The organism is Devosia oryzisoli (genome assembly GCF_014837245.1).
GTDB lineage: Bacteria > Pseudomonadota > Alphaproteobacteria > Rhizobiales > Devosiaceae > Devosia > Devosia oryzisoli.
This window is the reverse complement of record NZ_JACYFU010000006.1, coordinates 55990-164560: the sequence shown is the minus strand read 5'-3', so window position 1 is coordinate 164560 and position 108571 is coordinate 55990. Positions and strand designations below refer to the sequence as shown.

The following is a 108571-nucleotide window of genomic DNA, read 5'->3' as shown; positions in this document are numbered from 1 at the left end:
ACTAGCAGCCCAAGCGGCGGAACCAAATCCGCCGCTTCACTCACATGCCCGCTTGTGGGGCTAGTGTGTAACGTCTGCTTCGGCGGGACGGTCGCCAGAAGCCGACAGTCAGGAACCCACCCCAAAGACGACAGCGGTCGGCCGCGGCCGGGATGGAAGCTAACAGGAAACCGAGAGCGCGACCGGCATGACCGTTTTGGGGCACGTTTCAGCCGGCCCTCGCAACACATTTCTGAGGCGCTGAAGCTGCGATTGAGTTCGATGTAGGTCACTCAAAGTTATTGTCCTTACCCCGGCGCCTAGGGTCCTACAAGCATCCGCCAAGGCGAGCTGATACATTCATCGGTGCCAAGCGGCAGAGGCTTTCCGAAATGGTCGGGCGGTCAACAGAGCTGGAGGGGAGGGCTGCCTTTATCTCGTGCTTCGTCTTTGAAGTTTTATCAGCTATGGACTGCTGGAGCACCCCGATCGCGCCGAGCTACCCAAGGAGAAGGCTTTCCGATGAACGACAATACTGGTCTGATTACTGGGCCGGACGCCGCACTGATAGAGTTGAGCGCCGAAATTGTAGCGGCCTTTGTCGGCCACAATTCAGTCAGCCCCGGCGACCTGCCTAAGCTGATTTCCGACGTGCATGGGGCGCTCCGGGCGCTGCAAGGCCATGAGGCTCCGGCTTCCGTAGAAGAACTCAAGCCCGCCGTGCCGGTCAAGAAATCGGTGGCTCCGGACTATATCGTGTGCCTCGAAGACGGGAAGAAGTTCAAATCCCTCAAGCGGCACCTGCGCACACACTACGATCTCTCGCCCGATGAATATCGCGAGAAGTGGGGCCTGCCAGCTGACTACCCTATGGTCGCCCCCAGCTACTCTGCAACCCGCTCCAAACTGGCCAAAGAGAATGGTCTGGGCCGCAAGGCATGACGCAATTTTCTGCGTGTTAGGCCTGGGGAGGAGGTTCCGCTTTAACAACCGCGAGCAGGGCCAACCCGACGGCAACTAGCCGTACGACCCCATTCCTGCCGTTCCGGGTCATCTGAGTGTGCCTGGGAAGCAGACACGGTATAGCATGCGGAATGGCTGTTGTTTTACACGCCCTTGCAGGCCGAGACGTCGCCGCAAACAGACCAACATCATGAAAGAGCTGATTTCGTGAAGGCCGTTTCACGTAGTAGGGGTCGTGTGCTGATCTTTCGAACTTGTCAACGTAATTGCATAGTTTCGACAAAAGACCGCTTGGGTGAGAGAGCAATGGATTCGGGACGGAAAAGCGCTTCCGAGCTGAGGGCTGATAGCATCAGCTCGATCAGGCGCGTTGCGGCTTGTGGTGTTGCTGCTCTTGTATTTTTCTACTTTTGGGATGGCGGCAGCCGTCCAGTGTTTTTACTGTTCGATCTGCTTTGTACCGCTTTCGTAGTGTGGTCCGTTATGGTGACCGCGTACTACTCGTCATCTCGAGATTGGGGTGGTTGCGAATTAGAAAGACCCCCTTTCACGAAACGCAAGATATTTCTTTCAAGGCTTATTATGAGGGAGTTCATCCGTGGGTAAGTCTGGAATGGCAGTCGAAGGCGTTGGCCTTTACGCTCAGGCCAGTACGTTTGTTGCCTGACAGCCTCGCGGCGTTCTGCCCCGGCAGCACGACAGCGATGCCGACACCGTTAGCGGGACCGCGGATCGAGCGGCGTCTGGCTGGTCCGCTCGCACGCCGCCGCGACGGGGGTCAGATCCCTGAAGTCCGGATGTTCGCGCAGGGCCACCAGGATCCTGGTCTTTTGAGAGTCGAACGTGGCCTTGCACATCACCATCTGCATCAGGCCTCCGCTCATCGAGAAAAAGTAGGGCCCGGTGCGGGCGTTGCCATCGGCGAAGTACACCGCAATCGCGGTGTCCGTCTGGAGATCCTGCCCCGAATACTGAATGGTGTCCCTGGCCTCAGCTGCACCGGCCGTGAGCGCGGTTGCCAGGAGGCAAAGCCGTATCGTGGTGAGCCATTTGGTCATGCAAATTATCCCTCGATAAAAATAGTTGGTGTCCAGAGTTCCGGCATCGCCCTTTGTCCGTCAGTTGCCCAGTCGCCCGGCTAGGTTCTCGAGCGTGGTTTTGCGCCGATCGAGCCGGAACGGCACGCGATCCCGCTCGGCAAGGCCGAAAAGGTCACCGCGCGCACTTTGGGCGATGGCTTGGACATAAGGGGCGAGCGGCATGCACTCCCAGCCCCCGCCGCGCTGACCGGTGGCGGGGTTGTAGGTGTTGGCGGCGTACTGGAAGCACAGCTGGTCGGCATTGCGTTTCCAGTGTCCGGGCAGAACGCTTCGATTGCCGGGGTACCAGAGATAGGACCGGCCATTGCTCGAAAGATATTCGATCTGGGTGCCGTGCTGCGGGTCGTAAGTCATGTTGGTGTGGCCGCCCAGTTCCTGCGCTTGGACGGCTGCGAGCGGCAAGAACAGCATAAGGACAATCAGGACCAGGCGCATCGAAACACTCGTTCTAAAGGCGAACCTTGTGAAGCGACAGAGATTTAGTCCATTGTAATGCGAATAAGGCACAACACGTCAATGGAGAATACTTATGCGCCTTCTGCTCGCTGCGGCCTCTTCTTGTCGTTGGAGTCTCTCCTGCCCTGGCCGCCTGGGCGGTAGCGCAGTCTGGCCATGAGCAGCCCTATTGGCAGCGCTTTCGCCTCCCGGACATGGCCCATGATAACGCCATGAGCGCCTGCAGCGCACACTATCCGGATTGCCGGGTGGTGGTGAGCGGGAACAGCGGTTGCGTTGCCATTGCCACGACCGGCAGCCAATGGGGCGTGGCTTGGGCAGGAAGTCAGCCGCGGGCGGACGATGCGGCGATGCGCATCTGTGACGGGCTCAACGCGGGCCCCTGCACCATCGAGCATCAGTTCTGCGGTCGATAGGCGAGAGCCCTTTGCCGTCAGGGGTTCTCGAACGTCCAGCCATGCTGATCCACAAGCCCAGCATCTCGCTCTAGATGCTGCCCAATGTCCAGAGATCCGGCCACCCGTAGGCGTCCTCGACGAGGGCTGCTTTGGGCCTCTCTTCAATCTTCTCGCCCACGACTATGCCGCCGAGCTTTTCATGTATTACTCGCGCGTACGCGTTTTCGCGCAAGACCGACAGACTTGCTGAGGAATGGCCAGCGGCAGACAGTTGGCTCCACATGGCGCCCATTATTGATCGTCCGATGCGACATCCCTGAACCGAAAAGAGCACATAGATCGCGCTGAACTCGCCACTTAAGTGCGTGTGAGCATTATAAATGACTGTGGACGTGGAATTTTTCGCTATCTAAGGGTTTTGTTTCGAACGCAATCTGGCGCCCGAGGGTCGGCCGGCTGAGGGGCGAAGGAGTCAAGGTGATATGGATCGTGTGATGCTTCGGATTCTTTCAGCCGCTATTTTTGTGGCAGGTGCACTCCACAATTCAATACTTGCGGAAGAACCTATGAACGATAGCGCTGCGTTAGCCCTTTGGATCGAAAATCTTTTGGATCAACGGCGAGAACTTTGGGAGGCGCCAGCTGCTAAACGAGATCAGACAAAAGATATCAGTTCCATCGTGTGCCCGAACATTGACCTTCCAAAAATGGAACGTCTGACGATGGATTTCCCAGACTTGTTTGAGGAGTCGAAGCAGATTAGAACAGCAAAGCCTGCGGGAACGATGGCTTGGCGGTTAATGAGGGGAGTTGGTTTTTTTAGCACCCAACATTTGCTTATTTACGTCGCCCCTGGCGGATACTGCAGAGCGATATACAGCCAAAGCATGTTGTAAAGAAATACAATGGCGAAAATTTTTTTGGCCGCCGACCGGTGACTATCAATGCTCAGTAAAATCCCCAGCCGGATGGTTCAATACCCGAGGCATGTCACCAGCAGATCTCCATTCACCGCCTACTTCAATATGCTCTTTATCTGACGGACATACTCAATGTCGAACAAGTCAACCTCCGAACGTGGTGGAACTGTCCAATTGGAGCTTCGTAGAAATTGCTGTTAGCATAGCTTGCCCGCTTATGGTCAAAGTCACAGGATGGAGTGCTATAGGCGTTGAGCAAACCAGAGCTTGGATATTTTCTTCTTTATTTTTTCTTCGTGTATTCCCCGGCCAGTGCATTACTAATTTATAAGTTCCCAGCCTTAGAAAAATTCATCCCCAAGAGCGTGCCGACAGCTGCACCGTTTCTGTTTTTAACCTCGGTGATTTCATACCTTCCGTTTCGGCTGATCTTTGCGCTACTGCTCTAGCTGACAGCCGCCGATTGGCGGTCGTCAAGCATTGTCGAGTAGTAGCCGCTCGTCCCCTACCTTCCAGTGTTCGCCGTGGCGGGCGGCTCAGTTGAACGACCGGCGTGGGCAGCTTCCAAGGCTGAAACGGGGCACGCTATAGCCGGGACACTTTCGACCCCATTGGGGTCATAGAACGAGCGTGTTTTGGTTGCCAAGACCGACTGTTCAGGTAGGCGATTTCGGCACGGAAAGCTTTCGGGCCAACAGCATCAAGCAGAGGGCAACATTTAGTATGGGAAGCGCCAGATAGCTAAGGAGAATTACCGCCCGGTCTGGCACCTCAAGGGCATAGAACGCGAAATCGGAGCCGCATGGTGTGCCGTACCTAATCGTTCCGAGCCAAATAGAAGAAGTGGATGCAAGCGTCCCGACGAGCAATATAGCGGTGAAGACTAGCGGAATGGTCCCCAGTCCATTTGAAGCCCCTCTACGTAATAGAAAAACTGCCATAGCGAACAGGAGCGTGCCCGAGATGGCCGAACTCGCTAAAGCACTGCCGCTATCGCCTTGCGTGCAGGTGGTGGCATACCCAAACATCTGCATGGGTATGGTCAGAAATGCCAGAATTATCAGTGTCACGGGCCCAGACTCCAAGGCTTTGCTGGCATAGTCTGCTTACTGGGAAAATCTGCCAATAGCCGACCGGCAGAAAACCACCCCGGCTGTTGAAGTGGCCAGAACCTGCGCGGACCGACTGCTTTCGGGAAGTCGCAGAGTCCGGCTGAGCGACCGCAATCGGCGCGTCGCTGCCAGTCCGCTGCCGACCCCATTGCGGTCATCTAAGGGGCGGCCTCGGATGACTGAATGTGGACGTCCGGCACTTGTAACTGTCCAGGTAGCGCGCGCACTCATTGACACTGAGGAGCAATTGGCAAAAGATTCACGGAGAGCCGCTATGGCGGCATCGATCAAATATTAGTCCGCGCATAGAGGCCCCAATGCCCCGAGTCCCTTCTGATCAAAACCCCATGTGGAAATTTCAGAAGATGACGATTTATGCGTACCATGAATTTGGGCGTTCTGGCCCATGTCGATGCGGGCAAGACCAGCCTAACTGAACGACTGCTGTTTGAAACCGGCGCTATCAACAAACTTGGTAGTGTTGATGCCGGAAATACACAAACAGACAGCCTGGAGCTCGAGCGGCAACGCGGCATAACCATCAAAGCCGCGGTGGCTTCCTTTGCCCTAGGCGATGTTACCGTCAATCTAGTGGATACGCCGGGACACCCGGATTTCATTGCCGAAGTTGAGCGCACTCTTGGTGTTCTCGACGCCGCCATTGTCGTGGTTTCGGCAGTCGAAGGAGTGCAGGCGCAGACCAGAGTGCTTGTGCGGGCGCTGCGCCGGCTGCAGGTGCCGTTCCTGTTCTTCATCAATAAGGTCGATCGGCTCGGCGCGAACTATGACGGCATTGTCCATACTCTGACGGAACAGCTCGAATTGTCCACGGTGAAGATGTCCCGTGTGATTGGAGCAGGAGGCAGAACGTCCGCAGTCGAGGCAATAGACTTCGACTATGGGCTTTTGCGAGATGGGCTGATCGACCTGCTGATCGAGAATGATGAGGCATTGTTGGCGGATGTCGTACTCGATCCAGTTCAAGTGACAGGAAGCCGGCTGCGTAAAGCACTGGCCGCTCAAGTCGCCGCGAATCAGGTTCATCCGGCATTCGCCGGCTCGGCTACCACGGGAGTCGGTCTGCAGGAATTGATCGCAGGCCTCGTGGCCTTGTTGCCTTCAGCTACGCCCGCCCCTCTGGCCCCGGTGCGAGGCAAGGTCTTCAAGATCGATCGTGGCTGGGGTGGAGAGAAGCAGGCCTATATTGCACTGGAAGCAGGGACGATACGGGTAAGGGATTTGCTTGCCCTCCCGAAAAGCCATGAGCGTGTAACCGGTATTCATGTCTTCAGTGCCGGCAAACTGCGGCGCTCGGAACAGCTTCAGGCTGGCGAAATTGGTCGCGTTGCCGGACTTGCTTCTGCCGTGATCGGTGACGGCGTCGGGGAGGGGGCAGCATCTGATCGCCTGACCTTTTTCGCGCCACCGACGCTTGAAACCCAAGTGCTTGCCAGGAACCCATCTGACCGACAGGTGCTATGGACAGCGTTGGGTCAACTGGCCGAGCAGGATCCACTCATCAATCTCCGCCACGACGACCAGAACGGCGACATCTTCCTCTCGCTTTATGGCGAAGTGCAGAAGGAGGTCATTAGCACAACGCTGGAGCAGGACTTCGACCTTGCCGTCGATTTTCTCGAAAGCACCGTGATCTGTGCCGAAAGAGTGGTCGGGTCTGCCGAGGCTGTGGAAAATATTGGCGAGGGCCAGAACCCGTTCCTTGCGACGGTTGGCCTGCACGTGGAGCCGCGCCCTCCTGGATCGGGGAACAGCTTTCGCTTCGACGTCAATTCCGGGCTGATGCCGGCTGGCTTCTATCGAGCTGTCGAGGAGGCGGTCGCGGAGACTTTGAAGCAAGGGCGGTATGGCTGGCCCGTCATCGACTGCCAAGTCACGATGACCATGGCCGGGCAATCGGCACCGGAAAGTACGGCAGGAGACTTTCGTCTCCTCACGCCCCTTGTTCTCGCATCGGCTCTTGCCAAGGCGACGACCGCCGTGTGCGAGCCAGTCAGCAAGTTCCGCATCGACACACCGCCGGACACTATCGGTGCCTTGCTCACGCTGCTGGGCCAGGCCGGTGCTACACTTAGCGCGACAAATGTTGAGGAAAGAGCAGCGAGGCTCGAAGGCACTATTGTAACGGTAGCGATGCAGGGCGTTCAGCGGCAGTTACCCGACCTGACCGGTGGGTCTGCGGCCATGGAGGCCGTCTTCGATCATTACGCACCCATGGCTAGGCCGTCAAAACGGCCGCACATAGGGGCCAATCCATTTGATCGAAATGGTTACATGGCAAAAATGCGGAGGTAGCTCAGCGAGCTGGCGGCTTTTGTGTTCTTGGAACCGAAAGCCGTCAGTCCGCTACCCACCCCGGTTGTTGAAGTGGCCAGAACCTGCGCGGACCGACTGCTTTCGGGAAGTCGCAGAGTCTGGCTGAACGACCGCAATCGGCGCGTCGCTGCCAGTCCGCTGCCGACCCCGTTTCCGAACTAAGATGGGGGGAACGGTGTCGCTCCAAAGCGGCTATAATCGGATTAGGTCGATCTCCTTCCGATCTGGGCTGAGCAATATCCTTCGTCCGACTTCACATCGATGAACAGCGTCTGTGTCCATGGCCAACCCACACTGCGGCGGAAGGTGGCTGAGGTGCTCCCCGGAGTTGGTCCGATACCCCCCACGCTCATCAGAGGATCCAACTCGGGCATTTCCTCAACCGCAACCGCTACGTCTTCCTCGTTGAAGGTGCCACAAATCTCATCACTGATGTCGAAGATACCAGGCGACGCTTCATATCGGAGCATCGCTTCGTAGACGGCCTTGCCGAAGGGGCTTTGGGGCTTTGGCGCCCGTGAGCAGCCTGCAAGGGTGATGAACATCAACACAAAGGTGAGCGCAAACAAACGTCCCACTATAATGCACCTGTTCTGGGTCCGCTTAGATCATATGGAGCAGAAAAGCAGCCAGTCCGCAAACCACCCCTTAGCAGGCTTTCAGCGTTTAGCCGCGCGTTCGCCGCAGCCCCTCCACTGAAGCCAAGGCAAGCCGCATTTGATCTTCAACGATCTCATATGCAGGTCGGTCAGCCTCTAATGCTGCTCGTTTGATATCTTTGATCAGCTCTGGATCGAGATAGATCATGAACGGCTTGCGCCCATCTTTGCGGGGCAGCGTTTTCGGGGTTTTGTCGGTCTCGGCCACGAGGATGCTCCAGAGAAAAACAAGCCAGATTAGCTTATCGCTTCATCCCAGCCTATTTGGCAGTCCTAATAGCGCACTGATAGCTTCAGAAAAGCTTACGCACAAACTCTGCGAATGGCGTTGTCCAGGTTGAGCCGCACTAACTCCGATCGGCAATGGCCCAACGTGGCTCGTAACCCATTACGGGTTTAGGCCATTGTTTTTGCACAGATATGCCCCTCGTTATGCATATCCGACATGGGAAATTACGGTACCCCCACCAGCGCATTGCCGCTGCGCCTCTTGACGGCGCGCTGACGCAGGCGTAATTGCGGCCTCAGGACATCTCGCCCTAACGCGAGACGCATAGGCCTGGGAGGGCCGCTTGAGATGGCTGATACGCCCCTAACCGCACCGGCGGTCAAACCGGCTAATCCTAATTTTTCGTCGGGTCCCTGCTCCAAGCGTCCGGGTTGGACGCTGGATGTGCTTGCCGACGCACTCGTCGGCCGCTCGCACCGCGCCAAGCCGGCCAAGGCCCGCATCCAGCGCGCCCTCGATCTGACGCGCGAACTGCTACAAGTTCCGGCCGACTACCGCATCGGCATCGTGCCCGCTTCCGATACCGGTGCCGTCGAGATGTTCCTCTGGAGCGCTCTCGGTGCCCGTGGCGTCGACATGCTGACCTGGGAATCGTTCGGCGCCGGCTGGGTCACCGATGTCCAGAAGCAGCTCAAGCTCGATGACGTGCGCGTTCTCGAAGCGCCATATGGCCAACTGCCCGACCTTACCAAGGTCGACTTCACCCGCGACGTCGTCTTCACCTGGAACGGCACGACCTCGGGTGTCCGCGTCCCCAATGCCAACTGGATTCCCGCCGACCGGCAGGGCCTCACCATCTGCGACGCGACCTCGGCAGCGTTTGCGCAGAACCTCGACTTCGCCAAGCTCGATGTTGTCACCTTCTCCTGGCAGAAGGCCTTGGGTGGCGAAGCCGCGCATGGCGTGCTCATCCTCTCGCCGCGCGCCGTCGAACGGCTCGAGACTTACAAGCCAGATCGCCCGCTGCCCAAGATTTTCCGCATGACCAAGGGCGGCAAGCTCATCGAGGGCATCTTCAAGGGCGAGACGATCAACACCGTTTCGATGCTCTGCATCGAGGACGCGGTGGACGCCATGGATTGGGGCATGGAAATCGGCGGCCTGAAAGCTATGCAGGCCCGCGCCAACGCCAACTACAAGGTCCTTGCCGACTGGGTCGCGCGGACTCCCTGGGTCGACTTCCTCGCGCACAAGGAAGACGAGCGCTCCAATACGTCCGTCTGCCTCGTCATCACCGATCCAGCCGTCAAGGCGCTCGACGAGGAGGCCCAGGCAACGTTCGCCAAGGCCATTGTCTCCCGCCTCGACAAGGAAGGCGTCGCCTACGACATCGGCGCCTATCGCGACGCCCCTTCGGGCCTGCGCATCTGGGCCGGCTCCACGATCGAGGCTTCCGACCTCGAGAAGCTGACCCCGTGGCTCGACTGGGCTTTCGCCCAGGAGAAAGCCACGCTCAAGGCCGCCGCCTAGTTTCTCATCTCACGCTTCGCCCTTCTGTTCATCGTCATTGCCCGGCTTGACCGGGCAATCCATGGACCACCCGGACAAGCCGGGCGGTGACGGTGCGGAGGGATCGCACCCCCATTCGGCAGCGCGGCTGCCGATCCGATTTCAGGGACATCCCCAAAATGCCAAAAGTTCTCGTTTCCGACAAACTGAGCCCCACCGCCGTCCAGATCTTCAAGGACAATGGCGTCGAAGTCGATTACCTGCCCGACCTGGGCAAGGACAAGGACAAGCTCTTCGAGGTGATCGGCCAGTATGATGGCCTTGCCATCCGCTCGGCCACCAAGGTCACGGAAAAGATCATCTCGGCCGCCACCAACCTCAAGGTCATCGGCCGCGCCGGCATCGGCGTTGACAATGTCGATATTCCCGCGGCCACCAAGAAGGGCATCATCGTGATGAACACGCCCTTCGGCAACTCCATCACCACCGCCGAGCACGCCATCGCCATGATGATGGCCCTGGCGCGCCAACTCCCCGAAGCCGACGCCTCGACCCGCGCCTCCAAGTGGGAAAAGAACCGCTTCATGGGCGTCGAGGTGACCAACAAGACACTCGGCCTCATCGGCGCGGGCAATATCGGCTCGATCGTCGCTGACCGCGCCATCGGCCTGCGCATGAAGGTGATTGCCTTCGATCCGTTCCTCACTCCCGAGCGGGCCCAGACGCTGGGCGTCGAGAAGGTGGAACTCGACGAGCTCCTCGCCCGGGCAGATTTCATCACGCTTCACACCCCGCTGATCGACGCCACGCGCAACATTCTCAACAAGGATACGCTGGCCAAAACCAAGAAGGGTGTGCGCATCATCAACTGCGCTCGCGGCGGCCTGATCGACGAGGAGGCGCTCTACGACGCCCTCAAATCGGGTCAGGTGGCCGGTGCCGCCCTTGACGTGTTCCTCAAGGAACCCGCCGAGAACAACCCGCTGTTCGAACTGCCCAACGTCATCTGCACCCCCCATCTGGGCGCATCCACCACCGAGGCGCAGGAAAACGTGGCGCTGCAGGTGGCCGAGCAGATTTCGGCCTACCTGATGAGCGGTGAAATCACCAACGCGCTCAACTTCCCCTCTATCTCGGCCGAAGAAGCGCCCATCCTGACCCCTTGGGTCAAGCTCGCCGAAGCGCTGGGCTCTTTCGCGGGACAACTCACGGAAACGGCGATCACGGGCGTGAAGCTGGAGTTCGAGGGCGTCCCGGCACACCTCAACGTTCGTCCGATGGTGGCCGCGGCCATCAACGGCGTGCTCAAGCCCTCGCTGGGCGACATCAACATGGTGTCGGCCACCCAGATCGCCAAGGACCGCGGCATCACTGTGGAAACCACCACGCGCGACCAGCAGGGCGCTTACGAAGGCTATATCCGCCTCACCGTCACCACCGAACGCCAGACGCGTGCAGTGGCCGGCACCCTGTTCGCCAACGGCAAGCCGCGCATCATCCAGGTTAAGGACATCAACATGGAAGCGGAGATCACCCCGTCCATGCTCTATGTCACCAATGAGGACAAGCCGGGCCACATCGGCCGGCTCGGGACGCTTCTGGGCACGCTCGGCATCAACATCGCCAACTTCAACCTCGGCCGCGCCGATGTCGGGGGCGACGCCATTGCCCTGGTGTCCATCGACGGCACGCTCGACGAAGCGCAACTGGCCAAGGTCGTGGCCCTCGAAGGGGTCAAGCAGGCCAAGTCGCTTCGGTTCTGAGACGGCAGGACAGTCGCAAGCACCAATGCCCGGGTCTCTCCCGGGCATTTTTTTGGGGGCAGATCAGCCCCGCCGCGCCGCCCATTCGGCGAGCACAATGCCCCCGATGATGATGATTGCGGCAACGAAATGGTAGGGTTCGAGCTGTTCCCCCAGGATCAGCACCGAACCGAGCGTGCCGAACACCGGGATCAGGTTGTGGCTCGGCGCAGCCCGGTTCGGGCCAACCAACTCGACGCCGCGCGCATAGAACACCTGGCTGAACATCGACGGGAAGATCATCACATAGACGATCACCCCCCACACCGTCGGCGATGCCGTCGCCAATGTTGCGAACTGGCCCACGCCGCCGCCCAGCAGCGCCAGGAGCACCACCGCAGCTATGGCGGCGCCCGCGAAGGCGATGCCCATGAAGCTCATCATGTGCATGGCCGGGCGAAAACGCAGCGCGAGCGTGTAGGCAGTATAGGAAAGGCAGGCGAGGATGACGAAGCCGTCGCCGATGTTCACATCGAGGCGAATGAGGCGCAGCGGGTCGCCATGCGTGGCCGTCAACAGGACGCCGGAAATGGCCAGCAGCACGCCGACCACCTGTATCCATCGGGCCCGCACGCGAAAGACGATGAAGTTGGCCCCCAGGATCAGCATGGGCAGTGATGCCTGCTCGATAGCGGAATTGACCGCCGTCGTGGACTTCAGTCCCAGATACAGGAAACCATTGAAAAGCGCATACCCGACCACGCCGAACGCCATGATCTGCGGCCAGCGCCGGCGAATGATCGGCCAGTCCTGCTTGAGATACCGCCAGGCGAACGGCAGGATGAAGAGCGTCGCTCCCACGCAGCGGCTGGCCAGCAGCAGGAACGGGTCGATTTCCCCTACCGCCAGCTTGGCCGCCACCACATTTCCGCCCCAGAAGAGGGGAGCCAGAACCAGCAGAAGATAAGGGTGATCGAAGAGGCGAGCCGATATGCCGCGATTTTCGATGTCGAGCGGCTTTGTCATCGTCGCCATGGTGATGTAAGGACAATGGGACTTAACAGGTATTCGGCTGCAATCAAACCCGATTGCACCGCCGGAGCCTCCGGCGTCCGAAGCTATGCAAGGGATCGGCATCAGGCCGCTCCCGATTCTGTCGCGTGCAATGCGACGTGATTTGGGGAAAGACTGATTATGGCGAATGTGGTTGTCGTCGGCTCGCAGTGGGGCGACGAGGGCAAGGGCAAGATTGTGGACTGGCTTTCGGAGCGCGCCGACGTCGTGGTGCGCTTCCATGGCGGCCACAACGCCGGCCACACCCTGGTCATCGACGGGGTCAGCTACAAGCTGGCGCTTCTCCCTTCGGGTCTGGTGCAAGGCAAGCTGTCGGTCATCGGCAATGGTGTCGTGGTCGACCCGCACCATTTCGTGCAGGAAATGGAGAAGCTGCGGGGCCAGGGCGTGACAATCACTCCCGAAATCCTGCGGGTTGCAGACAACGCCCCGCTGATCCTGTCCCTCCACCGCGAACTCGACGGCATCCGCGAAGACGCCAACTCGGGGCTCCGCATCGGCACCACCCGGCGCGGCATCGGCCCCGCCTACGAGGACAAGGTGGGCCGTCGCGCCATCCGCCTCGTCGACCTCAGCGAACCGGACACGCTGATGCCCAAGATCGAGCGGCTGCTCACTCACCACAATGCCCTGCGCCGCGGCATGGGCCTGGCCGAGATTTCGGCCGAGGCCATCTATACCGAGCTCACCTCCATCTCCGACCAGATCCTGCCCTTCATGGACCAAGTCTGGCGCGTATTGGACGCCAAGCGCCGCGAAGGCGCCCGCATCCTCTTCGAGGGGGCTCAAGGGGCCCTCCTCGACAACGACCACGGCACCTATCCCTTCGTCACCTCGTCCAACACCGTCTCGGGTCAGGCTGCCGCCGGTTCGGGCCTCGGACCGACGGCGCTCGACTATGTGCTGGGTATCACCAAGGCCTATACCACCCGCGTCGGTGAAGGTCCCTTCCCCTGCGAACTCGATGACGAGATCGGCCAGCATCTCGCCACCGTCGGCCGGGAGGTGGGCGTCAACACCGGCCGGGCCCGCCGCTGCGGCTGGTTCGATGCCGTTCTGGTGCGCCAGACGGTCAAGACATCCGGCATCACCGGCATTGCCCTCACCAAGCTCGATGTTCTCGACGGGCTCAAGGAGATCAAGGTCTGCGTCGGCTACGAGCTCGATGGCTCACGCATTGATTATTTGCCTGCCTCAATGGGAGCACAGGCCCGTGTCAAACCTTTATACGAAACCCTCGAGGGATGGTCGGGAACCACGGCCGGTGCCCGCAGCTGGGCGGAGCTGCCGGCGCAGGCGGTCAAATATGTTCGCTACATCGAGGAGTTGATCGGCGCACCTGTGGCGCTTCTCTCCACCAGCCCCGAGCGCGCCGACACCATTCTGGTGGTAGACCCGTTCCAAGACTGAGAAATTTTGTTAAAAGACATCGCCGCAAGAGTGAGTACCAAGTAGCCAATGGCCGATTACAAGGAGCTGTTACGCCGGGCCATCTCGGCGCTGCCCGAGAATAACGGGGCCGCCCGGCGCGCGGTCTATGAAAAGGCACGGTCGGCTCTGGTGGGACAGTTGCGGGCAATCCAGCCGCCGTTGCCCGCGCGCGAGATCACCCAGCACCGTCTTCAGCTCGAAGATTGCATCCGCCAGGTGGAGCAGGAAGCCAGCGAGGCGGTCATCAGCCTCGGGCGCGACAACGTGCTGGGCACGCGGCCTGCGATGCCGGCTTCACGGCCTCAACCGGCTCCTGCTGCTCCCGCGCCTGAACCCGAGCCCACGCCGGTGGAAGTGGCTGCGCCTGTCGTCGAACCCGCGCCCGAGGCGGCGGCTGCGGCCGAGGAGCTCCCGCGTGGCGAAACGAGGGCATCCGCCCCGGCGGACATCGCACCACCCGCCAGCGAACAACGCAGCGAACCGGAACCGGCCGCCGAACCTGAACCACCCGTCGAACCCTCGCCGCGCTCCATAGAGGACATTATCGCCGAGGCGGCCGCCGTTGGCGGCACCGATGTGGAACAGTCTGCCCCCGTGCCACAGGTCTTCGCTCCGCCTCCGGCAGCGGCCAAGATCACGGCCTTCGTCAAGCCGGTCCCGCCGCGCGCCACCCCGGCGGCAGCGATCGCCCTTTCGCCAACCACGCCCACGCGCGCTGCCCCTGTCGATCCGCCGGCAGCCGTAGCCATTCCGGCAGCGACGTTCTCGCCACGCACCGCGACCGCGCCCATCATGAATTCGCCGATCAGTGCGCCCGTCGAGCCGGCGCTGTCCACCGTGCGCGAAGTGGAACTCGAGAGCGAGGAAGCGCTCGAAGCCGAAGGCGCCGTCAAACGCGCCATCGAAACCCTGGATCGCGAGGCTCGGGGGGAACCGACGGAAGCCTTGCCTGACCGGAGCCTTTCCGAACCGGCCAGCCCCGCCACTGGCGACGAGTCATTTGCCGCGGCCGATGCCGAAACGCGTTCGGGCGCAGGCCTCACCATCTTCCTCGTCGTATTTGCCGTCTTGCTCGCCGGTGTCGGCGGCGCGGGCTTCTGGGCCTGGCGCGAAGGCTACGTCGATCTCGACCAGATGTTCGGCCAGGCCCAGCCGGCCGTGACCGAGACGGCTGCCCCCGCCACCACGCCGAACACGCCCACCATGGACGCGCCGGCGGCCACGACGCCCGCGACAGATGTCGCCAATGCCGATCCCGACGCCGCCGGCCCGGGCAACACCGCAACGACGACCGCCACCGAACCCACCAACGCGCTCGAAGGCCTTGAAACCGAGGACCGGCTCGCCCCGACACCCGTCCCGGCCGAGGCGACCGATCCGGCAAACGTCCTGCCCTCGATCGAGAATGACGAGGTCAAGACCGAGGAGCGTCTCTCAGGCGCCGATACCAGCATCGCGGCCATCCAGGACCCACAAAACAGCGTCGATCCCTCCGTTCTCGCCGGAAACCAGTCCCTGCTGCTCGAAGCCTCGACCGATGGCCGCAGCGGCGCGGTACCCTTCTCGGGCACCGTGGAATGGAGCGAGGGCGAGGACGAGATCGGCGAGCCGACCTTGATCGCCAAGGCCAGCATCCCCGCCCGCAATCTCGGCGTCTCGCTGACCATCCGCAAGAATGCCGATCCCAGCCTTCCCGCCAGCCACCTCATGGAGGTGAACTTCGACGTGCCGGACACCTTTGTGGGCGGGTCGATCTCGAGCCTGCCGGGCGTACTGCTCAAGAACGAGGAACTCGTTCCGGGCACGCCTCTCGTGGGCGCGTCGGCGCGCGTCGTCGGCAACTCGTTCCTCTTTGCCCTCAGCGCCTCCGAAGAGGACGAGAAGACCAATCTCGATCTGCTTGAGAACCGGCGCTGGCTCGACCTGGCGGTGGTCTACGGAACCGGCCGCAACGCCATCCTGACGCTTGAGAAGGATGCGGAGACCGAAGCCCTGTTCGACAAGGTCATCGGCGCCTGGCAGGACCAGGGTTAGCTCGGCAGCAGCCGCCCGTCCACGAGCCGGTAGTGTCGCTGCGCCACCGCTGCGATGTCGTCGATGTGGTGGCTCACAAGAACCGTGTGCCACCCCTGCTGTGCGGTCAGCCGAGCGATCAGCGCCCGCACCGTCTCGCGCGTCTCGTCGTCGAGCGCCGAGAACGGTTCGTCGAGCAGCAGAACGGGGCGCGACCGGAGCAGTGTGCGCGCCAGCGCCACGCGCTGCTTTTGCCCACCCGACAGGGTCGAGGCCCGTTGCGGCCCCACCCCTTCAAGCCCCACTTCGGCGAGCGCCCTCGCCACCGCCGCGTCGCGCTCCGTCCTGCTGGTCCCCGAAGGCAGGCCCAGCGCCACGTTCTCGGCTGCGCTGATGTGGTCGAACAGATTGTCCGATTGCAGCAGCAGCGACACCGGCCGCCTCTCGGGCGGCAGGGGCAGCAGGCTGGCTCCGTCGAGCGTCAGGGCGCCCGACTGCGGCCTGGCGAAACCGGCGAGCAGATCCAGCAGCGTCGATTTGCCCGATCCGCTGCTTCCCGACACGGCGGTGATTTCGCCCGGCTCGGCCGTGAAGCTGAAATCATATCCCTGCCTTTGCCCGGGGTAGGCAAAGCGCAGGTCATCGGCGCGAAGCATGCGCAATCCTTTCAAACAGCCATGGCAGTGCCGCAAAGGCCACGATGGTGCCGACCAGCAGAAGGGCCGCGATGGCCGCGGCATCGTTGTTGCGATAGGCCCCCAGGGCGCGGAACATCATGAGCGGCAGGGTCTGAAAATCCTGGGTTCCGAACAAGGCGATGACCCCGAGATCGCCAAGGGAGAAGCAGAACGCCAGCGCCAGCATCAGGCCGATGTCGCGGCCCAGGAGCGGATACTCGATCTGCCAGAACTGCTGCCAGCCATCGAGCCCGAGCGAACGGATGAGCTTGCCGCGCCGCCGCACGATGGCCTCGAGCGGCGGTCCGAGCGTCGCAAGGGCAAACGGGAGGGAAAGGAGGCTGTTACCCAGGATGACCACGGGCGCTGCGGCGTCGGCAGGCCTCAGGCCCAGCGCCCGCACCAGAAGGAAGAACCCCAGCGACAGCACCACCGCCGGCACGGCGAGATAGGCGTAAGCCGGCAGGCCGAGGAGGATCCGGGGCAGGCGCCCTGCCACCGCGGCGCGCCCCGTCGCCACCGCCAGCGCGAGAAGCAGGGTGACCAGCGCCGAAGTCCCGCCGACCCACAGACTCGTGGCCGCCGCCTGCCAGAACGCCCCCTGCCCGAGCACGCGCGCGAGGCCGCTCCCCAGCCCGTCGATCAGGACGGAAACCAGCGGCAGCGCAAAGCCGATCGTCCCAAGGCACAGAATAAGAGCCTGGGCGACGCGCGCCCAACCGCCATCCGCCCATCGCGCCGCGTTCGAGCGCCCGGGAGCTGCCGCAATGGGGTTGACTGCCGACGCCACCATGATGACGAGCGCGCACACCGCCATCTGCGTCAGTGCCAGCCGTACGGCGCCCAGCAGGTCGAAATCGAGCCGCACCGCCGAATAGATGGCCACCTCCAGCGTCTGGTTGGCCGGCCCGCCACCGAGCAGCAACACGATGGGAAAACTGGTGAAGGCGAGAAGGAAGATGATGGCGCCCAGCCCGGGCAGCGTTCCCCGCATCGCGGGCCAGTCGATGAGGACGAAACGCTTTGTGGCCGACAGCCCCAACGATTGCCCGACCTTGAGACGATCGGGCGCAATGGCGTCGAGCCGCGCCAGGAGCACCCGGGCGGCAAAGGCGCCGTCGAGGATCACATGCGCGAGCAGGATCCCACCCAACCCATAGGCAGGGCTCTCCGGCGCCCAGCCGAACAGGGCCTGGCTGGCCCGGTTGATCCAGCCATTGCGACCGAACACGGTGAGGATGCCGAACGCCACAACCATGCCGGGCGTCACGATGGCCGAGGAAAACAGCGCCACCACCAAGTCCCGCCCCCAAAAGCGCAGCCGGTTGAGCGACCAGGCGAGCGCCAGACCCACCACCAGCGACAGCACCATGGTGAGACCCGCCTGAAGCGCGGTCATGCGCAGAAGGTGGAAAATGTCGACGCGCGAGGCTCCGCCCCCCTCACGCGCCGCCGCCAGGATGGACCAGAGGACGGCCGCGATGAGCCCGGCAATGGCGAGCGCCAGAACGCTCGCCATGATCAGCCGCCAGGGCCGGCGGGGCAGGATGGTCGGGGGGACCTGCGCCACGTGCCGCCTATTGGATCGCGGCCAGCATTTCGGCGATCCAGTCGGCCGAGTGCGCAACGATGTCCTCTTCAGGCAGGCTCAGCGTTTTGTCCGGCTGCGGCAGGCCGGCAAAGGCCGGGTCCAGCCCATCCCCCAGATCAACCACTGGGAACATCCAGTTGGTCGTGGGAATGATCGCCTGCGCCTCGGCAGAGGTGAGATAGGTCAGGAACTGCCGCGCCAGATCCTGGTGCGGCGATGACTTCAGCACCCCCGCCACCTCGATCTGCGGATAGTGCCCCTCGTCAAACAGCGCCGCCTTGATGGTGTCGTCGTCCTCCTCGACGATGTGGTAGGCCGGCGAGGTGGTGTAGGAGAGCACCATGTCGGCTTCGCCTTCGAGAAACAGCGAATAGCTCTCGCTCCACTCGCGCGTGACCGTCAGAATGTGCGGCTTGAGCCCCTTCCAGATCTCTTCAGCCCGATCCCCATAGGCGGCCTTGACCCAGAGCAGCAGCCCCAGGCCCGGCGTGGCCGAGCGTGGATCCTGGATGGCGATCTTCACATCGTCCGGAAGCGCGATCAGGTCCTCGAAGGACCGGGGCGGTTCGGCCATGGTATCGCTGTGGTACATGAAGGCGAAATGGGAATAGTCGAACGGCACGAATTCCGCGTCGCTCCACGTCTCGGGAAGGGCGAGACCACCAAGGTCGAGGCCGTGTTCGGCGAACAGACCCGTCGTCCGGGCCTCGCCGGCAATCGACTGGTCGAGCCCGACGATCAGGTCGGCCTCGGTTGTGTCGCCTTCCAGTTGCACACGCCGCAGCGTGCCGATGGAGCTGTCGGCCGCCACCCAGTTGAGCGTGCAGCCGCATTGGGCTTCGAAGCCTTCCTTGAGCTTCGGGCCGGGTCCCCAGTCGGCCGCGAAGCCATCATAGGTGTAGACGGTGAGCGTGGGCTTGTCCTGCGCCAACGCCGAAACGGTCAGAAGACCGAGCGTGACGACCGCAAGCGCCTTGGAAGCGAAACTGACCATCGGTCATTCCTTCTTGCTTTGCGGCCATGGGTGAAGGGATGCGTCAATGGTCCGGGCACGCTGGTGCCCTTGCCATCTCGAACTTCCTCCGCCAGCATGACCTGGTTCAGGTTCTATGGGTAACTCTCAGCTCCGGCAGCAACCGGAACACCCCAGCGAGACGGCTCGGACCATATTGAGAGAATTGTGACAGTGCAATCCCCTACCCCGGACAACACCTCTCCCCTGCCCATGCTGTTTGACCGCCCGATCGCCATCGTCGGGGGCGGCGTGGTGGATCATGGCCTGCTGCGCGACCTGGCCGAGCGCGACGTGGCGCTGGTCGGCGCCGACGGCGGCGGCGACGCCATCGGCGCGGCGGGGCTGGTCCCCGACGCCATCGTGGGCGATCTCGATTCCCTGTTCGATCGGCGCGACTGGGAGCAGCGCACGCGCGTCGTCCACATCCCCGAACAGATCACCACCGATTTCCAGAAAGCCCTCTATTCCACCCGCGCGCCGCTGACCCTGGCCCTGGGCATGACCGGCAAGCGCCTCGATCATACGCTCGCCGCCCTCAGCGCCGTACTTCAGGCCGCTCCAGAACGAAGCACCTTGCTGGTGGACGAGGTGGATGTGGCGCTGACCACGGTGGGCGCCTTCGGATTTGATGCCCATCACCGCGAACGGGTCTCGGTCCACCCGCTGCTCCCCATCCGCTTCCGCCGCTCGACGGGGCTGCTCTACCCGCTCGACGGCTTGACGCTGGAGCCCGGAGGCCTGCTCGGCACGTCCAATGAGGGCATGGGCGGACGGATCGAGATCGTCCCCAATGACGAAACGCCCTGGATGTTGATCCTCGGTCGCCAGCGCCTCTGGGACCTCATGGCGATCTGCTGCGCCGATAGCGCCTAGGCTGGCTCTTCCATGCGGAATTGCAGCCGGGCCAGTTCGGCATAGCGGCCACCCTTTGCCACCAGCTCGTCATGCGTGCCATGGTCGATGATGCGCCCGCCATCGAGCACCAGGATGGTGTTGGCGTCCCGGATCGTGGCGAGCCGATGGGCAATAACCAGCGTCGTGCGACCGCTCATAAGATGCTCGAGCGCCTGCTGCACCAGCCGCTCGCTCTGCGCATCAAGGGCGCTGGTCGCCTCGTCGAGCAGCAGGATCGGCGCGTTTTTCAGGATGGCGCGGGCGATGGCCAGCCGCTGTTTCTGTCCGCCCGAGAGCATGATGCCGCGCTCGCCGACCATGGTGTCGTAACCGAGCGGCAGTTCCGAGACGAAATCGTGCACCAGTGCCGCCTTGGCGGCGGTGACGACCTCGTCCATCGTCGCCTCCGGCTTGCCGAACCGGATGTTGTCGGCCACCGAACCGGCAAAGATGGTGGGCTCCTGTTCCACATAGGCGAAGCGCTGCCGCAGGGCGGAAAGCCGTACGTCCCGCACGTCCTTGCCATCGACGCGGATGGTACCCGACGTTACGTCATAGAAGCGCTGCAGCAGGGACAATGTGGTCGACTTGCCCGAACCAGACGGCCCTACCAGCGCGACGGTCTCTCCCCTGTCCACTGTGAAGCTCAGGTCATGGAGAACGGGGTCTCCCGCTGGGCCGCCATAGGAGAAATCGACATGGTCGAACTCCACGGTACCCAGCGGCGGCGTCGGCAGGTCCTGCGGTCGCGCCGGATCGCGGATTGCCGCTTCGGTATCCAAAATTTCGGTGATGCGCTCCGTCGCCCCGGCAACTGTCTGCAGCGAACCGAACACCTCCGACACGTTGGTCAGCGCGCCGGAGGCCATCAGGGCATAGACGAGGAACTGCGTCAGCTGCCCGGCCGTCACGGTGCCGGCAAAGACCGAGCGGGCACCCCACCACACCAGGCCCACCAGCGCACAGGTGCCGAGGAAGATGACAAGGCCGACCAGAATGGCCCGTGCCCCCAGCCGTTTGACCTCGGCCTGGTAGCTGGCCTCGCTGCGCTCTTCGTAGATGCGCGACTGTTCGTTTTCCTGCGTGAACGCCTTGACCGTGCGCGTCGAGCCCAGCATCTCGGTCGCCATGGCGGAAAGGTCGGCCAGCGCATCCTGCGTCTTGCGCGACATGCCCCGCAGCCGCCGCGAATACGCCACGACGGGGATAAGGATCGCCGGGGCCGCCACGACGACAGCCAGCGTCAGCACCGGACTGGTCAGGATCATCATGATGAGGGCGCCGATGATGGTCACCATCGAGCGCAGGGCAAGCGAGAAGCTCGAGCCGATGGCGCTGCGCACCAGTGCCACGTCGCCATTGAGGCGGCTGGTCAGTTCCCCCACCCGGTGGGTGTCGAAAAAGCGCGTGTCCAGCGCGAGGAGGTGCGAGAAGGCTGCCTGGCGGAGATCGGCCAGAACACGCTCGCCAATGACGGAAATAAAATAGAAGCGCGCGCCGCTCGCCAGCGCCATGATGGCGGCCACCCCGATAATGAGCGCGCCGTAGCTGCTCACCTTGTCGAGGTTCTGTGCCACGAAGCCCTCGTCGATGGCCCCGCCCATCACGGCTGGAATGGCGAGCGAGGAAACGGCTGAAACCAGCAGAAACAGCACCGTCAGACCCAGGCGCACGGGATAGGCGAACACGAACGGGCTGAGGCGGCGCAGCGGTCTCAGGCGCTTGGGCGAAAGGCGCGGCGGGGTGGCGATCTTTTCGGGGTCTGCCTGGATCGGCACGGCCTGGTCGGTCATGATGGTTCAGCCGGGCTGGTTTCGCAGGACCGCCTTGAGCAGCCGCGTCCCATATAGGCCCTGGCCCCTGCCCCCGCAACCGGCAGGCTCTGGGCAAAATTGCCGCTGCGCCGCCCTTGCAGAACCAGGATCATTGCTGTAGGAAGCCGACCAACGAAGTTTCCTGCTCTCCGGGCGCCGCGGCGCCCGTTTGATTTGAGGCGCCACGATGAAAAGCGATATCCACCCCGACTACCACACCATCAACGTGGTGATGACCGACGGCACGACCTACCAGACCCGTTCGACCTACGGCAAGGAAGGCGACACGCTGCAGCTCGACATCGATTCCAAGACCCACCCCGCCTGGACCGGCACCACCGGCCAGCTGATGGACCGCGGCGGCCGCGTTTCCAAGTTCAAGGAACGCTTCAAGGGTCTGGGCATCTAAGCCCATCCGCAAGAGAGTTTTTAAAAGCCCGGCCCTGCGCCGGGCTTTTTGTTTGCGCGAAAAACTTTGCGTCGGCCGTCAGCGATCGCTGAAGGCGGCGCGCAGCCGGTTGAACTGGTCGGCAATACCGTTGGCCGCCAACTCCGGCTGCACCGGCACGCTGCCGCGCTCGAGCAGGTCGAGTTGCGTGACGCGATCAAATAGGCGGTCGCCCTTGTCGATGAACCCGCGCAATTGCGTCGGCAGTTGATCGTAACCCGGTCCGCCACGCTCGGAGGGCGTGGCCGAGAACTTGACCTTTTCCTTCTCCGCCCGCGCATTTTCGCGGCTGATCTCGCCTTCGTTGACGGCGCGCTGCAGCAACAGCCAGCTTGCGATCTGCATCAGGCGCGTGGTCAGGCGCATGGATTCGGTAGCGTAGAGGAAACCCGCCTCGCGCGGCAGCACGCGGCTTTCGATGCGCCCCTGGCTATCAAGATAGGAGGCGACCTCCTCGATCAGGCCCATGCCCTCGCGATAAAGCGCATCAAACCCACCCGAGGACACGATGCGCGGCCCGAGCGAAATGGTGGGATTGTGTTCGCCTTGCTCTGCCACGGGACCTCCAACGGATGAGCGCATCGTAGCGCCATCGTTCGGCACCGTCACCTCACGGCCGGACCTATCGTCAAAAAGTGGTTTAAGCGTGTTGCCGGCAACGCCCTGCCAGAAAAAGAAAAAGAGCCGCGAATTCACGGCTCTCGAAGTTAACAGGGAGGCGTCAAACAGAGGGAGAACCGCTCTGAAAAATCCAGAAAACTCTGAATAACGATACCTTACCGTGAAGATGTTAATCGGCTCTTAACAGGAGTCGATTTCTTAACCCTGTGCTCAGCGCACGCGATGGTCAGCCCGATCAAGCAGGGTGCGGCCAGTGAGGGTAATGAGGGGAATACCCTCGATCACGTCGATCCAACCCTTGGCCGCCAGCGGCATCAACTGCCCTGGTGACGAGAGCACAGCGCCTTCAGCCAGCTCGCGAAGCCGCTCGACTTCCGCCGGTTTCACACCTTCGAGAATAACGTCATTCTGCCGCACCATACCCGATACTCCTTGTCAGAAAGGGTCTGCGCATGGCTCGGGCGCCCGTCGCCGGATCGTCCGATCGCTGCGCGCCTTCCATGACGCCCAAGGTAATCCCGAGCGGCGGAAGGCTGAATACCAACTTTGGGTTAAGCCTAATGGGCTCGGTGGAGAGAACGCTTCTTCTTCCGCTTTGGTGCCATCACCTTAACATACCTCTATAATTTGAACGCCGCCTCGGCCGCCTTGCGGCTGTCGCCCTTGGCAGCGATGGCGGCTCGCAGCCGCGCAATCTCGCCCTCCAGCACAGCAATCCGCTCTTCCAGTTCCGACACGGAAAGCGCGTCGAGCATCATCCCAATTTCGTGCGCCTTCGGGCGCTTGACCGTCTCTTCATCCATGCTGCCGTCTCCTTTGGGGCCAGAATGACCAAGCCGCCCTTGCCCGGCAAGTCCTGCCGCGCCATGCTTGCGGCATGACCCAAGCCTCCACCATGCGCGCCATAGCCATCACCCAGCCCGGCGATCCGGACGTCCTGCAGCCCCGGATAGGTCCCCTGCCCGCCGCCGGCCCCGATGATGTCCTGATCCGCGTCGCGGCGGCAGGCGTCAACGGGCCTGATCTCGCCCAGCGCCGCGGCCACTACGATCCGCCCCCCGGCGCCTCGCCCCTGCCCGGCTTGGAAGTCGCCGGCGTCATTGCCGCATGCGGCAAGACCGTCTCGGGCTGGCGCGAGGGCGACCGGGTCATGGCGCTCACCAATGGCGGGGGCTACGCCGAATACGTCGCCGTACCCGCCGGGCAGGTGCTGCCCGTCCCGCAGAACTGGTCCCTCGCCGAAGCCGCGGCCCTCCCCGAAACCTGGTTCACCGTCACCCAGACCCTCGTCATGCGCGCCGCTCTCGCTCCCGGGATGACTGTCCTGGTGCATGGAGGCTCGGGCGGCATCGGCGGCGCCGCCATCCAGATCTGTGCCATCCTGGGCGCGCGTGCCATCGCCGTCGTCTCGAGCCCGGAAAAGGCCGCTTACTGCCGCGCCCTCGGCGCCGTTGCGTCCATCGACCGAACCCGGGAGGACCTCATCGAGCGCGTCATGGCCATAACGGATGGCAAGGGCGTCGACCGCGTCGTCGATCTCATCGGCGGGGACATGGCGGCAACCAACATCGATCTTTCGGCGCGGCGCGGCCACATCGTCCAGATCGCCACCCTCGGCAATGCCTCCGCCACGATCTCCCTGCGCAAGATGATGGCCAAGGAGCTGACCCTGTCGGGCTCCACCCTGCGCCCGCAGGACGCCGCCACCAAGGCCACCATCGCCGCGCGCATCCGTGCCGATCTCCTGCCTGCCCTCAACTCTCCGGAATGGATCAAGCCCCACATCGAGCGATTCCCGCTCGACGACGCGGCCGGCGCGCACCGCCTGATGGAAACACGCGGCCATCGCGGAAAATTGGTGTTGGTGACGGCCTTTGGTGCCGCCGGGGACGGCACTTAGTCATTGCGGAAAAGCGCGCAAAATTCTATATTGCGCGCAGTTCCCCCTCAGCATTTGGCCAAGAGGCGGAGCGGCCCGGAGGAAGACCGGCCGCGCCACCAGGAGAAATTTAGCTATGTCCCAGTCCCTGTTGATGCCCAAGGCGACCGCCGTCTGGCTGGTGGACAACACCGCTCTGTCGTTCGATCAGATCGCCGCCTTCTGCACGCTACACCCGCTCGAGGTGCAGGGCATCGCCGATGGTGACGTCGCCAATGGCATCATGGGCGTCAACCCGGTGCAGAACGGACAGCTCACGCGCGAGGAAATCGAAAAGGCCGAGGCCGATCCGAATTATCGCATGAAGGTCAGCGAGCCCAAGGTTCGCGTCGCCGCACCCAAGCGCAAGGGTCCGCGCTACACCCCGATTTCGCGCCGCAACGAACGTCCGAATGCCATCAAGTGGCTGGTGCGCAACCACCCCGAACTCAAAGACGCCCAGATCATGCGTCTGGTTGGCACCACCAAGTCCACCATCGACTCGGTGCGCGAGAATACCCACTGGAACTCGGCCAACCTGACGGCGATGGACCCGGTGACGCTGGGCCTGTGCAGTCAGATCGACCTCGACCTCGAGGTCAAGCGCGCCTCCAAGGATGCTCCGGCCCAGGCCGATCTGGCCGAAGGCACGACCCTGATGACTGCCGAGGAAGCGTTGGCTCGCGCCGGTGGCCATTCGGGCGGCACGCATGAAGCCGACAATCCTTTCGAGGATATGGGCTCGGGCAGCCGCAGCCGCGACGCGGACGAAGAACTCGACGCCGATTCGGTCTTTGCCAAGCTCAAGTCGCTCAAGTCCGACACCAGCGACGAATAATCGAACAAGGGCCGGCGGGATGGAAAACAACCTTCTGCTGGCCATCTTTGCCCTGCTCGCGGCCAGCGTGGCACTCGTCCCGCTGGCCAAGGCGGCGGGCCTTGGCACGGTGCTCGGCTATCTTGTCACCGGTATACTGATCGGCCCCTACGGCCTTCGCCTGCTCACCGACACAGACACCATCCGGGCCATTGCCGAGTTCGGCATCGTCCTGATGCTGTTCCTGATCGGGCTCGATCTCCGCCCGCGCGAGGTTTGGCGCATGCGCACGCGCGTCATGGGCCTGGGGCTGCCGCAAATGGTCCTGACGACCATCGTGCTGGTCTCGGTCCTCACCCTCGGAGGCTTCTCGCTCAACACGGCCGTGATCGTGGGCCTGGCCTTCTCCATGTCCTCCACGGCCATTGCCATGCAGTCGGCCGAACAGCGCGATATCACCCGCACCGACGCCGGGCGCTCGAGCCTGGCCGTCCTTCTGGTGCAGGACGTCGCCGTGATCCCGATCATGGCCGCCATTCCGCTTCTCGCGCTGGCCACCACGCCCGTCCGCGTTGACGCGGAACTGACCAAAGCCGTCGCGCAAGTCGAGCACCCCGATTTCTGGTTCACGTCCGCATCGCTGATCGCGGTGTTCGTCGGTGCGATCCTCGGCGGCCGCTATGTGGTCCGGCCCTTATTGCGGTTCGTCGCCCGCGCCGGCGTGCGGGAGATTTTTACGGCCCTCGCCCTGGCGCTGGTGATCGGCGCGGCGCTGGGCACCGAGCGCCTCGGGCTTTCCCCAGCCCTTGGCGCGTTCGTTGGCGGCGTTCTGCTTGCCGACAGCGAATACCGTCACGAGCTCGAAAGCAATCTCCAGCCCTTCAAGAGCCTCCTGCTCGGGCTGTTCTTCATTTCGGTGGGAATGTCGATCTCATTCACCGAATTCCTGGCCCACCCCGCCCAACTGGCGGTCATCGTGGTTGGCGTCGTCGCCACCAAGTTCGTCATCCTTTACCTGCTCGCGACCCTGTTCAAGATGCACCGGGCCGACCGGCTGCTCCTGGCCATCCTGCTGAGCCAGACAGGCGAATTTGCCTTCGTCGTCATGCAATTCGCCAACACCACCGGCGCTTTGGGGAACGACCTGCACGCGCTGTTCACCGTCGCCGTTGCCCTCTCCATGGCCACCACGCCGCTGCTGCTGCTGGGCTTCGATCGCCTGGTCGCGCCGCGCCTCGACCGTCGCCGTGTGCGACAGGAAGTTGGCGAGGAAATCACCGAGAACCGCCGCATCGTCGTCCTCGGCTACGGCCGCTTCGGCCAGATCGTCACCCGCATGCTGCGCAGCCAGGGATTTGAGATGACCCTGATCGACGACGACGCGGCCCAGATCGAGCTGGTGCGCCGCTTCGGCGTCAAGGTCTTCTATGGCGACGCCTCGCGCACCGAATTGCTGCACGCCGCCGGCGTGGCCAGCGCCGATCTCGTCATCATCGCCGTTGGTGGCGGCGAGCGGATCCTCGAAGTGGCGCGCAATGTGCGGCGCCATTTCCCCGGCGTCGCCATCGCTGCCCGCGCCATCGACCGGGAGCACGCCCATAGTCTCATGGAACTGGGCGTCACCCTCTTCGAGCGCGAAACCTTCCACTCCGCCATCCGCCTCGGCGAGCGTGTGCTCACCCATCTCGGTCAGGACCCGGGCGACGCCCATGTCGTTGCCCGGCGCTTCGAGGAGCATGACACCCGGCTTTTGGAAAATTCCTTTGCCGTCCGCAATGACCGGGAGGCCTATATCGGCATGGTGCGCCGCTCGATGAGCCTGCTCAACGCCGCCATGGAGGCCGACGAACCACCGGTGCGGCCGGCCGTCGAGGGCAATCGGGCGGTTGACAAGAACGAGCTCCCGCGCTCCGGTTAGCGCCGTCTTTCCCGCCCGGATTCGTCCCCCATGCCCGATCCCATCTTTGTCGCGGTCGCAGTGACCGCGGTGCTCATCGTCGGCCTCAGCAAGGCCGGACTTCTGGGGGGCTTGGGCGTTGTGGGCGTGCCGCTGCTGGCCCTCGTCATGCCCGCCCGCGACGCAGCCGGCATGATGCTGCCCGTGCTGCTCTGCATGGATGCGGTCGCCGTCTGGATGTACCGCAAGGAATTCGACTGGCACATCCTCAAGATCATGCTGCCTGGCGCCGCCGTCGGCACGCTGATCGGCTGGGCGCTGTGGGCCGTTGTGAGCGACGCCATGGTGTTGCTGATGGTGGGCATCATCACGCTACTCTTCGTGCTCGACGCCATCCTGCCCTTGCGCAAGAAGCTCGAAGGTCTTCCCCCCTCAAAGCCCTGGGGCGGCTTCTGGGGCGCCGTCGCCGGTTTTACCAGCTTCATCTCCCACACCGGCGGGCCGCCCTTCCAGATCTACGTCCTGCCCCGACGGCTGGCCCCCGCCGTCTATGCCGGCACGACGGCCGTGTTCTTTGCCATCGTCAACACGTCCAAGCTCATCCCCTATTTCTTCCTGGGCCAGCTCAACGTGCACAACCTGGCGCTCTCCGCAGCCCTGGCGCCGGTCGGTATTGCGGGCGTGTTCCTGGGCATCTATCTCGTGCGCCGCATTTCCATGCGGCTCTTCTACCGCATCGCCTACTGGCTGGTGTTCCTGCTTGCCCTGCAGCTGATCTGGGACGGTTCGACGCGGCTGCTGGCCGGTTAGCTGGCTTCACAGCGCCCTGCCCACTGGCTAAACTTCTCCCCGGTATCACTTTCGGGAGTCGCTCCGCATGAACGCAGCCGCACAAAAGGGCCACAACCAGTTTGGCGACCTGCCGGTCTGGGACTTGTCCGATCTCTATCCGGGCAAGGACAGCGCCGAGTTCAAGGCCGATCTGGAACAGGCCCGGCGGCTGGCCGCGAAGTTCGAAGCCGACTTCAAGGGCAAGCTGGCCGACATGACCCGCGCCGGCACGCTGCTCTCGGCCATCCGGGACAGCGAAGCGCTTGGCGATCTGACCGGCCGCATCGGTTCCTACGCCTTCCTGCAATACGCGCAAAAATCCACCGACCCCGACCGTGCCAAGTTTATGGGCGACACCAACGAGGCGCTGACCGCCCTCTCCACCAAGGTGTTGTTCTTCGAACTCGAACTGAATCGCATCCCCGACGCCGATCTCGACGCCGCCATCGATCGCGATCCGGAGCTGGCGCGCTACAAGACCTGGTTCGCCGACCTCAGAAAGGCCAAGCCCTACCAGCTCGACGACAAGCTCGAGGAACTCTTCCACGACAAGTCCGTGACCGCCTTTTCCGCCTGGAACCGGCTCTACGACGAGACCCTCTCGAGTCTCGAGCTCGATGTCGACGGCGAAACACTCAACCTCGAATCGACGCTTCACCTCCTGTCCGAGCGCGACCAAGCCAAGCGCGAAGCCGCATTCAAGGCTTTGGCCAAGACCCTGGGCGCCAACAGCCGCCTGTTCACCCACATCACCAATGTCCTCGCCAAGGACAAGGAAATCTCCGACCGCTGGCGCGGCTACGAGGACATCGCCGATAGCCGCCACATGGCCAATTCGGTCGAGCGCGAGGTGGTCGATGCCCTCCAGAGCGCCGTGCAGGATGCCTATCCGCGCCTGTCGCACCGCTACTACAAGATGAAGGCGCGCTGGTTCGGCAAGGACAGGCTCAACGCCTGGGATCGCAACGCGCCGCTCCCCACGAGCGACGAGCGCGTGTGGGACTGGACCACCGCCGTCTCTACGGTGCTGGACGCCTATGGCCGCTTCTCTCCCGACCTGGCCGAGGTGGCTCGTCCGTTCTTCAACTCCGGCTGGATCGACGCGCCCACTGGCAATGGCAAGCTCTCGGGCGCCTTCGCCCACCCGACCGTGCCCAGCGCCCATCCCTATCTCATGCTCAACTACATGGGTCGGACGCGCGACATCATGACCCTGGCGCACGAGTTGGGGCACGGGGTGCACCAGCGTCTGGCAGCCGCGCAGGGTCCGATCCTCGCCAATACGCCCCTCACCCTGGCCGAGACCGCTTCGGTGTTCGGGGAGATGCTGACCTTCCGCTCGCTGCTCGACAAGACCACCGATCCCACGCAGCGCTTCGCGCTTCTGTCCTCGAAGGTCGAGGACATGCTCAACACCGTGGTGCGGCAGATTGCCTTCTACACCTTCGAGCGCAAGGTCCACACGGCCCGCCGACAGGGCGAGTTGCGCACGGAGGAAATCAACGCCCTCTGGCTCGAAGTGCAGGCGGAATCGCTGGGCGACAGCATCATCGCCAACGAGGGCTACGAGGTCTTCTGGACCTATATCCCCCACTTCATCCACTCCCCGTTCTATGTCTATGCCTACGCCTTCGGTGACTGCCTTGTGAACTCGCTCTACGCACAGTATGAGAAGGCCAGTGAGGGTTTTGCGGAGCGCTATTTCGAGCTTCTCAAGGCCGGGGGAAGCAAGCACCATTCCGAACTGCTCGCGCCGTTCGGGCTGGACGCGAAGGACCCCAAATTCTGGTCGCTTGGCCTCTCGATGATCGAGGGGCTGATCGACGAACTTGAAGCCACCGCGCCCAAGGGCACCGCGGCAAATTGACGATACGACGACCAACCGAGGACGACATGGCCCATCACGCCGAGCCCCATCCCCCGCTGGACCACGAGTCCCCGATGGACTACGCCCAGCACGAACGCACCTACAACGGCTTCGTGCAGGGTGTGAAATGGAGCGTGATCGCCACGGCCGTCGTCGTCATCATCCTCTACTTCCTGATCAGTCCATAACCATCGCGACCAGCGGGCACGAATGAAGCGCCTGCCCGACGGCAGGCCGGCAGGAGATTTCATGAAGGTTGCAGTGCTTCGCGAGCGCGATTTCGGCGAAAGCCGCGTCGCCGCGACCCCGGAAACGGTTGGCAAACTGATCGCCCTGGGCGCCGACGTCGCCGTCGAAAGCGGCGCAGGCGCCCTCTCTCGCTTTCCGGACGATCAATACGCCGCCGCCGGCGCGGCCGTCGTCCCAAGTGCTGCCGAAGCCCTGCGCGACGCTGATATTCTGCTCTGCGTGCGCCGCCCATCCGTGGCCGCGCTCACGGGCATCCGCCCCGGCGCCCTCGTCATCGGCACGCTCGATCCCTACGGCCACGAGGCCGATATCGCAGCCCTTGCCCAGGCCGGCGTCACGGCCGTCGCCATGGAATTCATGCCGCGCATCACCCGCGCGCAGGTCATGGACATCCTCTCCTCCCAGGCGAACCTGGCCGGCTATCAGGCCGTCATCGAAGCGGCCGCCGTCTTCGAACGCGCCATGCCCATGATGATGACCGCCGCTGGAACGGTGCGTCCGGCAAAGGCCTTCGTCATGGGCGCAGGCGTGGCGGGCCTCCAGGCCATCGCCACGGCCAAGCGCCTGGGCGCCGTCGTCTCGGCGACCGACGTGCGGGCCGCCGCGGGCGAGCAGGTGGAGTCCCTCGGCGCCAAGTTCATCATGACCGACGCCCTCAAGGACGCATCGGGCACCGGCGGCTACGCCCGCGAACTGACGCCGGATGAGCAGGCTGCGCAGGCAGAACTGGTCGCAGGCCACATCGCCAAGCAGGACATGGTCATCACCACTGCGTTGATCCCTGGCCGGCCGGCGCCCAAACTCGTTACTCGAGCCATGGTCGAGTCCATGGCCCCCGGCTCCGTCATCGTCGATCTCGCCGGCGAGCGCGGCGGCAATGTCGAATTGACGGTCCCCGATCAGGTGATCACCCACCAGGGCGTCTCCATCATCGGCTATACCAATCTGGCCGGGCGCATCCCGACGACCGCGAGCCAGCTCTACGCCCGCAACCTCCTCTCCTTCCTCGACACGCTGATCGACAAGAAGGCCAGGACCCTCGCCATCGATTGGGAAGACGAACTGCTCAAGGCGACCGTACTGACGCGCGACGGCGCTGTCGTTCACCCCAATCTCGCCGCCGCCGCTGCACTTGTCTCCACCCCAACGCCGGCCGCGCCGGCGCCTGTGCCGACGCCTGCCGCTACGCCAGCTCCCAAAGCGCCCACGCGCAAGAGCGTCAGCAAGGCTCCTGCCGCACCCGACGGCGTCCTTGCTGCAGCCGCCCCCCCGCCAAAAGCCTCGCGGCCCAAGCGGGCGCCCGCCCAGCCCAACCCCGCGGTCGGTGAAACGCCGCCAAAGGCCGCCGCGCCACGCAAGCGCGCCGCAGCCAAAAAGCCTGCTGCTCCGGAGGAGGGCAACTAGATGGAAACGTCCGCCAACACTGCAGCTGACGCGGCAACTGCCCTTGCGCATGGCGCGATCGGCGGCCCCATCGACCCGTTCACCTTCCACCTCGCCATCTTCGTGCTGGCGATCTTCGTGGGCTACTTCGTGGTCTGGAGCGTCACACCCGCGCTGCACACCCCGCTGATGAGCGTCACCAATGCCATCTCCTCGGTCATCGTGGTCGGCGCCCTGCTGGCCGTCGGCGTCCACCTCGCCAACGACGCCAGCTGGCTGAGCAAACTGTTCGGCTTCATCGCGCTCGTCTTTGCGTCGGTGAATATCTTCGGTGGCTTCCTCGTGACCCAGCGCATGCTGGCAATGTACAAGAAGAAGGGCTGAGCGCCATGATCGACGCCAATATCGCCGCCCTTCTCTATCTCGTTTCGGGCGTGCTGTTCATCCTCGCCCTGCGCGGCCTCTCCCACCCCGCCTCCGCCCGCCAGGGCAACCTGTTCGGCATGGTGGGCATGGGCATCGCCATCGTCACCACGCTGGCCGTGGCGGCACCATCAGATTGGGTTAGCTGGCTTCTCATCATCTCCGGCCTTGGTATCGGCGGCGGCATCGGCGCCTATATGGCGCGCACGGTCAAGATGACCGACATGCCCCAATTGGTCGCCGCCTTCCACTCGCTCGTCGGCCTTGCCGCCGTCTTCGTTGCTGCCGGCGCGCTCTACGCTCCCGAGGCCTTCGGCATCGGCGTCCCCGGAGCCATCCACGCCCAGGCGCTGGTGGAAATGTCGATCGGCGTCGCCATCGGCGCCTTCACCTTCACCGGCTCGGTCATCGCCTTCGCCAAGCTCAACGGCAATATGAGCGGCAAGCCGATCATCCTGCCGGCGCGCCACCTCATCCACATCGCCATCGGCGTGCTGATCATCGGCCTCGTCTGGGCCTTTACCGGTTCGGCCAACCCCTGGCTCTTCTGGCTCATCACGCTTCTGGCCCTGGTCCTGGGCGGCCTGATGATCATCCCCATCGGCGGCGCCGACATGCCTGTCGTCGTCTCGATGCTCAACTCGTACTCAGGCTGGGCCGCGGCGGGTATCGGCTTCACCCTGGGCAACACTGCCCTCATCATCACCGGCGCGCTGGTTGGCTCCTCGGGCGCCATCCTTTCCTACATCATGTGCAGGGCGATGAATCGCAGCTTCATCTCCGTCATCCTGGGCGGCTTTGGCGGCGACGCCTCGGCAGGCGCTGCCGCCGGCGAAGATGACCGCCCGGTCAAGCAGGGTGCGGCCGACGATGCCGCCTTCCTCATGAAGAACGCCGGTAAGGTCATCATCGTCCCCGGCTATGGCATGGCCGTGGCCCAGGCCCAGCACGCACTGAGGGAAATGGCTGACCTCCTCAAGGCCGAGGGCGCCGAGGTCAAATACGCCATCCACCCTGTGGCGGGCCGCATGCCCGGCCACATGAACGTCCTCCTCGCCGAGGCCAACGTCCCCTATGACGAAGTCTTCGAGCTCGAGGACATCAATTCCGAGTTCGCCCAATCGGACGTCGCCTTCGTCATCGGGGCCAACGACGTCACCAATCCCGCAGCCAAGACCGACAAGACCTCGCCCATCTACGGCATGCCGGTTCTCAACGTCGAAGACGCGGGTACCGTACTGTTCATCAAGCGCGGCATGGCGGCCGGCTATGCGGGCGTGCAGAACGAACTGTTTTTCCGCGACAACACCATGATGCTGTTCGGCGACGCCAAGAAGGTGACCGAAGACATCGTCAAGGCGCTCGGCCACTAGCCGCGGTCAATAGTGCGGCGGCGGCTTCTCCGAGGCCGGGTCGGCGATGTAGCTCCCCGAGCGCACCTGCTCTTCCATCTGGTCGAGCCGGCGGCGCAGGGCCTCGATAAGGCCCCACTGCTCCGTCAGCGCCGCATTGAGCTCTTCGATGGTCCGCTCACTATAGGCCAGCCGGATTTCCAGCGCATCGATGCGTGAATCGTGATCGATCTGGCCCATGCCCGTTTTCTCCTTCATCTATCGGCGCTTAGCGCTATCGCACCTGGCGCGTCGAGGCAACGTTGACGCGGCTGTGTTGACCCTTGCGGAACTCTTGCGCGTCAAATCCCATTGAATCGGCAGAATTGACAAATTGCGAGCCGCGAAATGGCCACCAGCACTGTTAAAGCCCTGCCGATCCCGACCCGCACGCACCCGCTGCAAATGCAGTGGCAGTCGATGGTGAACTTCGTTGTTTACGCAGGTCTTCCCCTGGGCCTCTTCGGTCTGGTCAATCTTGTTGTCGACGCCACCGGCCACTATCCGTTCTTCTTTTCGCCCTTGGGCATTCCCGGCTGGGTCGGCGCCATCCTGCACATGGCGATGCTGCCTCTGGTCGGCATTGCCGGCTGGATGGTGGCTAACAAGGCCGGTGGCCGCACGGCCCAGCGCTGGCTGGCCCTCTTTGCAGCCGCCCTCATCGCCTTCCCCTTTGTTGTGACCGTAACGTCCTCCCTCGTGCTGTCCATGCTGGCGATGGCGACCCTGTTCGTCGGTGTTGGCGCCGCTGTCCGCGTTGCCCGCATCTCGCACCGGGCCGCATGGCTCCTTGCTCCGGTTCTGGCCTGGGTCGGCCTTAGTGCTGTTCTGGGTCTGGTCTTCACCGCCGCCTGGGCCCCGCCCTTCGGTTTGGTGCAGAGCAATCAGCCGGCCGCAAGCGTCTAGGTTACCGCCGCGTGCCTTCTTGCCCATATGGCTCGAAAGAGTCATGTGGGCATAAGTTTTGCTCGCGAAGGTCCCATGACGCGCCATCTCAAGATCGATGTGTTCACCGACGTTGTCTGCCCCTGGTGTCTGGTCGGCTCGGCGCGGCTCGACAAGGCTGTCGCCGCCCTGCCGGACGATGTTGAGGTGACCATCGAAAATCACCCCTTCTATCTTGACCCGACAGTGCCCGCCGAAGGTGTCGATGTGGGACAGATGCTCAAGGCGAGGTATGGGCGCGATCCTGAGGAAATGTGGGCCCGGGTCGAGAGCGAGGCCGCCAAGGCCGGGATCGAGCTTGACCTGTCCCGGCAGCCGCGCATGTTCAACACCGCCAAGGCGCACACCATCACCCGGTTGTCGCGCGGCAGTGGCAACCAGCACGAACTCGCCAACGCCATTGCCGAGGCCTACTTCCTCGATCACCGGCAGATCAACGACGACAATGTCCTGGCCGACATTGCAGCCGAGCACGGTTGGGACCGCGGCGATGCGCTCGATGCCATGAACGACGCGCATGAACTCTCCGTCACCCAACAACTGGCCACCGACGCGGCAGCGCAAGGCATTCGGGGCGTACCCTTCTTCATCTTCGCCGAAAAATACGCCCTCTCCGGCGCCCAACCCGATGAGGTGTTCACACAGGCCCTCGAAAAGACCCTCTCCGAACTCTGACATTTCCTCCCGGGCTTGCTATAGGCAGGGCCTGGTTCACCAGAGGCATGTACGTGAAGCTGCTCGGTCGTCTCCTTCTCGCCGTTCTCACTATCGCCGCGCTGCTCTATGGCGGCGTCGTGAGCTACATGTATGTCAATCAGCGCGCCCTGCAGTATGACCCCAGCGGCCCCGTCATCGCGCTGGCCGACACCACGCTCACGCGGGCGACTGACGTCGCCATTCCCTCCGGCGGCGAAGTGGTCAATGGCTGGTATCGCGCGCCGCAGCCCGGCAAGCCCACGATCATCTATTACAAGGGCAATTCGCAGAGTTTTTCGGAGGAACACGAGCGCTACGAGCAGTTCGTGGCGGCAGGCTACGGCTTCGTCGCCTTTGACTATCGCGGCTTCCCCGCCTCCCCCGGGGCGCTGACGCAGGACAACATCCTCGAGGATGCCCTGGCCGTCTTCGACTGGACGGCCGCCAAGGGCGGGCCGATCGTCATCTGGGGCCGATCCCTGGGCACGGGCCCTGCCACCTATGTGGCGAGTGAACGCGACGCTGAGGCCCTGCTGCTCGAAACGCCCTTCCTCTCGGCCGTCACCGTCGCGGCCGAGCGCTACCCCCTCCTCCCCGTGACGCTCGTGATGCAGGACCAGTTCCGCTCCGACGAGTGGATTTCGCGCGTCACCGAACCCGTCTTCGTCGCCCATGGCACCGCCGACCGGACCATAGATGTGTCGAACGGCGAGCGTCTTTACGAGCTTGCAGCCAACAAGGACGGTCTCTGGATCGTCGAAGGCGCCGATCATTCCGACCTTTGGGATGCAGGTATCTGGTCCCGCGCCGAAGCCTTCTTCCAGCGAGCCTTGTCTCGGTGACAAAACGCCAGGTTTTCGGCATGTCCGCGCGCCGGACAGCGATCGTTGGCGGCCTCATGGCGACCACCGGCCCCCTCAGCCTGTCGCTCTATTCGCCGGCCCTCCCCGCTTTGGTCAGCGATCTTGGCGCCACCGATAGTGGCGGCAAGCTGACCCTCTCCGTCTATTTTGCCGCCTTCGCCTGCGCCCAGCTGATCTGCGGCCCCCTGTCGGACCGCTATGGCCGCCGCGCCGTCGGCATGGCCTTCTTCATCATCTACGTCATCGGCAGCCTGGTGTGCGCTTTGTCGCCCACGCTCGAGGTGCTGCTGCTCGGACGCCTGTTGCAGGGCTTCGGCGTCTCTTCCGGCGTCGCCCTGTCCCGCGCCATGGTGCGCGACCAGTTCACCGGCATGGACGCTATCCGCATCCTGACGCTGGTCAACCTGATCCTCACGGTGGCGCCCGCGGTCTCGCCGACGCTGGGCAGTCTGCTGATGCTGCTGGGGCCGTGGAACATCATGTTCGTCGTAATGGCCGGGTTCGGGCTTGCCATCATCGCGCTGCTGGCCTTGGGCGCGCGCGAGACGCTGGCCGCGGACGCGCGTGTGCCTCTGCGGCCTGGCCGCATCCTGACCAATTACGGGCGGCTGCTCCGGTCGCCCGATTTCATGCTGCCCGGTCTCGTCCTGGCACTGGCCTTCGGCGGGTTCTACGTCTTTCCCGCGCTTCTGCCGTTCATCCTCATCGACCGGCTCGGCCTCACCCCGCTGCAGTTCGCCCTGGTCATGCTGATCCAGACCGCGTCCTTCATCGCCGGGAACATCGTTGCCGCCCGTCTGGCGCGCCGGCTGCGGGGCGACCAACTGGTCAGCATCGGGCTTGTGCTGATCGGCCTTGCCGGATCGGGCTTCGCCGTCCTGCCCCACCTCTTCCCCGGCTCTGTCCTTGCCGTCATGGTGCCGGTCGGCGTCTGGATGCTGTCCCTCGCCGCCATCGGACCGAGCACCACGACCGCCGCCATGGCGGGGCACGGCGATATTGCGGGCGCCTCCGGTGCCATGACGGGTTTTCTGCAGATGGGCGGAGGGTTCGTCGCCTCCATGCTCGCCAGCACGCTCTTTGCCGACGCCCTCTCGGCCATGTCGGTCATTCCGCCGATTCTGGCCGCTGCCGCCATCGCTCTGGTCGCCGTTGAACGGCGCCGCGCGCGGCCCCTCGCCTGAAGCCCCGGCGCAAACAAAAACGCCGCCCCAAAGGACGGCGTCTTAATTCGTAACTGCAGACAGCCTAGCTGCGAGCGCCGGCGGTCACCAAGCCACCTTCGCGCTGGGCGCGCTTGCGGGCCAGCTTGCGGGCACGACGGACGGCCTCGGCCTTCTGGCGGGCCTTCTTCTCGGACGGCTTCTCGTAGTAGTTGCGCAGCTTCATCTCGCGGAAGACGCCTTCGCGCTGCAGCTTCTTCTTGAGCGCGCGCAGCGCCTGATCAACGTTGTTATCGCGAACGACTACTTGCAAAGGTCAACCGCCCTTTCAAAACCCAAAATCTGTGTGGATAGAAGCGGCGTAGGCCAAGGAACTACACCGCCGACCAGCAGAACCGGTCACCGTGGCGGGGTCTATACTCCACTCGCACGCGCCTGTCCACTCCCGGCATCGGGAAAAGTCGCCTCTCTTGCCAGCTTTTCGCGATGCCGCTAACGCAGGCACAGCCATCGGAGCCAGCGCCATGTATCAGCCCGTCGTCTTCCTGCCCGGTCTCATCTGCGACGCACGCCTGTGGCGCGACGTCATCGACGGCCTCAGCCTCTCGATCGCCCCGATGGTGGCTGATCTTCGGCTGGATGATACCATTGCCGCCATGGCCGAGCGCACCCTTGCCGTAGCGCCGCCCCGCTTTGCCCTGGCGGGGCTCTCCATGGGCGGCTATGTGGCGCTCGAGATCATGCGGCAGGCCCCGGACCGCGTGACGCACCTGGCCCTGCTCGATACCTCCGCCCGCGCCGACACCGAAGAGCGCCGCGACATTCGCCGCCGCGGCATCGAACTGGCGGGCCAGGGCAAGTTCGTCGGCGTCTCCCGCGGTCTCCTGCCGACCCTGCTCGCCCCGCACAACCTCGATACCCCCCTTGCCGAAGACGTGCAGGCCATGTCCGAGCGCGTCGGCAAGGACGTCTATGTGCGCCAGCAGAAGGCCATCATGGGCCGCATCAATTCGGTCCCCGAGCTTGGCCGCATCGCCTGCCCGACTTTGGTCGGCGTGGGCGAGGTGGATCAGCTGACGCCGCCCGAACTGGCCGAAGAAATGGCGGCGCACATTCCGGGCGCCGAACTCGTCCGCTTCCTGCAGGCAGGACACCTGCCGACCATGGAAAATCCTCCGGCCGTGATCGCCGCCTTCAAGGACCTTCTCGCGCGCTGATCGTCGCTACGGCCGGATGATGCGGTTGATGTGGCCCATCTTGCGCCCCGGCCGGGCCTCCGCCTTGCCGTAAAGATGGGGCTGCGTATCCCCGTCGATGCCCCCCGGCACCTGCTCCACTTCGTCACCGATGAGGTTCTGCATAACCACGTCGGCCAGTCGCCGCGGATCACCCAGCGGCCAGCCTGCGATGGCCCTGACGTGCTGCTCGAACTGATCTGTCAGGCACACAGCCTCGGTCCAGTGGCCGGAATTGTGCACCCTGGGCGCGATCTCGTTGACGAGCAGCGAAGGTCGCCCCTCGCCCGGCACCACGAAGAACTCCACCCCGAGCACCCCCACATAGTCGAGCGCGATGACGATGGCCTTGGCGATCATGCCCGCCTGCCGCTCGAGGCCCGGCGCCAGCGTCGCCGGCACGGTGGAGGTGAAGAGGATGTGGTCGCGGTGTACGTTCTCCGCCGCATCGTAGGCGCGAACCGTGCCATCGGCACCACGCGCAACGACAACCGAAATTTCCTTCTCGAACGGCACGAAGGCCTCGAGCACGAGCGGGTGCGGAGCCAGCGCCTCGAAGGCCGGCGCGAGGTCCTCCGCCGTCCGCAGCACGCGCTGCCCCTTGCCGTCATATCCGAGCCGCGTGGTCTTGAGCACACTGGGTAGGCCCAGAGCCGCGACGGCGCTTTCGAGGTCGTCCATCGAACCGACAGCGCGATAGGCCGCAACGGGGATATTCTTGGACGACAGGAACCCCTTTTCGGCCAGCCGGTCCTGCGCCACGGCCAGCGCATTGGCGCCCGGCCGCAACGGCTTCAGGGCCGCCAGGGTCTCGGCCGTCATGGCCGGGACATTCTCGAACTCATAGGTGATGACGTCCACCGTCTCGGCAAAGCGCCGCAGTGCCTCGACATCGTCGTACGCCGTCACGGTCTTGTGCGGCGTCACCTCGAAAGCCGGGCTGTCGGGATCGGGGCAATAGATATGGGTTTTGAGCCCGAGCCGCGCCGCGGCCAGCGCCAGCATCCGGCCCAGTTGCCCTCCACCCAGAATGCCGATGGTCGCGCCCGGAGCGAGCGGAGAAACAGATTGGGACACCAAAACCTACTCGCTGTCGGACGGAAATTGCGGCACCGCGTCCCGCTGGCGTTCGCGATGCGCCTCGAGACGGTCGGCGAGATCCTCATCACCCAGCGACAGCACCGATGCGGCGAGCAGCGCCGCATTGATCGCCCCTGGCTCGCCGATCGCCAGCGTGCCCACGGGCACGCCGCCCGGCATCTGCACGATCGAGTAGAGGCTGTCGACGCCGCTCAGCGCCTTGGAGCGCACCGGCACGCCGAACACCGGCAACGTCGTCATCGCTGCGATCATCCCCGGCAAATGCGCCGCGCCACCGGCCCCGGCGATGATGACCTTGACGCCATCCGTCCGCGCATTGCTGGCAAAGTCCACCATGCGCTCGGGCGTGCGGTGCGCCGAAACGATGCGCGCCTCATATTCGACGCCGAGGGTTTCGAGGGTTTCCGCGGCCAGCCGCATTGTGGGCCAGTCCGATTGGCTGCCCATGACGATGGCGACCGGTGGCTTGAGCATGGCGATTCCCCCATCGCGTGCCGCAAAGCGCGCAGTTAGCCCAATTCCTGACACAACTCAAGGCGCCGGCGGGTCAGGCGATGATGTCGGGAAGCAGGATCGTCTCGAGTTGGACAATGCGGTCCTTGAGCGCCAGCTTGCGCTTCTTGAGCCGCTGAATCAGCATGCGGTCAGCGACCCGTGACTGGGTCAGCGTATGGATGGCGGCGTCGAGATCGGCGTGTTCCTGGCGTTTCGTGGCCAGTTCCAGGCCCAGCTGGGCTTCTTGCTCCTTGGACAGAACCAACATGGCTTTCCGCGCTTCTGACGCCCCAGACAGTCCACTGGTTAGCGCATCACATTCATTTTTGCATCTGATTTCGCCCCGGCCCCGAACGGCGTCGACAAAGCGTGAAATATTTGTGACGATGCCGATGTCCAACACGCTCAAAGGAGTTGTTATGACGACTGAAGGCCACATCGCGGCGCTCGAACGGCGTCATCAGGAACTGGACCGGCAGATTCAGAGCGAACTGCAGAGTCGGCAGGTTGATGACCTGATGGTATCCGCCCTCAAGCGGAAGAAACTCGAAGTGAAGGACGAACTTTCCAAGCTCCAGGGTGCGACGCGGCAATAAAGGCCGCATAACCTGCTCGATCAGCTCTGGAGGGTCACGGCGAGAGCCGCGACCCTTTTTCTTGCGCGGCCGCCTGCGAGAAATTGTCTAGGCTTAACACCCTCTTAAGAGCCTGTCGGCATCGTCTTCCCAAAACGGCACAGCACGATTCGGAGCGATGCCGGTCAGAATGTCTGGGGTACGGATGACGCGTGTTCTTGTTGTCGATGACGATCCGGTGCAACTGCGGATTACGGCCGAAGTGGCCAATCGCGCCGGGTTCCGCCCCCTGACGGCGACAAGCGGCGAACAGGCTCTCTCCATCCTGCGCGATGACCGGCAGGTCGGGGCCATGATTCTTGATCTGGTCATGCCCGATCTCGATGGCATGGGCGTCATGGACGTGATGCGCCGCGAGGGCCTGACCACGCCGGTGATCATCCAGACGGCCAACGCCTCGCTCGAAACCGTCATCTCGGCAATGCGCCAGGGCGCGGCGGATTACTTCGTCAAACCCGTAGCGCCCGAGCGGCTGATCATCTCGCTGCGCAACGCGCTCAAGCTCGATACGCTCGAAGCCGCCATCCGGGCCGAGCACGCCCGCCGCGCCGGCACCTTTACCCGTGCCGACATGATCGCCACCGCGCCCTCCATGGCCCGCGTCCTCACCCTCTGCGCCAAGGCCGCCAAGAGCACCATTCCAGTGCTCATCGAAGGCGAAACCGGCGTCGGCAAGGAATTGATTGCGCGCATCATCCAGGGCACCGGCGACCGGGCCGGCCGGCCCTTCGTCACCGTCAATTGCGGCGCCATCCCGCCCAATCTTGTGGAGTCGGTCCTGTTCGGCCATCGCAAGGGCGCCTTCACCGGCGCCATCGCCGATCAGCCCGGCAAGTTCAGCGAAGCTCACGGCGGCACGCTCTTTCTCGACGAGGTCGGCGAACTGCCGCTCGACACCCAGGTCAAGCTCCTGCGCGTCATTCAGGAGGGCGAGGTCGAGCCGCTGGGGGCCACAAAGCCGGAAAAGGTCAATGTCCGGCTGATCTCCGCCACCAACCGGCGTTTGCTGAACCTGGCCAAGAGCGGCGACTTCCGCGAAGACCTCTATTATCGGCTCAACGTCTTTCCGATCTACGTTCCGCCCCTGCGCGAGCGGCTCGAAGACCTGCCCGAACTCGTGGCGCACTTTATCGCCCGCTTCTCTGCCGAGGCCGGCAAGCGGGTGCTGGGCGCTTCCCCAAAGGCCCTCGATCTGTTGGGCAACTACAACTGGCCGGGCAATATCCGCCAGCTCGAGAATGCGGTTTATCGGGCGGTCGTGCTGTGCGACGGCCCCTTCCTCGAGACCCAGGATTTCCCCCAGATCGTCGCGCAGTCGGCCGGCCGGGAGGAAGTGCTGCGCACGCTTGAGGAAGTCGAGACACCTGCAGCGCCCATCCATATCGACGCCGCTCCAGCCCGTCTCAAGCCCGAGATAATGCAGGCGCTATCCGCCGACCGCTTCCTCGACCAGACCGGCGAACTTCAGCCTCTCGCCGAGATCGAACGCGCCGCCATCGAGAACGCCATTCGGCATCACAACGGCCGCATGTCCCGCGTGGCGCGAGCGCTCGGCATCGGCCGCTCGACGCTTTACCGCAAGCTGCACGAATATGGTTTGGCCGAAAGCCTCAGCGACGCGGCCTGAGCATCACATGAAGATCGGTTCAGGCGTCAGGCGCACGCCAAACTCGGCCTCCACCTTCGCCTGGATGTGGCGGGCCAGCGCCGCCACGTCCTCCTGGGTGCCGTGACCCGGATTGACCAGCACCAGCGCATGCTGTTCGGAAACCCCGACCGGCCCCTGCCGATGGCCTTTGAGCCCCGCACGCTCGATCAACCAGCCCGCTGAGAGCTTGGCGAACCCTTCGGCTGCCGGGTAGCGCGGCGCCCCCGGATGCCGGGCGATCAGCGCATCGGCCACGGCCACAGGCACCACGGGATTGTGGAAGAACGAACCCGCATTGGGCAGCGTCCGCCAGTCGGGTAGCTTGCTGGCCCGCACGGCAACGACCGTCTCGAACACTCGTTCGGCCGAAACTTCCCTCTCGGCGCCCAGTGTCGAGAGGCCCGCATAGTTCAGCACCGGCACCCACGGCCGCGGCAGTCGCAGCCGCACCGAAACGACCGTAAAGCGGCCCGGATGCGCCTTGAAGACGCTGTCGCGATAGGCGAACCGGCAGTCTTCGCGGCTGAACACCCGGAACATGCGCTTCTCGTGGTCATAGGCCTCGAGCTGCTCGAAGCGATCGGCCAGTTCCACGCCATAGGCACCGATATTCTGTACCGGCGCCGCGCCCACCGTGCCCGGAATGGCGGCAAGGTTCTCCAGCCCGCCCAGCCCCTGCCGCACCGTCTGGGCGACAAGATCGTGCCAGGTTTCCCCGGCGCCCGCCTCCACCAGCGCCGCCTCGGCCGTACCGTCGAGCACGCTGATGCCCTTGATGCCCATCAGCGCCGTGACCCCCTCGAACTGGCTCGACAGCACCACGTTCGAACCACCGCCCAGCATGCGCAGCGGCAGCCCCCGCTCCTCGGCTTCGGCCACGAGCTGCTCCAGCACGCCCTTGTCGGTCACCACGGCGCCGAAGCGCGACCGCGCCGGCACAGCCAGCGTGTTGTGAGGCCCAAGGTCGAAATCGGGAATGAGAAGCGAAGTCATGGCATGGCCGCCTGGGCGTCTGCGCCCGGAGGGGCGGGTTTCTGGGCTGAGCGTGGTCCCCCTATAGCGCGTGCGCACTGATTTGCCACGTCGCCCCGGCTATTGGGCCAGGTCCGCCCGCGCCCGCTCCAGCTCGTTCGAATAGCGTCTCAGAAGGTGCGACTCCGTCAGCGTCCCGATCACCTTGCGCTCTGCAAGGTCCGAGACGACCACAAGGGCATCGGCATTGTGCTTTTCGAAGAGCGCTTCGGCGTCGACGGCCCCCAAAGCCGGATGCAGCATCACGTCGGTGTGACGCAATATGCTCCCCACCATGGCACCATCCTCCAGCGCCTCGTCCGCATAGGCGTCCGCCACATCGATCATCCCCGCATAGCGGCCATCGTCCCTGAGCCCGATGACGCGGGTGGCGGCGCCGAGCGGATAAAGCCGTCGGAACTCCTTGAGCGTCATCTCCTCGCTGACGGATTTGACGTCGCGCCGCATCATCCGCCCCACGGTCAGGTTGCGCATCCAGCCCACGTCATGGGCGCTGCGGATAGTTTCGCCGCGCAAATGGAAGCGCCAGGTGGTGAAGGAGTAGCCGAAGGTTTCGCGCACCAGCATGGAGGAGGCCACGGCCGCGACCAGCACCGCCACCGTCAGGGGCAGGCTCCCCGAGGTTTCGAGCGCCAGGAAGGCCATGGTGAGCGGCCCGCCCACGATGGCGGCGGCCAGCCCAGCCATGCCGACGAGCATGGGAATGCTGGGCTCGGGAAAGAGGCCCGGATTGATCCACAGCGCGACCCAGTAAAGGACCTGCCCCAGGATCGCCCCGAGGAAAAGGGACGCGAAAAACAGGCCGCCGCGGAACCCCGCCCCCAGCGAAATCGCCGAAGCCAGCACCTTGAGAAAGACGATCGATATCGCCAGCACCACCGGGAGCGGCGGCGCGGCAAAGGCCTTTTCCAGCGCCCCATGGCCCGCCGACAGCACAGCCGGCGTAATGAGGCCCAGTGCCCCGACGGCCAGTCCACCCACGGCCGGGCGTGCCCAGGTCGGGATCTTGAAGGTGCGGAACGCCTGTTCCACCGACCCCACCAGCCGCATCAGCAGGATGCCGATAGCCCCGGTCACGAGGCCGCTGAGGATGATCAGCAGCACCTGCGGCACCCCGATCGTGATCACCTCGGGAATGGTGACGATCGGTTCGCCATGCCCGAACAGGGCCGTCACCAGCACCGCCGCGATGGACGCGGCCATGACCGGCGCCAGCGTCGCGATCGTATAGGTGCCGATGATGAGTTCGAACGCATAGAACGCGCCAGTGAGGGGTGCACCGAACGCTGCGGCTATGGCCCCCGCTGCGCCGCATCCCACGAGCTTGCGCATGTCGCCCCTGCGCAATTGCAGCATGTCTCCCAACTTGGAAGCGGCAACGCCGCCCATCTGGGTGTAGGCCGCCTCCAGTCCTACAGATGCGCCAAAGCCGTTGGAGATGATCGTCTGACCGGTGATGATGAGGCTGTCCACCATGGAGAGTTTCCCGCCATGCAGGGCATTGGCCTCCACCAGGTCGACGTAACGGGCCTTGCGACGGCGCAGCGCGAGACCGATCAGCCCGAGCAGGACACCGCCCGCCGCGGGAATAAGCATGGCGTCGACAGGCAGGCCGCCCAGGCCGCTGATGCGCTGGTCGGGCGGCAGATCGAACAGCGTGCTTTGCAGCCAGTAGGCCACGGAGCGCAGCAGCAGAACCATGAGCCCGGCGAACACACCCACAAGCACAGCCAGGAGGACCAGCCAGCTCTCGCGGCGCCGCACCAGCGTCCGCAGACGGGCGGGCAGACCCGCCCTGTCGATCCGACCGAGCCACCAGACGGCCACCCCCGCCCAGCCCTCGCCGAGCGCATGCAGAAGGGAAGGTTTGCCTTGGAACTCTGGCGGCGGCAGGTTTTGGCGGGGTTCGGCTTGGTCGGGCATGGCCCGTTTGGCTTGCAATGCCCGCTTGGCGGCGTCAATGGGCTTGCAGCGCCCAATAGGCACCACACCGCATTTTGACACCGCCCCGCCAAAAAAACCGGCGGGCAGCGCCGTACGTTTGTCGGCGGGGAGGTAGCATCCGCTTCGGCCTCGGCGTAGCCTTAACGGGACAAGAGGAGAATCGTCCCCATGCCGCAGCGCGCGTCCGTCCTCGCGCCTTTCCGCCACCAGACGTTCCGTATGCTCTGGCTTGCCACCCTCGCCTCCAATCTGGGTGGCCTCGTGCAGGCCGTTGGTGCCGGCTGGATGATGACGACGCTGACGGACAGCCACAACATGGTGGCGCTGGTGCAGGCCTCCACCACCCTGCCGATCATGATCTTTTCCATCGCCGCAGGCGCCCTGGCCGATAATTTCGATCGGCGTGTGGTCATGCTGATCGCCCAGATCGGCATGGCGATCGTCTCGCTGGTCCTCGCCATCATGGCCTGGATGGGTCTGCTCAACCCCTGGCTGCTGCTGGTCTTCACCTTCCTCATCGGGTGCGGCACCGCGCTCTTCAATCCATCCTGGCAGGCCTCGATGGGCGATGTCGTGCCGCGCGAGGATCTTCCCGGCGCCGTCACGCTCAATTCGATGGGCTTCAACATGATGCGCAGCGTCGGGCCTGCGGTGGGCGGCCTCATCGTTGCGCTGGCGGGTGCCGCGGCCGCTTTCGCGCTCAACGCGGTGTCCTATCTGGCGCTCATTGCCACTTTGTTTTTCTGGCGCCCCCAGCAGGCCAAGGCCCGGCTGCCCCGCGAACGGCTGGGCAGTGCCATGGGCGCCGGCATCCGCTACGTCTCGATGTCGCCCAACCTGCTCATCGTGCTGCTGCGCGGCTTCCTCTACGGCTTCGCCGCCATTGTCGTCTTGGCGCTGCTGCCCTCGGTGGCCGAGGAATATGTGGGGGGCGGCGCCCTCGTCTACGGCACGCTCCTCGGCTCCTTCGGCCTCGGAGCCATTGCCGGCGCCCTTCTCAACAATCCGCTGCGCGAGCGCTTCAACAACGAGACAATCGTGCGCCTCGCCTGCCTCGGCTTCGCCCTCAGTGCCCTGGGCCTCGGCTTCAGCCGCAATTCCATCCTGAGCCACCTGGCGCTGCTTCCGGCCGGCGCGTGCTGGGTTTTGGCGCTCAGCCTCTTCAACGTCTCCATTCAGCTCTCCTCGCCGCGCTGGGTGGTGGGCAGGGCCCTCTCGCTCTACCAGACGGCGACGTTCGGCGGCATGGCCCTGGGCAGCTGGACCTGGGGCCTCAGCGCCGATGCCCTCGGCGCCAACTGGGCGCTGGCCATGGCGGGCGGCGTCCTGTTGCTGACCGGCGCCGTCGGCCTCAAGCTGCCACTGCCCCAGTTCGAGGCGCGCGACCTCAACCCCCTCGACACCTTCAACGAGCCTCTGCTCAAGCTGGACCTGCGAGCGCGCAGCGGGCCGATCCTGATCATGGTCGATTACCGCATCGCGCAGGGCGACATCCCCGCCTTCCTCGCTCTCATGAGCGAACGCCGCCGCATCCGCATCCGCGATGGCGCGCGGCAGTGGTCGGTCCTGCGCGATCTCGAGGATCCCGAACTTTGGGTAGAGAGCTATCACGTCCCCACCTGGATCGACTACGTCCGCCACAATCTGCGCCGCACCCGCGCCGATGCCGACAATGTCGAGCAGTTGCGCGCCCTCCATCGGGGCGAGGGGCTGCCGCGCGTCCACCGGATGATCGAACGCCAGACGGTGCCGCTCGATGATTCCACCCCGCTGCGCTCGAGCCCGGAACCGCACGGCTAGTTAAACAATTGATGGTGCAGACCTATCGGGTTTGCCCATTAGCTTTCTTGCCGTTGTCGGATCAACCAAGGCGTCCCGGAGGGCGCATGAGCACAGAAGACCAACGCATCGAACACGAAATGCATCGGATCGGCGCCACCACCGACCCGTTTGCAGCCGCGGTGCGGGCCACTCGGATGCCCATGCTGATCACCGATCCCAATCAGCCGGACAACCCGATCGTATTCATGAACGACGCGTTCACCAAGCTCACCGGCTATACGCGCGAGGAGGCGCTCGGACGCAACTGCCGGTTCCTGCAGGGGCCCGGCACCAGTCGGGACGACGTCACGAGGGTGCGCAACGCCGTCGCCCGCCGCGAAGCGATCGAGATCGATCTGCTCAACTATCGCAAGGACGGCTCGAGCTTCTGGAACCGCCTCCTTCTCTCGCCGGTCTTCGACCAGGACGGAAAGCTGAGCTACTTCTTCGCCTCGCAGTTCGACGTTTCGCCGGACCGGCGGCGCGTTTCGGAACTGCAGATGACGCAGGGCGAACTGGAAAGCGAGATCGAGCGCCGCATGCTCGACCTCACCGCCAGCGAGGGCCGGCTGCGCTTTATCCTCCAGGCGGCACAAATGGGCATCTGGAACTTCGGCATGCAAAGCCGGACCCTGCTGGCCTCGGCCCGCACAAAGGCGATCTTTGGGCGCGAAGCCGGCGATGTGTTCAGCTACGCAGACATGATGTCGGCCTTCTCCGAAGCCGATCAGGCCCGCTGGGAAGAAACGGTCCAGTCCGCCGCGGCAAGCGGCGCGGAATTCGTCATCGATTGCCGGTTGGTGATCCCTGAGCAGGAAGAGCGCTGGGTGGAGTTGCGCGGCCAGGTCAACCGCGATGCCATCGATAGCCCCCTCTCGGTCCTTGGTGTGGCGATGGACATCACCGAACGCAAGTACGCCGAAGAGCATAGCAAGCTTCTGGCGCGCGAACTCAATCATCGCGTCAAGAACTCCCTGGCGACGGCGCAAGCGGTATTCTCGCAGTCCCTGCGATCGGCCCGTGACCTCACGGAAGCCAGTGACACGGCCTTGGGCCGCATCCAGGCTCTCTCCACCGCCCAGGACCTCCTGACCAAGGAGGGCTGGAGCAGTGCCACCATGCGCGACGTGGTGGATCGGGCCTTGGCGCCCTTCGCCTCGGACAGGGTGCGCGTCGCCGGTCCGCGCGTCTTGCTGGGGGCGCGTGCGGTGTCGACCTTGTCGATGGCGCTGCACGAACTGGCCACCAATGCCGCCAAATACGGCGCGCTGTCCGGCGCACAGGGTTCGGTCACCATAACCTGGTCCATCGAGACCACCGGCGTGCCGCAGATGCGCTTCTACTGGAGCGAAATGGACGGCCCTCCCGTCTCCGCGCCGAGCCGCCGCGGCTTCGGCTCGCGCCTCATCGAGGATACCGTTGCCATCGAGCTCAACGGCACGGCACGCATCGATTATCGCCCCGAAGGGGTCAAATACGAGATCACTGCGCCGCTGCCCGATCTGGCGCAGGACGTCGACGCCTATGCGGCTGCGCCCGAGGAGCATTAGGGGAGGCTCAGCGTCAGCGGCGATACGACGCCTTGCCACCCTGGCGCCCGCGGTCCTTGGCCGCACCCGCGACACTCCCCGTTGGCACCTCGCGCCACTGGCCCGGCTCGAGGTCCTCCAGCGTCCAGTCGCCCACCGCCCACCGCACCAGCCGCAGCGTCGGCAGCCCCACCGCGGCCGTCATCCGGCGAACCTGCCGGTTGCGCCCCTCCGTGATGGTGATCGCCAGCCAGCTGTCCGGCACGCTCTTGCGAAAGCGCACCGGCGGATCGCGCGGCCAGAGTGAGGGCGGCGCCATGGCTTCGACGCGCGCCGGCGCCGTTGGTCCGTCCTTGAGCGTGACCCCGGCCCGGAGGCGGTCGAGCGCCGCCTCGTCCGGCTCCCCCTCCACCTGCACCCAATAGGTCTTGGGCAGCTTGAAGCGCGGCGTCGCGATCCGCGCCTGCAGGCGCCCGTCATCAGTGAGAACGAGAAGTCCCTCGCTGTCCTTGTCGAGCCGCCCCGCCGGATAGACCCCCGGCACCTGCACATAGCCGGCCAACGTCGCCTCCGGCCGATCTCCCGAAAACTGCGACTGCACGCCAAACGGTTTGTTGAAGAGGATGAGACGGGCCATGCCTTCGCCTAGCACAGGGTTATGCGGCAGGCCATCAACTCGGCCGGTACTAGGCACCTTGCCTGGTGCGAGACGCCGCGTCGGAGCCCCTGCCGGCCCACGCCGCTAACTGCGCAGCCCTGGCGCCTCGCGGCCGGTGCTCTGCACATATTCGCTATACCCGCCGCCATAGACGTGATGGCCGTCTTCGCCCAGTTCGAGCACCCGGTTGGACAGCGCGGCAAGGAAGTGCCGGTCGTGCGACACGAACAGCATGGTCCCCTCGAACTGCGAAAGCGCACCGATCAGCATCTGCTTGGTGGCGATGTCGAGATGGTTGGTCGGCTCGTCGAGCACCAGCAGGTTCGGCGGATCGAACAGCAGCATCGCCATCACCAGCCGCGCCTTCTCGCCGCCCGAGAGCACACGGCATTTCTTTTCGATCTCGTCGCCCGGAAACCCGAAGCATCCCGCCAGCGCCCGCAGCGGCGCCTGCCCCGCCTGCGGAAAACTGCTCTGCAATGTCTCGAACACCGTCTGCTCGTCCTCGAGAATGTCCATCGCGTGCTGCGCGAAATACCCCAACTTGACGCTGGGGCCGCGCTGCACCGTGCCCGCGTCGGGGTCGGCAGCGCCCGCCACCAGCTTGAGCAGGGTCGATTTGCCAGCGCCGTTGACGCCCATTATGCACCAGCGTTCCTGCCGGCGGATGTGGAAGTCGAAACCCTCATAGATGGTGCGGCTACCATAGCGCTTGGCCACGCTCTTGAGCTGGACGACATCTTCGCCCGAGCGCGGTGCCGGCCGGAACTCGAAGGCAATGGTCTGCTGCCGCTTGGGCGGCTCCACCCGGTCGATCTTGTCGAGCTTCTTGACCCGGCTCTGCACCTGCGCCGCGTGCGAGGCCCGCGCCTTGAACCGCTCGATGAAGGCGATTTCCTTGGCCAGCATCGCCTGCTGCCGTTCGAACTGCGCCTGTTGCTGCTTGTCCGCCAGCGCCCGCTGCTGGGTGTAGAACTCGTAGTCGCCGCTATAACTGGTTAGCGTACCGCCATCGATCTCGACGATCTTGTTGACGATCCGGTTCATGAACTCCCGGTCGTGCGACGTCATCAGGATGGCGCCGGAGTACCCCTTGAGAAAGGCCTCGAGCCAGATCAGGCTCTCGATGTCGAGATGGTTGCTCGGTTCGTCGAGCAGCAGCACGTCGGGCCGCATGAGAAGGATGCGCGCCAGCGCCACGCGCATTTTCCAGCCGCCCGAAAGCGCGCCGACATCGCCGTCCATCATCTCGGGCGAAAAGCCGAGCCCCGCCAGCACCTCGCGGGCGCGTCCATCGAGCGAATAGCCGTCGAGTTCCTGGAACCGGCCCTGCACCTCGCCATAGCGCTCGATGACGCTCTCGAGCGCATCGGCCTGCTCCGGGTCCGCCATCGCCGCCTCGAGCTCGGCCATCTCGGCCATCAGCTCGCTCACCGGGCCGGCCCCGTTCATCACCTCGGCTACCACGCTCCGGCCGGCCATCTCCCCCACATCCTGGCTGAAATAGCCGATGCTGGTACCCTTTTCGACCGAGACCTGGCCTTCGTCGGGCTGCTCCTCGCCCACGATCAGGCGAAACAGCGTCGTCTTGCCCGCGCCGTTCGGGCCGACAAGGCCAACCTTCTCGCCGCGCAGAAGGCTGGCGGAAGCCTCGATGAAGACGATCTGCTTGCCGTTCTGCTTGCCGATAGTGTCGAGGCGGATCATTGGGAAATGTCGTCCAGCGCAGTGCCGCGCTGCGGCGACGGGAAAGGTGCGGCCGGACGGTTACAGCAATTTTTCGGCGCGCGGTAGTGTGCGAGGAGACGACCTGCCGCGCACTCACGACAACCCACAGCCACACCGGCTCAGCGTTGCAGACGCGTCACAGACGCGGCTCACAACTTTGCGAGTAATTGCTCCTGTTAAGGTTTGCAGAGTATTGCCTTGGAATGGCGCGAGTTGCGCACGGCCAGCGTTTGGTCGTTCGATTCGCCCATGCCAAGGAGCGACGATGAACAAGGTTGCGGTGTCCCTGCTTGCCCTTCTCATAGCCGGGGGGCTGGCCCAGCCCGTGCTGGCGCAGGATGTCGCCAGCGTCGAGCTGAGCCGCATCGTCATCGCACCACCCCAAAGCGAACTGGGCGGCATCATCAAGGCGGGCCTTTCCGCCTCCTACTACGGGGCCCGCGCCGAAACGCGCGCCTATCGGGACGCCCAAAAACTCTATTTCCTCTACGGCCAGCGCCATTTCGAGCCGATCTGGCTCTCCAAGGACACCAGCGGCACCATCACCTTCTCGCCCGCCGCCGAAAAGATCATCGCGCTCTTCCGCGATGCCGCGTCCGAAGGCCTGCGGCCCGATGACTACCTCACACCCGCGATCGATCTCTCCAAGGCCCGGGGTGGCGACGCCAACGCCATGGCGGCGCTCGAAACCGCCTTCTCCGACGCCACGCTCCGCTACGCCAACCACCTCTACAACGGCCGCATCGTGCCGCAGTCGGTCGACGTCAACCTCGACATCCAGCCCAAGCCGCTCGACGAGGTGGCGCTGCTCGAGAAACTGGCGAAAAGCAAGGATCCGGCCGCCATACTGGGCGAACTCGAGCCGACCCATCCAGAATTTCTGGCGCTCAAGGCTGCCCTCGCCGGCTTCGACGGCACAGGGGCCGATCGCCCCGCCCCCATCGGCACCGGTCCGGTGCTGCACCCGGGCAACATCGACCCACGCGTGCCCGCCCTGCGCGCCCGCTTCGAACTCCCCGCCTCCGCCTCGAGCGTCTATGACGACGCCCTGGTCCAGGTCGTCCAGGCTTTCCAGGACGGACAGGGCCTGGAAGTCGACGGCGTCATCGGGCCGGCAACCATTGCCGCCCTCAATGGCGGTCCCGCTACCCGGCGCGAAGACATCATCGCCAACATGGAGCGCTGGCGCTGGATGCCGCGCGACCTGGGCAAGTTCGCGGTAATGGTCAACATCCCCGAATACCGCCTCTGGATCCTGCGCGACGGCAAGCCCGAATACACGACCCGCGTCGTCGTGGGCAAAGCCAGCAACCAGACGCCGGTGTTCTCCGACAATATCCGGCACATCGTCGTCAATCCGTACTGGAACGTCCCCTCCTCCATCATCAGGAACGAGGTGGCACCGGCGGTCCTGCGCAATCCGGGCTATATCGACAACCAGAACATGGACCTGCTCTACAACGGCGAGGCGATCAGCCCCTGGAGCGTCAACTGGAACATGGTGTCGCCGTCCGACTTCCCCTTCCGGGTGCGCCAGCGTCCGGGTCCGGGCAATGCCCTGGGGCAGATCAAGTTCCTCTTCCCAAACAAGCACGACGTCTACCTGCACGACACCCCGTCCAAGTCGTACTTCCAGCGCTCCACCCGTGCCCTCAGCCACGGTTGCGTGCGCGTGCAGAACCCGATGGAGTTCGCCGACGCCCTGATGGCCAACGAACCCAACATCAGTCGCGCCTCGCTCGAAGCCATGTTCGGCAGTACCGAGCGCTGGGTGAACCCGGAGCACCAGATCCCGGTCCACCTCACCTACTTCACGCTACGCGTCGATGCCGACGGAACCATCCATTCCTATGGCGACGTCTATGGCCACAACGCCAAGCTGATCGCGGCCTTGGGCTTGGCGTCCGACCAGCCACCGGCCATCATCGCCCAAGCGCAGACGACCGCGGACGACCTCTCCCCCTGAGGGCGTTAACGCCTCGTTCACACTTTTGCCTTGGTTGTGCCCGCTTTTCTGCATAGAAATGGCGGGCATGGGGGACCGGCACTGTCGGTTGACGCCTCGTTAGCGTTAATAGAATTGAACGATTTTCGCGCTAACATCGAACGACGACTGGCAGGAACCGGGCAGAGTTTGGCGTGACGGGGATTGTGCATTTTCATCTGCGGCGTGCGGTAAGGCTGGCAACGGCTGCGCTCATGGCCGTGGCAGCGTTGTCGCAGACGGTGATGCCGGCCCAGGCCGCCACCGAACGGGCTCTTTACCTCTATTACACACACACGCAGGAGACGACTCGCATCGTCTTCAAGCGCAATGGGCAATATGTGCAGTCCGGGCTCAAGCAGCTCAACCAGTTCCTGCGCGACTGGCGCCGCAACGAGCCCGCCAAGATGGACCCGCGTCTGTTCGATCTGATCTGGGAAGTCTACCAGGAGGTGGGCGCCACCCAGCCGATCAACATCGTGTCGGCCTATCGCTCGCCCGCCACCAACGAGATGCTGCGCTCCAAGCCCGGCTCGGGAGTTGCTGAAAACAGCCAGCACACCAAGGGACACGCCATGGACTTCTTCATCCCCGGCATCCCGCTGACCAAGCTGCGCGCCGTGGCCATGAAAAAGCAGGTCGGCGGCGTCGGCTACTACCCCACCTCCGGCAGCCCCTTCGTCCACCTCGACACCGGTTCCGTCCGCGCCTGGCCGCGCATGACGCGGGCGCAGCTCGCCCAGATTTTCCCCGATGGCAAGACGGCGCACCTGCCCACCGATGGCAAGCCGCTTTCGCAAAAGGGCTACCAGATGGCCCTCGCCGAATGGAAGCAGTGCCACGAAGTGCCGTGCGGCAGCAGCGACAGCGGCACCCGCGTGGCTTCCGGCGGCAACCTCATGGACATGCTGTTCGGCGGCAACCAGCAGGAGGCGGCGCCGACCCAGCCGGCACCTGTCGTCCAGACCGCATCGCTGGCGCCCCAGGCCCAGACGAGCTCGATCGCACCCATGCCCCTGATGCGCCCGGCCGATCTGGGTGGCACGGTGGCCGTTGCGGCCAACGATGGACCGGCCCAGCCAGCCTCCCTGCCCTTCTCGACCGCGGGCAGCGCTCCGCTCGACGCCGCCGAACTGCGGCCGGAAACCAATGCGCCGGTCCCCGCCAGCAAGTCCGAGCGCCTGCGCGTCGCCACGGCCGAAGGCGCGACAACGGCCGGCGACGCCGTCACCGCCATTGCAGCGCTGACCGAGCCTCCCGTCCCGCAGCCGCGCGTCCTGATGTCCGACCGGAGTTCCGAACCACTCTCCGCCTACCTGCCGACCAACGCCCCCGACCCGCAGGCGCAGAAGGCACTCGAAGCCATCATCGCCGGAACATCGGTCGCCACCGCGCAGTCCATGCCACCGGCACCCGGCTCGCGCCGGGCTATTCTGCCCAGCATCGAGCAGCCCGTGGTCCAGATGGCGTCGCTCGGCAATCCGTCAGAGCCCCGGCAACTTGCGGCATTGTTCGATGCCACGTTCCGCGGCACCGTGGGCGTCACCAAGGATTCGCTCGCCCAGGCGCTGGCCCGGCACGTTTCCAACGGCCCCGCCGCCGTGCGGCAGCGCGACCTGGTGGCCCCCGACCTCGAGCACGTCACCGAGGTCCTGACCACCCCGGTCGCGCTCACCTCCGAGCACTTCGCGGCCATCTACGATCACGACGAGGCCGATTTCGACCCCACGCCGGAGATGGGGCAGCTCGTGACCATCATGGCCGTCGGCGACGATACGACCACCCTGAGCGCAACGCGCTTCGTGCGTCAGGACCTCTCGGGCCTCCTCGCCAACTGAGGTCTGCCCTGCTCTCGCCCGATTGCCCAGGCATGCAGCATGGGCCCTGTCACATCCCGGACCGCCGTGTTGCCAACGCGGCGGTCGGCGCCTAAACAGGGTTTGACCCTCTGTTTCTGGAGCGCCTCTTGGCCGACAAGCCGCAGACACCCCTGCTCGACACCATCCACAGCCCGGCCGATCTCCGCACGCTTGCGCAAGAGCAGCTGCCGCAGCTGGCCGACGAGCTGCGCGCCGAAATGATCGACGCCGTTTCGGTGACCGGTGGCCATCTGGGCGCCGGGCTCGGCGTGGTCGAGCTGACCGTTGCGCTCCATGCCGTCTTCGATACGCCGCACGATCGCATCATCTTCGACGTCGGCCACCAGGCCTACCCGCACAAGATTCTGACCGGCCGACGCGATCGCATCCGCACGCTGCGCCAGAAGGACGGCCTCTCCGGCTTCACCCGCCGCGCCGAAAGCGAGTACGATCCCTTCGGCGCGGGGCACTCGTCCACCTCCATTTCCGCCGGTCTCGGCATGGCCGTCGCCAGCCAGCAGCTCGGCGTCAAGCGCAATGTGGTGGCCGTCATCGGCGATGGCGCCATGTCGGCGGGCATGGCCTATGAGGCCATGAACAATGCCGGCGCCATGGATGCGCGGCTGATCGTCATCCTCAACGACAACGATATGTCCATCGCCCCGCCCACCGGCGCGCTGCGGACCTATCTCGCCCGCCTCGTCTCGGGACCCGTCTACCGGGGTACGCGCGAGGCCGCCAAGACCATAGTACACAAGCTGCCGCCGTTCCTCCACGAGCCGGCCCGCCGGACCGAGGAATTCGCCCGCTCCTTCTTTACCGGCGGCACGCTCTTTGAGGAGCTGGGCTTTTATTATGTCGGCCCCATCGACGGCCATAATCTCGAACACCTCGTGCCCATTCTCGAAAACGTGCGCGACGCCGGCGAGGGGCCGATCCTCGTCCACGTCGTCACCCGCAAGGGCAAGGGCTACGCACCGGCCGAGAACTCGGCCGACAAATACCACGGCGTCTCCAGGTTCAACGTCATCACCGGCGCGCAGGCCAAGGCGCCCTCCAACGCCCCCTCCTACACTTCTGTCTTCGCCTCCTCGCTGATCCAGGAAGCCGAGGCCGACGACCGCATCGTTGCCGTCACCGCCGCCATGCCCACGGGCACCGGGCTCGACAAGTTCGAGGAGCTGTTCCCCAGCCGGATTTTCGACGTCGGCATTGCCGAGCAGCACGCCGTCACTTTTGCGGCGGGCATGGCGAGCGAAGGCCTGAAACCCTTCTGCGCCATCTATTCCACCTTCCTGCAGCGCGCGTATGACCAGGTGATCCACGACGTGGCCATCCAGGGCCTGCCGGTGCGCTTCGCCATCGACCGCGCCGGCTATGTCGGCGCCGACGGCCCTACCCATGCCGGCAATTACGACAATGCCTATCTCGGTGCCGTTCCGGGCATGGTGCTGATGGCCGCGGGCGACGAGGCCGAGCTTAGGCACATGGTGGCGACCGCCGCCGCTTACGATCGCGGCCCCATCGCCTTCCGCTATCCGCGCGGCGAGGGCATGGGCGTCGACATGCCCGCCCGCGGCGAAATTCTCCCCATCGGCAAGGGCCGCATCCTGCGCCAGGGCGGCGGCAGCGTCGCGATCCTCTCCTATGGCACGCGCCTGTCGGAAGTTCTGGCTGCTGCAGACAAGCTGGTCGCGCTGGGGCTCAACCCCACCATCGCCGACGCGCGCTTCATGAAGCCGCTCGACCAAGACCTCATTGCCCGCCTGGCCCAGACCCACGATGTCATGCTCACGGCCGAAGAAGGGGGCCTGGGCGGGTTCGGCAGCCACGTGGCGAGCTTCCTCGCCAGCAACGGGCTGCTCGATGGCAAGCTGCGCTTCCGCCCGCTGATGATCCCCGACACCTTCGTCGAGCACGCCACCCAGGACGACATGTATGCCGCCGCCGGCCTCGACCGCGCCGGCATCGTCACGGCGGCCCTCGGCGCCCTCGGCTATGACGAAGCCGCCATGAAGGCGGCCCTCGCCAAGGCCTAGCGATCTGGCATCCAGCCCTCGGCTACACAACCGCGTTGCCGTCCGGACAATGCCGCAGGATCTTGCGCGTATTTCGCTAGGGCTTTGTCAACACAACCGGTGTTTGCCTAAGGCCGCACACAAAGAGGATGATCGATGTCGCTCTCCAGCCTTGCCATTGGCGCCACCGGCATGCGCCTCGCCACCGACCGGTTCGAAACCAGCGCCGCGCGCATCGCGCGCCTCGGCACCGGCCAGGGCAACGTCGACGTGAGCGCCGAAATGGTCAATGTGTTGGAAGCCAAGGCCGATTTCACGGCCTCGGCCAAAATCGTGCGCGTCGCCAGCGACATGAGCGAGTCGCTGCTCGACATCCTCGCCTGAGGCCGCGCCTCAGCGCTCGGGCGGCGCCTCGACCATGCCCAGGGCCGACATGTAGAGCTCGAGCAGGGCTTCCTGCTCCATGCGCTCATTGGCATCCTGCTTGCGGATGGCCACGATCTTGCGCAGGATTTTGGTATCGAATCCGTTGCCCTTGGCCTCGGCGTAGATTTCCTTGATATCTGCGGAAATCGCCGCCTTCTCCTCCTCCATGCGCTCGATGCGCTCGATGAAGGCCCGGAGCTGATCCTGGGCGACGCTGTCTTCTACGGCCATGGGCAAACCTCTTTCGTCCCGGCAACCGGCGCAAGTTCTGACGCCAACCGGCCTGGGCTGGAATGGATGAAGCGACAGAGGTCGGCCAACTGCAGGCCGTTGCTCTTTCGCGGTGGCCCGTTCAACCGCATGACCGGCTCCGGTTCAACCCTTTTTCTCAGCCAATTCACACGCCCTCGGCCCTTGCTTTCGCGCGATTCTCGGGTTCCGCGCTTTTTGCAGTAGCAATCGCGTCAGCACCGGCCTGCCCTGTTGACCTTGCTTGCCCCATCGCTCAAACAAAGCCAGCCTTTTGCGACGGACCCGAGCATGATCCTGCAGCACCGCCCTTCCTTCGCCACGCTTCTCCTGGCCTTCCTCACGCTGGGCCTCGCCGGCCTCCTGCAGACGGCCCCGGCGCGGGCTGACCTGCGCGTCTGCAACCAGACGGCCAATGTGGTGTCAGTGTCCATCGGCTATCGCGCCGAACGGGGCTGGATGAGCGAAGGCTGGTGGCAGACGCCACCCGGTGACTGCCGCGTCCTCTACCAGGGCGACCTGCAGCGGCGCTTTTATTACATCTACGCCGTCGACGACATTGGCGGCGGCTCCTGGGACGGCCAGGTGTTCATGTGCACCCGTGACGAAACCTTCACAATATTCGGGGTTGAGGATTGCCTTGCACGGGGCTATGAGCGCTCGGGGTTCTTTGAAATCGATACCCAGAACCGATCCGACTGGACGCTGCAGCTGACCGAGAGTGGTGGCCAGCCCAGTGTCGTCGGTCCGGATGGGGGAGAAGATCTGGAAGACCCCGCCTTTCTGGTCGACCCGGAAGATGGCTCTGCCGGGGCCCCGCCCACACCAGACGCAACGGATGCAGAATGAGACGGATCAGACGCGCGAAGATCCTCGCCACCCTCGGGCCCGCGAGCCACGAGGAAAAAATGATCGAGGAGCTGGCCAAGGCCGGTGCGGACGTCTTCCGCATCAATATGAGCCATGCCAGCCACGAGCTGCTGCATCAGACCGTCGCGCGCATCCGCGCCGTGGAAGCGCGCCTCGAGCACCCGATCGGCATTCTGGCCGATCTGCAGGGGCCAAAGCTGCGCGTCTGGAAATTTGCTGGTGGCTCCGTCAATCTCGTGCCAGGGCAGACCTTCACGCTCGACAGTGAGCAGAATGACCAGGGCAATGCCGAACGGGTCTACCTGCCGCATCCCGAAATCATCGAGAGCGTCTCGGTCGGCGACCGGCTCCTTCTGGACGATGGCAAGCTGCAGCTCAAGGCGACCAAAGTCGGAGGCGGCGCCATCGAGACCGAAGTGGTCTATGGCGGCAAGCTCTCCGACAAGAAGGGCGTCTCCCTCCCCGATACGCTGCTGCCCACCGGCGCGCTGACGGAGAAGGACCATGCCGACCTGCTCGAGGCGCTCAAGGCCGAGGTCGACTGGATCGCCCTCTCCTTCGTGCAGCGCCCCGAAGACATCATCGACGTGCGCAAGATCGTCCAGGGTCGTGCCGGCGTCATGGCCAAGATCGAAAAGCCCCAGGCCATTGAGCGGCTCGAGGAGATCGTGAAACTCTCCGACGCCATCATGGTCGCCCGCGGCGACCTTGGCGTCGAGCTGCCGCTCGAAACCGTGCCGGGCCTGCAAAAGCGCATGATCCGCATGTGTCGCCGCTATGGCAAGCCGGTGATCGTGGCCACGCAGATGCTCGAATCCATGATCACTTCGCCGGTGCCGACGCGCGCGGAAGTGTCCGACGTGTCGATCGCGGTTTTCGAGGGCGCCGATGCGGTCATGCTGTCGGCCGAAAGCGCTTCGGGCCAATATCCGGTCGAGGCCGTCGCCACCATGAACAAGGTGGCCGTGGCCGTGGAAGGCGACGCCAATTATCGGGCGATCATCCGCGCTGCCCAGACCGAGCCGGAAGCCACCGCTGCCGACGCCATCTCGGCCGCAACCCGTCAGGTCGCCGAGACGCTCGACCTGGCTGCCATCGTCACCTACACGGCCTCCGGCTCCACTGGCATCCGCGCTGCCCGCGAGCGGCCCTCCAAGCCGATCATCGCCCTCTCCCCAAACCTGCGCACCATCCGCCGCCTGTCGGTGGTCTGGGGCATTCATTGCGTGCAGACCGAGGACGCGGTGAACCTTGAGGACATGGTCGATCGCGCCTGCGTCATCGCCTATCAGGAGGGCTTCGCCCGCCCCGGCGACCGCATCGCCATCACGGCCGGCGTTCCGCTGGGCACCCCCGGCGCCACCAACATGCTGCGCATCGCCTTCGTTCGTCAGGACGGCGCCGGCTCGAGCTGACCGCGCCGCAGATTAGAAAACGAGAGGCCCGCGCGAGCGGGCCTTTTTGTGTCAGCGGCGGGCAAACACCCTGTCGGCGATCCGTGTATTGGTCCCCGCGGCCATGCCCGGGATCAGCAAGGCATCGATCAGCCACCACAGCGCAATGCCGAACCACAGAAAACTGAGCAGCCCGAACGTCACGAAGCTCACGAGCAGCGTAGCGCCCGAGATCAGGAGCATGATGAGCCCGCTGATCGGCCGCCCCAAATAGAAGCGGTGCGCGCCCACATATCCCAGGAACAGCCACAGCACATAGGCCACGACAAGCGACTTCTTCTCGATATCGTATTGGGCCGAAACGCGGTCAGTGGTCATTGGGCAGGTCCCCTTTCGGTGACTTAGATGGACACGATCGCGCCGGAATCAAGGGAACTGGCCTGTCGCTCGTCCACTCGCCTCTCCACCCGACACCGCTCCCGTGCCCCGCGGCATGGCCTTGATCTGCACCGCCTTGCCGGGCCCATGACCCGGACAAAGCAATGGGGCCCGCACGGTCATGCGGGCCCCATCGAAACAATCGTCGAAAAGCGCTTAGCCCTGGCGGGCCTTGAAGCGCTTGTCCACCTTGTTGATGATGTAAACCCGGCCGCGGCGGCGGACGAGCTTGTTCGCGCGGTGGCGAGTCATCAACGCCTTCAGCGAATTGCGGATCTTCATCGTTCCAAATCCTTGGTCAAACAAAAGGGGCGCCAAAGCGCCCGAAACTGGCTCCGATATAGGGAAATGAGCCGCCCCTGTCAACGCGTCGGCGCAAGACTTTTCCCCAGCCGTTAACCGCCGCGACACTCTCGTGATGTAACTTGCGTCCAGCCCTTCGAGAGCAACACCCATGGCTGTCGAGACGATCACCAAGAGGGGGGTCCTGATCATCGACCCCCAGCCCAACATGGCCAACCTCGTGGCCACCATGGCCCGCAGCGTCGGCCGCCGCGACATTCGCATCGCCAATGAGGCCTCACAGGCTCTGGTGGAACTGCGGCGGCGCCTTTTCGACGTCGTCATTCTCGATGATGCCCTCATCGGGGCCGACGCGACCGAGTTCGTGCGCAAGTTGCGCGCCTCGCGCGATTGCCAGAACCGCCTGACACCCATCATCATGATGGCCGCTTCGCCGGACGCGCACCGCATCGCCGCTGCCCGGGACGCCGGCATCAACGAATTCCTGCGCAAGCCCTTTTCGGCCGTTCACCTCAAGGCCCGGCTCGACACCATTGCCGCCGCGCCCCGCGCCTTCATCGAGGCCACGCGCTATATTGGCCCGGACCGTCGGCGCCGCACTGTCAGCATCGATGGAGATCGCCGCAGCGAGCCCGGCGCCACCGATCCGTGAGCCGCGCGCCCCTCGACATCGACGCCCTGGTCGAACGCAGCCGCAACGGTCCGTGCTTCATCTGCGCCATGCTGGCCGGTGACGCTGGCTACGCGCATCACGTCATCATCGAGGACGAGCACCACATCGCCTTCCTCAGCAAGTTTCCGACCCAGCCCGGCTACGCCCTGGTCTGCCCCAAGGCCCATGTCGAGGATCTCGCGGAGGGCCTCGGCGAACAAGCGTACCTCGCGCTCCAGGCAATGGTGCATAGGCTCGCCCGCGCCCTCAAGCGCACCTTCCCTACGGAGCGCGTTTACGTGCTGTCGCTGGGCAGTCAGGCCGGCAACAGCCACCTGCACTTCCATGTCGTGCCGCTGCCACCCGGCGTGCCCTACGCGCAGCAGCAATACCACGCGCTGATGGCCGAACACGGCGTGTTGCGCCAGGGCGAGGACGAGATGGCGGCACAGGCCCGGCGCATTGCCGAGGCCTATGCCGCCCTCGATCAGGCCTGAGCCAGCGGCGCCCGTTCGGTTTCCACCTCTTTCCAGCGGATACAGGCGACGAGCCGGCCGTTCTCGATCTCTTCGAGCGGCGGCCGTACTTCGGCACAGCGCTCGATCGCAAACCGGCAGCGGGTGCGGAAGGTGCATCCCGAGGGCGGGTTGATCGGCGAAGGGATTTCCCCCTGCAACGACTCGATCTGCCGCTGCCGTGCCAGCTTGGGGTCCGGGATCGGCACGGCGGTCAGCAGCGCCCGCGTATAGGGGTGCTTGGGGTCGCCGTAGATTTCGTCGCCCGTCGCGAGTTCCACGACGCGTCCCAGATAGAGCACCAGGATCCGGTCCGACACATGCCGCACCACCGAAAGGTTGTGCGAGATGAAGATCAACGTCAGCCCGTATTCGTCCTTGAGTTCGGAGAGCAGGTTGAGGATTTGCGCCTGGATCGAGACGTCCAGCGCCGAAACCGGCTCGTCGCAGACAATGAGCTTGGGCTCGGTGATGAGCGCCCGCGCGATCCCGATGCGTTGGGCCTGCCCGCCCGAAAATTCATGCGGATAGCGATTGATCATCTCGGGCAACAGCCCCACCGATTCCATCACCCGCACCACGCGCGCCCGGCGCTCGGCCCTCTTGAGCTCGGGCCGCAAGGTCTTGAGCGGGTCCTCGATGATCTCGCCTACCGTCATGCGCGGATTGAGCGAGGCAAGCGGATCCTGGAAGATGATCTGGAGGTCCGCCCGGCGCTTGCGCATCTCCTCGGCCGGCAGGCGCGTCAGGTCCTGCCCCAGCCAGAGCACCTGCCCTTCGTCCGGCGCGATGAGTTGCAGGATGCAGCGGCCCAGAGTGGACTTGCCGCAGCCGCTTTCGCCCACGATGCCCAGCGTCTCGCCCTGCCGCACGGAAAAGTTGATGTCCTGCAGTGCCGTCAGCGTCAGCTCGCGCGAGAACAGGCCCGTGGCAATGCCAAAAGTCTTCTTGAGATCGCGGATCTCGAGCAGGTTTGGAGCCATCTTGTTCATCACGCCACCGCCTCGTAGGTCATCGGCCCTTCATAGAAACACGCCTTTTCCCGGCCCCCCTCGACTGGCGCCAGCGGCGGACGCTCCTCGAGGCACCGGTCGAAGCAGAAGGCGCAGCGTGGATGGAACGAGCAGCCCTTGGGCAGGTGCTCTAGGCTCGGCGGCAACCCCTGGATGGGGTCGAGCCGCGCCGCCCGGTGCGCAATGTGCGGCGTCGAATGGAGGAGCCCGAGCGTGTAGGGGTGGCGCGGATCGTAGAACAGCTCGTCCGTCCTGCCCTTTTCCACGCACCTTCCGCCATACATCACCATCATGCGGTCCGCGACACCGGCCACGACGCCCAGGTCATGCGTGATCAACACCAGCGCCGTCCCAAAGTCCTCGGTCAGCGTCTTGAACAGGTCCAGCATCTGCGCCTGCACCGTCACGTCTAGCGCCGTGGTCGGTTCGTCCGCGATCAGGATTTTCGGCTGGCACAGCAGCGCCATGGCGATCATCACGCGCTGCCGCATGCCGCCAGAGAGCTCGTGCGGATAGGCATTGGCGCGCTTGCCCGGTTCGGGAATGCCCACCCGCTCCAGCATCTCGACGGCGTGGCGGATGGCCTTGCCCTTGTCGAACCCCTGGTGCTTGACCAGCACTTCGGAGAGCTGCGTCTTGAGCCGCAGGCTGGGATTGAGCGAGGTCATCGGATCCTGGAAGATCATGGCGATGTCCTTGCCGCGCACCTGGTCGAGCCGGTTCTTGTCCATGCCCACGAGATTGAGGTCTCCGAGCATAGCCCGGCCGCTGGCCCGGCCATTCTTGGCGAGCAGGCCCATGATGGAGAGGAAGGCCTGGCTCTTGCCCGAGCCCGACTCTCCCACCACCGCCATGGTTTCCCCGGCCTGGAGCGAGAAATTGAGCTCGCGCACGGCATGCACTTCGCTCTGGTGCAGATCGAAGGTGACCGAGAGATCCTCGATCGATAGGACGGTATCAGTCATGGTCAGCGATCCTTGGGGTCGAGAGCATCGCGCAGCCCGTCACCGATATAGGTGAGGCAGAGCAGCAGCGTCACCAGCACGCCGGCGGGCGCCAACAGCATCCAGGGCAGCACTTCGGCCACCGGGGCGCCAAACGAGATCAGCGTGCCCAGCGACGTCTGGGGCTCCTGCACGCCGAGGCCCAGATAGCTGAGGAAGCTCTCGGTGATGATGATTTCCGGCACCGTCAGCGTCGCATAGATGACGACCGGGCCGGTAAGGTTGGGCACGATGTGCCGCAGGATGATGGTGAAGGGCTTGGCCCCGCCCGCGCGCGCCGCCTCGACGAACTCGCGCTCCTTGAGCGTCAGCGTCTGCCCGCGCACGATGCGGGCCATGGTGAGCCATTCGAGGCACCCGATGCCCACGAACAGCAGCACCGGATTGCGCCCGAAGATCACGACGAGGATGATGACGAAGAGGATGTAGGGCAGCGCGTACATGATATCGACGAAGCGCATCATCACGGCATCCACCTTGCCGCCGAAATACCCCGCAACGGCTCCATAGACCACGCCGATCACCACCGACACCACGGTGGCGACGCCCGCCACGATCAGGCTCATCTGCGTGCCCTGCAGCACGCGCGCCAGCATGTCACGCCCGTTCTGATCGGTGCCGAACACGTGCCCCTTGGAGAGGTCGGGCGGCTTGCGGATTGACGTCCAGTCGACCTCCGCATAGCCCCACGGCACGAAATAGGGGCCGATGATCGCCGCCAGCACGATCAGCACGACGAGGATGATCGACACCATCGCCGCCTTGTTGCGCAGCAGCCGCCGCATGGCGTCCTGCGTCAACGAGCGGCCCTTGGGCGCGTCGAGCTTTTCGAGCTTGTTGGCGTAGTCGGTGAGAATGGCGTCCTTGCCGGTAATGCCAGCCATCAGCGGTACCTCACCTTGGGGTCGAGCCAGGCATAGAGCATGTCAACCAGGAGGTTGAGCGCCAGAATGATGAACATGTAGAGGATCGTCGTGCCCAGCACGATGCCGTAGTCGCGGTTAAGGGCCGCGGTGATGAAGTACTTGCCGATGCCCGGCAGGCCGAACACCTGTTCGACCACCAGCGAACCGGTGAGCAGGTAGCTCAGCCCCGGTCCGAGATAGGACACCACGGGGATCAGCGCCGGCTTGATGGCGTGACGCGCCAGCACCAGCCGTTCGCCCAGGCCCTTGGAGCGGGCAGTGCGCACATAGTTCGTGCCCAGCACCTCGATCATCGAGCCGCGCATCAGCCGCGAAATGCGCGCGGCATGTGGCCACGCCAGCACGGTTACCGGCAGCACCAGGTGCGTCAGCGAGCCGTTGACCCAGCCGCCCGCCGGCAGCCACTTGAGGTAGACGCCGAACACCAGCTGCAGCAGCGCTGCGCTGAGGAAATTGGGCACCACGACGCCGATCATCACGACCAGCACCAGCACATAGTCGGGCCACTTGTTCTGGTTCACCGCGGCGATCATGCCTGCGACGATCCCGATCGCCGTCGCCACGACGAAGGCGCTCATCGCCATGGTGAGGGTGAACGGAAAACCGATGCGGATAAGGTCAGAGACGCGGAACCCATCGATCACCATGGACGGGCCGAGGTCGCCGTGCAGCAGGCGCCACACATAGATCAGGTACTGCATGGGCAGCGACTGATCGAGATTATAGTAGGCGCGCAAATTCGCCATGACGTTCGGCGGCAGGGCGCGTTCGCCGTCGAACGGACCGCCCGGCGCCAGGCGCAGGATGAAGAAGCATACAGTTACGGCAATCAGCGCTATCGGAATGGCCGAGAGCACGCGCCGCAGGGCGTAGCTGATCATGATGATGTGACCTTGTTGGGTCCGGCGCCCCGTCCATTGCGCCGGTAGAAAAGAACCGTGGGGGCCGGAGCCCCCACGTCATGCCTTGAAGAAGCGGCTTACTGCTCGTTCTTCGTCAACCACCGCGTGCGGTGGATGTCCTTGGCGTTGTCCTCGAAGCCTTCGATATAGGGCTTCACCACGTTCTTGGAGACGTACCAGTAGATCGGCAGGGCAGCGAACTCGTCCATGGCGATCTTCTCGGCCTGGGCCAGGACTTCGCCGCGCTTGGCAAGGTCCTGTTCGGTCGAGGCCTGGTCGAGCAGCGTGTCGAACTCTTCGTTCGAGTAGCGGCCGTAATTGTTGCCCCAGTTCATGGTGCCGTCCTGCATGGTGCCCGTCTTGAGCAGGTCCAGCGTGTTGGACGGATCGTTGTAGTCGAGCAGCCAGCCGGCACGGCCGACCTGGAAATCACCCGCACGCAGCGCGTCGTAGTGGACGGCCACTTCGGAGTTGAACAGCTCCACCTTGACGCCCAGCGGCTCCCACATGGCGGCGATCGCCACGGCGATGCGCTGGTGGTTGTCGTTGGTGTTGTAGCGCAGCTGCAGCGTCAGCGGATTGTCCGGGCCATAGCCGGCTTCCTTGAGCAGTTCCTGCGCCTTGGCGACGCGCTCTTCGTAGGGCATCTGCGCCCACTCGGGCATGTAGGCGTTCTCGACATAGTTGCCGGTGCCCGGCGGCACCCAACCATAGGCCGGCAGTTCGCCGGTGCCCAGGATGTCGGGGCCGATCACGTCACGCAGCACCGAGATCGAGAGGGCCTCGCGCACGCGGACGTCGTCCAGCGGCGGCTTTTCCTGGTTCATCACGTAGTAGTAGACGCCCAGGAACGGAGCCACATGGGCTTCGCCCGGCAGATTGTCCTGCATCCACTGATACTGGTCCGACGGGAAGTCGGTGAGGATGTCGAACTCGCCCGCACGGTAGCGGTTGAGCGCGGCCGCCTGGTCTTCGAGGACGTTGTAGTAGACCTCGTCGATCTGCACGTTGGCGGCGTCGTAATAGTCCTCGTTCTTGACCGAGTGGACATAGGAGCCCGGCAGCCATTCCACGATCTTGTAGGGACCATTGGCCACGATGTGGTCCATCTTGGTCCAGTCGTCGCCGAACTCTTCCACCAGGTGCTTGGGCACGGGGAAGGCAGTGTAGTGCGTCAGCGCTTCGATGAAGAAGGGAGTCGGCGCCTCGAGGGTGATTTCGAGCGTCTTGTCGTCGATGGCCTTGACGCCGAGCTCGTTGAGATCGGTCATCTCGCCGGAGTTGATCGCCTGCGCGTTCTTGATGGGATACTGCAGATACGCATATTCGGACGCCGTCTTGGGGTCCATCAGGCGCTGCATCGCAAACACGAAGTCGTCCGCCGTTACCGGCTCGCCATCGGTCCACTTGATGCCGTCGCGCAGATGGAAGGTATAGACCAGGCCATCGTCCGAAATGTCCCAGCTCTCCGCCTGTCCGGGGATGGGCTTGGCGTTGGCGTCATCGGTCACCAGGCCTTCGATATAGTCGCCGACGACGCGGTTTTCCCAATCGCCGGAGACCTTGGCCGGATCGAGCGAGCCGGGGTCGCCACCATTGTGCAGCTGCAGCGTCACGGCAGAGGCCGCAGTGCTCATCATCAGCGCCAGGGCGCCGGCGGTCGATACCGCCTTCAGAGCTGTGGTGATCTTCATTATCGTCCCATCTCCTTGTGGAATTCTTCGTTTCTCTGGCAGGCCACGCGATTGATGCTGCGCGGCTCATTTGTTGCTGCCGCCGTTTTTTACCCGGCGGTCAAGGTGATTGGACGGTATCTCGCAATTCCGTCTACTGACAAGCGAAAACCTTGACCTAAACGTCAAGCACCAGCGTCCAGTCGGCACCAGCAACCCTTGCGGAAGGAAATTTGCGTTCCGAACCAAAGGATTGCGCCGAAGTGACTCGGGCCACACGCCCTGTGGATCGCTTTTGATCTACGGTCCGAACAAACCGCTTTGCTGGACGAGATAAATCCCGATCGCCACCGCGACCAGCACGGCAAAGGGCACCCAGCCGGGCAGCGGGCCTCGTGGTTTCTTCACCGGCGGCTCGGGTTTCTTCTCCGGCCGCCGGAACGGAATGATGTTGTCGTCGCTCATGCCGCGCTTTCTACCAGCGCGGCGACGCCCATGCCACCCGCCGTGCAGACCGAGATCAGCGCCCGCTTGCCCGCCTGCCCCGAGAGCAGCTTGGCCGTGAGGCCCAGGATACGCGCCCCTGTGGCGGCAAAGGGATGCCCATAGGCCAGGCTCGACCCCTTGACGTTGATCTTGCCCGGGTCGATCTCGCCCAGCACGGCCTCTCGTCCCAGCACGTCCCGGCAATAGGCGGGGTCGTTCCAGGCCTTGAGCGTCGCCAAAACCTGCGCGGCAAAGGCTTCGTGCAGCTCGAAATAATCGATGTCGGCAAAGCCGAGCCCCGCCCGCTGCAACATCTCGCTCACCGCGATGGTCGGTGCCATCAGCAGCCCCTCGCCATGCGCAAAATCATTGCCCGCCACCCGCCCGGTGGTGAGATAGGCCAGGATCGGCAGCCCCCGCGCCCGGGCCCACTCCTCGCTCGCCAGCAGCACCGAAGCGGCGCCGTCGGTCAATGGCGTCGAATTGCCCGCCGTCAACGTGCCTTCCCCGCTCTGCTTGTCGAAGGCCGGCTTCAGCGTCGCCATCTTTTCAAGGTTCGCGTCGGGCCGCACATTGTTGTCCTTGAGAAGGCCGGCGCAGGGCACGAGAAGATCGTCGTGAAACCCCTCGTCATAGGCCTCGGCCGCATGCCGATGGCTCGCCACCGCCAGCGCGTCCTGCGCCTGGCGCGGAATATGCCACTCCTTGGCCATCAACTCGCAGTGCTGGCCCATTGAAAGCCCGGTGCGCGGCTCATTGACCGAAGGCGCCACCGGCGACAGCTCGCCGAAATTGAACCCCTTGAACGCCTTGAGCTTGTCGCCCGTGGTCTTGGCCGCGTTGGCATTGAGCAGCCGGTGCTGGAACTTCGGCCCGAAGACGATCGGGCTGTCGCTCACCGTATCGGAACCCGCAGCAATGCCGCTCTCGATCTGCCCCGACGCGATCTTGCCCGCCAGCATCAACGCCGCCTGCAGGCTCGTGCCGCAGGCGATCTGCAGTGTCGTTCCCGGCGTGCGCGGCGACAGTCCTGCGTCGAGCAGCGCCTCGCGGGCGATGTTGAAATCCCGGCTATGGTTGATCACGGCGCCGGCGACCACCTCGTCCACTTTCTCGCCCTTGAGCCCGTATTTGTCCGCCAGCCCGGCCAGTGTCGTCCCCAGCAGCGACAGATTGGTTTCCTCCGCATAGGCGGTGCCCCCGCGCGCAAACGGAATGCGGGCTGATCCGACAATGGCAACACGCTTGAGTTCAGTCATTTCTTGTCTCCAAAGTCGGGGCTGGCAAGATCTTTACCTCGCCCCTGAGGGGAGAGGCGCGAAGCGCCGGGTGAGGGGTTCACCGTCGCGAACCAGGACACTCGTCACGCCCGCCCATCCGCGCGCGCCCTCATCGGCCCGCCCAGGAACGGCGCGAAACCGGTGCCTAGGATGACGCCGATATCGGCCAGGTCCGCATTGGCCACCACGCCCTCGCCGACCACGACCTCCGTCGTGTCCACCAGCGGCCGCACCAGTTCCTTGCCGAGCGCTGCGAGATCCGGATGGTTGGGCGTCTCGCCCTTGATCGGCTTTCCCTTTTCCCATCGGTAAAAGCCTTCGCCGGTCTTGCGCCCCAGCTTGCCCTCGGCAATGAGCTGCGCGAACCGGCTGCCCTCGGGCACCGGATGCCCCAGCTCGCTGGCCACCGATTTGCCGACATCGAGCCCGACCGTATCCATGAGTTCGATCGGCCCCATCGGCATGCCGAACGCCACCGCGGCGGCGTCGAGCAACTCCTTGCTCTCGCCCTTTTCCACCCGCTCGACGGCACCGAGCATGTAGGGCATCAGCACGCGATTGACGAGGAAACCCGGGGCCGACTTCACCACCACGGGTGACTTGCCGATGGCCAGCGCGAAACTGGCCCCCTTGCCGATCGCCTCGTCCGAATTGAAGCGCGAGCGGATCACCTCCACCAGCGGCAGCTGCGCCACCGGATTGAAGAAGTGCAGCCCGATCAGCCGCTCGGGCTTGTCGAGCGCCTCCGCGATGCGTTCGAGTTCGATGGAGGATGTGTTGGTCGCCAGGATGGCGCCGTCCTTGATCTTGCCTTCGACCCCCTTGAAGATCGATTGCTTGACCTCGAGCTTTTCCACCACCGCCTCGATGATCACGTCGGCCCGCGCCACGCCCGTACCCTTCGGGTCGGCGGTCAGCCGCAGCATGGCCGCGTCCACCTCGTGCTTTTTCTTGTAGCGCTTCTTGAACAGCTTCTTGGCCCGGTCGAGTGCCGGCTTGATGCGGTCCATGTCGAGGTCCTGCAGCGTCACCGCCATGCCGCGATAGGCGCACCAGGCAGCGATGTCGCCGCCCATCACCCCGGCCCCGATCACATGCACCCGCGCAAAGCGCTCGCCCCGGACCTTCTGCTTCTTGAGCCCCTCGGAGAGAAAGAACACCCGCCGCAGATTGGTGGCCGTGGGCGAACCCATCAGCGGCACGAAGGCGTCCACCTCGCCACGGATCATGGCTCGCCAGTCATCGCCGTGCTGCTCGAAGAGATCGATCAGCGCGTAGGGCGCCGGGTAATGCTCGCGCCGCGCCTTCTTGGCCACTTGCTTGCGCATCTGGTTGGCCACGGCCTCCCGCACCAGCGGCAGCGCCAGCGCCTTTTTCGCCAACGGCGCCTCGCTCGACTTGCGCTTTTGCAGCACCGCCTTGCGGCCTTCCCAGCGCAGCATGTCGCGGTGCCGCACCAATTTGTCGACGAGGTTGAGGCCACGCGCCGCGCCCGGGCGCAGCATCTTGCCCGTCAGCATGATCTGCATGGCGTCCACCGGTCCCGCCTGGCGGATCGAGCGCCCCGTCCCGCCAAATCCCGGGAAGATGCCCAGGTTCACCTCTGGAAACCCGATGCGCGTCTTGTCGTCATTGACCGCGATCCGGTAGTGGCACGCCAGCGCCAGCTCCAGCCCGCCCCCAAGGCAGAAACCGTGGACGCCGGCGACCACCGGAATGCGCAGCCCCTCGATCCGCGAAAACAGCGCATGCGTCCGTTTCAGCGCCTCCGGCAACACCGAAAAGTCGCTCATCGCGTCGAATTCGCTGATATCGGCACCGGCAATGAAGCCGCTGTCCTTGCCCGAAAGCAGCACCACGCCGATCAGTTCGCCGGAACTGGCCAGATCCTCGAACCGCGCCACCAGCGTTTCGAGCTCCATGATCGCCTCTCGGCTCAGCGTATTGACCGACGCGCCGGGCGTGTCGATCGTCAGCCAGCCGATCTTTTCGACATCGGTGTGAAAGCGCCAGTGCTTGGTGTCAGTGGCCTGTGGGGCGATCATCTTGGCTCCTCGATGCGGATCTTCGTCCTTGCGATGGACCTTCATCCACCACCACGTCATTCCCGCGAAAGCGGGAACCCCTGTTTGCATTTCCCACGGAGGTCCCGCTTTCGCGGGAGTGCCTCCGTATCAAATCGTCGCGCACCCTACTCCGCCGCCATCGGCTGCGATGTAGGCTTAAGCACATCCACCCCGAAATCGTCCACATGCACGGCGCGGTTGGTCGCCTCGTCCGCCGCGCGCATGATGCCCGCCTCGTTCTCGTTCAGCACCCCGGCGGCCACGGCATCGGCAATGGCGTCCCGGTCGAGCCGCCGCTCGATCACGCCCTTGCGCGCGGCCTTGATGAACCGGGCCTCGATCTCCTCGGCCTCCGTCACCTTGAGGAACGCATCTTCGAGGACGCCGGTGACGTCATCCGGGTCCATGCTGACATAGACGCCGGTGGTCAGCCGGTCGCGGAACGCACCGGGCCGCAACACGGCGCGCACGAAGCGATAGTTGACCCGGTCAGAGGCCGGCCGCGCATGCCGCCCGAGTGGGAAGCACAGGAACCGCATCGCTCCGGCAAAGACCGGGTTCGGGAAATTGACAAAGACCTCGCCGAAGGTGGTTTCCATCGACGCCACCCGGTCGGCCAGGATCGCCTCGACCAGTTCGCGGTCCTCGGCAATCTGCCCTTCCTCCTCGAACCGTTTGAGCGTGGCCGACATGATGTAAAGGTCGCCCAGGATATCGGCCATGCGGCCCGAAATCTTCTGCTTGCGCTTGAGCGCACCGCCCAGCACCACCGTGATCCAGTCCGCCACCAGCGCAAAATCCTGCGCATAGCGATGCAGCCGCCGATACCACATCGCCATCGGCCCATCATTGGGGCTCGAGGCGAAGGCGCCATTGGTCAGCCCATGCAGGAAACTGGCGACGATGTTGCGCAGCATGAAGCGCGTATGCCCGCCAAAGGCCGTGTCGAACGCGTCGAGCCCGGCGCGGCGATCCTTGTTCTGCGCCGCCTGCACTTCCTTGAGCAGATATGGATGCGCCCGCAGCACGCCCTGCGCAAAGGTCATCAGCGTCCGCGTCAGGATGTTGGCGCCTTCCACCGTAATCGCCACAGGCAGCGCCTGGTAGGCGCCGAACAGATAGTTCCCTGGCCCGTCCTGGATGGCGCGGCCGCCCTGAATGTCGAAGGCGTCGTCCATGCTGTCGCGCATGGCTTCGGTCGTCGTGTATTTGAGCAATCCCGCCAGCACCGCCGGCCGCTGTCCTTCATCCACCATCGACGCCGTCAATCGCCGCGCCGCCTCGAAGGCATAGGCGCGCTTGACCATCTCGCCCAAAGGCTCGGCCACACCTTCCATGATCCCGACGGGAATGCCGAACTGCCGCCGCACCCGCGCATAGGCCGACGTGGCGCGCAGCGTCGCTTTGATGGAGGTCGAGCCGATGGCGGGCAGCGAAATGGCGCGCCCCGTCGAGAGGCACTCCATCAGCATGCGCCAGCCCTGTCCCGCATAATCGGTGCCGCCGATCAGATAATCCATGGGCACGAACATGTCGGTGCCGCGCACCGGCCCGTTCATGAAGGCCTGCCGCGCCGGATAGTGCCGCCGCCCGATGTCGAGCCCCGGATGGTCGTGCGGGATCAGCGCCAGGGTAATGCCGATATCGGGCCCGCGGCCCAGATGATTGTCCGGGTCCTTGAGAAGGAAGGCGAGGCCCACCAGCGTTGCGATGGGGGCCAGCGTAATGTAGCGCTTGTCAAAGCTGAGGCGCACGCCCAGCGTTTCGACGCCATTCCACATCTGCCGCGTGACGATGCCGATGTCGCGCATCCCGCCCGCGTCCGACCCCGAATGGACGCCCGTCAGCGCGAAGCAGGGCACCTCCTGCCCGTTGGCGAGGCGATGGAGATATTTGTTCTTCTGTTCGGGCGTGCCGTATTTCTCGAGCAGCTCCCCCGGCCCCAGCGAATTGGGCACCATCACCGTGATGCCTGCCGCCACCGAGCGGCTCGCGATCTTGGAGACGATCATCGACTGTGCCTGCGCCGAAAACCCCAGGCCCCCATGCTCCTTGGCGATCAGCATGCCCAGGAACCCGTTCTCCTTGAGGAACTGCCAGAGCTCGGGCGAAAGATCGGCGCGATTGTGCCGAATGTCCCAGTCGTCGATCATCCGGCAGGCGGTTTCCGTGGGGCCATCGAGAAACGCCTGCTCGTCCGGCGTCAGCGTCAGCGGCCGGATTTTGGTCAGCTTGTCCCAGTTCGGACGCCCCGAAAAGAGCTCCGCATCCCAGCCCACAGTGCCGGCATCAAGCGCTTCCTGTTCGGTGCGGCTCACCCGCGGCAGAATGGATTTGACGGCGCCATAGATCGGGGTCGTCAGCACCTTCAGCCGGATCGGCTTGACCGAGAGTGTCAGCAGCACGGCGCCCACGATGAGCACCAGCCAGCTGCCGAAACCGAGGCCGTAGCCCGCCCCCGTTGCGCCAAAGTGCAGGCCCGATAACAGCCCGATCACCAGCATGGCGGCGCCCCACTGCCAGAGCGGGCTTTCCCGCATTGCCAGAAAGCCGAATACAACCACGCCGATCAGAAAAAGTGCCAGAGCCAAGGCTCGTTCCTCCCCGCGCATCGCTCGCGAGGGCAGCCTGCCCCGTAACGCGACGCTTGCTGTCGAGACGGCCGAGGAGCCCTTTTGGTTCCCTACCGTCAGCTTTCCTGCCGCACCGAGTCGGCTGCTCCCCAGCGCACCGAGCATACTCATGCCCGGCTCCTGGTACATCCCAGATTACCCAAGTTTACGTATACGTCAACATGCCGCCCTAAACGTCGCTAATCAGCAGTATCAGCCTCGTCTCGCCGACTAACCGGCCGGGCAACGAATTGACGCTAGCGGAAACCCGTGGAATAGTTTTGCCTGGTGCTGCCGAACGGCAGCAGAGAAGCGGGCCCGGCCCGCCGCCCGCAAGAGGCACAGTGGAGGACCTCGATGCAGACGACACAACCGGACGCGCCGCGCCCCTGGGTCGCCAGCTATCCCGACGGCATTGCCTGGGACGCCCCTATCGACACCACACCGGTGCACGAACAGGTTCTGGCCGCCTGCCGCAAGAACCCCTCCGGCATGGCTCTCGATTTCCTGGGCGGCACCACCAGCTTTGCGCAGCTGGCCCGCGCCATCGAGGCCTTCGCCGGCGCACTGCAAAAGGAGTTCGGCGTCACCAAGGGCTCGCGTGTGGCGCTGATGCTGCCCAATACGCCCTTTTATCCCATCGCCTATTATGCCGTGCTGCGCGCCGGCGGCACCGTGGTCAACTGCAACCCGCTCTATACCGTCACCGAGTTGAGCCACATCACCGGCAGTGCCGGCGCCGACATCATGGTCACCCTCGACCTGCAGCAGATCTTCGAGAAGGCCGAGGCGCTGCTTTCGGTCGGCCACGTCAAGGACCTCATCGTCTGCCACTTCCCCAACGCCCTGCCGCTGGTCAAGAAGCTCCTCTTCTCCATCGCCAAGCGCAAGGATCTGGCGAACCCGCGCAAATCGGCCCAGGCGAGCCGCGTGGCCTATTTCGATGATCTGCTGACCCGCGGCCACCAGCCGGAGGCGGTCAGCATCGACCCGCACACCGACATCGCCGTCCAGCAATATACCGGCGGCACCACCGGCCTGCCCAAGGGCGCCCTGCTCACCCACGCCAACATCGCGGCCAATATGAGCCAGATCGACAAGTGGGGGTGTGGTCTGTTCTACCCGCCCTCCAAGGTCGTGGCGGTGCTGCCCTTCTTCCACATCTTCGCCATGACCGTCTGCATGAACGTGCCGCTGTGCAACGGCACCCCCGTGGTCATGTTGCCCCGCTTCGAGCTCAAGGCCCTGCTCGATCTTCTCACCCGCACCCGCGCCAACGTCCTGCCGGCCGTGCCCACCCTGCTCGCCGCCATCGCCCGCAGCGAGGCGACCAAACCGGAGCAGCTGGCGAGCCTGGAGGTGGCCATTTCCGGCGGCGCCGCCCTCGCCGATGAAGTCCGCCACAGCTTCGGCAAGAAATCGAAAGCCCTCCTGGCCGAAGGCTATGGCCTCACCGAGGCCTCGCCGGTCGTCTGCTGCGCCGCCCTGCGCAAGCCGTCCAGGCCGATGTCCATCGGCATGCCCCTGCCGGGCACCGATATCCGCTTCGTCGACGTAGATACCGGGGAAGTCGTCGGCACCGGCCAGGATGGCGAATTGCAGGTCAAGGGCCCGCAGGTCATGGCCGGCTACTACGCGGACGAGGAAGCCACCCGGGCCGCCTTTGTCGACGGCTGGCTGCGCACTGGCGACGTCGGCCACATCGATGAGGACGGCTACGTCTTCCTGGTTGACCGCATCAAGGACCTCATCATCTGCTCGGGCTTCAACGTCTATCCCCGGACCATCGAGGAGGCGCTGATGGGTCACGACGCCGTCGAGGAGGTCAATGTCATCGGCGTGCCCGACGATTATCGCGGCGAGGCGCCCGTTGCCTTCGTCAAGCTCAGGGACGGCCAGAGCATCGACGCCCACGGCCTCAAGCTCTGGCTGGCCGACAAGCTCAACAAGATCGAGATGCCCAGGGAGATCATCTTCAAGGACGCCCTGCCCAGGACCCTGATCGGCAAGTTGTCGAAAAAGGAGCTGCGCGAGGAATATGCGCAGACCAAGAGGAAGGCCCCGTGACGTCACCGGACGACACCCGCGACCTCTTCGCCATCGCCGATCTCGCGCGCGAGTTCGGCATTTCCACCCGCGCCATCCGCTTTTACGAATCCAAGGGTCTGCTCTCTCCCGAACGCGTCGGCGCCACCCGCATCTTCCGCCGCCGCGACCGCGCCCGGCTGATCCTCATCCTGCGCGGCAAGCGGCTCGGTTTTTCCCTGCGCGACATCTCCGACTATCTCAGCCTCTATGACGCCGATCGCTCGCAGCAGGTAAGCCTCCTAGCCGAAAAGGTCGAGGAGCGCATCGCCCTCCTCGAGCGCCAGCGCAACGACCTCGAAACCACCATTCGCGAACTGCGCGAAATCCAGAGACTTGCGGATGAACGATTCGCAAAAGCCTGACTTGTGTTTTTGTACGTGCGAACGTACATTCTCAGCTCCGGAGTGGTCAGATGCGCGCCAAATCTATTTCCGATTTCCGTAAGAATATAGCCGCCGACATCGACGCTGCAGTGGACGATCACGTTCCCCTCATCATCACACGGACAGGCGGACGCGAGGCAGCGGTTGTCATGTCCCTTGCCGATTTCGAGTCGTGGAAAGAAACGCTCTACCTTCTCAGCAATCCCGCGAACGCAAAGGAACTTCGTGACTCCATTGCAGAGTTGGATGACGGAAAGGCGCAGCAGCGTGACATGATTGACTAAGCTGCTCTTCACCGAGAGAGCTTGGTCGCATTACACCTACTGGGCCGAAACGGACCGGCGTAAGCTTAAGAAGGTCAACGATCTTCTCAAGGTCATTTTACGCACGCCTCATGAGGGCATTGGAAAACCTGAACCTCTTTTGGGGGAACTCTCGGGGTTCTGGTCTCGCCGGATCGACGACGAACATCGTCTCGTCTATCGGGCGTCGGATGATCTGGTGGAAGTCGTGCAGTGCCGCTTCAACTACAAATCGCGCTAGCGCCCGCCGCGCGGCTTCACAGTCTTGATCATAAAATCCGGCTTCTTCGGCTTCACCCAGCCCTTGGGCGGTTGGCGCACCGGCGCGTTTGAGCCGAGCCCGATCTGTCCCGGCGGCGCCTGCCCCACCGAAACCTTCACCGGGTTTCCGTCCTCGTCGAGGATCACCGTGCCGTCGCCCGTCTCCCCCTTCCAGCGCGCGATCTCGTCCCGCAGCGCTGCGGCCCGCTCGAAATCGAACGCGGCCGCCGCCTCTTCCATTTCCTTCTCCAGCGCGACCAGCCGCGCATGATTGCTTCGCGATGACATCCTTCACCCTCCAGGCGTCTCCCTCCCCCTTGCGGGAGGGTAGTGCAGCTCGGTCCGGAAGGACCGTAGCGAAACCGGGTGGGGGTGTAGCCGTTTCCACAAGCGCCATCCCTACCCCACGAACGCATCCATATCCTCGAGCCGCGCCGCCTCCTGGGCCGGCTTGTCCCAGCGGATGCGGTTGATGCGCGGAAAGCGCAGTGCCACGCCCGATTTGTGGCGCGTACTCTGCTGTGCCGAGTCGAACGCCACCTCGAACACCAAATCCTTTTTCACCTCGCGCACCGGCCCGAACGCGTTGAGCGTGTTGGCCCGGATCCAGCGGTCGAGCTGCTTGAGCTCCTCGTCGGTGAAACCGAAATAAGCCTTGCCGATGGGCACCAGCTCGTTGCCCTTCCACACCCCGAACGTATAGTCCGAATAATACGAGCTGCGCTTGCCGTGGCCGCGCTGCGCATACATCAGCACCGCATCGACCACATTGGGGTCGCGCTTCCACTTGAACCACAGCCCCTTGGGCCGGCCCGGCACATAGGGCGAGGTCCTGAGCTTGAGCATCACCCCTTCATGGCCGTGCTCGTCGGCCCCCTGCCGGCGCAATGTCCCCACCGCTTCCCAATCGTCGAACGACAGGAGTTCGGATATATCCATGCGCGTCTGCGGATTGGCCGCAAACCAGGCTTCGAGCCGCGCCCGCCGCTGCTCCCACCCAAAGGCGCGGATATCTTCGTCGCCGTCGAACAGCATGTCATAGACGCGCACGAACGCCGGCAGCTCCTGCATCTGCCTAGGGCTGGCCACCTTGCGATTGAGTCGCTGCTGCAGATCGTTGAAGCTCTTCGCGTCGAAATCGTGCCCCACCAGCAGTTCGCCATCGAGCACCGCCCGCCCCATGGCCGCCTCGACCACGTCGGGAAAACTGCCCCCGATATCGTCGCCCGTGCGCGAAAACATCGAGACGCCGTCCCGCCCCAGCACCAGTTGCACACGGATGCCGTCCCATTTCCACTCAGCGGAGAAATCGCGCGGATCGAGCCTGTCGAAGTCGCTGTCCTCGATCGGCGTCGACAGCATCATCGGGTGGAAGCGCGCGGTGTGATCGATCTCCGGACGCTCTGTCCTGCCCTCCAGCCAGTCGAACAGCACGCCATAGGGCGGCTTGACCCCGTGCCAGACTTCTTCGATGGCCTGCAGGTCCACCCCGCTCATTTCCGCCAGCGCCGTCTTGGCCAGCCGCGCCGAGACCCCGACCCGCAGCGCCCCCGTCGCCAGCTTCACCAGCGCCCAGCGCTCGTGGTTGGCGGCAATGGTCAGCATGTCGCCGATCACCCGGGGCAGGTCGGCCTTGCTGGTGTGGTTCAGAATCTCCACGACGCCGCTGAGGCTGGGCAATTCTCCCTCGCCATGGTGCGGCCAGATCAGCGCAATGGTTTCCCCCAGATCCCCGACGTAATCGTAGGACAGGCCGAACAGCGTTTCGTCCACCTCGCGCAGCACCGTCTCGCGCAACAGCGCCGGCTTGACGTTGCGGATGTCCATCTCGCCGGTCAGCACCGCCAGCGCCAGCCCCCGGTCCGGGTCCGGCACCTCGGTGAAATACTGCGCCAGCGCCGCAATCTTGCGCGTTCGCGACGGGGTAAGGGCCAAAAGCTCGAGGAGGTCGGCGAACTGCTTCATTCCGCCCCCTCCCCACCGTCGTCATCCAGTCCCGGCAGCGCCAGCGGCTCGGCGTCGAGCCCCTGGCTCTTGCACCAATAGACCAGCGCATCCTCGCGCCCATGCGTCACCCACACGGTCGAAGCACCGCTGTCGAGGATGGACTGGTTGAGCTCGCCCCAGTCGCAATGGTCCGAAATCACCAGCGGCAGTTCCACCAGCGCCTGTCGCGCCCGCTGCTTGATGCTCATCCAGCCGGAAGCCTGGCACACCACCGGGTCGGGAAAGCGCCGGCTCCAGCGGTCGCGAATGGCCGAGGGCGGCGCGATCACGATCTGTCCGGCCATCGCGCCTTTCGGCATCCCCGTCGCCGGGATCAACTGCCCCAGCGGCACGCCCAGTTCTTCATAGAGCGCGCACAGCCGGATCATCGCGCCATGGAGATAGATCGGCTCGTCCCAGCCGGCATCGCGCAACAGCGCGATCACCCGCTGCGCCTTGCCCAAAGCGTAGCAGCCCACCAGGTGGCACCGCTCCGGCTGCGCCTCGACCGACTTCAAGAGCCGCGCGATCTCGTCCTTCGGGTGCGGATGCTGGAACACCGGCAGCCCGAACGTCGCCTCGGTGACCAGAAGATCGCAGGACACGGGCTCGAACGGCTCGGCCGTCCGGTCCGGCAGGCGCTTGTAGTCCCCCGTCACCACCACGCGCTGCCCCGCCGTTTCGACCAGCACCTGCGCCGAGCCCAGAATGTGCCCGGCCGGATGGAAGCTCACCCGCGTGCCATCAAGATCGAGCACCTCGCCAAACGGCAGCGCCTCGAACCGGTCGGCACAGTCCTCGCCATAGCGCACCTTCATGATCGCGATGGTGTCCGGCGTTGCCAGCACCGAACCATGCCCAGATCGGGCATGATCGGCATGCCCATGCGTAATGATAGCCCGGGCCTTGGGCGCGCCGGGGTCGATCCAGGCATCGATGGAGGGGATATAGAGGTCGCGTTCGATGATGGCCATAAACTGCTCCACCGGGAAAAACGGGAACGGTCGGCCGCTTCTCCGGTTGCCTTCCCGTGCCTCATGCAAAAGGACCGCCCATGACTATTGCCACGACACCCCTGCCAGATGGCGGCAGCATTCCCGTCTTTGGTCTGGGCACCTGGATGATGGGCGAACGCGCCGACCGGCTCGACGCCGAAATCGCCACCCTGCGCGCCGGCCTCGAGCAAGGCGTCACCCTCATCGACACCGCCGAGATGTACGGCAATGGCGGTTCCGAAAAAATGGTGGGGCAGGCCATCGCCGGCCGCCGCGACGGGCTTTTTCTCGTCTCCAAAGTCCTGCCGCATAATGCCAGCCGCGCCGGCACTATCCGCGCCTGCGAACAGAGCTTAAGACGCGTCGGCACCGACCGGCTCGACCTCTATCTGCTGCACTGGCGCGGCCAGCACCCCCTCGCCGAAACCGTCGCCGCCTTCGAGGACCTCAAGGCCAGTGGCAAGATCCTGCGCTGGGGCGTCTCCAATTTCGATACCGACGATATGGCCGAACTCCAAGCCATCACCGATGCCTGCCAGGCCAACCAGGTGCTCTACAACCCCTCCCGCCGCGGCATCGAGCACGATCTCCTGCCCCAGGCGCAAAAGGCCGGGATGCCCATCATGGCCTATTCGCCCATCGAGCAGGGCCGTCTCGCCAACAACCGGACCCTGGCCGACATCGCCGCGCGCCACCAGGCCTCCCCCGCCCAGATCGCGCTGGCCTGGGTGCTCCGCCAGCCCGGCGTGGTCGCCATCCCCAAGACTAGCCGCCCCGATCGCGTCGCCGAAAATGTGCAGGCCCTCGACATTCGCCTGACCCAGGCCGACCTCGACGCCATCGACACCGCCTTCCCACCCCCAACCCGCCCTCAGCCCCTCGACATGATCTAGAAGCCGACTACCCCAAACCTCTCAGCCTGCGCCCCTCGCCCCTCAGGGGAGAGGGCCGGGGTGAGGGGTGCACAGGCCCGCCGCCTTGCCTTGCCTGCCCATCCGGTCCAAACACTCTCCAACTCAGGGAGACCGCCCATGCGCCGCACCACCCATCCGGCTGGCTCGATCCACACCTTCACCGTCGACAGCGCCGCGCTCGCCGGCAACCGCCTCGGGGACCCCACGACCCGCCGTGTCGACGTCTACGTGCCGCACGGTCACGATGGCAAAGACCTGCCGCTGCTGGTCGATCTCGTGGGTTTCACCGCCGGCGGCCCGGCCCACACCAATTGGAAGAATTTCGGCGAAAACGTCCCCGAGCGCCTCGACCGGCTGATTGGCGAGAGCAGGATGCCGCCCGTTGCCGTCGCCTTCCCCGATTGCTTCTCGCGCCTCGGCGGCAACCAGTACGTCAATTCGCCGGTGCTGGGGAACTACGAGGATTTTCTCATCGACGAAATGCTGCCCGCCGTCGAAACCCGCTTCGGCTGCGGCGGCATGGGCAAGCGCGGCGTCTTCGGAAAATCCTCGGGCGGCTTCGGCGCCCACATTCACGCCATGCGCCACCCCGATATATGGTCTGCCGCCGCCAGCCATTCGGGCGATGCCGGGTTCGAGAACCTTTATATCCCCGAATTCCCCGGCACTCTTCGTGCCTTGGCAAAATCCGGCAATTCCATCGAACAATGGCTCACCGCCTTCGAAGCCAAGGACAAATTCGACGGCAAGGACACGCTCGTCCTGATGATCCTCGCCCAGGCCGCTAGCTTCGACCCCGACCCGAGCCCGGAAACCTTCCTCGGCCTCCGGCTTCCCGTCACGCTCGACACCTGCGAACTCATCGCGGAGCGCTGGGCCAACTGGCTCGCCTGGGATCCGGCCCGCATGGTCGAAACCCACGCCGACGCCATTGGCAGGATGAAGGCCTTCTACTTCGATTGCGGCACCGAGGATCAATACAACATCCTCTACGGCTCCCGCCGCATCCACAAAACGCTCGACGCCAAGGGCATCGCCCACCGCTACGAGGAATTCCCCGACAACCACTCCGGCGTCGATTACCGCATGGACATCAGCCTGCCCTACCTGGCCAACGCCCTCAGCGCCTGATTGGCTCGCCGGGAATGGCCCGGCGACAACATTGGACACGATATGGGTCTACCGTCATTGCCGGGCTCGTCCCGACGATCCACCAATCAGCCCGCGCACTCCCCTTATTCCTCTCCCTCTCGGGGAGAGGTGGCCCGGCGCAGCCGGGTCGGTGAGGGGGACCTTGCGCCCCGCCCCTACAGCACCCTGCTTACCTCGAGCAGTCCCGGCCGCTTCTCATTAGCCGCGGCAATCGCCGCCTCGCCGCCCAGCACCACCACGTGCCCCTCGCGGGCCACCGCCTCCAGCGCTTCGGCCATGGCGAGGAAATCCGCCCGGCTGGTGCCGAGGATCGCGTCGCGCCGCTCCTGCCGCACTGCGTCCGTCGTGCCGCTGAGCTTGCGCCACATGGCCGAATAGCCCTTGGCGTCGGGAAATTCCGGCCGGTCGAGATCGCCGACCACGCCGATGATCGAGCGCGTCAGGTCCGTCTCGCCGATTTCCGCCCGCAGCGCCTTGGCGGCCCCGTCATAGGCGTCGAGCGTCTTGATCAGGTTCGGGTCGCGATAGGACAGAAACGCGAAATTGCCCGAAGACAGGTCGAACCGGCTCGAGCCACCATAGGCTCCGCCCTGCACGCGCACCTTGTCCCAGAGATAGGTGGTGTTGAGATAGCGCAGCACCACGCTCGACGCGGCCCCGACATCGAACCCCAGCGCCTTGAGATTGGCGCCCTTGCCCACGTAGTTGACCTGCGCCGGAATGATCAGCCCTTCCGATTTCGGCGCCAGCGCCACCGACCAGTCCGCGTCTTCCCGTTGCCCGCCCGGCAGGCCGCCGACGAACCGTTCCAGCGGCGCCTTCGCCTCCGCCCAAAGCGGCGCATCGGCCGTCACGTTGACCACCATGCGTCCGGTGGTGAACAGCGCATCGCGAATGCGCCGCAAGCTGGCCTCGACGCTGTCCCAGTCGCTGTCGATGCGTCTGATCAGCCCTTTGAGGAACTCGAGATAGCTCACGCCCCCCATCTGCTCGGCGATCCAGCCCGCCTCGGTCAGCCCCGATTTCAGCCGCGTATCGACAAAGCCATTGCCGCCGGGCACCAGCCGGGCCTCGAACCCGGCCTTTTCCTCGAGCGCCATCTGGCGGAACCGCGCCTTGTTGTCGAGTTGCGCATCGAGCAGCACGTCGCCCATGATGGCGAGCATTTCCTCGACCTTGTCGCCCACCGCCTTGCCCGAAAGGAAGAACCAGGCCGCCGTTCCCGGACCATCCTGGCGCGTCGCCAGTCCCCTGTGCTGCGCGATGCCGCCGGTCGAGCGCCCGATGCGCTGCGTCAGCGACACGAAATCTTCCTTGCTCGTTCCGGTCTGCAGCAGCGCCCGGCCGAAGAGCGGCAGGTACGGCAATAGCCCCGCGTCCAGCACATGCAGGTCAAAGCCGAGATCGAGATAGACGATGCCCAGCGTCGGCAGATCGTGCACGAAGAGCTTGGCGCCGCCAATGCTGCCTTCTTCGGTCGGCACGGTGCGAATGGACCGGTCGAGGTCGTCCAGCGTCAGCGTCGGGATCTTTGCCAGGTCCTCGGGCTTGTCCACCGCTTCCTGCAGCGCGCGCAACCGCTCGGTGCGCTGGACTACCGCATCGAGCGCGGCGTCGTCCATGCCCTCGCGCACCGCCGCCAGCCGGTCGGTTTCCGCCTTGGCCTCGCGCGCCGCCTGCTGCGGGTCCGCCTCGATGCGGGCCGATACCCGGTGCGGATTGTCGAGGAACAGTCGCCGGATTTCGCGCTCGAAATGCCCCTGGCCCGCCTTGTCCTTGAGCGCCGCCAGCGCCTTTTCGTAGACCAGCGGTTCAAGCGGGTCCCCGCCATGCAGCCAGGCTCCGAGCGCGGTGAACATATAGCTCATGCCGCGCGGCTGGCTGCCCGTATTGTGTTCGCGCAGGTGAAATTCGAAGGTGTTGATCGCCGCTTCCCGCTGCGTTTCGGAAAATCCGGTTTCCGCGATCTCGGCCAGCGTCTCGAGCACCAGCGCCTCGACCTTTTCGCCGTCCGCCGGGTCGATGCCCTTGAGGCCGAAGCCGGCCATGGGCTGGCGCAGCCAGGTGGAGATGCCGCCCCCGATCATGTTTTCGCCCAGCCCGCTTTCGGTCAGCTTCTTGCGCAGCGGCGCTGCCGAATTGCCGGCCAGCAAATAGCTCAGGATGCCGTGGCTCAGCGTCTCCTCGCGCCCCGAGGGCGGCTCGATCATCCAGTTGACGCTGGCCATGCCGTCGCGCCGCTTTTCCGGGTCGATCGTGCCGGCATAGGTGCCTCTCACCTGCCGCGGCGCGTTGAACTGCGGCTGCAGTTTTACCTCGGCATCCACCGGCGCCGCCTCGAAGCGGCTGAAATAGCCATCGAGGATTTCGAGCCGCCTTTCCGGCGCATCGTCGCCCGAGAACACCACCCGCGCATTGGAGGGATGGTAATAGGTCCGGTGAAACGCCTTGAAATCCTCATAGGTGAGGTCCGGGATGGCCTTGGGATCGCCACCCGAGGAATGGCCATAGGTGGTGTCGGGGTAGAGCGCGCGCTGCACCATGTCGTGCATCACCGAGTCCGGCGAGGAAAACACGCCCTTCATTTCGTTGAACACCACGCCCTTGTAGACCAGCGGCGCATCGCGCTCGTCCAGCTCGTAGTGCCAGCCTTCCTGCTCGAACGTGTCCTCGCTGATCAGCGGAAACAGCACCGCGTCGAGATAGACGTCGACGAGATTGTAGAAGTCCTTGAGGTTCGCGCTCGCCACCGGATAGGCCGTCTTGTCCGGAAAGGTCATGGCGTTGAGAAAGGTGTGCATCGAGCCCTTGAGCAGTTCCACGAACGGCTTCTTGACCGGATATTTCTGGCTGCCGCACAGCACCGAATGTTCGAGGATATGCGCCACGCCGGTGGAATCCTCGGGCGGCGTCTTGAAGGTGATGCCGAACACCTTGTTCTCGTCGTTATTGACGAGGCTCAACACCTCCGCTCCCGTCTTCTTGTGCCGGAAGAGCAGCGCCCGCGAGTTGATCTCGCCGATCTCTTCGTCGCGCACCAGGTCGAAAGCGGAATGATAGGTCATGGCAATACTCGATAATCTCGTCGCGTTGCGCGGTAAGGTAGGGGTGGCCACACCAATCCGCCAGAGCGTTTCAAGCAAAAGTGCCGGTGGCCGCTCCCCGAGAAGACCGAAGGTAAGGCGGTTCGGCAAAAGCAATCCCCCCACCCACCATGTCATTCCCGCGAAAGCGGGAACCCCCGTTTCGGATCACCCGCGGACCTCCGGCTTCACCTGCTCCTCATCCCAGCTCCGCAAAACGCTTGCTCAGCGCCGGAAAGCGGTTTGCACTCGCTCTCCGCCCCAGCGCCCCCTCGCCCCTCCGGGGAGAGGGCCGGGGTGAGGGGTCTGCGTCACACCCCGCCGCGGATTTCCGGCTTCACTTCATCCTCGTACCAGGTCCGCAAATGCTTGATCAGCGCCGGGAACAGCGGCTTGCGCTCGCTCGCCGCGACGTTGTCGGCGATCTGCTCCGGCTTGGACACGCCCGCAATGACCGTCGACACCTGCGGATGATCGAGGATCCAGCGCAGCGCGAACTGGCTCATCGGCACGCCCTCGGGTCCGAGCCCCTTGAGCTCCTGCACCAATTCCACGCCCCGATCGAACGGAATGCCCGCAAACGTCTCGCCCACCGAAAAGGCATCGCCATCGCGGTTGTAGTTGCGATGGTCGGTTTCGGCAAAGCGCGTGTTCTTGTCGAACTTGCCGCTCAACAGCCCGCTCGCCAGCGGCAGCCGCACGATGATGCCGACTTCCTTTTCCGCCGCCTTGGGCAGCAGTTCGGTCGCCGCGTCCTGCCGCAGCAGGTTGAAGATGATCTGCAGCGTTGCGCAGCCCGGCTGCTCGAGGCAGATCAGCCCTTCCTCGATGGTCTCGACGCTGGCGCCCCAGTGCCGAACCAGCCCCTCGGCCTGCATCTCGTCCATCCAGCCAAAGATCGAGCCTTCCCGCAACACGGCCGTCGGCACACAATGGAGCTGCGCCAGGTCCAGCGTCGCGACACCAAGGCGCTCAGCCGAGCCCTTGAGGCTCGCCCGCACGGCATCTTTCGAATAGCCGTCGGGGAACATCTTGCCGCCGCGCCCCACCTTGGTCGCCACATGCACGTTCGGTCCCTTGGCGTGCTGGCCGATGCGCGTCTCGCTCAGCCCCCCGCCATAGACGTCCGCCGTGTCCCAGAAGCTGATCCCGGCAGCATTCGCCGCATCGAGAATGGCTTTGGCCGTGTCGTCACCCACCGGCCCGAAATCGCCCCCCAGCTGCCAGCAGCCCAGGCCAATCTCGCTCACCTCATAACCGGTCCTGCCCAGCCGCCGCGTCTTCATGCTCGTTCTCCCGCTTGTCTTTTTGTCGACCACAAGGTCCGGCCCTGCGGCGCGGCTCGGGCCACAGGCCCGCCGCCACGCCGGAGCAACCCGCGCTGACCGCCTTGGTTTCGGACCCTATTCGAAATAGTCCGGAAAATCCCTGATCGTCTGGTTGAGCAACACTTCGGCCCGCGCCAGGTGCGCCCGCATCGCCGCCTCCGCCGCCGCCGGATCGTGCCGGTTGACCGCATCGACGATCTCCCGATGCTCCGCGATGGCCCGCTGGGCCGAGGACACGCCCAGCGTCAGGTAGCGCACCCGGTCGAGCTGCATCTTGTGGTCGTCGATCAGCTGCCAGGCATATTCCACCCCCGCCAGACGGGCGAGGGTGCGGTGGAACAACTCATCAAGGATGTGAAAGCGGCGGCTGTCGCCGGCCGCCGAGGCTTCTTCCTGCTCGCCGATCAGCGCCGCCAGCACGCCCGGCACGTCGTTCCGCGTCTGGCTCGCCAGCCGCCGGATGATCTCCACTTCGATGCTCTCGCGGATGAACCGGCTCTGCCGCACCCCCTCGGGGGAAATTTTCTTGACCACGGTCGCCCGCTTGGGTCGGATCAGCAGCAGCCCCTGCTGCGCGAGACGGATGAAGGCCTCGCGCACGGGCTGCCGCGACACCCCATAGCGCCCCGCGATGTCGCTTTCCGAAATCACGTCCCCCGGCTTCATCGCCATGGTGACGATGTCGTCGCGCAGCGCTTCGACCACGCGCATCGCCATGGTCTCTTCGCCGCTGCCGGTAATGTCTGCGCTAGTCGCTTCTGTCATGCCCGAACCATGAATTGCCGGGCAGCACGATGCGCCCCCTCTTTACCGGCTTCCACAGAAAACTGCGGCCCGTACGCCAGACGGACGCCCGACTGCCCCCGCTCATCAATCTTACAAAGAAACTGTACATTTCCGCAATCTTGTATGGTAGATGCAGAACCAATGGCCCCATCCTCGGGGGCCACACCGCCTGAACTCAAGAGATTACCGGAGAATTCGCATGACCAAGACCTACGCGCTCGTGGGAACCGGAGGTCGCGCCCGCATGTTTTACGAAGCCATTCTGGGGCCGCACCGCGACCAGTCCCGCCTGGTGGCCCTGTGCGACACCAACCAGACGCGCATGGATTATACCAACCGCGTCATCGAGGGCGAACTGGGCGGCGAGGCTGTCCCCACCTACAAGGCCGCCGATTTCCAGACCATGCTCGCCGAGACCAAGCCCGACACGGTCATCGTCACCTCGATCGATCGCACGCACCACATCTACATCATCGCCGCGCTCGAGGCGGGCTGCGACGTCATCACCGAAAAGCCGATGACGACGGACGCTGAAAAGTGCCAGGAAATCCTCGACGCCGTCGAGCGCACCGGCCGCAACGTCCGCGTCACCTTCAACTACCGCTACGCCCCGCACAATTCGGCCCTGCGCGAACTCATCGCCGAAGGCGCCATCGGCACCGTCACCTCGGTTCATTTCGAATGGCTGCTCGACACCCGCCACGGCGCCGACTATTTCCGCCGCTGGCACCGCGACAAGCGCAATTCGGGGGGCCTCATGGTGCACAAGTCGACGCACCATTTCGACCTCGTCAATTTCTGGCTCGGCTCGCAGCCCGAGACCGTCTTCGGCATGGGCGATCTCAAGTTCTATGGCCGCGCCAACGCCGAGGAGCGTGGCGTCTTCACGCCCTATACCCGTACCACCAACGTGGAAGCGGCGCGGGATGACAAGTTCGCCATCGATCTGACCTCCAACCCGGTCCAGAAGGGCCTCTACTGGGACGCCGAAAAGGAAGATGGCTACCAGCGCGACCAGAACGTCTTTGGCGACGGCATTTCCATCGAAGACACGATGAACGTCATGGTCCGCTACCGCAACAAGGCGGTGATGACCTATTCACTCTACGCCTATGCCCCGTGGGAAGGCTTCAACGTCGCCATCAACGGCACCGGCGGCCGTCTTGAGCTCACCGTGCACGAGACGTCCTACATCAATGCCGGCTCGACCTCGGACACCGAAGGCGCCGCCAAGGGTGTGACGCTCTATCACTTCCCGCTGCACGGCGAAGCCCGCCAGGTGCCCGTCAAGCAGGGCGAGGGCGGCCACGGCGGCGGCGACAAGATCATGCTCGAGGAAATCTTCGGCAACGCCACCCCGCGCCCCGGCTACGGCGCCAACCACCGCGACGGCGCCCTCTCCATCCTCACCGGCATCGCCGCCAACAAATCCTTCGCCACCGGCCTCCCCATCGACGTCCGCACCCTGGTCAAGCTCTAGCGCTGCCCCTCTCCTGGGCACCCTCACCATCAGATGCTTCGGCTCGATCCACCCTCCCCCTAGCGGGGAGGGTAGCGCCGCCCGGGCCAACGGCCCGCGGCAAAGCTAGGGTGGGGGGACGAGAGCCCCAGCACCGAAGCCCCCCACACCGTCATCCCCGCGAAAGCGAAAACCCCTGTTTCCGCTCCCAGCCTACCCCAAGCCAGGACGAAACCCACGGCCCCCTCCCTCCCCCTAGCGGGGAGGGTAGCGCCGCCCGGGCCAACGGTCCGTGGCAAAGCTAGGGTGGGGGGACGAGAGCCCCAGTACCGAAGCCTCCCACACCGTCATCCCCGCGAAAGCGAAAACCCCTGTTTCACCTGCGCGCGCCGTCACCCCTGCCGAAACGGCACCGAGGCGGTCAGCACCTCGCCCGAATCGTTGAACTCCACCTCGAAGTCCACGGTGATGCTGTTGCCCACGAGGATGATCTTGGCGCCAATGCGCACATCTTTGCCCGCCCTGTCCTTCTGCTGCTCTCGCAGGTCGAAGGCGATGCGCCCGCCGCCCTGGCGCCCGACCGCCAGCCCGGTATAGCCGGCATTGGAGCTCATGGCCGCTTCGTAGCGCTGCCCGGCATCATTGTAGGCGATGGTGCCGCTGATCGAGAGCGTGGCGTTTACCAGCGTGCACCGCCCATTGTAGTTGATCTTGAGCGCGTTGCCCTTGGCCACCGTCAGGCGGCAGCGGAACGGCTCGTTGCGATCCCCACCCACCAGCGCGCCTTCGCCGCGCCAGTTGCCGATATAGGAGGAGAGGAGCTCGAGCTCCTTTTCCCCCGCCTGCGCCGGCACCGGCAACAGTATTGGCGCCACCAGCGCCAGCGCCACCATCACGGTTCGCACCCAAGTCCTGACCATTCTGCCCCCTCGCCTGTGGCGTTTTGCTTGATCTGTCTGCCGCCCCAGCGGCAAATCCAGAATCCAAATCAGTTTATGGGCTTGTTACCATTTGGCCAACTACTAGCGTGTACAACGGTTTCGTGAGGCTTTATCGGTCTCGCAGGGGCAGGGGGAGCAAGCATGTCGGGGAAGGCCATTATCGACGCACGAGCCGTGGACTACAGCCTGGAGATCGCGGGCCGTCCTCTGCATATCCTGCGCAAGGTCTCTCTGCGCGTCGCGCCCGCTGAAGTGGTCGCCATCGTCGGCCCTTCAGGCAGCGGCAAGACATCCCTCCTGATGCTGCTGGCGGGGCTCGAACGGCCCACCGGCGGCTCTATCACCGTCAATGGCACCGATCTGGGCACCCTCGATGAAGATGGCCTCGCGCGCTTCCGCCGCCGCACCCTGGGCATCGTCTTCCAGAGCTTTCACCTCATCCCCTCGCTCACCGCGCTCGACAATGTCGGTCTCGCCCTCGAGATCGCCGATCCCTCCCTCTCGCTCGCGCAGGTGCACGAAAAGGCGGCAGCCACCCTTGCTGCTGTCGGTCTTGAAGGCCGCCTCGATCACCGCCCGTCGGCCCTTTCCGGCGGCGAACAGCAGCGCGTCGGCCTCGCTCGTGCCACGGTCGCCAACCCGCCGCTCCTCCTTGCTGACGAGCCCACCGGCAATCTCGACCAGAAGACCGGTGCGGTCGTGGTCGATCTGATGTTCGATCTCGCCCGCCGCCAGAAGACGGCCGTCGTCATGATCACCCATGACCCCGGCCTCGCCGCCAAGGCCGACCGCGTCTACACCATGACGCAGGGCCAACTCACCGAAACCCCGGTCCACGCATGATCCCCGCCGTGTGGACTGCGCGCCGCACCCGGAATAGCCCGCTAACGCCTCCCTCCCCCCCGTGGGGAGGGACCGAGGGTGGGGGGAGCACGGCCCCCTCACCCAAAGGGAAAAACCGCTGATGCGCGCCATCCTCGCCGCCATCCGCATTGGCCTGCTCGACATGCGCGGCGACCTCCGCCGCTTCCTCCTGTTGGTCGTCTGCCTCGCCGTCGGCACCGCGCTGATCGCCGGCGTCAATTCCGTGGGCGCCAGCATCACACAGGCGGTGGAAACCGGCGCCGCCGAACTGATGGGCGGCGACCTCGAACTGTCCCGCGCCGATCGCCCGGCCACGCCCGAAGAATTGGCGGACATGCAGGCCCTCGGCCAGGTCGCAACCGTGGTCGACACCAATCTGCGGGCCGAAAGCATGGCCGGCGAGGCCTTTGCCGATATCAGCGCCGTCGGCCCCGGTTACCCTCTTCTCGGCACGGTCGGCAGCGCGCAACTGCCAGCCGGCACCGACGTCTCGACGCTCCTTGCGCCCGAAAGCGATACGCCCGGCGCGCTCGTCGACGGCGTCATGCTCGACGAACTCGAGCTTTCGGTGGGCGATTCCATCTTTCTTGGCGGCACCGAGTTTGCCGTGCGCGGCTCGCTGGGCAAGCTTCCGGACACGGCCGTGCGTGGGTTCCGCCTCGGCATACCGGTGCTCATCACCACCGAGGGCTTCGGCGTCATCAGCGACCGCTCCTCACCCCTGCCCGGCCTTGGCACCTGGTACCGCTACAAGCTCCTCCTGACCGACCGGAACGTCGAGGCCGGCACCGCCGCCATCGCCGAGCGCTTTGCCGATCGCGGCTGGACCCTGCGCACCGCCCGAGAGGGCTTGGGCGACATGGTGCGCTACTTCGATCTCTTCATGCGCTTCCTCGTCATCGTTGGTCTCGGTTCGCTGCTCATTGGCGGCGTCAGCGTCTGGACCGGCATGCAGGCCTATATCGCCGAGCGCGCCAGCGTCATTGCCGTCCTGCGCAGCATCGGCGCCGATCGCGGCCGCGTCTTCCTTCACTTCTTTTCCCAGGTCGCCGCGCTCGCCCTGGTCGGCGTCGCCATCGGCCTTGCGATTGGTGGCGGCCTGGCCTTTCTCCTCCTGCCCTCCATCGGCGCCGCCGTCGGTATTGCGCTTGCCCCGGCCATTCATCCCGCCCCGCTGCTGATTGCCGCCGGCGCCGGGTTCCTCACCGCCTTCGCCTTCGCCTACCTACCGCTGCAGCAGGCGCAGACTATCCAGCCGGTGCTCCTCTTCCGCTCAAAGGGCCTCGCCGCGCCGCCCATCGCCTGGCGCACGCTGCTGCTCTCCTGGCAGGTCCTGCCGCTGCTCCTGGCCATCGTGGCGTTCTTTCTCCTCGCCTGGGCGATGACGGATGATCCGGCGCTGGTTGCCGCCTTCGGCCTCGCCAGCGCGGTTGCAGCGATACTGTTCCAGCTCTTCATCCGCCTCGTCCAGGCCGGCCTTGCGCGCCTGCCGCAACGAGGCCCGCGTATCTGGCGCCACGCGGTGCGCGCCATTTCCGCCAGCGGCCAGAACGCGGCGGCAGTCGTCGTCTCCGCCGGCATGGCGCTGGCCATGCTGATCGTCGTTCTCGTCATGCAGGCCAATCTGCAGCAGGAATATCTGGGCGCCTCCGCCTTCGACGCGCCGACCCTCGTCGGCTCCGATCTCTTTCCTGACGAAATCGAGCAGCTCGCCGCTCTCGCCCGCCAGGGCAACGGCATCACCCGCTTTGTCTCGACGCCCATGCTGCGGGGCACCTTGAGCGAGGTGAACGGCACGCCGGTTGCAGATTTGCGCACCCGTGGCCCCGAAGCCACCTTCCTTCTTGCCGGCGAAGTCCCCCTCACCTTCCGCACCGAACTGCCCTCCTCCTCGCGCATGGTCGCGGGCGAGTGGTGGCCGGCCGATTATTCCGGCCCGGGCCTCGTCAGCCTCCACCAGAGCCTGCGCAACGGCCTCGGCGTCGATATCGGCGACACCCTGACCTTCTCCATCTTCGGTGATCCCGTCACGGTCACCATCGCCAGCTTCCGCGACTATTCCTGGCAGGGCGGCATTGATTTTCTCGCCACCTTCTCGCCCGGCGTCATCGACAACTACCCCACCACCCTCTTTTCCGCCGTCACCGCCGCCCCCGGCCAGGAAGAAGCGGTGACCCGGCTCCTGGCGGCCGATCTGCCCGACATCCGCTTCATCGAGATCGGCGACACGCTCAAGCAGATCACCGACGCGCTGGCCCAACTCTCCTTTGCCGCCACCCTCGTCGGCGGCCTAGCGGTCGGCAACGGCCTTCTCGTGCTCGTCGGGAGCCTGGCCACCGGCCGGCGTCAGCGCGAGGCCGATACGGTCATCACCAAGGTGCTCGGCGCCACCCGGACCGAGCTCATCGGCATGAGCCTCATCCAGTATTTCCTTCTCGCTTTCCTCGCGGCCCTGCCGGCCCTCGTTTTGGGCATCGGCGTCGGCCGGCTCGTGGGTGCGCTGATGCTCGACGTTGCCTTCACCGTGCACCTCGACAAGATCCTGATTGTGCTCGCCGTCGCCATCGTGATCACCGCCCTCCTTGGCGCCATGACCATCCTGCGCGCCGCCTCCGCCCGCCCCGCCCGCCTCCTGCGCGACCTCTGAGCGCTATCCACACGCCTTTCCACAACTTCGCAGCCTGATCCCCGAATCGCTGCGCGAAGTGCTAACAGTCTCCTAACCAACAAGGGTGTTGTGCGTTCGGTCTGCCGCTGGGGTGCCAACGCGTCCAGCCGGAGACACGATGCAGGTTGCCATAGACATGGGAGAAAGCCGGGGCGCCGGCGCCGCGCGCATGGATCTCGAGGAGCTCCTGGCGACGCGCCTTCTCGTCCAGGGCAATTCCGGCTCTGGAAAGTCCCACCTGCTGCGCCGCCTGCTCGAACAGTCCGCCCCATGGGTGCAGCAATGCGTCATCGATCCTGAAGGCGATTTCGTCACCCTGTCCGACCGCTTCGGGCACCTTGTCGTCGACGCGACCCGCACCGAAAACGAGTTGACCCGCATCGCCGCCCGCGTGCGCCAGCACCGCGTCTCGGTGGTCCTCAATCTCGAGGGGCTGGACGCCGAGCAGCAGATGCGCGCTGCCGCCGCCTTCCTTGGCGGCATGTTCGATGCCGACCGCGATTTCTGGTATCCGGTGCTCGTGGTGGTCGACGAAGCCCAGCTCTTCGCTCCCGCCGCGGCCGGCGAGGTGTCCGATGAAGCGCGCAAGCTCTCGCTCGGGGCCATGACCAATCTGATGTGCCGTGGCCGCAAGCGCGGCCTGGCCGGCGTCATCGCCACCCAGCGCCTCGCCAAGTTAGCCAAGAACGTCGCGGCGGAAGCCTCCAACTTCCTCATGGGCCGCACCTTTCTCGACATCGACATGGCTCGCGCCGCCGATCTTCTGGGCATGGACCGGCGCCAGGCCGAGCAGTTCCGAGACCTCGAGCGCGGCCATTTCGTGGCCCTCGGCCCGGCCCTGTCGCGCCGCCCCCTGCCCATCGTCATCGGCGCCGTGGAAACCTCGGCCCGCTCCACCAGCCCCAAGCTCACCCCGCTCCCCGAGGCCCCGGCTGACGCCGCGGACCTGATTTTCACCCAGGACCCCGAGGAGCTGAGCCGCCCCGCGGTGCGGCGCCCACCCCCGCCGCCGCCGCCTTCGACCAACGATCTGCTGGCCCAGGTCGCGCGCGCCCGCGCCGAGGCGCCGAGCGAACCCGCCTCGCTGTTTCCCGAGATCGACGCGGCCGAGCGCGAGGCCATGATCAAGGCCGTGATGGTCGAATTGATGAGCGATCCTGATGCGGGCTTCCGCACCACGGCCGTGCTCTATCAGGATTTCCTCGTGCGCTGCCGCATCCGCCGCGTGCCGGGCGAGCCGCCGGCCCTGCCCGCCTTCAAGCGTCTCCTCGCCATCGCCCGGGTCGCTCCCGACGAAGAAACCGCTAGCTCCGATGGCTGGCAGCAGGCGCTCACCCTCTCCGAGACCCTCACCGACGACGTGCAGGGCGTGTTCCTCGTCATCGCCCAGGCCGCACTGACAGGCGCCCCCTGCCCATCCGACGCAACCCTTGCCCGGCTCTATGGCACCCATTCTGCCAGCCGCGCCCGGCGCCTCCTCACCTGGTTCGAGGAGCGTGGCCTCATCGTCCTCCGCACCGATTTCCGCGGCCAGCGCATCGCCGCCTTCCCCGATCTCGGCGCGGAAACGGCGCCGGGCGATCCGAACGGACCCGATGCCCTGGTCGAGGACCGCCCAGCGGCCGAATGATCACCCGATCAGTTCGGCCGTGAAGCTGTAGCGCCCGGTCGCGCCCGGGCCCAGAAGCTCGGAATAGGGCCGCTCCGCCAGCGCGTCCGTACCGCCCGCATAGGCCGCCGTGCCGTGCCAGGGCTCGAGGCAGATGAACTCGGCTCCCGGTTTGGTCCACAGCGCCAGATTGGGCAGGTTGTCCCACGTAAAATGCACCTGCGGCCGGTCTTGCGGCCCGTAGCGCAGCCCCGCCCCGGCTCCCTCGGGAAAGATCATCGCGTCGTCCGCAAACTGCTGGTGGTCGAGCGTCAACCGACCGGCTTCGAACGGCGAGGGCAGCGGACGAGGATCGAGCAGCCCCCCGGAGAGCCGCCGCAGCGCCGGATCGTCGCCGCTGTCCAGCACCACCTGGTGCGGCTGGTCCCCGGCGCCCGGCAGGGGCCAGGCGAAGGCGGGGTGGAAGCCGATGCCATAGGGCATCAGGCGATGGTCCTTGTTGGTCACCTCCGCCGTCACCACCACCGATCGTCCCACCAGCCGGTGCTCGATGTCGAGCCGGAAGGCGAACGGGTAGAGCGCCCGGCTCGCCTCGGAGGCCTCGAGCCGATACCGGCAGCGATCGCTCTCCTCCAGCACCAGGTCGAAATTGCTGCGCCGGGCAAAGCCGTGCTGCGCCATCTGGAAGCGTTGCCCGTCGATGCTGACCGTGTCGTTCGGCGCCCGCCCCACCATGGGAAAGAGCACCGGGGACCGGCCGGTCCAGAACCGCGCATCGCCGTGCCACAGCCAGTGCCGGCCATCGCGCGTCTGGATGGACTGCATTTCCGCACCCAGGGCTGCGACGTCCACGGTGAGATCACCATTGGCGATTCGGGTCAGTTGCATGCGCCTCTCCGGCCAGTCGGAAACGATTTCGGCGGCGACCATAACCGCTTCGCCCGACCAGGAGAACGGCAAAACGCGCGGCTTCCTCAGCCTGCGGCCCCCTCCCCCTCTGCCGGCCGCCAGACCACGCCCAGCCGCTCCATGAGCCCCCTGGCATCGCCCGGCGCCATCAATTTGTCGGTGTTGTCGAAGAACACGAAAACGTCCCGCGCCCGCCCGTCCGCCGTGGGGCCGCCGACGAAGTTGCCGTCCGTCGCCTCACCCCGGCTCCAGTGCCGCACGCGCTCGGCCCATCGGTCGAGCGCCTCCGGCTCGTAGGCGGATTTGTAGAGCTCGGTCGAGCCATGCAGGCGGCAGTAGACGAAGTCGGCCGTGACATCCATCAGCAGCGGCCAGTCTACCGTGTCGGCGCAGACCAACGCGACGCCATAGCGGCGCAACAGCGCGAGGAAAGCGGAATCCTTGAAGCTTTCGTGCCGGATTTCCATCGCGTGGCGCACCGGCCGGCGCACCCCGTCGCCATAGTCGGCACGGGCCCGCAGCCGCCCGTCGTGCCGCCGCGCCAGCTCGGCGGCGTCCACGGTGTCCCGCGGCAGCATGGCAAGGAAGGCTTCGATCCGGTCCGCGTCGAACCGGAACCGCTCGGGAAACTGCCACAGCAGCGGCCCCAGCCGGTCCCCCAGCGCCAGCGGCCCCGAGGCGAGGAAATTGGCAAGCGGCGCCTGCGGCTCCTTGAGCCGCAGCATGTGCGTCAGGTAGCGCGGCCCCTTGACGGCGAAGACGAAATTGTCCGGCACTGCCGCAGCCCAGCTTCGAAAAGCCTTGGGCGTCTGCATGCCGTAGAACGTGCCGTTGATTTCGAGCGCGTTGAACGTCGCCGCTGCAAACGCGAGTTCCTTCTTCTGCGCCAGCCCCTGAGGATAGAACGCCCCGCGCCAGGGCGCATAGGTCCACCCCGAAACGCCGATCCTGATCTGGCCACGCTTGTCCATGCGGGTAAAACGTCCGGCACTCGTCCGCGTTGCCGGCGATGGCACCGGGCACAGCAGCCCGCGCCCGCAACACCCTTCCCCTTTGGCCGCGCACTCGATATGTCCGCAGCCATGTCCTGGCCCGCCCTGCCCATAGACGCTGCCCTACCCGCTCTCGCCGAGGCGCTGGACCAGGGCACAAGCGCCGTCCTCGTCGCCCAGCCCGGCGCCGGCAAGACGACGCGCGTGCCGCTTGCCCTGCTCGACGCGCCCTGGCGGAACGAGGGCCGCATCGTCATGCTCGAGCCCCGGCGCCTCGCCACGCGCGCCGCCGCGCGGCAGATGAGCCGCCTGCTCGGCGAGGATGTCGGGCAGACCGTGGGCTACCGCGTCCGCATGGAAAGCAAAATCTCCACCCGGACGCGCATCGAAGTGGTCACCGAAGGCATCTTTACCCGCATGCTGCTCGACGACCCTGAACTGACCGGCACTGCCGCCGTGCTGTTCGACGAGTTCCACGAGCGCAGCCTCGATGCCGATCTGGGCTTGGCGCTGGCGCTCGACGCCCGTGCGCTCCGCCCCGATCTGCGGCTCCTCGTCATGTCCGCCACCATCGACGGCGCGCGCGTCGCCCGGCTTCTGGGGGATGCCCCGGTCATCGACAGCCCCGGCCGCACCTATCCGGTCGAAACCATCCATCGCGAGCCCGACCCGTTGCAGCGCCTCGAAGATCAGATCGCTGCGGCCACCCTTGCCGCACTGCGCGAACACGAGGGCTCGGTCCTGGTGTTCCTGCCCGGTCAGGGCGAAATCACCCGCACCGCCGAACGCCTCGCCGGCCGCCTGCCTGCCGATACCGATCTTGCCCCGCTCTATGGCCAGCTCGGCACGAGGGAACAGGATGCCGCCATCGAGCCGGCCCCGCCGGGCCGGCGCAAGGTGGTGCTGGCGACGTCCATCGCGGAAACCTCGCTCACCATCGAGGGCATCCGCATCGTCATCGACAGCGGCTTTAAGCGGGTTCCTGTTTACGAACCGTCCACCGGCCTCACCACCCTCGCCACGCGGCGGGTTTCACGCGCCGGCGCCGACCAGCGCCGCGGCCGCGCCGGCCGCACCAGCCCCGGCGTCTGCATTCGCCTCTGGAATGCAGGCCAGACGGCGGCGCTGGAGCCCTTCGACACGCCCGAAATCCTCTCCGCCGATCTCAACGGTCTCGTGCTCGATCTCGCCTCGTGGGGCGTGACCGATCCCGCCCAGCTCGCCTTCCTCGATCCGCCACCGGCGCCAGCCTGGGCCGAAGCCAATGCCCTCCTGCAGCGTCTGGCGGCGCTCGATGACAAGGGGCATTTGACCCCGGCTGGCCGCGCCCTGGCGCGCCTGCCGCTGCACCCGCGCCTGGCCCACATGATCCTCGCCGGCGCCGAAGACGGCGATGCGGGGACCGCGGCCGAACTCGCCGTCCTCATGGGCGAACGCGGTCTTGGCGGCGACGACCTCGATCTCGCCCGCCGGATCGAGCGCTTCCGCGCCGACCGCTCCCGCCGCGCCGACGACGCCCGTGGCTTGGCGGCGCGGTGGTCAAAACTGGCTACCTCCGCCGATCGTCACCCTCGGGCGCGATCCGAGGGCTCTACAGGTTCGGTGCCCGACGTCGGCCAGCACCTGGCCCGCGCTTTCCCCGATCGCGTGGCGCAGGCGGCCGGACCGCGAGGCCGCTTCCGTCTCGCCAATGGCCGTCAGGCCCAGCTCGACGAAACCCATGCGCTTTCCGCCAGTCCCTACCTGGTGGTGGCCGATCTCACCGGCAGCGCCACCCAGGGCCGCATTCGCGCCGCAGCGGCGCTCGATGCCGAAGACCTGGAAACCCTCTTTGCCAGCCGGATGAGCAGCCAGACCACGCTGGCCTTCGACGCCGCCACCGGCTCGGTGCGCGCCCGCCGCCAGCGCCGGCTCGATGCCCTGCGCCTCGCCGACGACACAGCCGCCATCACCGATTTCGAAGCCGCTGCCGCGCTCCTGGCAAAGGCCGCCATCCAGCGTCCCGAAGCCCTGCCCTGGAGCAAGGAGCAAAAGGCGCTGCGCGCCCGCGCCACCTATCTCTCGCAGACCTTGGGCGGAAGCTGGCCCGACCTCTCCGACGCCGCCCTTGCGGCCGACCCCTCCTGGCTCACGCCACACATCGTGGGAGAAACGCGCCTCGCCGCCATCTCGGCGCAGCACCTGGGTTCCGCGCTCGACGCGCTTTTGCCCTGGTCCGAGCGTCAGGAGATGGACCGCCTGCTGCCCAGCCACTTCCACGCCCCCTCCGGCAGTCATCTGCCGATCGACTATGCCGCCGAAAACGGCCCTGCCCTCGAAGTGCGGGTGCAGGAATTGTTCGGCCTCGACCGGCACCCCACTATTGCCGGCGGCCGTGTCCCGCTGCTTCTCGTGCTGTTGTCTCCCGCCCATCGCCCCATCCAGACCACGCGCGACCTGCCCGGCTTCTGGCGCGGCTCGTGGAAGGATGTGGCCAGGGACCTCAAGGGCCGCTATCCGCGCCACCCCTGGCCCGACGATCCCCTCGCCGCCCCCGCCACCAGCCGCGCCAAGCCCCGCGGCACCTAGGGCTCATGCCAGCCCACCCCCACCAGCCCAACAAAAAGCCCCGGAAAATCCGGGGCTCCCACCTAATCTATCGGCGTGAAATTCAGCGCCACGCCATTGATGCAGTAGCGCAGCCCGGTCGGTGGGGGACCATCGGGGAAGACGTGTCCCAGATGGCTGCCGCAGGTGGCGCAGTGCACTTCGGTGCGCACCATGCCAAAGCTGCGATCGGTCGTCGTCTCCACCGAGCCGGGAACCGGATCGTTGAAGCTCGGCCAGCCCGTGCCGCTTTCGAATTTCAGCGTCGACTGGAACAGCGCAGTGTCGCATCCGGCGCAGGAAAACGATCCCTGCCGCGTCTCGTGCAGCAGTGCGCAGCTCCCCGGTTGCTCGGTGCCATGCTCGCGCATGATGCGGAACTGTTCCGGCGTCAGCTTCTGGCGCCATTCCGCCTCGGTGCGGGTAACGGGATAGGCATGCGCATCCATGGCTCAACTCCTTCTCGCCGGCCTCACCTGGAAGGGGCAAGGCGGCATCTCTGACTTTGTCGATCTGTTATTCGGCTTCAATATAGGGTCAGTTACACGCCAATCCCAGTCGCATTTCCATCACGCCGGGCCAGATCCTGGCCGCCATGACGCAGAACCGCGTCGGCGGCGACGGTTACGATCGCGCCTGGCCCGAGCGGGCCAAGCCAGCAGATGGTAACCGACCCGGTCAGCCCGCTTCGAGGGCCCGGGCAATGACGCGCTGCAGCTCGGTCTGGCCGAACGGCTTGGCCAGCCGCGGCAGGGTCAGCGAGCGCACGTCGTCGATTTCGCCATAGCCGCTCGCCAGAACCACCGGCGTCCCCGGCCAGCGCTTGCCGATGGCCGTGGCAAGATCGAGCCCGGTCATACGCGGCATGGCCTGGTCGGTAATGACCAGGTCGATGTCCCGATCCGTTTCGAGCACGCTCAGGGCCTTGTCGCCCGAATGCGCCTCGATCACCTGGTGGCCGAGGTCCTCGAGCATCATCACCGTATTCATCAGCACCAGCGCATCATCGTCCACCGCCAGCACCCGCAGCGAGCGCCCTGCTTGGGCCGGCGCTTCGGGCGCCACCTCGGCCGGTTCCTCTGCCGTTGTTGGGGTGTCCACGGCCTTGAGCCAGATTTCGACGGTCGTCCCCACGCCCTTGCGGCTGCGAATCACTATGCGGCCGCCCGATTGCTCGGCAATCCCCTGCACCATGGACAGACCCATGCCGGTGCCCTTGCCGATTCCCTTGGTGGTAAAGAACGGGTCGGCCGCCCGCGCCAGGGTCGCTTCGTCCATGCCCTCGCCCGTGTCCTCGACGTAAAGGCACACATAATTGCCCGCCGGCAGCCGGCCGATCGTGTTGTCGAGCGCGGCCGCGCGCGCACCGATGATCAGCGTCCCACCCTCGGGCATGGCATCCCGCGCGTTGACGGCAAGGTTGAGGAGCGCCGAGTCGATCTGGTTGGGGTCGGCGAGCACCGCCGGCAGGCCGAGCGGGAAACGCGTTTCGATCAGGATGGAGGGCCCGAGCGTCCGCCCCAGCAGGTTGCTCATCCCCCGCACGAGGTCGGGCAGGTCGACGGCCTTCTGCTCCAGCTCCTGCTTGCGCGCAAAGGCCAGCATGCGCTGCGTCAGCTTGGCGCCGCGTTGCGCCGCCTGCGTCGCATTTTCGAGCAGCCGCGCATCCCGCTCCTCCAGCGTCAGGCGCCGTTCCAGCGCCTCGAGGCTCCCCAGCACCACCATGAGCAGATTGTTGAAATCGTGGGCCACCCCGCCCGTCAGCTGGCCGATTGCTTCCAGCTTCTGCGCCTGGAACAGCTCTTCGCGCGTCTGGTCCAGCCGCTTTTGTTGTTCCATTTTCTCGGTGACGTCGCGGGTGATCTTGGCAAAGCCGACCAACTCTCCTGCATCGTCGTAAATCGCGTCAATAACCACGCTCGCCCAGAAGCGCGAGCCATCCTTGCGCACCCGCCAGCCTTCGGAATGGAAGTGCCCCTGCTGCCGCGCCGTCTGGAGGCCGTGCTCGGGTTTGCCGGCAAGCCGGTCTTCCTCGGGATAAAAGCGCGAAAAGTGCTGCCCGATGATTTCGTCGGCTTGATATCCCTTGATGCGCTCGGCGCCCATGTTCCAGCTGCTGACTTCGCCGCTCGGGCTCAACATGTAGATGGCGTAATCGGTGACGTTCGTCACCAGCCGCCGGAACTGCTCCTCGCTGCTGGCCAGCGCCTGCTCGGCCCGCTTGCGCTCGCTGAGGTCCCGCGTCACCTTGGCAAAGCCGAGCAACTGCCCCGTTGGGCTGCGGATGGCGTCGATGACCACGCTGGTCCAGAAGCGCGTGCCATCCTTGCGCACGCACCACTCTTCGAGCTCGAACCGGCCTTCCTCCGTCGCCCGCGCCAGGGCGCGTTCCGGCAGGCCACCCGCGCGATCCTCTGGGGTGTAGAAAACCGAGAAATGCTGGCCGATGATCTCTTGGGCCCGATATCCCTTGATCCGCTCCGCGCCGGCGTTCCAGGTCGCCACCCGTCCTTCCGGATCAAGCATGTAGATGGCGTAGTCGGTGATCGCCTCGATGAGCAGCCGATATCGCGCGTTCTGCTCATCCACGCCCGCCCAGGCGCTCTGTTCCGTCATGACGCTGTGGTCCACCCTGTAGTCCGTCATGCCAATCGCCTAAGGGAAGCATCGTTGCCGCGACATATCATATGTCATCGGCGGCCAGCGCCATAGGCTTTGCGATTGTCCCCGGGTGCCCAACTACACTTTTGATCCAGCGCAAAGTCATCGCCTCCCCGATTGGGCAAGGATCGTCCTCCACAGGAGGCACCGGCATGATCGAAGGCTCTGACGCCCAGACCGTCTCGCGCGTGCACGACCAGCAGCGACGACTTTGCGATGATCTGGAGCGGCTTGCCGACAGCCTTGCCGCACCGGTCAGCCCGCAGACCCTGTCTCAAGTCGCTCGCCAATTGCACAGCACGATGGCCTCCGCGACCGCGGCGGGGCAGGTTCTATTCCAATGCCTCACCCGGAGCCCGAGTCTCTCGCCCCTCGATGACTTCGGTCCCACCGCCCGCCGCCTGCTGAGGGAAGTCGAAGAAGACGCCTCCTACGCCGAAGACCTCGAGGAGATCCTGATGACGATGGCTGGCGGCGCTCATCCTGCCTGCGACGAAGCGCTGGGCTTCATGGCGCGCAGCCTCTTTCTGGCCATCCGGCGGCGGATTGCGCTCGAGGGCGAACTGTTCGACCTGGCACGCGCGCGGGGGCTGCAGTCCCCTGCCGCTGAGTCCCTCAAAACCCCCACTTCTTGAAACATCGCTTCACTTTGTTCCGCATCAAAGAGGACCGCCCCTCAAAGGCATAGGACCCTGGGCAGCGGGTCAGCGATCCCGCGACCAAGGAGATTCAAAATGAAAACGTGGATGACGATGCTCTTGGCAGCCAGCATGCTCGCCGGAGCTGCGGTCTCGGCGTCTGCAGCCGATGTTCAGGTGCTCGTAACCAAGCTGGGCACCGACGGCGCCGAAATGGTGTTCGAACCGGCACTGGCCAGGGTCGCCGTGGGCGACACCGTGACCTTCATCCCCCAGGACAAGACCCTCAACATCGAAACCATCCAGGGCCTGCTGCCTGAGGGCGCAGCCAGGGTGAAGGGCGAGGCGGGAGAGAAGATCACCGTCAACTTCGCCACGCCAGGCGTCTATGGGTTCAAGAGCAAGGCGCACTATGCTGACGGCATGGTGGGGCTGATCCTCGTGGGCGACGCGGCAATCCCGGATCTCGATTTTACCCGCGCGCCCAGCGCCGCGCATCTGCGCCTGGATGCCATGGCGGCATCGCAGCAGTAGCAGCGGCGCCGCCCGGGCCTCCGGCCCGGCACCCCGACCCGGTGGCCATGCCACTGCTGAAGTGCCGTCCCCCCGAAGCCCGGCGGGCGGCACTGTCTTTGATCCAGCCGCAGGTCTTCGCACCGCCAGCCCACAAGAAAGGCCGCGGCTTTCCGTTCAGCCAACAAGCCAAGGCCCCGCCATGACCGAAACTGCAGCAAGTCGTCGAGAACCCGTTCCCCGCGGTCTCGGCCGAACCGGCCCCGTTATCCTGTCCTATGGCTTCCGCCCCTTCTTCCTCGCCGCCGGGTGCTGGGGCGTCCTGGCCATGGCCCTCTGGATCGCGCACGTCTCTGGCCTCGTGGAAGTGGGGGGCACGCTGGGCGGGCTCACCTGGCACGCCCATGAAATGCTGTTCGGCTATTCCAGCGCGGCGTTGGCCGGGTTCCTCCTGACCGCCGTGCCAAACTGGACGGGCCGTCTGCCGGTCTCGGGCACGCCGCTCCTCGCGCTGTTCCTGGTCTGGTTCGCCGGCCGCCTGGCGCTCTTCGCGCCCGATGTGTTGAGGCCCATCTGGTCCGTCCTCGTCGATGCGGCCTTTCTCCCGCTTCTCCTCGTTATCTGCGCGCGGGAAGTCACGGCGGGCAAGAAGTGGAAGGACCTCAAGGTTCTGGCCGCCCTGTTCGCCCTCTCTGCCGCCAATATTGCCTTCCACTATTCGGCGCTGACGACGGGCGACATCTCTCTCCCCTCGCGCCTGGCCATCGCGGCCTATTGCCTGCTCATCGCCATCATCGGCGGCCGCATCATCCCCAGCTTCACCCGCAACTGGGTGGCCCGCAATGGCATGACCACCTTCCCGCAGCCGCACAGTCGGTTTGACGCGGTCGCAATTGGTATTGCATTGGCATCTTTCTGGACTTGGATTTTCGTGCCCGAGGGCCTCGTAACCGGCGCATTTCTGTCCATCGCAGGCGCCGTCCACGCCGTCCGGCTCTGGCGCTGGCGCGGCTGGTACGCCGCCGCGGAGCGCCTCGTCCTCATCCTCCACCTCGGCTATGGCTTTCTGGTTCTTGGCTTTTTTGCCGCAGCGGCAGCCGCCTGGGGGCTCATGGACCCGGTCTCCGCCCTGCACGTGCTGACCGTCGGCACCATCGGCACCATGACGCTCGCGGTCATGACCCGCGCCACCAGGGGCCACACCGGCCTCCCCCTCCACGCCGGCCCCCTGACCGTCACCGCCTATTCGGCCATGGCCGCGGCTGCCCTGGTGCGCCCGCTCGTGGCCTTTGTGCCCGAATTCTATCTGGAGCTCGTCTCTGCAGCCGGTGCCCTCTGGATGCTGGCCTTCGCGCTGTTCCTCCTCGAATACGCCCCGCCCCTGCTCCGCACCAGGAAAGACCTGCCCTACAAGCGCGGCAAGGACGGCGGCTGAGGCAGGCGGTCGCAGCCGCGCTCAGGCCATTGCAACTTCGTAGCGCTGCGCCGATTGTCTTGACTATGAGCCCGACGCGACTACGTCTGAATGGAGCAGGAGAAAGACAATGAACAAGCCAAGAATTCCCTCCGAAGTCCTCTCGACCGCCGCCTACGCCTCCGGGCTGGGGGTCATCATCCCCAGCTTGATCGCCTTGGCGCTCAGCCTCTTCGCCGTCGCCGCCACCGTATTCTAGGCGCACGCCGGGGAGAGGTTCACCCTCCTTGCGATTGCGCAAAGACGCTGCCGGCTGGCCGGTGCATTTTGGATCATGGAGGATCTCATGTGCACCGAGTTCGACACCCTCAGCGTCAAGCAGATCATGGACCGCTGGCCCGCAACGGTCGGCGTGTTCCTCGAGCACGGCATGCGCTGCGTCGGCTGCCCGATCGGGCCGTTCCATACGCTCGAGGACGCCGCGCGCGAGCATGGCAGGAGCCTGAAACATCTGCAGGCGGAACTGGCTTACGTGATCGGGCTAGAGCAGCCCCGGCACGACACCGTCGCCGATGAGCAATAGCCGGTGCGGATCGGTCAGAAGCAGCTTCTGCCGACCGGACACGACAAGACCGCCGTTCTCCCACGCCGTCAGGATGCGCGACACCGTGTGCAGCGTGGTTCCGGTCATTTCGGCGATGTCCTGCTTGGAAATGGGGAAGTCGATGCGAATGCCGTCCTTCTCCTTCTTTCCGGCTTGATTGCCTAGCCGAAGCACGGCGTGGGCCACGCGGCGCTCCACCTCCTCGGTCGCCAGCTCGCGCATACGCGTATGCGCCTCCTGCAGCCGGATGCCCATGGTCTCCATCGCCCCTTGCGCAAACCCGGGGTACTGGGCCACGAAATCGCTCCAAACCGACATCGGCCACACCAGCGCCGCGCTGGCGCTCACCGCCGTCGCGGTGCCTGGATAGTCGGTGCGGTTGAGGGCCTTGGCAATGCCGAAGAGATCACCCGGATTGACCATCCGCACGATGACCTGCTGCCCTTCGGCCGTCACCTGCGTCACCCGCAGGCGCCCGAACAGCAGGATGAAGAACCAGCTGGCCTCCTCCCCCTGCTCAAACACCACCTCTCCGGGCTCGTGGCGCCGGACGATGGCAGCCGCGAGCACGGCATCGACCTGCTGGTCGCTCAGGTTTTCGAACACACCCTGCAGGCGGACCCCGCCGAGTTCTGATCGATTCACGTCGCCTCTCCCGCTCGCCTGGTCCGTTCGTGCCAGCACGCGCTCCAAAACACAACCGGGATCGGGCTTTCTTGGAGGTGAGACAATTTGTCTGCCCGCATCACACGCCCCAAGGGCTCTGCGTTTGCTACAGATCAAAGAGACTATGGCATGGATGAGGGAGAACCCTCATCAGGAGATGCGAACCAATTGCATCTCGATATTGGAGACCTGAAATGAACGCCCTTCGCATCACCGCAGTCGCCGCCCTTCTCACTGCCTTTGCAGTGCCCGCCTATGCCGCGAACTTTGAAGTCCACATGCTCAACAAGGGCGCCGACGGCAACATGGTCTTCGAGCCGGCCCTGACGACAATCGCCGCTGGCGACACCGTCACCTTCATCCCCACGGACAAGGGCCACAACGCCGAAACCATCAAGGACATTCTCCCTGATGGGGGCGAAACCTTCAAAGGCCAGATGGGCAAGGAGATCGCCGTCACCTTCACCGTGCCGGGCGTCTATGGTGTCAAGTGCGCGCCCCATTTCGGCATGGGCATGGTCGCAGCGATCGTCGTCGACGAGGCGACAAACCTCGAAGCGGTAGAGGATGCCAAGCTGCCCCCGAAGGCCCGCGAGCGCCTCGACGCCGCTCTGGCCACCGTCGAAGAGTAGGAACCAGCGGCGGCTGGGTGCTGCAGGCACCCGGCCGCACCACCTGGCAAGCGCATGAACGATTTTACCGCCTGGGCTCTGTTCACGGCCGCCATGGGTGCCTTCATGGGCTCCCATGTCATTCCCTCCCGCCCCGCAGTGCGCTCCCGCCTGATCTCGCTGCTCGGCAAGCGAGTGTACATCGTCCTTTATTCATCGCTGTCGCTGGCCGTCCTGGGGTTTCTTATCCGCGCCGCCGCCGATGCACCTTATGTCGAGGTTTGGCCTTTCGAGGAATGGCAGCGGCTCGTACCGGCAATGGTCGTGCCGCTGGCCTTTGCGCTCGGCCTTCTTGGTCTTGCCACACCCAATCCCCTGTCTCTCTCGCCAAGCCGCGCCGCCTTTGATCCGGCCCGACCCGGCATTGTCGCCATCACGCGTCACCCGGTTCTTGTGGCCCTCGCCCTCTGGTCCCTGGCACACATGGTGCCCAATGGAGACCTGGCGCACCTCATTCTTTTTGGCACCTTCCTGGTCTTCTCGCTGGCCGGCATGTGGGCGGTAGACAAACGCGCCCGCCGCCGTCTGGGCGACGCCGTGTGGGCCGATCTGGCCTCCCGCTACCGCTGGCTGCAGTGGCCCCGCGGCCTGTCATGGCTGACGCCGCGCCTTGTGCTGCTGGGGCTTGGCGGTGTCGCCCTCGCTCTCCTGGCAGCCATGCTGCATGAGGCCCTGATCGGTGTGCCCGCGCTGCCCCTCTAGCGCGCTCGGGCGGGGCGGCAGCGACCCGGCAAAGGCTCAGTCGTCGTCGTGCAGGATCCGCTCCGCTGCGCCATCCATGTCGTCGTACTGGCCGCTCTTCATCGACCACAGAAACGCCCCGAGCCCCAGGAAACCGAGCCCCATCGCAACCGGCACAAGGACCAGGAGCACGCTCATTCCGCGGCCGCCAGGTTGGAGGCCGGCACGGCATCTTCCCTCGCGGAGGCAGCCGGACGAGCGCCCGCCGGTGCTGGCAGCCGCAGCGCGTTGGCCACCACGACAATCGATGAAGCCGACATGGCGAGGGCCGCAACGAGCGGCGTCACATAGCCCAGAATGGCGAGCGGCACGGCCACGGCATTATAGAGCACGGCGAAGCCGAGGTTCTGGCGGATAAGCCGGCCGCTGGCCGTCGCCACGGCAATGGTGTGCGGTATGGCCGAAAGTCCTTCCCGCAGGAAGACGAAGTCGGCCGCATTGCGGCCCACATCGGCCGCACTGGCCGGCGCCATCGACACATGGGCGCCCGCAAGGGCAGGAGCATCGTTGAGGCCGTCACCAACCATCAGCGTCTTGCGCCCCTCCGCCTTGGCCTTTTCGAGGTAAGCCAGCTTCTCCGCGGGCAGCACGCCGGCCACATGGCCGGAAGCGTCGACTTCAGCTGCGGCCCTGGCGACAATCTCGTCCCTGTCCCCGGACACCACCGTCACCGGAAGCCCCATCGCCCGCAACGCAGCCACCGCAGCCTTGGCGTCGCTCCTCAGCCGGTCCGAAAAGTCGAAGCGCCCCAGGAGCTCGCCATCCCGCGCGAGAACCGTGCCCGCCGGCATCGCGGCACCTGGCTCACTCCCCAACGCCCAGCCGGCGCGGCCCAGCCGATAGGTGACGTTCGCCGATTGTGCCTCGACGCCATTGCCGGGGCTCTCGCTGATCGCGGTCAGGATGACCGGCACAGGCTGCGGCGGCTTCTCTGCGACCAGCGCCCGGGAAATGGGGTGCGATGAATAGGCCGCAAGGCTGGCGGCAATGGCGAGCGCCGCGGGCGCGATGTCCGACCGGTTGACGAGCACCGGCTTGCCCAGGGTCATGGTTCCGGTCTTGTCGAGCACCACGGCATCGACTTCCGACACCCGTTCCAGGGCGGAGCCATCCTTGACCATGACACCCAGTTCGAACAGCCGGCGTGCCGCCATCACCTGCACGATGGGCACGGCAAGGCCAAGGGCACAGGGGCAGGTAATGATCAGCACCGTGATGGCCGTGCTGATCGAGTGATGCCAGTCGCCATTGACGACCATCCAGCCGGCGAACGTCAGGAGCGCCGTGAGGTGAACAACCGGAGAATAGAGCTGAGCGGCGCGGTCGGCGATCCGCCGGTAGCGGGCGCGCCCGCCCTCAGCCACCTCCATGAGCCGCACCATTTCGGCAAGGAACGAGTCCGAGGCGGCAGCCGTCGCCTTCATCCGGATGGGCGCCCC

Annotated in this window: 100 protein-coding genes, 2 pseudogenes and 1 riboswitch (1 of these 103 cut by a window edge); of the genes and pseudogenes, 55 read left to right on the top strand and 47 right to left on the bottom strand. The window is 65.0% G+C overall.

The annotated features are described in order from the left end of the window. Window positions 1-501 precede the first annotated feature (501 nt). Complete coding sequence (locus IC608_RS17830; RefSeq protein WP_191778287.1) at window positions 502-921, top strand: Ros/MucR family transcriptional regulator; 420 nt, start codon at window positions 502-504, stop codon at window positions 919-921. Between the two features lie 737 nt (window positions 922-1658). On the opposite strand, the gene IC608_RS17825 is transcribed toward IC608_RS17830, so the two are convergent. Beyond that, window positions 1659-2000, bottom strand: a complete 342-nt coding sequence (locus IC608_RS17825; RefSeq protein WP_191778285.1) for a hypothetical protein — start codon at window positions 1998-2000, stop codon at window positions 1659-1661. Window positions 2001-2060: 60 nt separating this feature from the next. Then, on the bottom strand, window positions 2061-2477 hold the full coding sequence (locus tag IC608_RS17820) for a hypothetical protein (RefSeq protein WP_191778283.1): 417 nt from the start codon (window positions 2475-2477) through the stop codon (window positions 2061-2063). Window positions 2478-2692: 215 nt separating this feature from the next. On the opposite strand from IC608_RS17820, the gene IC608_RS18665 reads away from it, so the two are divergent. The 3 genes from IC608_RS18665 (at window position 2693) to IC608_RS17805 (ending at window position 7241) form a co-directional block, all read left to right on the top strand. Next, entirely contained in the window at window positions 2693-2914 is a 222-nt protein-coding gene (locus IC608_RS18665; protein ID WP_428056361.1) for a DUF4189 domain-containing protein, read from the top strand. A gap of 464 nt (window positions 2915-3378) precedes the next feature. After that, entirely contained in the window at window positions 3379-3792 is a 414-nt protein-coding gene (locus IC608_RS17810) for a hypothetical protein (RefSeq protein ID WP_191778280.1), read from the top strand. A 1511-nt stretch (window positions 3793-5303) separates the two neighbouring features. Continuing rightward, window positions 5304-7241 (top strand): elongation factor G, encoded by a 1938-nt coding sequence (locus IC608_RS17805; protein ID WP_191778278.1) that lies wholly within the window; start codon window positions 5304-5306, stop codon window positions 7239-7241. Between the two features lie 224 nt (window positions 7242-7465). Here IC608_RS17805 and IC608_RS17800 read toward each other — a convergent pair whose 3' ends face one another. After that, on the bottom strand, window positions 7466-7840 hold the full coding sequence (locus IC608_RS17800) for a hypothetical protein (RefSeq protein WP_191778276.1): 375 nt from the start codon (window positions 7838-7840) through the stop codon (window positions 7466-7468). A gap of 88 nt (window positions 7841-7928) precedes the next feature. Beyond that, a complete protein-coding gene (locus IC608_RS17795; RefSeq protein ID WP_210316421.1) occupies window positions 7929-8129 on the bottom strand; it encodes a hypothetical protein in 201 nt (66 codons plus the stop codon). A 369-nt stretch (window positions 8130-8498) separates the two neighbouring features. Between IC608_RS17795 and IC608_RS17790 the strand changes: the two genes are divergently transcribed. Further along, window positions 8499-9680 carry a phosphoserine transaminase gene (locus IC608_RS17790; protein ID WP_191778274.1) on the top strand — a complete coding sequence of 394 codons (1182 nt, stop codon included), beginning with the start codon at window positions 8499-8501 and terminating at the stop codon, window positions 9678-9680. Between the two features lie 158 nt (window positions 9681-9838). Continuing rightward, window positions 9839-11422, top strand: a complete 1584-nt coding sequence (gene serA / locus IC608_RS17785) for a phosphoglycerate dehydrogenase (RefSeq protein WP_191778273.1) — start codon at window positions 9839-9841, stop codon at window positions 11420-11422. 63 nt (window positions 11423-11485) lie between these two features. Here serA and IC608_RS17780 read toward each other — a convergent pair whose 3' ends face one another. Beyond that, window positions 11486-12427, bottom strand: a complete 942-nt coding sequence (locus IC608_RS17780; RefSeq protein ID WP_191778271.1) for a DMT family transporter — start codon at window positions 12425-12427, stop codon at window positions 11486-11488. A 168-nt stretch (window positions 12428-12595) separates the two neighbouring features. On the opposite strand from IC608_RS17780, the gene IC608_RS17775 reads away from it, so the two are divergent. Next, on the top strand, window positions 12596-13885 hold the full coding sequence (locus IC608_RS17775) for an adenylosuccinate synthase (protein ID WP_191778269.1): 1290 nt from the start codon (window positions 12596-12598) through the stop codon (window positions 13883-13885). A 48-nt stretch (window positions 13886-13933) separates the two neighbouring features. Continuing rightward, window positions 13934-15940 carry a hypothetical protein gene (locus tag IC608_RS17770; RefSeq protein WP_191778268.1) on the top strand — a complete coding sequence of 669 codons (2007 nt, stop codon included), beginning with the start codon at window positions 13934-13936 and terminating at the stop codon, window positions 15938-15940. Here the strand turns inward: IC608_RS17770 and IC608_RS17765 are convergent. Genes IC608_RS17765 through thiB form a run of 3 tightly spaced genes read right to left on the bottom strand, consistent with a single transcriptional unit; the run spans window position 15937 to window position 19181 of the window. Beyond that, window positions 15937-16575, bottom strand: coding sequence for an ATP-binding cassette domain-containing protein (locus IC608_RS17765; RefSeq protein WP_191778266.1), 639 nt, complete (start codon window positions 16573-16575; stop codon window positions 15937-15939). The two genes, IC608_RS17770 and IC608_RS17765, sit on opposite strands and share 4 nt — an antisense overlap. Further along, window positions 16559-18166 (bottom strand): ABC transporter permease family protein, encoded by a 1608-nt coding sequence (locus tag IC608_RS17760; RefSeq protein ID WP_191778265.1) that lies wholly within the window; start codon window positions 18164-18166, stop codon window positions 16559-16561. Before IC608_RS17760 ends, IC608_RS17765 begins: the two co-directional genes overlap by 17 nt. A gap of 7 nt (window positions 18167-18173) precedes the next feature. Continuing rightward, on the bottom strand, window positions 18174-19181 hold the full coding sequence (gene thiB, locus IC608_RS17755; RefSeq protein ID WP_191778263.1) for a thiamine ABC transporter substrate binding subunit: 1008 nt from the start codon (window positions 19179-19181) through the stop codon (window positions 18174-18176). A 66-nt stretch (window positions 19182-19247) separates the two neighbouring features. Beyond that, window positions 19248-19346: riboswitch (TPP riboswitch) on the bottom strand. Window positions 19347-19367: 21 nt separating this feature from the next. Here thiB and IC608_RS17750 point away from each other — a divergent pair. Further along, on the top strand, window positions 19368-20075 hold the full coding sequence (locus IC608_RS17750; RefSeq protein WP_191778261.1) for a thiamine diphosphokinase: 708 nt from the start codon (window positions 19368-19370) through the stop codon (window positions 20073-20075). Here IC608_RS17750 and IC608_RS17745 read toward each other — a convergent pair. Further along, window positions 20072-21889, bottom strand: a complete 1818-nt coding sequence (locus IC608_RS17745) for an ABC transporter ATP-binding protein (protein WP_191778259.1) — start codon at window positions 21887-21889, stop codon at window positions 20072-20074. The two genes, IC608_RS17750 and IC608_RS17745, sit on opposite strands and share 4 nt — an antisense overlap. 208 nt (window positions 21890-22097) lie before the next feature. Here IC608_RS17745 and rpmE point away from each other — a divergent pair, with 208 nt between their 5' ends. Next, a complete protein-coding gene (rpmE, locus tag IC608_RS17740; protein ID WP_191778258.1) occupies window positions 22098-22319 on the top strand; it encodes a 50S ribosomal protein L31 in 222 nt (73 codons plus the stop codon). A gap of 78 nt (window positions 22320-22397) precedes the next feature. Here rpmE and rcdA read toward each other — a convergent pair whose 3' ends face one another. The 3 genes from rcdA to IC608_RS17725 form a co-directional block, all read right to left on the bottom strand. Further along, window positions 22398-22916, bottom strand: coding sequence for a protease adaptor protein RcdA (rcdA, locus tag IC608_RS17735; RefSeq protein ID WP_345890925.1), 519 nt, complete (start codon window positions 22914-22916; stop codon window positions 22398-22400). A gap of 273 nt (window positions 22917-23189) precedes the next feature. Continuing rightward, window positions 23190-23399 carry a hypothetical protein gene (locus IC608_RS17730; RefSeq protein ID WP_191778254.1) on the bottom strand — a complete coding sequence of 70 codons (210 nt, stop codon included), beginning with the start codon at window positions 23397-23399 and terminating at the stop codon, window positions 23190-23192. A 200-nt stretch (window positions 23400-23599) separates the two neighbouring features. Continuing rightward, the gene (locus tag IC608_RS17725) at window positions 23600-23782 is read right to left on the bottom strand and encodes a DUF1192 domain-containing protein (RefSeq protein WP_191778252.1); all 183 of its coding nucleotides are present in this window, start codon (window positions 23780-23782) and stop codon (window positions 23600-23602) included. 74 nt (window positions 23783-23856) lie between these two features. On the opposite strand from IC608_RS17725, the gene IC608_RS17720 reads away from it, so the two are divergent. From IC608_RS17720 to IC608_RS17680, 9 genes are all read left to right on the top strand, one after another. Further along, entirely contained in the window at window positions 23857-24879 is a 1023-nt protein-coding gene (locus tag IC608_RS17720) for an NAD(P)H-quinone oxidoreductase (protein WP_248306483.1), read from the top strand. Between the two features lie 115 nt (window positions 24880-24994). Next, window positions 24995-25735 (top strand): DUF1013 domain-containing protein, encoded by a 741-nt coding sequence (locus IC608_RS17715; RefSeq protein WP_191778250.1) that lies wholly within the window; start codon window positions 24995-24997, stop codon window positions 25733-25735. Window positions 25736-25754: 19 nt separating this feature from the next. Continuing rightward, complete coding sequence (locus IC608_RS17710; protein ID WP_191778248.1) at window positions 25755-27632, top strand: monovalent cation:proton antiporter-2 (CPA2) family protein; 1878 nt, start codon at window positions 25755-25757, stop codon at window positions 27630-27632. A 30-nt stretch (window positions 27633-27662) separates the two neighbouring features. Next, window positions 27663-28421, top strand: coding sequence for a sulfite exporter TauE/SafE family protein (locus IC608_RS17705; RefSeq protein ID WP_191778246.1), 759 nt, complete (start codon window positions 27663-27665; stop codon window positions 28419-28421). Between the two features lie 67 nt (window positions 28422-28488). Next, the gene (locus tag IC608_RS17700) at window positions 28489-30309 is read left to right on the top strand and encodes a M3 family oligoendopeptidase (protein ID WP_191778245.1); all 1821 of its coding nucleotides are present in this window, start codon (window positions 28489-28491) and stop codon (window positions 30307-30309) included. A 74-nt stretch (window positions 30310-30383) separates the two neighbouring features. Next, complete coding sequence (locus tag IC608_RS17695) at window positions 30384-30497, top strand: aa3-type cytochrome c oxidase subunit IV (RefSeq protein ID WP_248306482.1); 114 nt, start codon at window positions 30384-30386, stop codon at window positions 30495-30497. 61 nt (window positions 30498-30558) lie between these two features. Then, window positions 30559-31962, top strand: a complete 1404-nt coding sequence (locus tag IC608_RS17690) for a Re/Si-specific NAD(P)(+) transhydrogenase subunit alpha (RefSeq protein ID WP_191778242.1) — start codon at window positions 30559-30561, stop codon at window positions 31960-31962. Then, window positions 31963-32325, top strand: coding sequence for a proton-translocating transhydrogenase family protein (locus IC608_RS17685; protein WP_191778241.1), 363 nt, complete (start codon window positions 31963-31965; stop codon window positions 32323-32325). 8 nt (window positions 32326-32333) lie between these two features. After that, on the top strand, window positions 32334-33737 hold the full coding sequence (locus IC608_RS17680) for an NAD(P)(+) transhydrogenase (Re/Si-specific) subunit beta (RefSeq protein WP_191778310.1): 1404 nt from the start codon (window positions 32334-32336) through the stop codon (window positions 33735-33737). Window positions 33738-33743: 6 nt separating this feature from the next. Here IC608_RS17680 and IC608_RS17675 read toward each other — a convergent pair whose 3' ends face one another. Continuing rightward, on the bottom strand, window positions 33744-33956 hold the full coding sequence (locus IC608_RS17675) for a SlyX family protein (protein ID WP_210316412.1): 213 nt from the start codon (window positions 33954-33956) through the stop codon (window positions 33744-33746). A gap of 147 nt (window positions 33957-34103) precedes the next feature. On the opposite strand from IC608_RS17675, the gene IC608_RS17670 reads away from it, so the two are divergent. From IC608_RS17670 to IC608_RS17655, 4 genes are all read left to right on the top strand, one after another. Next, a complete protein-coding gene (locus IC608_RS17670) occupies window positions 34104-34661 on the top strand; it encodes a tryptophan-rich sensory protein (protein ID WP_191778239.1) in 558 nt (185 codons plus the stop codon). A 75-nt stretch (window positions 34662-34736) separates the two neighbouring features. Continuing rightward, window positions 34737-35375, top strand: coding sequence for a DsbA family oxidoreductase (locus IC608_RS17665; protein ID WP_191778237.1), 639 nt, complete (start codon window positions 34737-34739; stop codon window positions 35373-35375). 53 nt (window positions 35376-35428) lie between these two features. Further along, window positions 35429-36238 (top strand): CocE/NonD family hydrolase, encoded by an 810-nt coding sequence (locus IC608_RS17660; RefSeq protein WP_191778236.1) that lies wholly within the window; start codon window positions 35429-35431, stop codon window positions 36236-36238. Between the two features lie 20 nt (window positions 36239-36258). Further along, entirely contained in the window at window positions 36259-37443 is a 1185-nt protein-coding gene (locus IC608_RS17655; RefSeq protein WP_191778234.1) for a multidrug effflux MFS transporter, read from the top strand. Window positions 37444-37507: 64 nt separating this feature from the next. On the opposite strand, the gene rpsU is transcribed toward IC608_RS17655, so the two are convergent. Beyond that, window positions 37508-37735, bottom strand: a complete 228-nt coding sequence (gene rpsU, locus IC608_RS17650) for a 30S ribosomal protein S21 (protein ID WP_191778232.1) — start codon at window positions 37733-37735, stop codon at window positions 37508-37510. Window positions 37736-37946: 211 nt separating this feature from the next. On the opposite strand from rpsU, the gene IC608_RS17645 reads away from it, so the two are divergent. Further along, window positions 37947-38639 carry an alpha/beta fold hydrolase gene (locus IC608_RS17645; RefSeq protein ID WP_191778230.1) on the top strand — a complete coding sequence of 231 codons (693 nt, stop codon included), beginning with the start codon at window positions 37947-37949 and terminating at the stop codon, window positions 38637-38639. Between the two features lie 6 nt (window positions 38640-38645). Here the strand turns inward: IC608_RS17645 and IC608_RS17640 are convergent, their stop codons facing one another. The 3 genes from IC608_RS17640 to IC608_RS17630 all read right to left on the bottom strand — a co-directional run bounded on the left by IC608_RS17640 (window position 38646) and on the right by IC608_RS17630 (window position 40521). Then, on the bottom strand, window positions 38646-39737 hold the full coding sequence (locus IC608_RS17640) for a 5-(carboxyamino)imidazole ribonucleotide synthase (protein WP_210316411.1): 1092 nt from the start codon (window positions 39735-39737) through the stop codon (window positions 38646-38648). Between the two features lie 3 nt (window positions 39738-39740). Next, window positions 39741-40232 (bottom strand): 5-(carboxyamino)imidazole ribonucleotide mutase, encoded by a 492-nt coding sequence (gene purE, locus IC608_RS17635; RefSeq protein WP_191778226.1) that lies wholly within the window; start codon window positions 40230-40232, stop codon window positions 39741-39743. A gap of 73 nt (window positions 40233-40305) precedes the next feature. Further along, a complete protein-coding gene (locus IC608_RS17630; protein ID WP_191778224.1) occupies window positions 40306-40521 on the bottom strand; it encodes a YdcH family protein in 216 nt (71 codons plus the stop codon). Between the two features lie 151 nt (window positions 40522-40672). On the opposite strand from IC608_RS17630, the gene IC608_RS17625 reads away from it, so the two are divergent. Next, a complete protein-coding gene (locus tag IC608_RS17625) occupies window positions 40673-40849 on the top strand; it encodes a YdcH family protein (RefSeq protein ID WP_191778223.1) in 177 nt (58 codons plus the stop codon). A 184-nt stretch (window positions 40850-41033) separates the two neighbouring features. After that, window positions 41034-42515: a sigma-54-dependent transcriptional regulator gene (locus tag IC608_RS17620; RefSeq protein ID WP_191778221.1), complete on the top strand. Its 1482-nt coding sequence runs from the start codon at window positions 41034-41036 to the stop codon at window positions 42513-42515. Window positions 42516-42518: 3 nt separating this feature from the next. On the opposite strand, the gene murB is transcribed toward IC608_RS17620, so the two are convergent. Both murB and IC608_RS17610 read right to left on the bottom strand, forming a co-directional pair. Beyond that, entirely contained in the window at window positions 42519-43529 is a 1011-nt protein-coding gene (gene murB / locus IC608_RS17615; RefSeq protein ID WP_191778219.1) for a UDP-N-acetylmuramate dehydrogenase, read from the bottom strand. 99 nt (window positions 43530-43628) lie between these two features. Beyond that, a complete protein-coding gene (locus tag IC608_RS17610) occupies window positions 43629-45491 on the bottom strand; it encodes a chloride channel protein (RefSeq protein WP_248306481.1) in 1863 nt (620 codons plus the stop codon). A 189-nt stretch (window positions 45492-45680) separates the two neighbouring features. Between IC608_RS17610 and IC608_RS17605 the strand changes: the two genes are divergently transcribed. Both IC608_RS17605 and IC608_RS18385 read left to right on the top strand, forming a co-directional pair. After that, window positions 45681-47312 (top strand): MFS transporter, encoded by a 1632-nt coding sequence (locus IC608_RS17605; RefSeq protein WP_191778217.1) that lies wholly within the window; start codon window positions 45681-45683, stop codon window positions 47310-47312. A gap of 86 nt (window positions 47313-47398) precedes the next feature. Beyond that, the gene (locus tag IC608_RS18385; protein ID WP_191778216.1) at window positions 47399-48883 is read left to right on the top strand and encodes an HWE histidine kinase domain-containing protein; all 1485 of its coding nucleotides are present in this window, start codon (window positions 47399-47401) and stop codon (window positions 48881-48883) included. Window positions 48884-48896: 13 nt separating this feature from the next. On the opposite strand, the gene IC608_RS17595 is transcribed toward IC608_RS18385, so the two are convergent. Together IC608_RS17595 and IC608_RS17590 are read right to left on the bottom strand one after the other, a co-directional pair. After that, complete coding sequence (locus tag IC608_RS17595; protein WP_191778214.1) at window positions 48897-49499, bottom strand: pseudouridine synthase; 603 nt, start codon at window positions 49497-49499, stop codon at window positions 48897-48899. Between the two features lie 105 nt (window positions 49500-49604). Next, the gene (locus tag IC608_RS17590; protein WP_191778213.1) at window positions 49605-51227 is read right to left on the bottom strand and encodes an ABC-F family ATP-binding cassette domain-containing protein; all 1623 of its coding nucleotides are present in this window, start codon (window positions 51225-51227) and stop codon (window positions 49605-49607) included. A gap of 286 nt (window positions 51228-51513) precedes the next feature. Between IC608_RS17590 and IC608_RS17585 the strand changes: the two genes are divergently transcribed. From IC608_RS17585 to IC608_RS17570, 4 genes are all read left to right on the top strand, one after another. Continuing rightward, window positions 51514-53214 carry a L,D-transpeptidase family protein gene (locus IC608_RS17585; RefSeq protein ID WP_191778211.1) on the top strand — a complete coding sequence of 567 codons (1701 nt, stop codon included), beginning with the start codon at window positions 51514-51516 and terminating at the stop codon, window positions 53212-53214. A 173-nt stretch (window positions 53215-53387) separates the two neighbouring features. Then, window positions 53388-55070, top strand: a complete 1683-nt coding sequence (gene mepK, locus IC608_RS18255; protein ID WP_428056322.1) for a peptidoglycan L,D-endopeptidase MepK — start codon at window positions 53388-53390, stop codon at window positions 55068-55070. A gap of 128 nt (window positions 55071-55198) precedes the next feature. Continuing rightward, window positions 55199-57130, top strand: a complete 1932-nt coding sequence (gene dxs / locus IC608_RS17575; protein WP_191778209.1) for a 1-deoxy-D-xylulose-5-phosphate synthase — start codon at window positions 55199-55201, stop codon at window positions 57128-57130. Between the two features lie 135 nt (window positions 57131-57265). Beyond that, window positions 57266-57493 (top strand): flagellar basal body rod C-terminal domain-containing protein, encoded by a 228-nt coding sequence (locus IC608_RS17570; protein ID WP_191778207.1) that lies wholly within the window; start codon window positions 57266-57268, stop codon window positions 57491-57493. 9 nt (window positions 57494-57502) lie between these two features. On the opposite strand, the gene IC608_RS17565 is transcribed toward IC608_RS17570, so the two are convergent. Then, the gene (locus IC608_RS17565) at window positions 57503-57766 is read right to left on the bottom strand and encodes a DUF2312 domain-containing protein (RefSeq protein ID WP_191778205.1); all 264 of its coding nucleotides are present in this window, start codon (window positions 57764-57766) and stop codon (window positions 57503-57505) included. A gap of 309 nt (window positions 57767-58075) precedes the next feature. On the opposite strand from IC608_RS17565, the gene IC608_RS17560 reads away from it, so the two are divergent. Both IC608_RS17560 and pyk read left to right on the top strand, forming a co-directional pair. Then, window positions 58076-58633, top strand: coding sequence for a DUF1036 domain-containing protein (locus tag IC608_RS17560; RefSeq protein WP_191778203.1), 558 nt, complete (start codon window positions 58076-58078; stop codon window positions 58631-58633). Continuing rightward, window positions 58630-60069, top strand: coding sequence for a pyruvate kinase (pyk, locus tag IC608_RS17555; protein WP_191778202.1), 1440 nt, complete (start codon window positions 58630-58632; stop codon window positions 60067-60069). Before IC608_RS17560 ends, pyk begins: the two co-directional genes overlap by 4 nt. A 51-nt stretch (window positions 60070-60120) precedes the next feature. Here pyk and IC608_RS17550 read toward each other — a convergent pair whose 3' ends face one another. Both IC608_RS17550 and ykgO read right to left on the bottom strand, forming a co-directional pair. Beyond that, window positions 60121-60426: a TM2 domain-containing protein gene (locus IC608_RS17550; RefSeq protein ID WP_191778200.1), complete on the bottom strand. Its 306-nt coding sequence runs from the start codon at window positions 60424-60426 to the stop codon at window positions 60121-60123. Window positions 60427-60642: 216 nt separating this feature from the next. After that, window positions 60643-60768 (bottom strand): type B 50S ribosomal protein L36, encoded by a 126-nt coding sequence (gene ykgO, locus IC608_RS17545; protein ID WP_046105532.1) that lies wholly within the window; start codon window positions 60766-60768, stop codon window positions 60643-60645. A 172-nt stretch (window positions 60769-60940) separates the two neighbouring features. Here ykgO and IC608_RS17540 point away from each other — a divergent pair, with 172 nt between their 5' ends. Then, the gene (locus tag IC608_RS17540; protein WP_191778198.1) at window positions 60941-61441 is read left to right on the top strand and encodes a response regulator; all 501 of its coding nucleotides are present in this window, start codon (window positions 60941-60943) and stop codon (window positions 61439-61441) included. Further along, entirely contained in the window at window positions 61438-61938 is a 501-nt protein-coding gene (locus IC608_RS17535; protein ID WP_345890924.1) for an HIT family protein, read from the top strand. The genes IC608_RS17540 and IC608_RS17535 overlap by 4 nt, the downstream gene beginning before the upstream one ends. On the opposite strand, the gene IC608_RS17530 is transcribed toward IC608_RS17535, so the two are convergent. The 9 genes from IC608_RS17530 to IC608_RS17490 form a co-directional block, all read right to left on the bottom strand. After that, the gene (locus IC608_RS17530; RefSeq protein ID WP_210316420.1) at window positions 61929-62939 is read right to left on the bottom strand and encodes an ABC transporter ATP-binding protein; all 1011 of its coding nucleotides are present in this window, start codon (window positions 62937-62939) and stop codon (window positions 61929-61931) included. The two genes, IC608_RS17535 and IC608_RS17530, sit on opposite strands and share 10 nt — an antisense overlap. 8 nt (window positions 62940-62947) lie before the next feature. Further along, window positions 62948-63934 (bottom strand): ABC transporter ATP-binding protein, encoded by a 987-nt coding sequence (locus IC608_RS17525; protein ID WP_191778194.1) that lies wholly within the window; start codon window positions 63932-63934, stop codon window positions 62948-62950. Window positions 63935-63936: 2 nt separating this feature from the next. Beyond that, window positions 63937-64857 (bottom strand): ABC transporter permease, encoded by a 921-nt coding sequence (locus IC608_RS17520; RefSeq protein WP_191778192.1) that lies wholly within the window; start codon window positions 64855-64857, stop codon window positions 63937-63939. Next, a complete protein-coding gene (locus IC608_RS17515) occupies window positions 64857-65780 on the bottom strand; it encodes an ABC transporter permease (RefSeq protein WP_191778190.1) in 924 nt (307 codons plus the stop codon). The genes IC608_RS17520 and IC608_RS17515 overlap by 1 nt, the downstream gene beginning before the upstream one ends. A 98-nt stretch (window positions 65781-65878) precedes the next feature. Next, the gene (locus tag IC608_RS17510; RefSeq protein WP_191778302.1) at window positions 65879-67441 is read right to left on the bottom strand and encodes a peptide ABC transporter substrate-binding protein; all 1563 of its coding nucleotides are present in this window, start codon (window positions 67439-67441) and stop codon (window positions 65879-65881) included. Window positions 67442-67774: 333 nt separating this feature from the next. After that, window positions 67775-67939 (bottom strand): hypothetical protein, encoded by a 165-nt coding sequence (locus IC608_RS17505; protein WP_191778188.1) that lies wholly within the window; start codon window positions 67937-67939, stop codon window positions 67775-67777. Further along, the gene (locus tag IC608_RS17500) at window positions 67936-69219 is read right to left on the bottom strand and encodes an acetyl-CoA C-acetyltransferase (protein WP_191778185.1); all 1284 of its coding nucleotides are present in this window, start codon (window positions 69217-69219) and stop codon (window positions 67936-67938) included. Before IC608_RS17500 ends, IC608_RS17505 begins: the two co-directional genes overlap by 4 nt. Window positions 69220-69323: 104 nt before the next feature. Further along, a complete protein-coding gene (locus tag IC608_RS17495) occupies window positions 69324-71285 on the bottom strand; it encodes a 3-hydroxyacyl-CoA dehydrogenase NAD-binding domain-containing protein (RefSeq protein WP_191778183.1) in 1962 nt (653 codons plus the stop codon). A gap of 146 nt (window positions 71286-71431) precedes the next feature. Further along, a complete protein-coding gene (locus tag IC608_RS17490) occupies window positions 71432-73897 on the bottom strand; it encodes an acyl-CoA dehydrogenase (RefSeq protein ID WP_191778181.1) in 2466 nt (821 codons plus the stop codon). 378 nt (window positions 73898-74275) lie between these two features. Here IC608_RS17490 and IC608_RS17485 point away from each other — a divergent pair, with 378 nt between their 5' ends. Genes IC608_RS17485 through IC608_RS17470 form a run of 4 tightly spaced genes read left to right on the top strand, consistent with a single transcriptional unit; the run spans window position 74276 to window position 76932 of the window. Then, window positions 74276-75985: a long-chain-fatty-acid--CoA ligase gene (locus IC608_RS17485; RefSeq protein ID WP_191778179.1), complete on the top strand. Its 1710-nt coding sequence runs from the start codon at window positions 74276-74278 to the stop codon at window positions 75983-75985. After that, window positions 75982-76368 carry a MerR family DNA-binding protein gene (locus tag IC608_RS18380; protein ID WP_191778177.1) on the top strand — a complete coding sequence of 129 codons (387 nt, stop codon included), beginning with the start codon at window positions 75982-75984 and terminating at the stop codon, window positions 76366-76368. The genes IC608_RS17485 and IC608_RS18380 overlap by 4 nt, the downstream gene beginning before the upstream one ends. A 50-nt stretch (window positions 76369-76418) precedes the next feature. After that, window positions 76419-76673, top strand: a complete 255-nt coding sequence (locus tag IC608_RS17475; RefSeq protein ID WP_191778175.1) for a type II toxin-antitoxin system Phd/YefM family antitoxin — start codon at window positions 76419-76421, stop codon at window positions 76671-76673. Then, complete coding sequence (locus IC608_RS17470) at window positions 76666-76932, top strand: Txe/YoeB family addiction module toxin (protein WP_191778173.1); 267 nt, start codon at window positions 76666-76668, stop codon at window positions 76930-76932. The genes IC608_RS17475 and IC608_RS17470 overlap by 8 nt, the downstream gene beginning before the upstream one ends. Before the next feature lie 188 nt (window positions 76933-77120). Here the strand turns inward: IC608_RS17470 and IC608_RS18660 are convergent. From IC608_RS18660 to IC608_RS17455, 3 genes and pseudogenes are all read right to left on the bottom strand, one after another. After that, window positions 77121-77219, bottom strand: a pseudogene (locus IC608_RS18660) (UvrB/UvrC motif-containing protein); the annotation flags it as partial. Between the two features lie 132 nt (window positions 77220-77351). Continuing rightward, window positions 77352-78917, bottom strand: coding sequence for a cisplatin damage response ATP-dependent DNA ligase (locus IC608_RS17460; RefSeq protein WP_191778169.1), 1566 nt, complete (start codon window positions 78915-78917; stop codon window positions 77352-77354). Continuing rightward, window positions 78914-79912, bottom strand: coding sequence for a ligase-associated DNA damage response exonuclease (locus tag IC608_RS17455; RefSeq protein ID WP_191778167.1), 999 nt, complete (start codon window positions 79910-79912; stop codon window positions 78914-78916). Before IC608_RS17455 ends, IC608_RS17460 begins: the two co-directional genes overlap by 4 nt. Before the next feature lie 80 nt (window positions 79913-79992). Here IC608_RS17455 and IC608_RS17450 point away from each other — a divergent pair, with 80 nt between their 5' ends. Then, the gene (locus IC608_RS17450) at window positions 79993-80826 is read left to right on the top strand and encodes an aldo/keto reductase (RefSeq protein ID WP_191778165.1); all 834 of its coding nucleotides are present in this window, start codon (window positions 79993-79995) and stop codon (window positions 80824-80826) included. Window positions 80827-80964: 138 nt separating this feature from the next. After that, window positions 80965-81978 carry an alpha/beta hydrolase gene (locus IC608_RS17445; RefSeq protein WP_191778163.1) on the top strand — a complete coding sequence of 338 codons (1014 nt, stop codon included), beginning with the start codon at window positions 80965-80967 and terminating at the stop codon, window positions 81976-81978. Between the two features lie 176 nt (window positions 81979-82154). Here the strand turns inward: IC608_RS17445 and IC608_RS17440 are convergent, their stop codons facing one another. The 3 genes from IC608_RS17440 to IC608_RS17430 all read right to left on the bottom strand — a co-directional run bounded on the left by IC608_RS17440 (window position 82155) and on the right by IC608_RS17430 (window position 87175). Then, on the bottom strand, window positions 82155-85064 hold the full coding sequence (locus IC608_RS17440) for an insulinase family protein (RefSeq protein ID WP_191778161.1): 2910 nt from the start codon (window positions 85062-85064) through the stop codon (window positions 82155-82157). Window positions 85065-85393: 329 nt separating this feature from the next. Further along, on the bottom strand, window positions 85394-86368 hold the full coding sequence (locus IC608_RS17435; protein ID WP_191778159.1) for an aldo/keto reductase: 975 nt from the start codon (window positions 86366-86368) through the stop codon (window positions 85394-85396). Window positions 86369-86485: 117 nt separating this feature from the next. Next, the gene (locus IC608_RS17430; RefSeq protein WP_191778157.1) at window positions 86486-87175 is read right to left on the bottom strand and encodes a GntR family transcriptional regulator; all 690 of its coding nucleotides are present in this window, start codon (window positions 87173-87175) and stop codon (window positions 86486-86488) included. A gap of 220 nt (window positions 87176-87395) precedes the next feature. On the opposite strand from IC608_RS17430, the gene IC608_RS17425 reads away from it, so the two are divergent. After that, window positions 87396-88676, top strand: coding sequence for a Gfo/Idh/MocA family protein (locus tag IC608_RS17425; RefSeq protein ID WP_191778155.1), 1281 nt, complete (start codon window positions 87396-87398; stop codon window positions 88674-88676). A gap of 371 nt (window positions 88677-89047) precedes the next feature. Here the strand turns inward: IC608_RS17425 and IC608_RS17420 are convergent, their stop codons facing one another. Beyond that, window positions 89048-89575: a heme-binding beta-barrel domain-containing protein gene (locus IC608_RS17420; RefSeq protein ID WP_191778153.1), complete on the bottom strand. Its 528-nt coding sequence runs from the start codon at window positions 89573-89575 to the stop codon at window positions 89048-89050. 162 nt (window positions 89576-89737) lie between these two features. Here IC608_RS17420 and IC608_RS17415 point away from each other — a divergent pair, with 162 nt between their 5' ends. The 3 genes from IC608_RS17415 to IC608_RS17405 all read left to right on the top strand — a co-directional run bounded on the left by IC608_RS17415 (window position 89738) and on the right by IC608_RS17405 (window position 94758). Next, window positions 89738-90439: an ABC transporter ATP-binding protein gene (locus IC608_RS17415; RefSeq protein ID WP_191778151.1), complete on the top strand. Its 702-nt coding sequence runs from the start codon at window positions 89738-89740 to the stop codon at window positions 90437-90439. Window positions 90440-90560: 121 nt separating this feature from the next. Continuing rightward, entirely contained in the window at window positions 90561-93107 is a 2547-nt protein-coding gene (locus IC608_RS17410) for an ABC transporter permease (RefSeq protein WP_191778149.1), read from the top strand. Between the two features lie 139 nt (window positions 93108-93246). Further along, entirely contained in the window at window positions 93247-94758 is a 1512-nt protein-coding gene (locus IC608_RS17405) for a helicase HerA domain-containing protein (RefSeq protein WP_191778147.1), read from the top strand. On the opposite strand, the gene IC608_RS17400 is transcribed toward IC608_RS17405, so the two are convergent. Continuing rightward, complete coding sequence (locus IC608_RS17400; RefSeq protein WP_191778145.1) at window positions 94759-95625, bottom strand: aldose 1-epimerase family protein; 867 nt, start codon at window positions 95623-95625, stop codon at window positions 94759-94761. A gap of 86 nt (window positions 95626-95711) precedes the next feature. Continuing rightward, window positions 95712-96617, bottom strand: coding sequence for a DUF72 domain-containing protein (locus IC608_RS17395; RefSeq protein WP_191778143.1), 906 nt, complete (start codon window positions 96615-96617; stop codon window positions 95712-95714). 111 nt (window positions 96618-96728) lie between these two features. Here IC608_RS17395 and hrpB point away from each other — a divergent pair, with 111 nt between their 5' ends. Continuing rightward, complete coding sequence (hrpB, locus tag IC608_RS17390; RefSeq protein ID WP_248306479.1) at window positions 96729-99206, top strand: ATP-dependent helicase HrpB; 2478 nt, start codon at window positions 96729-96731, stop codon at window positions 99204-99206. Between the two features lie 62 nt (window positions 99207-99268). Here the strand turns inward: hrpB and msrB are convergent, their stop codons facing one another. Beyond that, on the bottom strand, window positions 99269-99673 hold the full coding sequence (gene msrB, locus IC608_RS17385) for a peptide-methionine (R)-S-oxide reductase MsrB (RefSeq protein ID WP_191778139.1): 405 nt from the start codon (window positions 99671-99673) through the stop codon (window positions 99269-99271). Window positions 99674-99795: 122 nt separating this feature from the next. On the opposite strand from msrB, the pseudogene IC608_RS18240 reads away from it, so the two are divergent. Continuing rightward, window positions 99796-99876: pseudogene (locus tag IC608_RS18240) on the top strand (pyridoxamine 5'-phosphate oxidase family protein); the annotation flags it as partial. 26 nt (window positions 99877-99902) lie between these two features. On the opposite strand, the gene IC608_RS17380 reads toward IC608_RS18240, so the two are convergent. Further along, the gene (locus IC608_RS17380; RefSeq protein WP_191778300.1) at window positions 99903-101840 is read right to left on the bottom strand and encodes a hybrid sensor histidine kinase/response regulator; all 1938 of its coding nucleotides are present in this window, start codon (window positions 101838-101840) and stop codon (window positions 99903-99905) included. 197 nt (window positions 101841-102037) lie between these two features. Between IC608_RS17380 and IC608_RS17375 the strand changes: the two genes are divergently transcribed. From IC608_RS17375 to IC608_RS17360, 5 genes are all read left to right on the top strand, one after another. Continuing rightward, complete coding sequence (locus IC608_RS17375) at window positions 102038-102520, top strand: hypothetical protein (RefSeq protein WP_191778137.1); 483 nt, start codon at window positions 102038-102040, stop codon at window positions 102518-102520. 99 nt (window positions 102521-102619) lie between these two features. Beyond that, the gene (locus IC608_RS17370; protein WP_191778135.1) at window positions 102620-103057 is read left to right on the top strand and encodes a plastocyanin/azurin family copper-binding protein; all 438 of its coding nucleotides are present in this window, start codon (window positions 102620-102622) and stop codon (window positions 103055-103057) included. A 181-nt stretch (window positions 103058-103238) separates the two neighbouring features. Further along, window positions 103239-104471 (top strand): NnrS family protein, encoded by a 1233-nt coding sequence (locus tag IC608_RS17365; RefSeq protein ID WP_191778133.1) that lies wholly within the window; start codon window positions 103239-103241, stop codon window positions 104469-104471. 109 nt (window positions 104472-104580) lie between these two features. Further along, on the top strand, window positions 104581-104709 hold the full coding sequence (locus IC608_RS18375; RefSeq protein WP_282568005.1) for a hypothetical protein: 129 nt from the start codon (window positions 104581-104583) through the stop codon (window positions 104707-104709). Window positions 104710-104796: 87 nt separating this feature from the next. Beyond that, the gene (locus tag IC608_RS17360) at window positions 104797-105033 is read left to right on the top strand and encodes a DUF1858 domain-containing protein (protein ID WP_191778131.1); all 237 of its coding nucleotides are present in this window, start codon (window positions 104797-104799) and stop codon (window positions 105031-105033) included. Here IC608_RS17360 and IC608_RS17355 read toward each other — a convergent pair. Then, a complete protein-coding gene (locus IC608_RS17355; RefSeq protein ID WP_345890923.1) occupies window positions 104992-105699 on the bottom strand; it encodes a Crp/Fnr family transcriptional regulator in 708 nt (235 codons plus the stop codon). The genes IC608_RS17360 and IC608_RS17355 overlap by 42 nt on opposite strands. Before the next feature lie 215 nt (window positions 105700-105914). On the opposite strand from IC608_RS17355, the gene IC608_RS17350 reads away from it, so the two are divergent. Then, the gene (locus IC608_RS17350; protein ID WP_191778130.1) at window positions 105915-106352 is read left to right on the top strand and encodes a pseudoazurin; all 438 of its coding nucleotides are present in this window, start codon (window positions 105915-105917) and stop codon (window positions 106350-106352) included. A 54-nt stretch (window positions 106353-106406) separates the two neighbouring features. Next, entirely contained in the window at window positions 106407-107093 is a 687-nt protein-coding gene (locus IC608_RS17345) for an NnrU family protein (protein ID WP_191778128.1), read from the top strand. 36 nt (window positions 107094-107129) lie between these two features. Here IC608_RS17345 and ccoS read toward each other — a convergent pair whose 3' ends face one another. Further along, entirely contained in the window at window positions 107130-107270 is a 141-nt protein-coding gene (ccoS, locus tag IC608_RS17340) for a cbb3-type cytochrome oxidase assembly protein CcoS (protein ID WP_191778126.1), read from the bottom strand. Further along, window positions 107267-108571, bottom strand: partial view of a heavy metal translocating P-type ATPase gene (locus IC608_RS17335; protein ID WP_191778297.1) — the 3' portion only. It continues 933 nt past the right edge of the window; the window shows 1305 of its 2238 coding nt (coding positions 934-2238); its start codon lies beyond the right edge, outside the window — the gene reads right to left on this strand; it ends in the stop codon at window positions 107267-107269. Before IC608_RS17335 ends, ccoS begins: the two co-directional genes overlap by 4 nt.

Bases quoted from the DNA above. Each gene is read 5' to 3' on its own strand.
- IC608_RS17830 (WP_191778287.1), top strand. From the start codon at position 502: ATGAACGACAATACTGGTCTGATTACTGGGCCGGACGCCGCACTGATA.
- IC608_RS17825 (WP_191778285.1), bottom strand. From the start codon at position 2,000: ATGACCAAATGGCTCACCACGATACGGCTTTGCCTCCTGGCAACCGCG.
- IC608_RS17820 (WP_191778283.1), bottom strand. From the start codon at position 2,477: ATGCGCCTGGTCCTGATTGTCCTTATGCTGTTCTTGCCGCTCGCAGCC.
- IC608_RS18665 (WP_428056361.1), top strand. From the start codon at position 2,693: ATGGCCCATGATAACGCCATGAGCGCCTGCAGCGCACACTATCCGGAT.
- IC608_RS17810 (WP_191778280.1), top strand. From the start codon at position 3,379: ATGGATCGTGTGATGCTTCGGATTCTTTCAGCCGCTATTTTTGTGGCA.
- IC608_RS17805 (WP_191778278.1), top strand. From the start codon at position 5,304: ATGCGTACCATGAATTTGGGCGTTCTGGCCCATGTCGATGCGGGCAAG.
- IC608_RS17790 (WP_191778274.1), top strand. From the start codon at position 8,499: ATGGCTGATACGCCCCTAACCGCACCGGCGGTCAAACCGGCTAATCCT.
- serA (WP_191778273.1), top strand. From the start codon at position 9,839: ATGCCAAAAGTTCTCGTTTCCGACAAACTGAGCCCCACCGCCGTCCAG.
- IC608_RS17780 (WP_191778271.1), bottom strand. From the start codon at position 12,427: ATGACAAAGCCGCTCGACATCGAAAATCGCGGCATATCGGCTCGCCTC.
- IC608_RS17775 (WP_191778269.1), top strand. From the start codon at position 12,596: ATGGCGAATGTGGTTGTCGTCGGCTCGCAGTGGGGCGACGAGGGCAAG.
- IC608_RS17770 (WP_191778268.1), top strand. From the start codon at position 13,934: ATGGCCGATTACAAGGAGCTGTTACGCCGGGCCATCTCGGCGCTGCCC.
- IC608_RS17765 (WP_191778266.1), bottom strand. From the start codon at position 16,575: ATGCTTCGCGCCGATGACCTGCGCTTTGCCTACCCCGGGCAAAGGCAG.
- thiB (WP_191778263.1), bottom strand. From the start codon at position 19,181: ATGGTCAGTTTCGCTTCCAAGGCGCTTGCGGTCGTCACGCTCGGTCTT.
- IC608_RS17745 (WP_191778259.1), bottom strand. From the start codon at position 21,889: ATGACCGACCAGGCCGTGCCGATCCAGGCAGACCCCGAAAAGATCGCC.
- rpmE (WP_191778258.1), top strand. From the start codon at position 22,098: ATGAAAAGCGATATCCACCCCGACTACCACACCATCAACGTGGTGATG.
- IC608_RS17730 (WP_191778254.1), bottom strand. From the start codon at position 23,399: ATGGTGCGGCAGAATGACGTTATTCTCGAAGGTGTGAAACCGGCGGAA.
- IC608_RS17725 (WP_191778252.1), bottom strand. From the start codon at position 23,782: ATGGATGAAGAGACGGTCAAGCGCCCGAAGGCGCACGAAATTGGGATG.
- IC608_RS17720 (WP_248306483.1), top strand. From the start codon at position 23,857: ATGACCCAAGCCTCCACCATGCGCGCCATAGCCATCACCCAGCCCGGC.
- IC608_RS17715 (WP_191778250.1), top strand. From the start codon at position 24,995: ATGTCCCAGTCCCTGTTGATGCCCAAGGCGACCGCCGTCTGGCTGGTG.
- IC608_RS17710 (WP_191778248.1), top strand. From the start codon at position 25,755: ATGGAAAACAACCTTCTGCTGGCCATCTTTGCCCTGCTCGCGGCCAGC.
- IC608_RS17705 (WP_191778246.1), top strand. From the start codon at position 27,663: ATGCCCGATCCCATCTTTGTCGCGGTCGCAGTGACCGCGGTGCTCATC.
- IC608_RS17700 (WP_191778245.1), top strand. From the start codon at position 28,489: ATGAACGCAGCCGCACAAAAGGGCCACAACCAGTTTGGCGACCTGCCG.
- IC608_RS17695 (WP_248306482.1), top strand. From the start codon at position 30,384: ATGGACTACGCCCAGCACGAACGCACCTACAACGGCTTCGTGCAGGGT.
- IC608_RS17690 (WP_191778242.1), top strand. From the start codon at position 30,559: ATGAAGGTTGCAGTGCTTCGCGAGCGCGATTTCGGCGAAAGCCGCGTC.
- IC608_RS17685 (WP_191778241.1), top strand. From the start codon at position 31,963: ATGGAAACGTCCGCCAACACTGCAGCTGACGCGGCAACTGCCCTTGCG.
- IC608_RS17675 (WP_210316412.1), bottom strand. From the start codon at position 33,956: ATGGGCCAGATCGATCACGATTCACGCATCGATGCGCTGGAAATCCGG.
- IC608_RS17670 (WP_191778239.1), top strand. From the start codon at position 34,104: ATGGCCACCAGCACTGTTAAAGCCCTGCCGATCCCGACCCGCACGCAC.
- IC608_RS17665 (WP_191778237.1), top strand. From the start codon at position 34,737: ATGACGCGCCATCTCAAGATCGATGTGTTCACCGACGTTGTCTGCCCC.
- IC608_RS17655 (WP_191778234.1), top strand. From the start codon at position 36,259: ATGTCCGCGCGCCGGACAGCGATCGTTGGCGGCCTCATGGCGACCACC.
- IC608_RS17645 (WP_191778230.1), top strand. From the start codon at position 37,947: ATGTATCAGCCCGTCGTCTTCCTGCCCGGTCTCATCTGCGACGCACGC.
- purE (WP_191778226.1), bottom strand. From the start codon at position 40,232: ATGCTCAAGCCACCGGTCGCCATCGTCATGGGCAGCCAATCGGACTGG.
- IC608_RS17630 (WP_191778224.1), bottom strand. From the start codon at position 40,521: ATGTTGGTTCTGTCCAAGGAGCAAGAAGCCCAGCTGGGCCTGGAACTG.
- IC608_RS17625 (WP_191778223.1), top strand. From the start codon at position 40,673: ATGACGACTGAAGGCCACATCGCGGCGCTCGAACGGCGTCATCAGGAA.
- IC608_RS17620 (WP_191778221.1), top strand. From the start codon at position 41,034: ATGACGCGTGTTCTTGTTGTCGATGACGATCCGGTGCAACTGCGGATT.
- murB (WP_191778219.1), bottom strand. From the start codon at position 43,529: ATGACTTCGCTTCTCATTCCCGATTTCGACCTTGGGCCTCACAACACG.
- IC608_RS17610 (WP_248306481.1), bottom strand. From the start codon at position 45,491: ATGCCCGACCAAGCCGAACCCCGCCAAAACCTGCCGCCGCCAGAGTTC.
- IC608_RS17605 (WP_191778217.1), top strand. From the start codon at position 45,681: ATGCCGCAGCGCGCGTCCGTCCTCGCGCCTTTCCGCCACCAGACGTTC.
- IC608_RS18385 (WP_191778216.1), top strand. From the start codon at position 47,399: ATGAGCACAGAAGACCAACGCATCGAACACGAAATGCATCGGATCGGC.
- IC608_RS17595 (WP_191778214.1), bottom strand. From the start codon at position 49,499: ATGGCCCGTCTCATCCTCTTCAACAAACCGTTTGGCGTGCAGTCGCAG.
- IC608_RS17590 (WP_191778213.1), bottom strand. From the start codon at position 51,227: ATGATCCGCCTCGACACTATCGGCAAGCAGAACGGCAAGCAGATCGTC.
- IC608_RS17585 (WP_191778211.1), top strand. From the start codon at position 51,514: ATGAACAAGGTTGCGGTGTCCCTGCTTGCCCTTCTCATAGCCGGGGGG.
- IC608_RS17570 (WP_191778207.1), top strand. From the start codon at position 57,266: ATGTCGCTCTCCAGCCTTGCCATTGGCGCCACCGGCATGCGCCTCGCC.
- IC608_RS17565 (WP_191778205.1), bottom strand. From the start codon at position 57,766: ATGGCCGTAGAAGACAGCGTCGCCCAGGATCAGCTCCGGGCCTTCATC.
- IC608_RS17560 (WP_191778203.1), top strand. From the start codon at position 58,076: ATGATCCTGCAGCACCGCCCTTCCTTCGCCACGCTTCTCCTGGCCTTC.
- pyk (WP_191778202.1), top strand. From the start codon at position 58,630: ATGAGACGGATCAGACGCGCGAAGATCCTCGCCACCCTCGGGCCCGCG.
- IC608_RS17550 (WP_191778200.1), bottom strand. From the start codon at position 60,426: ATGACCACTGACCGCGTTTCGGCCCAATACGATATCGAGAAGAAGTCG.
- ykgO (WP_046105532.1), bottom strand. From the start codon at position 60,768: ATGAAGATCCGCAATTCGCTGAAGGCGTTGATGACTCGCCACCGCGCG.
- IC608_RS17540 (WP_191778198.1), top strand. From the start codon at position 60,941: ATGGCTGTCGAGACGATCACCAAGAGGGGGGTCCTGATCATCGACCCC.
- IC608_RS17530 (WP_210316420.1), bottom strand. From the start codon at position 62,939: ATGGCTCCAAACCTGCTCGAGATCCGCGATCTCAAGAAGACTTTTGGC.
- IC608_RS17525 (WP_191778194.1), bottom strand. From the start codon at position 63,934: ATGACTGATACCGTCCTATCGATCGAGGATCTCTCGGTCACCTTCGAT.
- IC608_RS17520 (WP_191778192.1), bottom strand. From the start codon at position 64,857: ATGGCTGGCATTACCGGCAAGGACGCCATTCTCACCGACTACGCCAAC.
- IC608_RS17515 (WP_191778190.1), bottom strand. From the start codon at position 65,780: ATGATCAGCTACGCCCTGCGGCGCGTGCTCTCGGCCATTCCGATAGCG.
- IC608_RS17510 (WP_191778302.1), bottom strand. From the start codon at position 67,441: ATGATGAGCACTGCGGCCTCTGCCGTGACGCTGCAGCTGCACAATGGT.
- IC608_RS17505 (WP_191778188.1), bottom strand. From the start codon at position 67,939: ATGAGCGACGACAACATCATTCCGTTCCGGCGGCCGGAGAAGAAACCC.
- IC608_RS17500 (WP_191778185.1), bottom strand. From the start codon at position 69,219: ATGACTGAACTCAAGCGTGTTGCCATTGTCGGATCAGCCCGCATTCCG.
- IC608_RS17495 (WP_191778183.1), bottom strand. From the start codon at position 71,285: ATGATCGCCCCACAGGCCACTGACACCAAGCACTGGCGCTTTCACACC.
- IC608_RS17485 (WP_191778179.1), top strand. From the start codon at position 74,276: ATGCAGACGACACAACCGGACGCGCCGCGCCCCTGGGTCGCCAGCTAT.
- IC608_RS17475 (WP_191778175.1), top strand. From the start codon at position 76,419: ATGCGCGCCAAATCTATTTCCGATTTCCGTAAGAATATAGCCGCCGAC.
- IC608_RS17460 (WP_191778169.1), bottom strand. From the start codon at position 78,917: ATGAAGCAGTTCGCCGACCTCCTCGAGCTTTTGGCCCTTACCCCGTCG.
- IC608_RS17455 (WP_191778167.1), bottom strand. From the start codon at position 79,912: ATGGCCATCATCGAACGCGACCTCTATATCCCCTCCATCGATGCCTGG.
- IC608_RS17450 (WP_191778165.1), top strand. From the start codon at position 79,993: ATGACTATTGCCACGACACCCCTGCCAGATGGCGGCAGCATTCCCGTC.
- IC608_RS17445 (WP_191778163.1), top strand. From the start codon at position 80,965: ATGCGCCGCACCACCCATCCGGCTGGCTCGATCCACACCTTCACCGTC.
- IC608_RS17440 (WP_191778161.1), bottom strand. From the start codon at position 85,064: ATGACCTATCATTCCGCTTTCGACCTGGTGCGCGACGAAGAGATCGGC.
- IC608_RS17435 (WP_191778159.1), bottom strand. From the start codon at position 86,368: ATGAAGACGCGGCGGCTGGGCAGGACCGGTTATGAGGTGAGCGAGATT.
- IC608_RS17430 (WP_191778157.1), bottom strand. From the start codon at position 87,175: ATGACAGAAGCGACTAGCGCAGACATTACCGGCAGCGGCGAAGAGACC.
- IC608_RS17425 (WP_191778155.1), top strand. From the start codon at position 87,396: ATGACCAAGACCTACGCGCTCGTGGGAACCGGAGGTCGCGCCCGCATG.
- IC608_RS17420 (WP_191778153.1), bottom strand. From the start codon at position 89,575: ATGGTCAGGACTTGGGTGCGAACCGTGATGGTGGCGCTGGCGCTGGTG.
- IC608_RS17415 (WP_191778151.1), top strand. From the start codon at position 89,738: ATGTCGGGGAAGGCCATTATCGACGCACGAGCCGTGGACTACAGCCTG.
- IC608_RS17410 (WP_191778149.1), top strand. From the start codon at position 90,561: ATGCGCGCCATCCTCGCCGCCATCCGCATTGGCCTGCTCGACATGCGC.
- IC608_RS17405 (WP_191778147.1), top strand. From the start codon at position 93,247: ATGCAGGTTGCCATAGACATGGGAGAAAGCCGGGGCGCCGGCGCCGCG.
- IC608_RS17400 (WP_191778145.1), bottom strand. From the start codon at position 95,625: ATGCAACTGACCCGAATCGCCAATGGTGATCTCACCGTGGACGTCGCA.
- IC608_RS17395 (WP_191778143.1), bottom strand. From the start codon at position 96,617: ATGGACAAGCGTGGCCAGATCAGGATCGGCGTTTCGGGGTGGACCTAT.
- hrpB (WP_248306479.1), top strand. From the start codon at position 96,729: ATGTCCTGGCCCGCCCTGCCCATAGACGCTGCCCTACCCGCTCTCGCC.
- msrB (WP_191778139.1), bottom strand. From the start codon at position 99,673: ATGGATGCGCATGCCTATCCCGTTACCCGCACCGAGGCGGAATGGCGC.
- IC608_RS17380 (WP_191778300.1), bottom strand. From the start codon at position 101,840: ATGACGGAACAGAGCGCCTGGGCGGGCGTGGATGAGCAGAACGCGCGA.
- IC608_RS17375 (WP_191778137.1), top strand. From the start codon at position 102,038: ATGATCGAAGGCTCTGACGCCCAGACCGTCTCGCGCGTGCACGACCAG.
- IC608_RS17370 (WP_191778135.1), top strand. From the start codon at position 102,620: ATGAAAACGTGGATGACGATGCTCTTGGCAGCCAGCATGCTCGCCGGA.
- IC608_RS17365 (WP_191778133.1), top strand. From the start codon at position 103,239: ATGACCGAAACTGCAGCAAGTCGTCGAGAACCCGTTCCCCGCGGTCTC.
- IC608_RS18375 (WP_282568005.1), top strand. From the start codon at position 104,581: ATGAACAAGCCAAGAATTCCCTCCGAAGTCCTCTCGACCGCCGCCTAC.
- IC608_RS17360 (WP_191778131.1), top strand. From the start codon at position 104,797: ATGTGCACCGAGTTCGACACCCTCAGCGTCAAGCAGATCATGGACCGC.
- IC608_RS17350 (WP_191778130.1), top strand. From the start codon at position 105,915: ATGAACGCCCTTCGCATCACCGCAGTCGCCGCCCTTCTCACTGCCTTT.
- IC608_RS17345 (WP_191778128.1), top strand. From the start codon at position 106,407: ATGAACGATTTTACCGCCTGGGCTCTGTTCACGGCCGCCATGGGTGCC.
- ccoS (WP_191778126.1), bottom strand. From the start codon at position 107,270: ATGAGCGTGCTCCTGGTCCTTGTGCCGGTTGCGATGGGGCTCGGTTTC.